Below are 111418 nucleotides of genomic sequence, written 5' to 3'. Positions count from 1 at the left end.
GACGAGGTCGTCGGAGTGGCGGGGGCCGACGATCTGGAGGCCGACGGGCAGCCCGGTGGCGGTGCGGCCGACGGGGATGCTGATGGCGGGCTGCTGGGTGAGGTTGAAGGGGTAGGTGAAGGGGGTCCACTCGGGCCAGCCGCGCAGCCCGCTGCCCGGCGGCACGTCGTGTCCGGCCTCGAAGGCGGGGATGGGAACGGTCGGCGTGATCAGGACGTCGTGGTCCCGATGGAACGTCCCCATGGCGATGCCGAGCTGCGCGGCGACATTGCGCGCCTCCAGGTACTCGACGGCGCTCACGGCGTCGCCCCGATCCCAGGCCGCACCCAGCCCGGGATCGACCCGCTCCCGGCTGCCCGCCGGGAACCCGGCCAGCATGGTCGCCGCCCCTGCCGCCCACAGGATCTCGAAGGCGTCCAGCGGGTCGCCGAAGCCGGGGTCGGCGGCGGTCACCGCGAGCCCGGCTGCGGCGAGGCGCCGCACCGCCGCCTCGGTGATCGCGGCGACCTCGGGATCGACGGTGGCGAAGCCGAGATCCGGCGACCACGCGACCCGCGACCCGCGCACGTCCCGGTGCACCTCGTCGCGGAAGGCGGCGAGCGCGGGGGCGAGCGCGGTGGGGTCGCGCGGGTCGGGCAGCGCGAGGATGTCGAGCAGCAGCGCGGCATCTTCCACCGTGCGCGTCATGGGTCCGGCGTGCGCGAGCGGCCCGAACGGGCTGGCCGGGAAGAGCGGCACCCGCCCGTGCGTCGGCTTGAACCCGACGATCCCGCAGAACGCCGCCGGAATCCGGATGCTCCCCCCACCGTCGGTGCCGACCGAGACCGGCCCCATCCCGGCCGCGACCGCCGCCGCGCTTCCCCCGGACGACCCGCCCGCGGTGGTGCTCGGCGCGACGGGATTCCGCGTGATCCCGGTCAGCGCGCTGTCCGTCACCGCCTTCCAGGCGATCTCCGGCGTGGTGGTCTTGCCGAGGAACACCATGCCGTCCGCGCGCATCCGCGCGGTGACCGGGCTGTCCACCGTCCACGGCCCGGCCGGGTCCACCGAGGTGGAGCCGCGCCGGGTCGGCCAGTCCTCGGTGAGGAAGATGTCCTTGATCGAGACCGGGACGCCGTCGAGCAGCCCGCGCGCGCGGCCGGCGTGCCAGCGCTCCTGCGAGTCCTTGGCCTGCACCAGCGCCCGGTCCGGATCGACCAGACAGAAGGCGTTCACCACCGGATCCCGGTCGGCGACGACCGCCAGCACGGCCTCGGTCGCCTCCACCGGCGAGAGCGTGCCCGCCGCGTACGCCGCGACCAGCTGCGCGGCGGTCATGGCGGCGGGGTCGGCCGGGGTGGTGTTCTCGGGGTTGCTCATCGAGGGGGCTCCTTCAGCCGGGCACGTACCCGAGTTGCTTGTCGACCACATTGCGCAGGGGCCGCCCGGCGACCCAGTTGTCGAAGTTGTCGGCGAACGCGGACAGGATTGCCCCGCTCCAGCCGACCCAATCCCCGGAGTTGTGCGGGGTGATCCGGACACCGGGCAGCGTCCAGAGCGGGTGCTCCGCAGGCAGCGGCTCCGGATCGACCACGTCCAGCGCGGCGCCCGCGATCGCGCCGGTGCGCAGCGCGTCGACCAGCGCGCCGGTCACCACCAGCTCGCCGCGGCCGACATTGACGAAGCGCGCGTGCGGCTTCATCGCGGCGAAGGCGGCGGCGTCGAACAGGTGCCTGGTCCGCTCGGTGAGCGGCGCGACCGCAACCACGTAGTCGGCGTGCGGCAGCTCGGCGCGCAGGTCGGTGCCGACCGTGCCGAAATCCGGGTCGCCGGTGCGCTCCCGCCTGCCGATGGCCGAGACCCGCATGCCGACCGCGCGCAGCAGCCGCGCGATGGCCCGGCCGATCCCGCCGGTGCCGACGATCAGCACCGAGGCGCCCGCGACCCGCTCGGTCTCCCGGTGCTCCCACTCGCGCCGGTGCTGCCGGAGCAGCGCGCCGCCGAAATCCTTGGCGAAGCCGATGATCTGGCCGAGTACGTACTCGGCGATGGCCGCGTCGAAGACCCCGCGGGTATTGGTCACCACCACGTCGCTCGAGATCAGCGCCGGGAACATCGCCGCGTCAACGCCGGTCGAGCCCATGTGCACCCAGCGCGGCGGATTCTCCCGCGGCCAGGCGGCGGGCAGTGCGTCGGTGCCGAAGTCGAGCACGAAGAGCACGTCGGTCCCGGGCAGCGCCGCGGGAAGCCCGGCGGCGTCCGTCCAGCGCAGCTCGGCGCGCTCGGCGACCCGGGCGAGCGCACCCGGCTCGGGCGGGCGGCCGCCGTGCAGGATGGTGATCACAGGGGCCTTGTCCACGTTGACACCGTAGGATCGCATCGTATGATTGTCAACAATCCGATCGGGTGTCGCCGCACCGATCGTCGGAAGCGCGCTGGCAGAGGGGCCGCAGTGGATTTCAGTTTCCCGGGTATCGAGCATCCTGTCGCCCAGCGCGACGTCTTCTTCCAGCCGGTGAACCGGAAGTCGACCGCCGAGATGATCGCGGACCGGCTCCGGGACGCCATCATGCGTGGCAGTCTCGCGCCCGGCGCGCAGCTGGGCGAGGCCGATCTCGCGGCACAGTTCGCGGTGAGCAGGGGGCCGGTGCGCGAGGCCATGCAGCGGCTGGTCTCCGAGGGGCTGCTGCACAGCATCCGGCACCGCGGCATCTTCGTCATCGAGCTCGCCTTCGACGACGTGGTCGACATCTACCGGGCCCGAACCGCGCTCGAGGGCGGTGCGCTGGAGCTGATCCTGGACGGTCGCAGGGAGCTCGCCGCCGCGGCCCTGGCGCCGAGCGTCGCCGAGATGACGGCCAGGGCCGAGGCCGGGGACGCGGCCGGCGTCTCCGACGCCGACCAGGCGTTCCACGAGGCGCTGGTGCAGAGCTCGGGCAGCCCGCGGCTGGTGCGCGCGGCCCGCACCCTGCTGATCGAGACCCGGATGTGCCTCGGCGCGCTGCAGACCACCTACCCGGACCTGCGCGAGCAGGCGCGCGAGCACGTCGGGCTGCGCGAGGCGGTCGCCGCCGGTGCGCCGGAGCGGGCACGGAAGCTGCTGGTCGAGCACATGACCGACGCGGTCGAGCGGTTGCGCCCACGGATCAGCTCGTGACCCGCTTCTTCTCGTCGGCGTCGGCGAGCGCCAGGTAGACCAGCGGCAGCAGGACCTCGAGCGCGGTGAGCGCGAGCGCGAACGGGTGCGGCAGGCCGTGCACGGCGATGGAGAGGAACCGGCCCACCGCGCCGAGCAGCATGATGCCCGCCAGGAGCCGAATCGCGGTCGCCGGGATCGGGGTACGCCGGGCGGCCAGGATCCAGGCCAGGCCGTAGCCGGCGAAGACGGCGCCGAAGAAGCGGGCCTGGCTGTCCGCGGTGGCGCCGGGCGCGCCCATGTCCGGGAACACGGCCTCGCCGAATGCCACGTGCGACAGCCCGATGAGCGTGCACACCGCCCCCATGACCAGTGCCAGCCAGCGCAGTACCGACGACCCCATGATTCCCTCCCGAGGTTAGTAGACGTCTGTCTACTATGACGCTCGGGTAGACGCGCGTCAACTAAGCTGCCGGTATGGTTCGCCGTCGTCTGACCCCGGAGCAGCGCCGCGCCCAGATCGTCGAAGCGGGAGCGGGCCTCTTCGCCGACCGGCCGTACGAGGCGGTGCTGATGGAGGAGGTCGCCGCCGCCGCGGGGATCTCGCGCGCGCTGCTCTACCGGCACTTCCCCGCCAAGCGGGACCTCTTCGTCGCCGTCTACGAGCAGGCCGCGGCGCGGCTGCTTGTCGATTCCTCGTTCGACCCCGAACTTCCCGTGCCGGAGCAGATCTCGGCCGCGCTGGACACGCACCTGGACTACTTCGAGGCGAATCCGCACGCCGTGCTCGCGGCGAACAAGGTGCTCGCCGCGGACCCGACCGTTCAGGGCATCATCGCGGGCGAACTCGGCGAGCTGCGCCGACGCATGCTCGACGAGCTCGGGCTGCCCGAAGCGCGCCGGGCCGCCGCCGAGTCGGTGATCGGCGCCTGGCTCACCTTCGTCCGGGTGCTCACTGTCGACTGGCTCGAGCACGGAACCCTCACCCGCGCCGACATGCACGCGGTGAGCACCGGCGCCCTGCTCGGCGCCCTCACCCCGCTGCTCGGCGATTCGGCGGTCAGAACCCCGCCGGACGCACCACCATCACCGATGCCGCGCGCTTCCCGCTCTCCCGAAGCAACGCGATAGCCTTCCCCTCGGGATCGACCGCGGCGTACACGTCGTCCCGCCCGACGGGCTCCAGCCACCGTCCGTTGCGCAGATCCTCCGCCTGCGTCGGGTCGATATCGCGCAGCGGGAAGGCCGCGCGAACGGCCTCGTCCATGGGCAGCGAGAGCGCGGGCGACTCGGCGAGCGCCTCGAGGGTGCGCGCGTGCTCGAGGGTGAACGGCCCGACCCGCGTGCGCCGCAGCGCGGTCAGGTGCCCCCCGACCCCGAGCGCGGCGCCGAGATCACGGGCCAGCGCCCGGATGTAGGTCCCGGACGAGCACTCCACCTCGACCTCGAGATCCACGAACTCCCCCCGATCGTGCCGCGCGAGCACCGCGAACCGCGAGACGGTGACCGGCCGCGCCGCGAGCCGCACCTCCTCCCCGGCTCGATGCCGGGCGTACGCCCGCTCCCCATCGATCTTGATCGCACTGACCGTCGCCGGTACCTGCTGGATATCCCCGGTCAACTCGGCCACCCCCGCCGCGACGGCCGCGTCGGTGACGTGCCCGGCGGGCGCCGTGGCGAGCACCTCACCCTCGGCGTCGTCGGTCGTGGTGCTCGCCCCGAGCCGGATGACCGCCGAGTACTCCTTGGTAGTGAGCGTCAGCAACCCGAGCAACTTGGTGGCCCGCTCCACCCCGAGCACCAGCACCCCGGTCGCCATCGGGTCCAGCGTGCCCGCGTGCCCGATCTTGCGCGTGCCGAGGATCCTCCGGCACCTGCCGACCACGTCGTGGCTGGTCATGCCGGGATCCTTGTCGACGATCAGCAGTCCGCCGAGCGCGTCCATCAGGCGGTCGCGATCGCGGTCAGGATCAGCCCGCCGGCGACCTGCCAGCGGCCGTCGAAGTCGAGCAGCGGCCTGCCGCCGTCGTTGGTGCCGCCGGGGACCAGCAGCTTCGTGTGGAAAGTTCCGGAGCCGGAGTCGCCGTCCGCGGCGTCGACGGTGAAGGTGATGTGCGCGTCCTCGAAGCCGAGCCAGCGCAGCGTCAGCGGGAACCACGCCTTGTAGGTGGCCTCCTTGGCGCAGAAGAGCAGCCGGTCCAGGTGCAGCGGGCTCTCGGTCTCCCGCAGCCACTGCCGCTCCTCGGGCAGGCTGACCGACTCGAGCACCCCGTCGGGCAGCTCCGCGTGCGGCTCGGCGTCGATGCCGACCGAGCGGAAGCGCAGCGCGTGTGCGAGCGCGGCGGCGCGGTAGCCGTCGCAGTGCGTCAGGCTGCCGACGATCCCGCGCGGGAAGAGCGGCATGCCGCGCTCCCCCTTGCCGATCGGCACCTCGGGCTCGCCCAGCTGGGCCAGCGCCTGCCTGGCGCAGTGCCGCGCGCCGATGAAATCGCGCCTCCGCTTCTCCACCGACTTGGCGATGAGGTGCTCCTCGGCGGGGTGCGCGCGCAGCCCCTCCGGGTACTCCAGCAGCTCCGCGGCGGCGATCCCGGACGGCAGAATGTTCTCGATCATCGGCGACGAGCCTAGTCCAGCCGCCGTCAGATGCCGCGCCGCCGCTGCGCCTTCGCCCGCATCTCCTCGGCGGCGGCCGCCATCTCCGGGGTGATCCGGAAGTGGCCACCGAACTCGTTCAGCGAACCCGGCGGGTACTCGGGGGCGGGCAGGATCTGGCGCAGCAGGTTGTCCGGCAGGCCGCGGCGCTGCCACTCGCGCGGGTAGCCGAGCGAGACCTCCTCGAAGCGCACGCCGTCGTACCAGGAGGTGCGCGGGATGTGCAGGTGCCCGTAGACCGAGCAGACCGTGTTGTAGCGCAGATGCCACTCGGCGGTGAGCGTTGTGCCGCACCAGAGCGCGAACTCCGGGTAGAAGAGCACGTCGGTGGGCTCCCTGACCAGCGGGAAGTGGTTGATCAGTACCACCGGCGTGTTCGGCTCGAGCGCGTTCAGCCTGCGCTCGGTAACCTGCACCCTGGCATGGCACCAGGCGTCGCGGGTGACGTACGGGTCCGGCGCGAGCAGGAACTCGTCGGTGGCGACCACATTGCGCTCGCGCGCCACCGCGAGCCCCTCGGCCTTGGTGTTCGTGCCCGCGGGCAGGAACGAGTAGTCGTAGAGCAGGAACATCGGCACCAGGGTGACGGCGCCGCCGTGCTCCTCGGCGCCCGCGCCGCGCCACACGGCGTACGGGTCCTCCGGGGTGAGCACGTCCAGGTCGCGGCAGAGCGAGACCAGGTAGTCGTAGCGCGGCGCCCCGTGCATCTGCACCGGGTCCTTCGCTGTGGTCCAGAGCTCGTGGTTGCCCGGCACCCAGATGACCTTGGCGAACCGGCTGCGCAGCAGCTCCAGCGCCCAGCGGATGTCCTCGGTCTTCTCCGCGACGTCGCCGGCGACGATCAGCCAGTCCTCCGGCGAGTCCGCGCGGATCTGCTCGACCACGGGCCTGTTGCCCTGGTGGCCGACGTGGATGTCGCTCACCGCCATCAACTTGGGTATCACCCGATCAACGGTGCCACACCCGGCGGCGGGCCGGTCGGGCAGCACACGGGTGGCGCTCCTCGATCAGCGCACCGGGAGGTCCGCGCCGACCCGGGCCCAGCGTCCGGAGATCGCCCGGGAACCGACCGCGAGCAGCCGCGCGAGCATGAAGGCGACCAGCCCGGACCAGATTCCGGCGACACCCCAGCCGAAGACCAGGGCCAGCCAGATCGCGGGCAGGAAGGCGACCAGCGCGGCCGCCATGGTCGTGGTGCGCAGATACGCGGCGTCGCCCGCGCCGAGCAGCACGCCGTCGAGCGCGAACACCACGCCGGCCACCGGGATGATGGCGACGAAGAACCACCAGATGACGGCGATCCGGTCCAGCACCGCCGGGTCGGTGGTGAACAGCGGCGGCAGCACCGCGGCGGCGAGCGCGAAGCAGCCGGCCAGCGCCACCGCGAAGAGCAGCGACCACCGGGTCACCCGGCCGGCCAGCCCGCGGGCGCCGCGCGCGTCACCGCCGCCGAGTGCCGCGCCGACCAGGGTCTGGGCGGCGATGGCGAGCGCGTCGAGGGTGAGCGCGAGGAAGTTCCAGAGCTGCAGCACCACCTGGTGCGCGGCCACCGAGGCCGCGCCGAACCGGGAGGCGACCGCGGCGGCGGAGACGAAGCAGGCCTGGAAGGCGAGGCTGCGCACGATGAGGTCGCGGCCGAGCACCAACTGCTTGCGCATGACCGCTCCGCGCGGGCGCAGTGCCGCGCGCTCCCTGACCAGTGCGAACAGGAAGAGCACTGCGGTCACGGCCTGGCCGGCGACGTTCGCCACCGCGGAGCCGGGGAGCCCCCAGTGCGGGGCGAACCACAGCCCGTGCACGAGCAGCGGGCAGAGCACCGCCGAGAGCGCGAGGCCGCACACCACGAAGATCAGTGGCCGCCTGGTCTCCTGCACGCCGCGCAGCCAGCCGTTGCCCGCCATGGCGATCAGGATCAGCGGGACCCCGAACAGCGCGATCCGCACCCAGGGCAGCGCCTGGCCCGCGATCTCGGCGCCGCCCGCGATCACCCGGGTGAGCGGGGCTGCCGCCGCCTGCACCGCGAGCAGCAGCGCCAGCCCGATGCCGAGCGCCAGCCAGGTGGCCTGCACACCCTCCGCAACCGCGCCGGCCCGGTCCCCCGCGCCGTGCCTGCGCGCGGAGCGCGCCGTCGTGCCGTAGGAGAGGAAGGTGAGCTGAGTGCTCGCCAGCGTCAAAATCAGCCCGCCGACCGCGAGCCCGGCCAGCGCCTGCGCGCCAAGCCTGCCGACCACGGCGAGGTCGAAGAGCAGGTAGATCGGCTCGGCGACGAGCACGCCGAGCGTCGGAACGGCCAGTGCCAGCAGCCGCCGCGGTCCGGCGTCGGCCGCCGGAGGTGCGGGGGCGGTGGCCGGCGCCGCACCGGGGGCGGCAGCACGTCCCTGACCGGTGTCGGCACCCTTCGCGGCCGGCTCGGGGGCAGCGTGTTCCGGAGCGGCGCCGACCGTGGCAGGTTCGGGGTGGGGGCGTTCCGTGCCGGAAGCACGCGCGACGAGATCTCGCTGGGTCACCGACGGGCCGGGCAGGTCACCCTCGCTCATTCGAGTGCGGCGAGCAGGGCGGCGAGGATGTCGTCGGCGGTTCCGTGCGCGGTGTACCCGGCCGCGAAGCGGTGCCCGCCGCCGCCGAGCGCGGTGGCAACGGCGGACACGTCGACTCCGTCGGCCGCTCCCGGCCCGCTGTTACGGGAGCGCAGCGAGACGGTCCAGCGGCCGTCGACCGTCCGGTGCTCCTTGAAGACGGCGGCGATCCCGGCCTCGGCGCTGGTGCGCACGATATCGATCACGCTCTCCACCTCCTCCGCACCGAGCCCGCGCAGGTCGGTCCGGCGCACGAAGGCGTACGCCAGCCCGATCCCGCCACGCACGCCGGGCGCGAGCCGCGCGCTGCCGAGCACCGAGGCGAGCATGGGCAGCCAGCCGAAGGGGTGCGTGTCCAGCAGCCCGCGGGAGATCTCGGCGCCGTCGATCCCGGTACCGAGCAGCCGCTCGGCCAGCCCGTGCGTGCCGGGCCGCACCCAGCGGAACGACCCGGTGTCGGTGACCAGCCCCGCGTACAGGCAGTGCGCCACCGGCGCGTCGATCTCCTCGCCCCAGGCGTCCAGCACCCGGGCGACCAGGCCCGCGGTCGATTCCGCGTCGGGGTCGATGAGGTTGATCGCCCCGAACCGGGTGTTCGAGCGGTGGTGGTCGATCACGAGCGTGGTGCCCGCGCCCGCCAGCCGATCGCCGAGCGCACCGAGCCGCCCCGCGCTGCCGCAGTCGACGGTGACCAGCAGGTCCACCTCGGCGGGTACCTCCGCGGGCGGGACGAGCAGCTCGGCGCCGGGCAGCGTGCGCAGGGAGACCGCGAGCGCCGCCGGTTCGGCGAACGAGACCCGCACCGGAATCCCGCGCCTGCGCAGCACCAGCGCCAGCGCCAGCCCGCTGCCGACGGTGTCGGCGTCCGGCTGCACGTGACAGAGGATGGTGACCGATCGAGCCGCGTCCAGCGCTCGTACCGCCGGGCCGAGCTCGACCGGCTCATCCGTGGAGATCATGCTCGACGCCGGTTACTCGTCGTCGCCGCGTTCGCTCTTGTACGGATCCGGCTCGCCGGCCGGGGTCGCGTTCGCCGCCACCCTGGCCACCTCGTCGTCCAGCTTCTTGGCGCGGGCCAGCAGCTCTTCCATCTCGCGCGCGGCGTCCGGCACGGTGTCGAGCACGAACGCCAGCGTCGGGGTGAACTTGATTCCGGTGCCCGCGCCCACCTTCGAGCGCAGCACCCCCTTGGCCTTCTCCAGCCCGGCCGCGGCGGCGGTGTAATCCGGCTCCGCGTCGAGGGTTTCACCGCGCACCGTGTAGTAGACGGTGGCGTCGCGCAGGTCGCCGGTGACCTTGGCGTCGGTGATGGTGATGAAACGCAGACGCGGGTCCTTGATCTCGTACTCGATCGCGGTCGCCACGATCGAGGAGATCCGCTTCGCGAGCCGGCGTGCCCTGGCCTGATCCACCATGGCCGGTTCCTCCTGTCCTGATATGGGAACGGCGTCGGCGAGGACGTTCTCAGTCCTCCGGTCCGAAGATGCGGCGGCGCACCGCCAGCAACTCTAGCTCCGGACGCGCGGCCACGTGCCGCTCACAACGGTCGAGGACCGTTGTCAATTGATCCATTCCCGCGCTCACCAGCGCCACACCCAGCTGGGAGCGGCGATGGAGATCGTGGTCCCCGCCCTCGGCGGCACTCACCCCGAAGCGCTGCAATTCGGCCAGTACCGGCCGGATCACCTTGCGCTTCTCCTTGAGCGAGTGCACGTCCCCGAGCAGGATGTCGAATTCCAGTGCATCGAGGTACACGTTCACCTCCGGGTAGGGCCGCACGAGGGCGCCCCGACCCGGAGGCCGGGGCGCCCCGACGGTGCGAACCGTCAGTCGCGCGGCTTCTCGCGCAGCTCGTACGCCTCGATGATGTCGCCGTCCTTGATGTCGGAGTAGGTGACGGTCATACCGCATTCGAAGCCCTCGCGGACCTCGGTCGCGTCGTCCTTCTCCCGGCGCAGCGAGGAGATGGTCATGGTCTCCACGATCACCACGTTGTCCCGCAGCAGGCGCGCCTTGGCGTTCCGCTTGACCGAGCCGGAGAGCACCATGCAGCCGGCGATATTGCCGAACTTCGAGGAGCGGAAGATCTGCCTGATCTCGGCGCGACCCAGCTCGACCTCCTCGTAGATCGGCTTGAGCAGGCCCTTGAGCGCCTTCTCGATCTCGTCGATCGCCTGGTAGATCACCGAGTAGTACCGGATGTCGACGCCCTCGCGGTTGGCCAGCTCGGTGGCCTTGCCCTCCGCACGGACGTTGAAGCCGATGATGATCGCGTTCGAGGCGGACGCCAGGTTGACGTTCGTCTCGGTGACGCCACCGACACCGCGGTCGATGATCCGCAGCCGGACCTCGTCGCCGAGGTCGATCTGCAGCAGCGCCTCCTCCAGCGCCTCGACGGTGCCGGAGTTGTCGCCCTTCAGGATCAGGTTCAGCTCGCTGGTCTCCTTCAGCGCGGCATCCAGATCCTCGAGGCTGATCCGCTTGCGGCTGCGGGCCTGCAGCGCGTTGCGCTTGCGGGCGTTGCGCCGGTCGGCGATCTGCCTGGCGATCCGGTCCTCGTCGACCACGAGCAGGTTGTCACCCGCGCCCGGCACCGAGGTGAAGCCGATGACCTGCACCGGCCGGGAGGGCAGTGCGGCGTCGACGTCGTCGCCGTGCTCGTCCACCATGCGGCGGACGCGGCCGTAGGCGTCGCCCGCCACGATCGAGTCGCCGACCCGCAGCGTGCCGCGCTGGATCAGCACGGTGGCCACCGGGCCGCGGCCGCGGTCGAGGTGCGCCTCGATGGCGACACCCTGCGCGTCCTGCTCCGGGTTGGCCCGCAGGTCGAGCGCCGCGTCCGCGGTGAGCAGCACGGCCTCGAGCAGCGCGTCGATATTGGTGCCCTGCTTGGCGGAGATGTCGACGAACATGGTGTCGCCGCCGTACTCCTCGGCGACCAGGTTGTACTCGGTGAGCTGCTGCCGGATCTTCTCCGGGTTCGCGCCCTCCTTGTCGATCTTGTTCACCGCCACCACGATCGGCACGTCGGCCGCCTGGGCGTGGTTGATCGCCTCCACCGTCTGCGGCATGACGCCGTCGTCGGCCGCGACCACGAGGATCGCGATGTCGGTGGCCTTCGCGCCGCGGGCACGCATGGCGGTGAACGCCTCGTGGCCCGGGGTGTCGATGAAGGTGATCAGCCGGTCGGTGTCGTTCAGGTGCGTGAGCACCTGGTAGGCGCCGATGTGCTGGGTGATGCCACCGGCCTCGCCCTCGCGGACGTTGGCCTTGCGGACGGTGTCGAGCAGGCGGGTCTTGCCGTGGTCGACGTGGCCCATGACGGTGACCACCGGCGGCCGCTGCTCGAGGTCGCCCTCGTCGCCCTCGTCCTCGCCGTAGGTGAGGTCGAAGCTCTCCAGCAGCTCGCGGTCCTCGTCCTCCGGGCTGACCACCTGGACGACGTAGTTCATCTCGCCGCCGAGCAGCTCGAGGGTCTCGTCGTTCACCGACTGGGTCGCGGTGACCATCTCGCCGAGGTTGAACAGCGCCTGCACCAGGGCTGCCGGGTTCGCGTCGATCTTCTCCGCGAAGTCCGAGAGCGAGGCGCCGCGGGCGAGCCGGATGGTCTCGCCGTTGCCGCGCGGCAGCCGGACGCCGCCGACGGCGGGCGCCTGCATCGAATCGTATTCCTGGCGCTTCTGCCGCTTCGACTTGCGACCGCGCCGGGGCGCGCCACCGGGACGGCCGAAGGCACCCGCGGCACCGCCGCGGCCACCGGGACCACCCGGACGGCCACCGCCGCCACCGGGACGGCCGCGGAAACCGCCACCACCAGCGGGAGCACCGGTACCTGCGGGAGCGCCGGTACCACCGCCGCCGCCGCGGTAGCCACCGCCACCGCCACCGCCGCCGGGACGACCGCCGCCGCCGGGCGCACCGCCGGGACGACCGCCGCCGGGACGACCGGCGCCGCCCGCACCGCCGGGACGCGCCGCACGCTGCGGCATCGCACCCGGGTTCGGGCGCGGCGGCATCGAGCCGGGGCTCGGCCGCGGGCCACCCGGACGGGGGCCACCGGGACCGGCCGCTGCGGCCGGACGCGGCGCGCCACCCGGAGCCGGGCCCGGACGCGGCCCCGGACGGGGGCCACCGGGACCAGCGGCCGGACGCGGCGCGGGCCGCTCCCGATCGGGCGCGGAAGAGAAGGGGTTGTTACCGACACGCGGCGGCTTCGGACCCGGCTTGGGGCCACCGGGACGGGGGCCACCCGCCTGCGGGCCGCCGGGGCGCTGCTGCTGCGGCTGACCGGGGCGCTGCTGCTGTTGCGGCTGCTGCTGGCCGGGACGCGCGCCACCGGGGGCGGGGCGCTGACCGGCGGGCGCGCTCTGCGCGGCCGGTGCGGCCGGTGCAGGCGGCGGGGTGGCCGGGCGAGCCGGGCCGGGCTTGACGGCCGGGCCGGGACGCGGGGCGTCGACCGGGCGCTGCGCGGGGGCAGCGCCGGTCTGCGGGGCGGCCGCGGCGGTGCCGTTGCTCTCCCGCTGGGCGGGTGCCGGGGCGCCGTTGCGCTCGGGACCGCGATCGGACGGGGTGCGGGGGCCGGGGCGGGGACCGCCACCGGGCTGCGGACGCGCGGCCGGCCTGGCCGCGGCGTCGCCACCGGAGCGAGCTCCGGAATCGCCGGGGCGCGCCCCGGACCTGGTGCCGTTCGACGATTTGCTCGAGAACGACTCACGCAGCCTGCGGGCGACGGGGGCTTCCACCGTCGACGACGCCGACTTCACGAACTCGCCCTGCTCCTTGAGCGTTGCGAGTAGTTGCTTACTGGTGACACCGAGTTCCTTGGCCAACTCGTGCACGCGGGCCTTGCCTGCCACTGCTCTCCTCTACTGAGAGGTCGAGCAGCTCCGCCGTTCCTGGGACGGCAGCCCGCACGACCTCGGATTATCTCCGATGGACGATCATCGTTGGTACTTCACGGTGTGCTCATGAGTGCTCGTGCCTGTTCTCGAGGTGATGCTCCAGGGCTGAGATATCCAGATGTCCGGACACTCGTAGTGCTCTGCCGAACGCCCGGCGCTTGTGCGCCGCGCTCAGACAAGACGAAACGGGGTGCAGCCAGGCACCCCTTCCGGGAAGTCTGTGCCGCGGGTCGGGGACGACCGTCGGGGCGCCGTCTCCGGCGTCTTCCGCTCGCACCACGATCCGCAACAGATCGGCGGCCAGCTCGCGTTTCCGGCATCCGATACAAGTCCGGACCGGCCCCGCGTGCTGAACCTTCTTCCATGATACCGCTGCCGGGGCCGGAAGATCGAACCGCTCCCCCCCGATCGATTCGGTCAACTCCGGTTGGCCTCGCTGCGCACCCCGTCGCCGACCTCGGGAGCGGCATCGCTGCGGATGTCGATCCGCCAGCCGGTGAGCCGCGCGGCGAGCCTGGCGTTCTGCCCTTCCTTGCCGATGGCCAGCGACAACTGGTAGTCCGGCACCACGACGCGGGCCGCGCGGGCGTCCGGATCGACCACTGTGACCGAAACCACCTTGGAGGGCGAGAGCGCGTTGCCGACGAAGGACGCCGGGTCGTCGGCGTAGTCGATGATGTCGATCTTCTCGCCGGCCAGCTCGCTCATGACGTTGCGCACCCGCTGCCCCATCGGCCCGATGCAGGCGCCCTTGGCGTTCACCCCGGAGACCATGCTGCGCACCGCGATCTTGGAGCGGTGCCCGGCCTCGCGGGCCACCGCGACGATCTCCACCGAGCCGTCCGCGATCTCCGGAACCTCCAGCGCGAAGAGCCTGCGCACCAGGTTCGGGTGCGTGCGGGAGAGCGTGATCTGCGGGCCGCGCTGGCCCCGGGAGACCCCGACCACGTAGCACTTGACCCGGTCGCCGTGCTCGTAGTGCTCGCCGGGCACCTGCTCGGCGGGCGGGATGAGCCCCTCGGTGCCGTTCACCTCGCTGCCGATCCGGACCACGATGGTGCCCCTGGCATTGGCCCTGGCGTCGCGCTGCACCACGCCGCCGACGATGTCGCCCTCGTGCGTGGCGAACTCGCCGAAGGACTTCTCGTTCTCGGCGTCCCGCAGCCGCTGCAGCACCACCTGGCGGGCGGTGGTGGCCGCGATCCGGCCGAACCCCTCCGGGGTGTCGTCCCACTCGGAGAGGACGTTGCCGTCGGCGTCCACCTCGCGCGCCATCACCCGGACCACGCCGGTCTTCTGGTTGATGTCGATGTAGGCGTCGGGCTGGTGCCCCTCGGTGTGCCGGTAGGCGGTGAGCAGCGCCGACTCGATCGCGGCGATCACCGTCTCGATGGAGATGCCCTTGTCGGTGACGATGGCGCGCAGAGCTTCGATCTCGATGTTCATTCCACGATCCCTTCGGTCTGCGGCTCGGTGGCGCTGCCGCTCTGCGGCTCGATGGCACTGTCGGACGACGAATCGTCGCCGGGTAGCGGGGTCGCGCTCTCGGTGCGCGGGTCGGGCCGGCCGGGAACGACGCCACCGGCCAGTTCGAGTTCGGCGGCGCCGGGGGCGTTGAACTCCACCTGTACCACCGCCTCGGCGATATCGGCGAGCGGCACGGTGACCCGGTGCGGGTTGCGCCTGCCGCCGAGCACGAGCGCGATCGAGTCCCCGGTGAGCGCGCCGATGCGCGCCTCGAAGCGGCTGCCCGCTCCCGGCTCCGGGTGCGGCGCGCCGGTGCGCAGCGTGATCCGCGCCTTCCGGCCCCGCGCCCGGCGCCAGTGCCGCTCCGCGTCCAGCGGGCGCTCCACGCCGGGAGTGGTGACCTCGAGCAGGTAGGCGGCCTCGCCGAAGTCGCCCGCGGTGTCCAGCACCTCGGACAGGTCGGCGCTCAGCTCCGCGACGGTGTCCAGGTCGGTGGCGGCGTCCCGGTCGACCACGATGGTGACCTTCGCCTGCCCGCTGCGGCCGCCCGCGATCGAGACCCCCTCCAGATCGAAACCTCGGCCCTCGACGAGGCCAGCGACGAGCTGGCTCACCCTCTCCTCGGTCGGCAACGACATGTGGGCGGCTCCTGGTTCAGTTGTACGGGGGTCGGAAGTTCCTGTGCCGAGGGTCTAGCGTAACGCGCCCGGAGAGTGTAGAACGCAATCCGCTGGTCGGCGGGGTCCCCCCGGCGGCGAGCCGGAGCGAACTCCGGGCATCCGAGACGCGACGGAGCCGCCGCTCCCGGCGGGGCGGCGGCTCCGGTCGGGGGCTGTGGCTAGAGCGCCGCTTCGATGGCGGCGGTGACCTCGGGGGCGTCCGGGGTGGTGCGCGGCCGGAAACGGCCGACGACCTTGCCCTCCCGGTCGACCAGGAACTTCTCGAAGTTCCACTGGACATCGCCCGCGGTGCCGTCGGCGTCGGCGGTCTCGGTGAGCGTCCGGTACAGCTCGTGCCGCTCGTCACCGTTCACGTCGGTCTTCTCGAGGAGCGGGAAGTCGACACCGTAGGTGGTGGAGCAGAACTCCTGGATCTCCTCCGCGCTGCCCGGCTCCTGGCCCATGAACTGGTTGCTGGGGACGCCGATCACGGTGAAGCCGCGCGGGCCGTACTGCTTCTGCAGCTCGACCAGGGCGCTGTACTGCGGCGTCAGCCCGCACTTGCTGGCGACGTTCACCACGAGGGCAGCGCGGTCACCGGCCACGTCGGCCAGGGTGGTCTGCTCGCCAGCCAGGGTGCGCACCGGTACGTCTCGGATGCTCATTCGTCTCGGACCTGCCGTTCTTCGTAGTTCCCCGCCCCGCAGCCACGGTACCGGACCCGGTGGAATCGGTTCCGCGCGGACAACTTCGGGGCCCGGGTTCCGATGCCTGCCCGGCCGCCGCGGTCTGGCACGATGGGGCGCGTGCCGAACCGCCCTCCCGCGTCCCGACCCGTGGTCGATCGCCGTACCGCCCTGCGCGCCGGGGCCGGTGCCGCCGCGGGGGTGCTGCTGCTCGGCGCGGCCGCGGGCTGCGCGAGCGACCCGGTGCACGATCCGGACCAGCTGGCCGGGCAGGAGGAACGGGCCCGCGTCGACGCGGCCGCGGCCACCGCCATGGCGGCCACCGAACCCGCCCGAGCGCGCGCCCTCGCGACGGTGGCGGCCGAGCGCACCGCGCACGCGGACGCGCTGCGCGCCGAGATCGCCAGGGTGGTCGGCCACTACGGCGACGGCACCACCCCCGTGCACCGCACCCGCGCCGCGCTGCCCGCCGAGCCGACCGTCGACCCGATCACCGGCGCGACCGGCGGCAGCACCGCACCGCCCACGCTGCAGCAGCTGCGCGACCGGCTCACCCGTTCCCGCCGTTCGGCGGCCGACCTGGCGCGCACCCAGACCGGGTACCGCGCCGGGCTGCTCGCCTCGATCAGCGCGGCGTGCGCCGCGCACGCGGAGGTACTGCTCGCATGACCCCGGACCAGGAGGCGCTGAGCACCGCGCTCGACGCCGAGTACGCCGCCGTCTACGCCTACGGGGTCATCGCCGCTTACGCCGCGGACGAGCGCTACACCGTCTTCGCCGAGCACGCCGCCGCGCACCGCGCCCGCCGGGACGCCACCGTCGACGCGCTCGCCGCGAGCGGGCTCACCCCGCCCGCCCCGAGCGCCGCCTACACCGCCCCGTTCCCGGTCACCGACCCGGTGGCGGCGGCCCGGCTCGCGGTCACCGTCGAGACCGACAGCGCCGTCGCCTGGCGTTCGGTGGTCGAGAAGGGGACCACGCCCGAGGTGCGGACCACCGGCGTGGAGGCGCTCACCGAGGCCACGCTCCGCTTGGCCGCTTGGCAGTCCATCCTCGGCGCCGAGCCGCCGACCGTGGCGTTTCCCGGGACGGTCTGAAGGGCCGTCGGCCCGCGAACTGGATGCCCCGGCCGCGAGCAGTGCCGTCTCATCAGCGCGGCGACCTCCCCCGCGCGAACAGCGATCGTTGCGGCCGGGGCACGACTTCCCGCGCCGAACGAGCGGACCCGGCCCTCCCAGCGGCCGCTCGCGGCGCGACCGATCAGCCGCGCACGCGCGCGACGACCGCGGCTACCGCCTCGGCGGCCGGGATCTCCTCGGCCTCCCCGCTGAACCGGTCGCGCAGCTCCACGACGCCCTGCGCCCAGCCGCGGCCGATGACCAGCACCAGCGGCATGCCGAGCAGCTCGGCGTCCTTGAACTTGACGCCCGGCGAGGCGGTGCGATCGTCGAAGAGCACCTCGAGCCCGGCGGCATCCAGCCCGGCCACGACCTCCTCGGCCCCGTCCCGCGCGGCCCCGTCCTTGTTGGCGATCACCACGTGCACGTCGTACGGCGCGACCTCCGCGGGCCAGCGCAGCCCCTTGTCGTCGTGCTGCTGCTCGGCGATCACCGCGACCATCCGCGAGACGCCGACCCCGTAGGACCCCATGACCAGCCGCACCGGCTTGCCGTTCTCGCCGAGCACGTCCACCTCGAACGCGTCGGTGTACTTGTAGCCGAGCTGGAAGATGTGCCCGATCTCGATGCCGCGCGCCGTGACCAGCGTCCCGCGCCCGTCCGGTGCCGGATCGCCGTCGCGCACCTCGGCCGCCTCGATGGTCCCGTCCGGCGTGAAGTCGCGCCCGGCCACCAGCCCGACCACATGCTTCCCGGGCGCGTCCGCGCCGGTGATCCACGCCGTCCCGGTGCCGACGCGCGGGTCGACGAGGTAGCGAATCCCGTTGCGCTGCAACCCGCGCGGCCCGATGTACCCCTTCACCAGGAACGGGTTCGCGGCGAAGTCGGCATCGTCGAGCAGCTCGAACTCGGCGGGCTCCAGCGCGGCGCCGAGCCGCTTGCCGTCCACCTCGCGGTCGCCGGGGATGCCGATGCCGACGATCTCGGTCTTCCCGTCCGGGTGCCGCAGCTTGACCATGACGTTCTTGAGCGTGTCGGCGGCGGTCACCGCCCCGATTCCCGCGCCGTTCGCCCACTCCACCAGCGCCGCGATGGTCGGGGTGTCCGGGGTGTCGTGCTCGACGGCTTCCGGCAGCCCCTCGATCGGCAGCGGCTCCGGCGCCGGCGTCACCACGGCCTCGACATTCGCCGCGTACCCCGACTCCGACCGCACGTAGGTGTCCTCACCCACCTCGCTCTCGGCCAGGAACTCCTCCGACGCGCTACCGCCCATCGCCCCCGAGGTGGCCGCCACGATGGCGTACTTCACCCCGAGCCGCTCGAAGATCCGCTGGTACGCCTCGCGGTGCGCCGCGTAGCTCGCCTTCAGCCCCGCCTCGTCCAGGTCGAACGAGTAGGAGTCCTTCATGATGAACTCGCGCCCGCGCAGGATGCCCGCCCGCGGCCGCTCCTCGTCCCGGTACTTGGTCTGGATCTGGTACAGCGTGACCGGCAGGTCCTTGTACGAGTTGTACTCACCCTTCACCGTGAGCGCGAAGAGCTCCTCGTGAGTGGGGCCGAGCAGGTAGTCGGCGCCCTTGCGGTCGCGCAGCCGGAAGAGCGCGTCGCCGTACTCGGTCCAGCGCTTGGTCGCCTCGTAGGGCTCGCGCGGCAGCAGCGCGGGCAGCGAGATCTCCTGCGCGCCGATGGCGTTCATCTCCGCGCGCACCACGTCCTCGACCCGGCGCAGCACCCGCAGCCCGAGCGGTAGCCACGAGTACACGCCCGGCGCGATCCGGCGGACGTAACCCGCGCGCACGAGCAGTTTGTGGCTGGGCACCTCGGCATCGGCCGGGTCGTCGCGCAGGGTACGCAGGAAGAGGCGGGAGAGGCGGGTGATCACGGTTGCACAGGGTAGTCCGTGCTGGTCCGGCAGTGACCGGGGGTGTCGGGCCGCCCCGCCGGTCCGGCGCGAAACGAAGACTCGGTGTCGCCTCACCGGGCGTATCCGGTGCCCGAGTGCGGAGACCGGATACGCGCGTCGTTCGAAGGTCACGGCCCCGGGTGGTCGTCGACCCGTGTGACCGCAGCCGAGGGATCGCCGTCCAGAAGGTCCACGGAGAGCGAGGCGATATCGAACCGCTCCCCGGGCCGCGGCGACTCGAAGTGGAACCAGACGGCGTCGTCGGCGATCCGATACCCGTGAGCGCGAACGCGGACCTCGCCCCGCCGACCCTCCCTCGGCGCGAGGCGGACGGCATACAGCCGCACGCCGGGTCGCGGAACCCGGGCAGGCGGCGCGGGAGTCGTTATCCCGGCGCCGGCCGATGGTTCCAGCGCGAATTCCGGCCACCCTCCGGGAGACCACTCGACCTCGGTGAGGGGGACGGAGACTGTCGAGTAGAGATGAACCGGCCCCTCTCCTTCGTTCTCGATTCCGAGCGAGAACTCGATGTCGCCATCGCTCACGCCATAGGAATCGGAAAAGTGCAGACCGCCCGGCCGGTCAAGCGGCACCGACCCCCTTGCCGTTGACGGTTTGCAGGTGCGTCTCGCCGTGCCGCGCACCAGGCGCTGGATTCTCGACACCGATCCGCCAGGAGGGCTTGTCGCGCCGATGACACCGGTCACCGAATCGATGTTCCGACCGCAGGGATCGTAGAGATGCAGGGCTCCGGTGCGGTGTTCACCGCCCACGGGAACGCACCTCGCACGCCGAGCGGCCGATGCTGCCGGCGGTGGTCGGCAGCGAGGGCTTTCCCGGCTGAACTACCGTTGTCGCTCGTGCTGGTGCTGCTGCCTCCCTCCGAAACCAAGTCCGACGGCGGGCGCGGCGGCCCGCTCGACCTCGGCTCGCTCTCGCTGCCCGCGCTGACCCCGGTCCGAGCGCAACTGCTCGACGCGGTGGAGAAGCTGGCCGCCGACCCCGCGACGGCCGCCACTGTGCTCGGGCTCGGCAAATCGGCGGAGGCGGAGATCGCCCGCAATGCCGCCGTCCGCACCTCCCGCACCCGCCCCGCGCTGGAGCGCTACACCGGCGTCCTCTACGACGCACTCGACGCCCGCTCCTTCACCCGCGCGCAGAAGGCGAAGGCGCTGCAGCGGCTCGCCGTCGGCTCCGCGCTCTTCGGCGTGGTCCGCGCGGGCGACCCGATCCCCGCCTACCGCCTCTCCGGCGGCACCCGCCTCCCCGGGCTGCCCACCCTGCCCGCGCTCTGGAAGGACGCGCTCACCCCCGCGCTGCTCGCCGAGGCGGCGGGCGGGTTGGTGGTCGACCTGCGCTCCGGCAGTTACCAGGCGCTCGGGCCGGTCCCCGGCGCCGTCACCGCCACCGTGCTCACCGAGCAGCCGGACGGGAGCCGGACCGTGGTCAGCCACTTCAACAAGCACCACAAGGGGCTGCTGGCCCGCGCCCTCGTGCTGACCCGCGCGGACCCCTCGGACGTGCGCGGGGTCGGCCGGATCGCCGCCAAGGCCGGGCTGCGGGTCGAGATCGCCTCCCCCACCGAACTCCTCGTCCTCACCTGAGCAGCGAGCCGCGACCGTCCCGGCACGCGGGGTCGCTGTTCGTCAGCATCTCATCGACGATATTGCGCGCGATCGACTCCCGCACCGCCGTGGGCACCTCGGCCGTGACGTTGCGCCGGGCGGCCACCGCGAGCCGGTCGGCCGCCTCGTTGAGCAGGTGCCCGGAATGCGCCTTCACCCAATGGATCTCGACGTCGTCGGTGCGCAGACGGCGGATGGCGTCGACGCGCTTCGCCACCCTCTGGCTGCGGATGACCGCACGGCCCTCGATCCAGTCGATGGCGCTCCTGCTGTCGGTGAGCACGGTGACCCGACGGCCCGGGTGGTCGCTCAGTGCCAGCAGGATGGCTTCGAGCTCGCCGACGGCGACCGCCGAGGTATCGGGCAGGTACGCCTGGCGCCACCGGCCGCAGGCCGTCACGTAGGCCACCCCGACACCGCGGCGCCCGGCCCGGGCCGAGGCGTCGGTGGCGATCACCACCGGCGCGGGAACGTCGGCCGCGACGGACTCCGGCTCGAGGTGCCGCGCGAGCGCCGCCTCGGCCGCGATCCGCACCCCCGACCGCTCGGCACCGGTCGCGAGGGTCAGGTGGCTGTGCCGCTGCCCCGCGAACCACTCGCGGACGGCGGGATCGCCGATGTCCACCGCGGCGTGCAGGTTCCGGTCGACCACGATGCGCTGCAGGTGCGCGAAGGCGTCGACCGTCACCGCCCCGCAGTGCTCACCCTCGTGGAACACGGTGTCGACGATCGTCTCGGCATCGGCGTTCTCGGCCAGAACGAGTACCGCGCGGGCCATCCCGTCGGCGCAGACCGCGGCGAGGATGACGGCGGCGTGCCTGCGGGTGGGTGCGGGCTTCGGGGTCGGAACGGGCCGCGGCGATCGCCGCGGGAGATCGCGGGCGGCGAACAGGAGGCGAACGAAGCGACGGAGACGGGCGGCCATCGGAGCTCCCGGGGAAGGACGAGCCGGTTACTCGTCGTGCCCTGGTAATACGGCCGAACGACGAGAATGTTGCGCTTCCGCTCGACGGGCACTTAATCAGTGGCGCGCTCCGGGCGTGCTCGCGTAGCGTCGTCCCCGCACCGGGGGGCGAAAGACGGTGTGAGGCAACGATTCGGGGAGGAGGACCATGACGAAGCTCAATCAGATCATCGCCGTCGAGAAGGGCGTGAAGAGCGGTTCGGCGCGCGAGCTGGCCGAGGCGAGGGCGCTGCTGCAGAAGCAGGCGCTGCTCGCCGGCATCGCCCGCACGTACCAGCCCAAGGACGAGGAGGGCGAGCAGCTTCCGGCCGAGTCCACCCGCGTGCAGGTCACCTCCGAGGAGGTGCTGCGGCGCACCGCGGCCACGCTCACCCGGCTCTTCGACGTCACCGCGACCAAGGACTGGGCGAACACCACGGCCACCGCCGACGTCACCGTGGACGGCGAGGTGCTGCTCCCGCAGGTACCGGTCTCGTACCTGCTCTTCCTGGAGAAGCAGCTGGCCGAGCTGCACCAGTTCGTGAAGTCGCTGCCGGTACTGGACGCCGCCGAGTCCTGGTCCTTCGACGACTCCACCGACACCTGGCGCACCGACGCCGTGCGCACCATCCGGACCAGGAAGGTGCCGCGCAACCACGTCAAAGCGGAGGCGACGGAGAAGCACCCGGCGCAGGTCGAGGTGTACTACGAGGACATCGCGGTAGGCTACTGGACCACGGTGAAGTTCTCCGGCGCGCTGCCCGCGCGGCGGGTGAACGAGCTGGTGCAGCGGGTCGAGACGCTGCGCGAGGCGGTGCAGTTCGCCCGCGAGGAGGCCAACGGCGCCGAGGTGGCGGACCGCCGCACCGGCGACGCCGTCTTCCGCTACCTGTTCCGCTGACCCCACGAACTCCCCCGCCGCGAGCCGGGGGATGCGCTCCCTGAGCGCAAAAACTCACGCTGATCGATCAGCCTGACTCTCAAGTTCAGACTCTCGCTCCAGCACGAGTATTCGTCGCCCTTGTTCCGGCCTCGCGGCCCGGACGCACGGCGACGGGGTGCCGGTTCGAATCCGGTTCTCGGTGTTCTCCTACCGAGGTGGTCCAACGGAAGGGCACGTCGCAGTCACCATGATCCGGCCGCGGAGGTCGGCGCAGGCACGGGGCGACTCATTTCCGGGGCCCGGGAGCAGGCCAAGCTCCCGGGTCCCTCTCGTCTGCTACGCCGAGACCTCGTCCATGAGCATGCGGAGTGTCAGCGAGTGCTTCTCGGGAGGTAGCGCGTCGAGTGCGGCGCGGGCATAGGCGATGCCGCCCTCCCGGTCTCCCGTCCGGGCCAGCATGAGCCCCCGGTGCATCTCCAGGTGAGTAGCGAACCTCGGCATGGTGGCCGGTAGGAGTTTGCGGGCTTCGTCCTGTGCCTCGACCGCCGTTGCCTGGTCCCCGATTCGGGCCGACAGCAGCGACCGGAAGACTCCGAGCCGCCAGTACGGGACCGCGTAATCGGATGCTTCGCCGTCTCCGGAGCCCGTACGGTCGAATACCCGGCGTCCCTCGATGTCGAGTGCTCGCGCGGTCTCGGTGTCTCCCGTGATAGCCGCGGCATGCGCCTTGCCGTAGATAGCGTTCAAGCGCCCGAGCGAGGGCCGGTCATCGAGTGACAGGGCTTGATCGGCGAACATGTTCGCGACGGGAAGGGACGCCCCCTCGTATCCGAGCGCGATGGCTGCCCGGCCGCGGACCCAGACTCGGGTGTGAATGTCGCGAGAACGGTCAGCGGACTCTGCCGCCATGCGATACCAGGTCACGGCTTTCGAGCCGTCGGAGCCCGGGAATGTCTTCGCGTACAGCGTCATCAGTCGCGAGGCATGAGCCCACATCCGGGGTGTGTCACACTGCTGCTGGATCACCGCCAGGTCGATAGCCAGCCGTTTCTGAATCTCGGCGGCGCCGAGGGTCATATAGTCCGCGCCGTAGCCGGTCAGCGTCGAGCCCCACTCCTCGACGCTCGGTCCCGCCCCTTGCAGCCGCGCTGAGAAGCCCTCGGCCAGGAGGTCTGCCGCCACAGCGGGAGCGACCGTCGTTGCCGCTATGGCGGACAGGAACTTGCGGCGGTTCACATCGGACTCCATCGCTGCCAGAGGGACATCCAGCACGGCAGCGAGGTGCCGCATCCAGAACGGGGACGGGACGCTCTTACAGGACTCCCATCGTCGGGAGATGTACTCCCGGCTCATCGGTTGCCCGGCATGGTCGGTCAAAGCGTCGGCCAGACGAGATTGCGACCACCCGCGCGCCTCACGCAGATCGCGAATCAGCTTCCCCGTGTGCATGAATTCCATGATGCCCCCGGGAACGAACGCGACGGCGCGTGCCACTGGCTTTGCCACTACTGATCAACATCACTGAGCGGAACCCTGGACAGCGATAGCGGAGAGTCCGCGTCATCAACGGGCCGCCCGGATGGCTTCGAGTTCCCTCGGCTGTCCGGGTGGAGCCCGGCCATATCCTCAGGGGGTGGGCGCATGAAGGACGGTGCGGGACGTTCGGTGCCGGTTCACATCGTTCCCTTCGATTCCGGCAGGTCCGTCCACTGGATCGATGATCACGGACTGCTCCGGATCGTGGCGGTGAGCGCGGCGGACGGAAGCAAGACGATGCTTCCCGGTGCACCGGTGCTCGGCGATTGCCTCGGGCAGGAAATGCCGGCCGAACTCGTCCAGGGCACGATCGACCACTGGTCGCATATTCGCGAGATGGGGTACGGGCCCTGGATCTTCGCCTCACAGACGACGGTGGTCACCTACGACCGTAGGGACGGGAGGCTGCTGGCGGTGAAGTGTCCCGGCGTGGCCTGCCAGGCCACACCGGAGGTGTCGGAGGGCCGGATGGTCGCCCACGGCAACCCGGCCACACTCGAGCTTTGCGACTGGGGTGGCACCCGAGTCCTGATGGACATCGAACTGCCGATCGGCGGCGACCTGCCGCCTTAGGGAGTACCACTCACCCCAGCTGGGCTTCCTTCTCCGCATGCTGCGCCTCGGCCAACTGCGCGGGCGTGTACCGCAACGTCAACGCGACGGCGCCGATGAGCAGAGCCAATAGGGCGCAGCAGAAGAGGACGAGGGTGTAGCCGTTGCCCAGCGCGTCGATTTCCAGCTCGGTCATGTCGGTGGCAGGCACACCGACAACCCCGCCGACGGCGAGTGTGCGCGACGCGGCGATGGGGGTGAAGAGGCCGATGGCGATGGGGGTGGCGAGGTTCATGAACATCTGGCCGACGGCGGCGAGCGGGCCGATGTCGGCGGCGGGGACGCCGACCAGGACGCAGATCGGGGCCAGCACCATGGCGACGCCGACGCCGAAGCCGATCACCACGAGCAGGGGCAGCAGGATGGTGAAGTAGTCGACGTCGCCCTTCAACGTGGAGGCGAAGGCCAGGCCGCAGGCGAGGACGGCGCTGGCGACCAGGAGCAGCCAGCGCGGGGCGACCAGGAGCGCGAGCTTGGAGGCCAGCGCGCCGCCGATGCCGATGCCGACGGTGAACGGGATGGCGGCGAGCCCGGCGGTGAGCGGGCTGTAGCCGAGCACGTTCTGCAGGAACTGGGCGACGAAGAACGTCATCGCGCCGAGCATGCCGCCGGCCAGGAAGATGAGCAGGAAGGTGGCGATCCGGTCGCGCCGGTCGAAGAGCGACCAGGGCAGTAGGGGGGAATCGACGCGGCGTTCCAGCAGGACGAAGACGATCAGCAGCAGCAACCCGCCGACCAGCGCGCCGATGATGTAGGGGCTGTCCCAGCCGAGCTGGGGCCCCTCGGTGGCGCCGAAGACGATGGCGGCGCAGGCGATGGTGCCGAGCAGCGCGCCGCGCACGTCGAGGGTGGTGCGCTGGTGCGCGGTGTCGGAGAGGGTGGCGACCGCGCCCGCGATGATGAGCGCGCCGATCGGCACGTTGATCAGGAAGATCCAGCGCCAGGAGACCTCGGTCAGCGCGCCGCCGACCACCAGGCCGCCGACCGAGCCGACCCCGACCATCGAGCCGAGGATCGCGACCGCCTGGTTACGCGCTTTGCCGGGGGCGAAGGTGGTGGCGACCAGGGCGAACGCGGTCGGCGCCGCGATCGCGGCGCCGGCGCCCTGGAGGGCGCGCGCGGCGAGCAGCATCCACTCGGCCTGGGCGAGGCCGCAGAGCAGCGAGGCGACGGTGAAGACGGCGACGCCGCTGATCAGCATGCGCTTGCGGCCGAAAGAATCACCAAGGCGGCCGCCGAGCAGCATCAACCCGGCGAAGGTGAGGCCGTAGGAGGTGACGGTCCAGGCGCTGCCCGCGCTGGAGAGCCCCATCTCCTCCTGCAGCCGGGGTAGCGCGAAGATCACGACGGTGCCGTCCAGCACCACCATGAGCTGCAGACCGCTCAGTACCAGGATGGCGAGCCCGAAGGCGCGCCCGGTCACCGGGTAGTGCGGGGTCACCGCGGGGTCTCTGAGCACCCGGCCACTGTAAATCATGCGTCACAGACACCCACCCGGCCGCATGGCCGGGGATGCCGGGCGGCGACCAGCGGGTTCCGGGCCGCGCGCCAGTTACGCAGGGGTCGAGTCGAACCCGGCTGTCGGGCCGATGACGACAATCGCCGGGGGCCGGATGCCCTCGGCCTTGACCCGCTCGGCCACGGTGCCGAGCTCGGCGCGGAGCACCCGCTGGGTGCGCAGCGTGCCCTCCTGGATCACCGCGGCGGGGGTGTCGGCGGCGCGCCCGCCGTCGAGCAGCGCGGCGGCGAAGCGGTCCAGCCGCTCGACCGCCATCATGAGCACGAGCGTGCCGCGCAGCCTGGCCAGCGCGGCCCAGTCGACGAGCGAGTCCGGGTGGTCCGGCGCCACGTGGCCGCTGACCACGACGAACTCGTGGGTGACGCCGCGGTGGGTCACCGGGATCCCCGCGGCGGCGGGCACCGAGATGGGGCTGCTGATGCCGGGCACGACGGTCACCGCGACCCCGGCCTCCACGCATGCCTCCAGCTCCTCGTAGCCGCGGCCGAAGACGTACGGGTCGCCGCCCTTGAGCCGGACCACGAACTTGCCCGCCTTCGCGCCGTCGACCAGGGCCCGGTTGATCGCCTCCTGGGCCATGGAGCGGCCGTACGGGATCTTGGCGGCGTCGATCACCTCGACCTCGGGGCCGAGCTCGGCGAGCAGCTCCGGCGGGGCCAGCCGGTCGGCGACCACCAGGTCGGCCCTGGCGAGCAGCCTGCGGCCGCGCACGGTGATCAGATCGGGGTCGCCGGGCCCGCCGCCGACCAGCGCGACGCCGGGAACCACCGGGTCGGAGTCGTCGGTGACGACCCCGGACTGCAGCGCCTCGAGCAGCGCGCTCCGCACCGCGGCCGAGCGGCGGTGCGCACCGCCTGCCAGCACGCCGAGGCTGAGCCCGTCGTAGCGCGCGGTGGCGGGGGTGACGGCGGTGCCGAGCCGCGCGACATCCGCGCGCACGCAGAAGATCCGGCGCGCGGTGGCCTCGGCCACGATGGCGGCGTTGGTCTCCGGCTCGTCGGTGCAGGCGATGGCGTACCAGGCGCCGTCGAGGTCGCCGTCGGCGTAGTCGCGCAGTTCCAGGGTGAGCTGCCCGGCGCCCGCCATTCCCTCGACGGCGGGGGTGACCGCGCGGCTGACGACGTGCACCTCGGCCCCGGAGGCGATGAGCAGCCCCAGCCTGCGCTGGGCAACCGAACCGCCGCCGACCACGACGACGCGCCTGCCGTTCAGATCGAGCCCGACGAGATAGTTGGGATCGCCGGCATCGGGAGGAGTATCGGACACGGGGAATCAGCCTACGGAGCGCCGCAGAACCGACCGGTGGGCACCCCGGCGCCGACCACCTCTATCGTTCCGCGCACCGGATAAGTTACGCCGAATTCGGATATCACTGTTGGACTTATGTCCTGATCAGTCGAGCTTCGTGTGATCTCCGGTTCATTCCGGTCACGAGCGGGACAGAGTGCCGTGCGGTGCCCGGTTCTCCGATAGTCTCGCCGGTATGGCTGCTGGTAACCGGCGCTCGACGCGAGCGGACGACCCACCGGAGAACCGGCCGGTGCGGCGCAGGCCTGCGGATCGCCGGGCGCAGATCGCGAACGTCTCCGCGGAGGCGTTCGGCGCGCACGGCTACCACGGTGTGAGCATGGAGGAGATCGCGACCCGGCTCGACATCACCTCCACCGCGCTGTACCGGCACTACCCGAGCAAGTACGCGCTGTTCCGGCAGGAGGCGCTGCGGCTCAGCGGGATCAGCGCGGAGGCGGTGCGGCTGCCGCCGGAATCGGTCGAATGGGACGCGGAGCGGCGCTGCGCGCACGTCGTCGAGGCGCTGCTCGCGGTCTCCATCACCAACCGGCGGCGCGGCGCGCTGCTCCGCTGGCAGCACCGCTACCTCGAAGAAGAGGACCGGCGCACGCTGGTCGCCCAGATGGCGGCGACCGATGCCGCGATCCGGGAGCGGATCGCGGAGCTGCGGCCGGGGCTGCCGAGCGCGGAGCGCGCGGTGCTCACCGCCGCGGTGATGAGCGTGATCGGCAGCATCTCCGACCACCGGGTCGCGGTGCCGACCCGGCCGCTCACCGCGCTGCTGGCCGGGGCCTGCCGGGAGATCGCCGGCTGCGCGCTGCCCGCCGGGACCGGCGCCGAGGAGCGCACGCCGCCACCGGCAGCGGCGACCTTCACCCACGAGGTGGTGCTGCAGAAGGCGGTGGAGCTCTTCCACGTGCGCGGCTACCCGGGGGTGAGCGTCGAGGACATCGCGGCCGCCGCCGGGCTGCCTGCCTCCTCGGCGGTGTACCGCTTCTACCGGAGCAAGGGCGACCTGCTCGCCGCCGCCTTCCGGCGCGCGGCGGACCGGGTGTCGGCGGTGATCGGGCCGGCCATCGCGGGCACCGACGGGCCGGGGGCCGCGCTCACCCGGCTGATCGAGCTGTACGTGGACGGGTCGTTCGCCGAGCGCGAGCTGACCTTCGTCTACTACGCCGAGATCGGCAACGTGCCCGCGGCCGACCGGACCACGCTGCGCAATATCCAGCGGCTCAATGTCGAGGAGTGGGCCAAGCTGGTGACGGCGGTGCGCCCCGGGTTGAGCGCGGCGCAGGCGCGGGTGCTGGTGCACGCGGCGTTGGCGCTGGTGGTCGATCTCGGGCAGTGGATGGGGCCCGAGCACCCGGAGTGCACCAGGGCACGGGTGGTGCACCTGATGCGGGTGATCCTGCTCGGCACCGAGGACTAGGGCTGGTTCGGCGCCAGCGGTGAGTTGACGTTGTTCACCAGCCAGCGGCCGTCGATCTTCTGCAGGCGCATGACCATGGAGAGCTGGCCGGGGGCCGGTTTGCCCTGGGTGCCGAGGGAGGTGATGGTCTGGCCGATCACCACGATGGCCTCGGCCGAGGTCTCGTCGGCGCTCTTGATGGCGCACTGCACGTCGTCGGCCTCGGAGATCACCTCGCCCTTGGCGAGGACGTCGCGGAGTTCCTTGCTGGTGTCGGCGAACTGCTGCTTCCAGTCGCCGGTGGCGCCGTCGAGGACGCCCTGGAAGTAGGCGTCCAGGTTCTCGGCGTCGTACTCGGCCAGGACGGGGGCGTAGGTGCAGGCCGCTTCCTGGGCCTCGGCTCTGGCGTCCTCCAGGGCGTCGAGGTTGTTGTTCTGCACGAACAGGGTGATCGACGTCGCGATGGCGGCGATCAGGAGTGCCGCGGTCGCCGCGAGGGCGATCACCGGGCGGGTGATTTTGCGCCCGGAGGCCGATTTCGCGGTCGCGGACGACTCGCCTTCGGCCTCGGCAGTAGAGGATTTCGCGCGCGTCGCGTCGCTCCCGGCGGCTGCGCCTGCCGTCGGCGACGCGACGGCGCGCGAGGTCTCGGCGGCAGCGGACTTCTCGGCAGCCGACTCGGCGCCGGTCATCGGCTTCACCTCGGCGGCGGCAGCCGATTTCGGCTCGGCGGCAGCCGAGTCCCCGCCTTCGGCGGGAATTTCGTCCTTGTCGGTCGGATCGCTCATGAGCGGGAGAGTCCTATCTGCCGGGAATGGGTCGGGAGAGTTCGTCGCCGGTGACGCCGGGCGGCGGCCCGGAGCCGTTGTCCGGGACGTTGGGGCGCGGTGCGTTGGCCGACCCGCGCACCTGCAGCGCGGGGTTGCTGGTGACACAGTAGTTGTAGAGCCGCACCCTGGTGTCGGTGGCTGTGAGCGTCGGCACCACCGGGATGGTGTCGTAGTCGCAGGTGGGGCGCGGCCACGGGTCGACGAGGGTGTGGAAGGCGCCGTCGTGCGCCGGGATGCCGAGCGCCTCACTGCCTTCGCGGAGCGCGGGGAAGAGCGCGGCGATGGCGGGGGCGCGCAGTTTGGCCGCCCTGGTGATGGCGACGAAGTTGGTCACCAGGTTGGTGATCGGGTCCTGCGTCTCCTCGATGAACCCGCCGAGCGTGGCGAGCTGCCCCGGCGCCAGGTCGAGGAAGTCCCGCACCTCGGCGTCGGCGGCGGTGAGCTGGCGGAAGAGCGCGCCTGCCCCGGTGGTGAGGGTGGTGAGGTCGGGCTGGGCGAGCGAGGTGGTGTCGGCGATCACCGCGAGGTTGCGGATGAGCTGCTGGGTCTGCGGCAGCATGCCGTCCAGCCCGGCCAGCGCCTGGCTGATCCCGGAGACCATGTTGCGCAGCCGGTCCGGGCCGCCGCGCAGCGCCCGGTCCAGCTCGTCCACGATCACGGTGAGCCGCTCCGGGTTCAGGCTGCCGATCAGCCCGCTCAGGTTCAGCAGCAGCGACTGCACCGGCACCGGGGTGTCGGTGCGGGAGACGTCGACCAGCGAGCCGTCGCCCAGGTACGGGCCGCCCTCGGTGTCCGGGCGGAAGTCGAGGTACTGCTCGCCCGCGGCGGAGAGCCGCCCGACCGCGACCGTGCCGCCCACCGGGATCCGCACATCGGACTTGATCTCGGCCACCGCGGCGACGCCGGGCCCGGAGACCCGCACCTCGGTGACCTTGCCGATCCGGCTGCCCCGGAAGGTGACGTCGTTGTTCGCCGCCAGCCCGCCGGAGTCGCGCAGCTGCACGGTGACCGCGTAGGTGCGGGCGGGCAGCAGGTCCAGCCGCATGATGGCGAGCGCCAGGTAGCCGCTGCCGAAGATCAGCACCAGCACCAGCCCGAGGTTGGCGACCGCGATCCGGTTGCGTACCAGCCAGTTCCACAGCGGGATGTTCATCGCGGGCCCTCCTGCGGCGCGGGCAGGCCGTTCAGCCTGCCCATGACCTTCTCCAGCACCTGGGTGAGGCTGCCGATGAAGGCGGGGATGTCGGTGCCGTCCGGCAGGCGGCTGCCGGTGGGGTCGGTGAGCGCGCCGACGCTGAGGTAGGAGACGGTGGCGGCGACCGCGAGCGTCGGCCCCTCGATCGAGCTCATCAGCGACGGGTAGATGGTGTGCAGCCCCTCCAGCATCTGGTTCAGCTCGTCGCCGGTCTGGGTGAAGCCGGTCATGAGCCGCTGGATGCTGTCGAAGAGGCTGACGAAGTCCTGCCCGCTGGTCTGCGAGAAGTCGCCGAGCGCGGCCATGGTGACCGCGACCTTGTCGATCAGCCCGGTGATGTCCCTGTTGTTCTCGGCGACCAGGCCGAGCAGGTCGGGGAAGGTGTCCGCGGCCGCGCCGAGCTCGGCCTTGCGCGCGGCCAGCTCACCGGTGAGCGCGTTGACGCCGTTGAGCAGCCCGTCGATGTCGGCGGTGCGGGCGTTCAGCGCCGCGATCACCGCGGTCATCTCGGTGATCAGGTGCGCCAGCTGCGGCGCGCGCCCGCCGAACATGGAGTTCATCTGCGCGGTGATCTCCGCGGCCTGGTTCAGCCCGCCGCCGTTGAGCAGCATGGCGACCGAGAGCATCAGCTCCTCCACCGAGGCGCCTGCCGCGGTGCGCTCCACCGGGATGACGTCGCCCGGCTCGAGCAGGCCGGAGCCCGCGCTCGCCGCGGGCAGCGTCATGGCGACGTAGACGTCGCCGAGCGGGGTGCCCTGGCGCAGTTCCGCGGTGGTACCCGCGGGGAGCTTGATGTCCTCGCGGATCTCCATCGTCACCTCGGCGACGAAGTTCGTGGTCTGGATGGCGCTGACCACGCCGATGTCGGTGCCGCCGATGCGCACGTGCGCGCGGTTCGGCAGGTTCAGCGCGTCCCGGAAGGCAGCCCGGATGGTGTAGCCGGGGCCGCCGATGCCGGGCTCCGGCATGGGGACGTCGTCCACCGTGACGGCGCAGCCGGTGAGCGTGAAGCTCAGCGCGGTGGCGCAGGCCGCGGCGCGGAGCAGGGCCCGCCTCATTTCGTGAGTCCGAGCAGCGCGGCGGTGAGCCCGAAGTCGGGCCCCATGTCCTGGAGTTTGCCGGTGCGGCAGCCGTCCAGCCGCGCCTGGATGCGCTCGCAGAAGAGGCTGAGCTGCTCGCTGTCCAGCGCCGCCTTGTCCAGCAGGCCGTGCAGCCGCAGCGCCCGGTGCTCCCGGCTCACCGAGTTGGAGATGTTCTGGAAGACCAGCGGCCCCACGTCGACGATCTCGGTCAGGCCGCGGGCGTTGGCCCGCATCTGGGCGGCGATCTCGACGAAGCGGGTGATCGCCCCGGCCAACTGGTCCCGGTGGTCACCGACCACCGTCGCGGTGTTGGTGACGAAGTCGTTCAGCTGGGTGAGCACCGCCTGCAACCCGGGCGCCTGCTCACCGAGCAGCGCGACCAGCTCGGTGAGCCTGCCGCTGAAATCCCGCACGGTGGAGTCGTTCTCGGCGATCACCTGGGTGATCTCCTGCAGCTTGGCGATGGTGGTGGCGATCTGGTCCTTGTTGGCCAGCGTCACCTCGAAGGCCGAGCTGAGCGCGTCCAGGGTCTCGGCGAGCCGGTCGCCGTTGCCCTCCAGCAGCGGGAAGAGCACCCGGCTGGCCAGCGGCCCCTCCTCGCTGTCGCCCTTGAGCGCCGCGCCGAGCTGGTCGAAGTTCTCCAGGATGCGGTCCAGCTCCACCGGGACCCTGGTGCGGGCGATCGGGATGTGGTCGCCGTCGGCCAGGGTCGGGCCGTCCCCGCCGTACGCGGGGGCCAGCTCGACGTGCCGGTTGGTGATGAGCTGCGGCGAGATGAGCGCGGCCATGGCGTCGGCGGGCACCTGCACCCCGGCGTCGAGCGACATGGTGACCTCGACGTAGGAGCCGCGCGGGGTGACGGTGTCGACCTGCCCGACCGGGACGCCGAGCACGGCCACCTCGTTGCCGGCGTACAGCCCGGCGACGCTCTCGAAGTCGGCGCTGACCTTGATCCGTTCGCCGAGGTACTGCCCGGGCAGCCGGCTCACGGTGTCCGGCAGCAGCGAGCAGCCCGCCGCGGTGAGGGCGGCGACCGCGAGCGCGGCGATCCTGGCGAAGCGCGTGTGCGCGGTGTTCTTCATCAGTTGCACCCCGGTGCGAGCTGGGCGGAGCAGAGCCAGTTGTCCGGCAGCAACCACGGCGCCCAGACGTCGCCGTAGGGGCCGTTGCCGAGCACGTTGTTGAACTGGCGCAACCCCACCGGCATGATCTCGTAGAGCCGGTCCAGGTTGTCCCGGTTCTTCTCCAGCCCCTCGGTCATCGTGTTCAGGTTCTCGATCAGCGGACCGAACTGGCCGTTGTTCTGCACACCCATCTCCTGCAGCAGCGCGGAGAGCGCCGCCACGTTGTCGAGTAGTTTCCGCAGCAGGTCCTGCCGCAGCGCCACCGCGTTGCCGATGGCCTCACCGCGGGTGAGCAGCACCAGCACGCTGTTGCGGTTGTCCGCCACCAGCTGCGAGACCTGGTCCATGCTCTTCAGCAGGGTGTCGACCTCGTCGCGGCGGTCGTTCACGACCCTGGCCAGCGAGCCGATGCTGTCCAGCGCGGCCACGGTGAGCTGCGGCGACTCCCCCATCTGCTGCGTGAGCAGGTCGAGCGCCTCGCGCAGCTTGCCCGGGTCGATCCGCTCGATCCGCTCGAAGGAGGCGGTGTAGCGGGAGTCCTGGATCACCTTGGCCAGGTTGTACGGGACGGCGGTGTTGCTCAGCGGGATCCGGTCGCCGGGCAGCCCCTTCCCGTCGCCGGGGATCAGGTCGATGTGCAGCCTGCCGAGGATGGTGGACATCTCGATCGCGGCCCTGGCGTCCGCGCCGAGCTCGATGTCGCGGCGGACGCGGAGCACCGCGACCACCTTCTGCCCCTCGAGCTCGACCTTCTGCACCTCGCCGACCTCGATGCCGGAGATGTCCACGGTCGCGCCCGGCCGCAACCCGGCGGCCTGGGCGAACTCCGCCTCGACGGTCTTGCTGCCCAGCTGGGCCCGGGAGATCACGCTGGAGCCGACCAGCAGCAGCACCACCGCCGCGGCCGCGGCGAAGCCGAGCCAGAGGAAGCGGTTGTCCCGATAACGCGGCAGCCTCATCGGCAGACCTCCGATTGTGATTCGCCGCCGACCTGCGAGACCAGCCCGGGCGGAAGCAGGACGCCCCAGAGCGAGACGTCGAGCCGGCAGATGTAGGCGTTGCCGTAGGCGCCGTAGCTGGAGAAGCGCGCGAGGCCGTTCAGGAAGTCGGGCAGCTCGACCGCGGCCCGGTCCAGCGAGGCGCCGTTGAGCAGCAGCAGCGCGACGCCGGTGGTGGCGGTGTCCTGGGCGCGGGCCAGATCCGGCTGCACCATGCCGACCAGGTTCACCAGCGAGTCGGTGGAGCGGGCGACCGTCTCGACCGAGCTCTTCAGGTTCTCGCCCTGGGCGTAGAGCGCGTCCATCAGCGCCCTGGCCTGGGTGATCAGCGTCTCCAGCTCGTCGGTGCGGTTGGCAAGGCCTGCCATCACGCTGCTCAGGTTGGAGATCACCGCGGCCAGCAGCTCGTCGCGCTCGCCGAAGGTGCTCGCCAGCTCGGCGGCCTGGGTGACCAGCGCGCTCAGTGAGACGCCGTCGCCCTGCAGCGCCTGGATCAGCGTCTCCGAGAGCGAGTTCACCTGGTCCGGTTGCAGCACCCCGAAGAGCGGCTCGAAGCCGGAGAGCAGCGCCGAGACGTCGAACGACGGCTCGGTGTGCTCGACCGGGATGACGCCGCCCGGCTTCAGCTGGTTGCCCGCCTGCTCGCCCGGCATCAGCGCGATGTAGCGCTGGCCGATCAGGTTCTGGTAGCGGACCAGCGCCTTCGTGGTGGTGGTGAGGTGCTGGCGGTCCTGGATGCTGAAGTCGACCTTGGCGTGGTAGCCGTCGACGAAGTCGATGTCGTCGACCCGGCCGACCCGCACGCCCGCCACCCGCACGTCGTCGCCGACCCGGACGCCGAGCACGTCGGTGAAGACCGCCGAGTAGCCGTCGGTGTCGCCGGAGACCGAGCGCTGCAGGGTCGACCAGATGGTGTAGGTGAGCACGGTGGCGAGCACCGCGAACAGGCTGAACGTGACAAGTGCCCTGGCGGATTTCACGCCGCACCTCCGTCGTGGATCTCCAGGGAGCCGCCCGCGAGCAGCGGGGTCAGCAGGAGCAGTTGCGCGGCGGTGGGTCTGCCGCCGGTGAGGGCGGCGACCGCCGCGGCGCCGCGCAGGCGAAGGGGTCCGGTCGCGGCGACCGGCTGAGCCGTTCCCGGTGCGCCGGGCAGAGCCGCGGCGGGTGTGCCGGATCGAGCCGGGTCGATGCCGGCCGCGGCCGGGCCGACGCCCTGCCGGTCGGCGGGCGTTTCGGCGCCCGGCACGCCGGACTCCTCGCCGTCCGGCTGCCCCATGCCGGGCGCGAGATCGTCGGCGGCGGACGGCGCGGGCGCCACACCCGGGACGGCATCCGGGGTCTGGCCCCCCGGGAAACCGAAGAGGCCGGGGATGGAGGGCAGACCGGGGATCGCGGGGAGCCCCGGGATCAGCGGCTGCGCGGCGGGCGCGCCGGGGACGACCGCAGGCGCGGCGATCGGGGGCGGCCCGGCCGCGTCGAGCCAGCGCGGCAGCATCGCGGCGGGGTATTCCTGCTCCGGGGCGACCTCGGGGACCGTCGGCCCCCCGCAGCGCGGCCCGGCGAGCTCGCCGTAGTGCGGGCAGTCCGCGGCGGTGTACTGCTGGAACGGCGTGAAGCTGACGTCCATCTTCCAGACCATCTGCTTGCTCGGCCCGAAGCTGAACACCCCCTCCAGCTGCTGCAGCGCGTAGTTCAGGTTGTGCACGGCGAGCGGGATGGTCTCGGCGTCGCCTGCCAGGCTGCCGAACAGCCCGGCGAGCCCGGGCACCAGCTCCTTGGCGGAGTCCGGGTTGCGGGCGAACAGCTCGTTCACCGAGTCCACCGCGCCGCCCGCCGTGGCGAGCAGGTTCACCAGCCCCTCCCTGCGCTCGGTGAGCGTGCGCGCGGTCGTCACCGACTCGGCGAGCACGCCGACCAGCTCCGGCGCCGACTTGCTCAGCTCGGTGGTGGCCCGGCCCAGGTCGCCGAGCAGCGAGCCGACCTCGGGGATGGCGTGCACCTCGGTCATCCAGCGGTCCAGCCGCTCGATGGTGGAGCCGGGGGCGCGGGCGCCGGGGTCGAGCGCGGCGGAGAGCGTGGCGAGCACCCGGCCCAGCTTCTCCGGCTGGATGTTCTCCAGTACGTCGCGCAGCACGGTGAGCGTGGTCTGCAGCTGCACCGTCGCCTCGCCGGTGTCCTCCGGGATGACGGCGCCGGAGCGCAGCCCGTCGGGGCTGCCGCCCTGGTCGACCAGTTCGATCGCGGTCACGCCGAACAGGTTGTTCGGGATCACCCGCGCGGTGACGTCGGCCGGGATGGTGCCCGCGATCCCCGGCTTCAGGTGGATCTCGGCGCGCTGGCTCTGCCCGCGTGCCACCACCTCGACGGCGTCGACGGTGCCGACCACCATGCCGCGGAACTTCACGTCGGCGCGGGCGGGCAGCCCGTCGCCGGTACTGGTGAGCAGCGCGGTGACCGGGACCTTCTTCTCGAAGTACCCCTCGTAGCGCAGCGCGAGCAGCCCCAGCACGAGCAGGGTGGCCAGCATCAGCGCCAGCCCGGCGATCGAGAGCTTGGCCGCGGTGGGGCCGCGGCCGCTGGGATCGAGCAGCATCGTCCCCCCTACCCGGAGATCCGGAAACCGGGGTCGATGCCCCAGATTGCGAGTGTCAGAACAAGATTCGCGAAGACCATCAGGACGATCACCATCTTGATCGCCTGTCCGGCCGCCACCCCGACGCCCTCCGGCCCGCCGCTGGCGGTGTAGCCGTAGTAGCACTGCACGAAGGTCGCGATCAGCACGAAGATCACCACCTTCAGCACCGAGAAGAAGACGTCGGTGCCGATCAGGAACTGGAAGAAGTAGTGGTCGTAGGTGCCCGCCGAGGTGCCGCCGAGGAACAGCACGGAGAGCTTGGTCGCCAGGTACGCGGTGGCCAGCCCGACGGTGTAGAGCGGGACGATGGTGACCGTCGCCGCGATCATCCTGGTGGTCACCAGGTACGGCAGCGGCCGGATGGCGATGGATTCCAGCGCGTCGATCTCCTCGGAGATGCGCATCGAGCCGAGCTGCGCGGTGAACCGGCAGCCCGCCTGGATGGCGAAGGCCAGCGTCGCCAGGATCGGCGCGAGCTCGCGCGTGGTGGCGAAGCCGGAGATGGCGCCGGTGAGCGGGCCCATGGTGAGCAGGTTGAGCGCGTTGTAGGACTCCATGCCGACGGTCAGCCCGCCGAACGCGCAGAGGATGATCACCACCCCGACGGTGCCGCCGCCGACAACGAGCGAGCCGTTGCCCCAGCCGACGTCGGCGGTGAGCCGCAGCACTTCCTTGCGGTAGTGCCGCAGCACGAACGGGATCGCCGCCAGCGCCTCGAAGAAGGTCAGCGCGTGGTGCCCGAGCCGCATGTTGGCCCGGTACGGGACCGCGAGCACCTGCCCGGTGCGGCGTAGCGGCCGCAGCGCGGGCGGGGTGTACGTGCTGCCCATCTCAGATCACCTTCGTCGGGAAGAGCGTGTTGTAGAGCTGCGTGAGAATCACGTTGGTGGCGAACAACATCAGCGCCGAGGTGACCACCGCGGAGTTCACCGAGTTGGCGACGCCGCCCGGCCCGCCCTTGGTGTGCAGCCCGATGTCGCAGGCGATGATCGCGGTGAGCAGCCCGAAGATCGCCGCCTTGACCAGCGCCACGATCAGGTCGTTGGCGACCGCGAAGGAGGCGAACGAGCCGATGAAGGAGCCGGGCGTGCCGTCCTGGGCGTAGACGTTGAACATGTAGGCGGTCGCGAAGCCGACGAAGACCACGAAGCCGCAGAGCAGGATGCTCACCAGGATCGCGGCCACCAGCCGCGGCGCCACCAGCCTGCGCACCGGGTCGACACCCATCACCTTCATCGCGTCGATCTCCTCCCGGATGGTGCGCGAGCCGAGATCGGCGCAGATCGACGACCCCACCGCCCCCGCGATCATCAGCGAGGTCACCAGCGGCGCGCCCTGCCTGATGATGCCGAGCCCGGCCACCGCGCCGATGAAGGTGGTCGCGCCGACCTGGTTGACCAGCGCGCCGACCTGGATCGAGACCACCACCGCGATCGGGATGGCCACCAGCACCGTCGGCGCCGCCGAGACGCCGACCATGAAGGCGCACTGCTTGATGAACTCCTGGTACGGGAAGCGGCGCTGGATGATCGCCTCGACGAGCCCGATCAGCGCGTCCCGGCCGAGCAGCACCTGCCTGCCCAGGGTCTCCAGGGCCCGCTGCGGATGCCTGCGCCACAGCCCGCGCAGGTCGTCGAAGGCCCGATCCAGATCGGTACGACCGGCCGGTCGCTGGGTGATGGTCACGCTGGCCTTTCTTGCCGGAGCCCTGCGGATGTTAATACGGATTCCGCTGTTGCGGACCCGAAACAACCGGTTGACATGAGAGACTCAGGCTCGGATGTTTCGCGATGTTCGCTACTCAGAGCGGAAGGAGGGGAAGCAGGTCCTGCCCGGTGAGGCCGCGCTGCAGCAGCACGAGCAGGACGCCGAGGAGCAGTACCCCGGCCGCGGCGCCGGCCAGCACGGCGAGCCAGAGGCCGAACCGGAGCACGGGGTTCACCCGGATCCGGCCGCCGAGGATCTTCACCAGGATCACGACGATGTCGATGATCCAGACCAGCGCCATCACGTCATCGTCACGTTCGCGAAGAGCAGCACCGGCCAGCACAGGATCGACCCGAGGAACGAGACGATCACGTCGATGCCGTGCAGGCTCCGCAGGTGCGCGGTGTGGGTGATGCTCCAGACGACCCCGACGATGCCGTAGGGGATGCCGATGATGATCAGCGTGCCGATGAACTCGGACACCTTCATCTCGTAACTCAACAACCGGTCGAGCTTCGCGAGCACGTACCGCTCCTTCCGTTCTCCGCCACGGCGGAACGCTGCGATAGTACGCACGATCTCGTCGATCTGGAAAGAACATCCCGACACTTATTTCGCTTCCAAGTTCTGAAACGCCACCAAAACGCCGGGTACCCGGCTTCTCATGGATGCGAATCACCGATAACATACACGGGAGCACCCGATCCGGAGGAGACCGATGACCGCCGCCGAACCGCTGCCCGCCCGCGTGCTCACGCTGGAGCGGACGCGTATCCCCATCCACGGTGCGCACCGCCCGTTCACCAAGCGGCCGCTCGCGATCACCGACGCGCTCGATTTCTGGCAGTTCGCCGGCGCCGCCGCGAACGTGGTGATGCAGATGGCGCATCCCGGGGTCGGTTACGGCGTCGCCGAGAGCCGGGTGGAGTCCGGTTCGCTGCTGAAGCACCCGTGGAAGCGGGGCCGCACCACCACCCAGTACCTCGCGGTCGCCATCCTCGGCACCGAGGAGGAGCGGAACGCGCTGCGCGAGGCGATCAACGTGGCGCACCGCCAGGTGCGCTCGGAGCCGGGCGCCCCGGTGAAGTACAACGCCTTCGACCGCAAGCTGCAGATGTGGGTCGCGGCCTGCCTCTTCGTCGGCTTCGAGGACACCTACCAGCTGCTCAACGGCCGGATGAACGACGAGCAGCGGGAGGCCTTCTACGCCACCGCCTCGACGCTGGGCACCACGCTCCAGGTCACCGAGGATCAGTGGCCGCCCACCCGCGCCGCCTTCGACGAGTACTGGGTGCGGGCCTGCCAGGACGCGGTGCTCGACGACTTCGTCCGGAGTTACCTGGACGTGCTGATCAACCTGCGGATGATTCACTGGTACCTGCGGATCCCGTTCCGCGGGCTGCTGAAATTCCTCACCGCCGGATTCCTCGCGCCACACTTCCGCGAGCAGCTGGGGCTGCGCTGGACCCCGGCCGACCAGCGCCGGTTCGAACACCTCTTCGTCTTCGTCGGCTTCGTCAACCGTTTCATCCCGCGGCCGCTGCGGCACGGCGGCAGCCTGGCGCTGATGGCCGACGCGCGCAGGCGGATGCGGCGGGACAAGCCGCTCATCTGAGGTCGACCGCCGAGCGCCGCCACCCACCGGGTGGCGGCGTTTTTTCTTGACAGGTTGTTGGGTTTTCCTAATACTTCGATGTATGAGCCCAGTGCGACGGGGGGAAACCCGTCCGATCTTCAACCGCATCGCGGTGCTGCGCGCCGAGCGCTCGCTGAGCCGGGCCCGGCTGGCCGAGCTTGTCGAGGTGAACCCGCAGACCGTCGGTGCGCTGGAGCGCGGCGACCACTACCCGAGCCTGGACCTCGCGCTGCGGCTCTGCGAGGTGTTCGGGCTGCCGGTGGAGGCGGTCTTCTCGCGCACCGAGTTCACGCCGTTGTCGGCCGAGATCTATCGACGTACAGGAGAGTGAGATGTCCGCGACCGATCTGCTCGCGAACTATCAGGAATTCCGGACCAGGCGATTCCTGCGCAACGAGGCGCGCACCGGTGCCTGGCTGCCCGGCTGGCGCACCCGCTCCCGCCGCCGCGCGCTCGTGCTCGCGCTGGCCGCGCTCTTCGCGGCGATGGTCGCCGTCGGCGCGGTGTGCGTGGGGAACATGCGGATCGGGCCGCTGCTCTGGATGGTCCCGGTGCTGCTCTTCCTGCCGACCTGGACGGTGCTGCAGGTGGTGTCCAGCAGGCAGAGCGACGCGCCGCGGAACGCGCTGGACGAGTACGAGGTCGCCGAGCGCGACGCCGCCAGGTCGATCGGGCTCACCGTCACCCAGAGCGTCGCGATCATCCCGGCCTTCGCGCTGGTCATCGGCGCCTCGCTGGAGTCGCTGAGCGTCGGGTTCGGCTACGCCTGCGGGCTGTGGACGATCACGGCGCTGCTGATCGGCGGGTGCTCCCCCGCCATGATCCTGGCCTGGAACCGCCCCGATCCGGAGCCGGAGGCAGCGCTGTGAGCGGGACGCTGGAGCTGGACGGGCTGCGCAAGCGGTTCGGCGAGGTGACCGCGCTGGACGGGGTCGGGTTCGCGGTGGCGCCGGGCGAGATCTTCGGCTTCGTCGGCAGCAACGGCGCGGGCAAGACCACCACCATGCGGATCGTGCTCGGCGTGCTCGCCGCCGACGCGGGCAGCGTCCGGCTCGGCGGCCGCCCGGTGGACGCGGCGCTGCGCCGGACCATCGGCTACATGCCGGAGGAGCGCGGGCTCTACCCGAAGATGAAGGTGGGCGAGCAGCTCGAGTACCTCGCCGAGCTGCACGGGTCGAGCAGGGCGGAGGCGCGGAAGGCGGTGCGGCGCTGGACCGAGCGGCTCGGCGTGGCCGATCGGAGCGGCGACACCGTCGACTCGCTGAGCCTCGGCAACCAGCAGCGGGTGCAGCTGGCCGCCGCGCTGGTGCACGACCCGGCTCTGCTGGTGCTGGACGAGCCGTTCTCCGGGCTCGACCCGGTCGCCGTCGACGTGATGAGCGCGGTGCTGCGGGAGAAGGCCGATGCCGGGGTGCCGGTCGTCTTCTCCAGCCACCAGCTGGAGCTGGTGCAGCGGCTCTGCGACCGGGTCGGGATCATCGCGGCCGGGCGGATGCGGGTCACCGGCTCGGTCGCCGAGCTGCGCGCGGGCGGGCAGCCCCGGCTGCTGGTCCGGGCACCCGACGCCGCGCCGGACTGGGCGGCCGCGCTGCCCGGCGTGCTGGGCTGGGCGCGCGACGGCGACCGCACCGTGCTCACCCTCGCCGCGGACGCCGACGAGCAGGCGCTGCTCGCGGCGGCGCTGCGCACCGGCCCGGTCCGCGAATTCGCCCCCCAGCAGCCGACCCTGACCGAACTGTACCGAGAGGTGGTGGCGGGATGACCGCGCCGAACCGGTTGCGCACCGTCGCCCTGATCGCCCGGCGCGAGTTCCTGGTGCAGGTGCGCGCCAAGAGCTTCCTGATCAGCACGGGGGTCGTGCTGCTGGCGCTGGTGGCCGGGATCGCCGGGATCGCGGTCTTCGGCGGCGACGCCGAGGAGCGCACCGCGACCGTCGCGGTGGTCGGGGACGACACGCTCACCCCGTGGCTGGAGAGCTCCGGCGCCGCCATCGGGACCGCGGTCACCGTGGCGGTCGTCGCGGACGAGCCTGCCGCGCGCGACGAGGTCACCTCCGGGACTGCCGATGCCGCGCTGGTTCCCGGCACCGGGGGCGCGGTCGTTGTCACCGAGACCGGGCTGGACGACGAGTTGCGCGCGGTCCTGGCGAGCGCGCTGGCCGGGCACGCCCAGGAGCAGGCGCTGCGCGCGCTCGAGGTGGACCCGGCGGCGGTGCGCGCCGCCGCCGAGGTGCGGCTGGACGAGCGGGCCATCGATCCGCCCGACCCGGCCGCCGGGGAGCGCGCCGTGCTCTCCATGTCGGTGGCCTTCGTGCTCTACCTGCAGATCCTGCTCTTCGGGGTGTACGTGGCGATGGGCGTGGTCGAGGAGAAGTCGAGCCGGGTCGTCGAGGTGCTGCTGGCGACGGTGCGGCCGCTGCAGCTGCTCTGGGGCAAGATCATCGGGCTCGGCGCGGCCGGGCTGCTGCAGCTCACGCTGTACGGGGTGGCCGGGGTCGGCACCGCGCTCGGCACCGGGGTGCTCACGCTCACCGGCACCGCGCTCGGCACGCTGGCGGGCGCGCTCGGCTGGTTCGTGCTCGGCTTCCTGTTCTTCGCGGTGCTCTACGCGGCGGCGGGCTCGCTGGTCTCCAGGCAGGAGGACGTCAACTCCACGACGACGCCGCTCACCGTGCTCATCGTCGCCATGTTCGGCATCGCCTCGGTGGCGGTGCGCGATCCGGACGGCACCCTCAGTGCCACGCTGAGCTGGGTGCCGCCGTTCTCCGCCATCCTCATGCCGCTGCGGATCGCGGCCGGGGTGGCGACGCCGGCGCAGATCGCGGGCACCGTGCTGCTCATGGTCGCGGTGACCGCCGGGCTCTCGCTGCTCGCCGCGCGGGTGTACGAGCGGTCGGTGCTGCGCACCGGGGGGACGGTCTCCTGGCGGCAGGCGCTGCGCGGGTAGCGCCCGCGGATTCTCTCCGTTTCCCCCTCCGCCCCAACTAGAACCCGTTACATTCACCGCCGGGGGCGCGGGAGCAGGAGGTACCGGGATGGGCGACGAGGCCGACCCGACGCAGCGACACCGATTGACCGTCAGCGCAGGCGATCTGGACGATTTCGGCGCGCGCCTGACGGCGTGGCTGGACGAGCGGGTGAGCGCGGACCACCCGCCCGCCGTGACCGTGACCGGCCGCCCGGAATCCGGCGGCATGTCGAGCACCACCATCCTCTTCGACGCGCACTGGACCGTCGACGGCCGCGCCGAGGGCGGCTCGTTCGTGGCCAGGATGGCGCCGGAGGCGGACGCCTTCCCGGTCTTTCCCGAGTACGACCTCGCCGCCCAGTTCCGGGTCATCTCCGAGGTCGGCGCCGCGAGTCCGGTCCCGGTGCCGCCGCTGGTGTGGCTGGAGGAGAGCGCAGCGCCGCTCGGCACGCCGTTCTTCGTCATGCGCCGGGTGGACGGCGTCGTCCCGGCGGACAATCCGCCGTACGTCTTCGTCGGCTGGCTCTTCGACGCCACCCCGGAGCAGCGCGCCGAGGTCGGCCGGGCCACCGTCGACGTCATCGCGGACGTGCACGCCATCCCGCACGCGGAGGCCCGCTTCGGGCTGCCATCCGGGCCGGGGCAGCCGCTGCGCAGGCACGTGCGGGCCCAGCGCGCCTGGTACGACTGGGCGCTGGCCGACGACGGCTACCGCATCCCGATCATCGAGCGCGCCTTCGACTGGCTGGACGCGAACTGGCCCGCCGACTCCGGCCCCGCGGTGCTGTGCTGGGGCGATGCCAGGCCGGGGAACATCATCTGGGCGGAGTGGCGCCCGCTCGCCGTGCTGGACTGGGAGATGGCCGCGATCGTCCCGCGCGAGGTCGATCTGGGCTGGATCATCTTCATCCACCGCTTCTTCCAGGACATCGCGGAGCGCTTCGAGCAGCCGGGGCTACCCGACTTCCTGCGCCGTGCGGACGTGGTGGCGCGGTACGAGTCCCGCACCGGCCACACCGTGCGCGACCTCGACTTCTACCTCGTCTACGCGGCGCTGCGGCACGCCATCGTGATGGCGCGGATCAAGCGCAGGATGATCCACTTCGGCGAGGACACCGACACCGCGGACCGCGACGACTACGTCATGCACCGGGCGAGCCTGGAGGCGCTGCTCGACGGAAGCTACCGCTGGGAGTGAATGCGCTGCCCGTCGGCTGCGGGGGTCGGCGATTTCGTGGCGCGGGCGCGATGCGGGGGATCGAGCACGCGAGCAGCGGGCGGCACGATCCGAGCGGGTTCGCCGATCCGGGTTCGGTGGCGCCGTAGTCAGTGCGCGGCGGCGACGGTGACGGTGCCCGCGTACGGCGTCTTCGGGACCACGAGCGGGCCGCTGCCCGCGAGCAGGGCGGCGGCCTCGGCGACGCTCGGGTAGCGGCCGGGATTCGGCACCGGGACCGTCGCGAGTTCGGCCGCGGTGCAGGCCAGGAGCGGGACGCCGAGCCGCTCGGCCGCCGCGCGCGGGCCGGGTTCCGCCGCGCGGGTGTCGAGGGTGGCGATCCGCGCGATCGCGTGGTCGCCGAGGACGCTCCGGATTGCGGCGAGGATCGTGCCCCCCGGTGTTCCCGGCCGCAGCCCGATGCCGACGGTCAGCGGGCTCCGGGGATCAGGCATCGATCCGGGTGGCGGCGAAAACGGTTGCGGCGGCGGTGAAGCGGGCGATGGCGGCGGGGTCGCCCGCGGGGTGGGTGTGCAGGTAGGAGGCGTGCACCGCGCGGGTGATCGCGCCCTCGGTGACCGGGCCGCCGTCGCTGCCGCGCCAGCCCCAGGCCCGCACCGGGGCGCCGGTGCGGAGCAGCCGGGTGCGGTGGAACTCGTGGCCGCGCACCCGCTGTCCGGCCGGCCAGAGCGGGGAGTCGGCGAGCGCGACGGCGTCGCGGTAGCCGAGGGTCAGCCGCGGGCCGAACTCGGCGTCGGCGTCGATCACCCCGGCCATGCGGTGACCGTCCAGGGAGCGGGCCAGGTAGAGCAGCCCGGCGCACTCCGCGTGCACCGGGAGCCCCGCCGCGGCGAGCGCGGCGACCTCGGCGAGCAGCGGGGTGTTCGCCGCCAGCCGCTCGGCGTGCTCCTCCGGGAAGCCGCCGGGGACGACGAGCCCCGCGGTGCCTGGCGGCAGCGGGTCGTGCAGCGGGTCGAACACCTCGACCCGCGCGCCCGCCGCGTCCAGCAGTTCGCGGTGCTCGGCGTAGCCGAAGGTGAACGCCGCTCCCCCGGCCACCGCCACCACCGGACGCGCGTGCTCCGCGTCGGCCGACGACCACGCGGCGAGCCCCGCACCGCCCGTCGGTGTCCGGGCCGGGTCGCCCTGCTCGGCGGTGCGCGGCGGACCGCCACCACGACGGCTCCCAGGCCGCCGCTCCGGCTGACCGCCGCGCGCGTCGACGGCCTCCCGCAGCGCCGCGGCCGGATCCCATGCCTCGCCCGCGACGGTGGCACCGGCCATGGCGGCGACCGCCGCGAGATCGACGTGCGCGGCGACGAGATCGGTCATCGCGGCGACCGCCGCCCGCGCGGCGGCGCCGTGTTCGACGGCGGGGATCAGCCCGAGGTGCCGGGAGGGCAGCTCGAGCTCGGCGAGCCGGGGCAGCGCCCCGAGTACCGGCAGCCCGACCCGCTCGCAGGCCGAGCGCAGCACCTGCTCGTGCCGCTCACTGCCGACCCGGTTGAGGATCACACCGCCGAGCCGCACCCCGCTGTCGTAGGTGGCGAAGCCGTGCAGCAGCGCGGCCAGCGACTGGCTGTGCCCGCGAGCATCGACCACCAGCACGACCGGCGCGCCGAGCACCCCGGCGACCTGCGCCGTCGACCCCTCCGCGATCGGCCCCGCGCTCTCGTCGATGCGCCCGTCGAAGAGCCCCATGACGCCCTCGACCACGGCCAGGTCGCACCCGCGCGACCCGTGCCGGTACAGCGCGGGCACCCGCTCGACGCCGACCAGCACCGGATCCAGGTTGCGGCCCGGCCGCCCGGCGGCCAGTCCGTGGTACCCGGGGTCGATGTAGTCCGGCCCCACCTTGAACGGCGCCACCCGGTGCCCGGCCCGCCGCAGTGCCCCGATCAGACCGGTGGCCAGCGTCGTCTTGCCGCTCCCCGACGCGGGCGCCGCCACCACCACGGCGGGAACCGCACTCATCGGGCCACTCCCCGGTCTCGGCGCTCGACCGACCGGCGCCGCAGCGCCCGGGTCGAGCCGTCGGCGTGCCTGCCGCGTACGTCGGCGCGGCCGATGCCCGACCGGGAACTGCTCACCATTCGATCCCGCGCTGTCCCTTGCGTCCGGCATCCATCGGATGCCGGACCTTGGTCATCTCGGTGACCAGATCGGCGGCCTCGAGCAGCGCCTGCGGGGCGTCCCGGCCGGTGATCACCACGTGTTGCTGCCCGGGCCGCTCGACCAGGGTGCGCACCACCTCGTCCACGTCGACCCAGCCCCACTTGAGCGGGTAGGTGAACTCGTCGAGCACGTAGAACCGGTGCTGCTCGGCCGCGATCCGCCTGGCGATCTCCTGCCAGCCGGCCAGCGCGGCCGCCGCGTGGTCGTCCTCGGTGCCCTGCTTGCGGGTCCAGGACCAGCCCTCGCCCATCTTGTGCCACTCCACCGCGCCGCCCGCCCCGGTCTGCTCGTGCAGCGTGCCGAGGGTGCGGAACGCCGCCTCCTCGCCCACCTTCCACTTGGCGCTCTTCACGAACTGGAAGACGGCGATGTCGAAGCCCTGGTTCCAGGCGCGCAGCGCCATCCCGAAGGCGGCGGTCGACTTGCCCTTGCCCGGCCCGGTGTGCACGGCGAGCACCGGCTGGTTGCGGCGCTGCCTGGTGGTGAGGCCGTCGTCCGGGACGGTGGCCGGAATGCCCTGCGGCACGGAGATCTCCTTCGGAACGGGTCAGGCGGCAGAGCGGACCACGCCTGCGACGGCGTCGCCGGTGAGCTCGGCGAGCCGCACGCAGCCGCCGCCGAGTTCGCGGGCCAGTTCGGCGGCGAGCCCGAGCCGGACCAGGCCGCGCTCGCAGTCGACCACCATGGCGGTGACGGCATCCGCGGCCAGCCCGCGGGCGGCGGCGCGGGCCCGCGGCAGCGGCTCGACGCCGCCGGTGGCCCTGCCGTCGGTGAGCAGCACCAGCATCGGGCGGCGGCGCGGGTCGCGCACCTTCTCCCTGGCCACCAGGGTCCGCGCGGCGAGCAGCCCGGCCGCGAGCGGGGTCTTGCCGCCGGTGCGCAGCCCGGCGAGCCTGCGCACCGCGATGTCGACCGACGAGGTGGGCGGGAGCACCAGCTCGGCCTCGCTGCCGCGCAGCGTGATCACCGCGACCTTGTCGCGGCGCTGGTAGGCGTCGCGCAGCAGGGTGACGACGGCGCCGGTGACGGCGCCGATCCGGTCGCGCGCCGCCATCGAGCCGGAGGTGTCGACCAGGAAGATCACCAGGTTGCCCTCGCGGCCCTCGCGGTGCGCGCCGCGCAGGTCGCCCGCGGCCAGCCGCAGCGGGCCGGTCACCCGGCCGCGGGCCCGCTGCTGCGGGGCGGCGGCGAAGACGGTGCCGAGCAGGTGCAGGCCGGTTCCGGTGGTCGCGGTCGGGCGGACGACGCGGCCGAGGCGGCTCTCGGCGCGCGAGCGGCGGCCGGGGGCGCCCTCGCCGATGCCGGGGACCTCCCAGCGCGGGGCCGCGACCTTGGCGGAGACGGGCGTGCCCGCACGCCGTTCCCGGCCGCCGGAGCCAGGGCCGTCCGGCGGGGAGTCGGGGTCGTCGTCGGTACCGTCGGGGCCGGAGCGCTTCCGGCCGAGGCCGGACTCGGGGCGATCCGCAGGGTCGGCGCCGGGACCACCGGCTGGATCGGAGCCGGGACCGTCGGCAGCGTCGGCGTCCAGGTCTGCGGCGGCCGAATCGCCGGACTCGCGGCGCGAGTCGTCGGTGGCCTCCGATCCGTGCCCGCCACCCGCGGAATCCGGCCCGCCGCCGTTTGCCGGGTCCCGCCCGTCGGCGGGCCCACGCCCGGCACCGGGCGCCCGGTCCGCCGCGCCGTCGGCGGAATCGGGGCCGTCCGCACCGGACGCCGACCCCGCCTTCTCCACCTCCGCGGCGGCATCCCGCATGGCCTCGTCCAACTGCTCCCCGGTGATCCCGGGCTCGTCGAACGGATCCCGCCTGCGCCGGTGCGGCAGTGCCAGCTCCGCCGCGACCCGCACGTCCTCCTCGGTCACCGCATCCGCCCCGCGCCAGGCCGCGTGCGCGGTGGCGGTCCGCGCGACGACCAGGTCGGCGCGCATCCCGTCGACGTCGAAGGCGGCGCAGAGCGCGGCGATCCGGCGCAGCTCCACATCGTCCAGCCGGACGTGCGCGAGCCGGTCGACGGCGTCGCGGATGCGCAGCGCCTCGGCGCGGTCGGCGCCCGCGTAGCGGGCGGCGAACCCGGCCGGGTCGGCCTCGTAGTCGAGCCGGCGCCGCACCACCGCCATCCGGACGTCGACCTCGCGCGAGGCGGCCACGTCGACGGTGAGCCCGAACCGGTCGAGCAGCTGCGGCCGCAGCTCCCCCTCCTCCGGGTTCATGGTGCCCACCAGCACGAACTTCGCCGGGTGGGTGTGCGAGACGCCGTCCCGCTCGACGTGCACGCGGCCCATGGCCGCGGCGTCGAGCAGCACGTCGACCAGGTGGTCGTGCAGCAGGTTGACCTCGTCCACGTACAGCACGCCACGGTGCGCGGCGTGCAGCAGCCCCGGCCGGAACGCCTGCTCACCGGCGCGGAGCACCCGCTCCAGGTCGATCGAGCCGACCACCCGGTCCTCGGTGGCGCCGACCGGCAGCTCGACCAGCCGGGCCGGGCGCGAGCCGGTCTCGTCGACCACCGGCGGCAGCAGCTGCGCGAGCGCGCGCACCACGGTCGACTTGGCGGTGCCCTTCTCGCCGCGCACCAGCACGCCGCCGATCCCGGGGTGCACCGCGCACAGGATCAGCGCGAGCTGCAGCCGTTCCTGCCCGACGACCGCGGAGAAGGGGAACCCCGCCTCGGCGATCGGGGCGGGATTTCCGGTCTCGATCTCTTCCACCTGGTACACCGACACGGCTTCGACTCTAGGCGCGGCGGGGGCGCCGCCGGACACCGCCTCGGCCCGCGGGCAGCGCCGGGCTCACCCGCGCCGCATGGGGGTGTGCGGGATGCCGTCCTCCACGAACTCGGGCCCGTCGGCGGTGAAGCCGTGCCTGGCGTAGAGCTCGACGAGGTGGCTCTGCGCGTTCAGCCGCACGGGGTGCGACCCGACCTCGGCCAGCGCGGCCTGCAGCAGCCGGGTGGTGTAGCCCTGGCCGCGGACCGGCCGCGCGGTGCAGAGCCGCCCGATGCGGAACGACTTCACGCCGTCCTCGTGCTCCTCCAGCAGCCGGAGCGTGGCGATGACCGTGCCCTCGTCATCGAGCCAGAGGTGCCTGGTCTCCGGGAGCAGGTCGCGGCCGTCCAGCTCCGGGTACGCGCACTTCTGCTCGACCACGAAGATCTCCACGCGCAGTTTCAGCAGCTCGTAGAGGGTGGCGGTGTCCAGGTCCTGGGCCCAGGACCGCTTGAGCGCAACCGTTGAGATCATCGCCTCTTGCTATCACACCTGGGCGGGGGCCGCGACTCCGGCGGTGTCCAGATTGAGCGTCTTGCTGGTCCAGCTCCACACCTCGCGGAACAACTCCGGATTGTCGGAGAGCTTGACGCCGAGTGAGGGCACCATCTCGCGCAGTTTCGGGGTCCAGCCCTCGTACTCGTTCGGAAAGCAGCGCTGCAGCACGTCGATCATGGCGCTGACGCCGGTCGACGCGCCCGGCGACGCGCCGAGCAGCCCGGCGATGCTGCCGTCGCCCGCGGCGATCACGGCGGTGCCGAACTCCAGCACCCCGCCCAGCCCCTTGCGCCGGATCACCTGGACGCGCTGGCCCGCGGTGATCAGCTCCCAGTCCTTGCCCCTGGCCCGCGGCACGAACTCGCCGAGCGTCTCCACCCGGCCCGCCTCGGACTTGAGCAGCTCGGAGATCAGGTACTTGGTCAGGCTCAGCTCGGTGACGCCGACGCCGAGCAGCGAGAACAGGTTGTCCGGGCGGATCGACTTGAACAGGTCGGTGTTCTTGCCGTCCTTGAGGAACTTCGGCGTCCAGCCCGCGTAGGGGCCGAAGAGCAGGCCGTTGCGGCCCTTGATGACCCTGGTGTCGAGGTGCGGCACCGACATGGGCGGGGCGCCGACGGCGGCCTTGCCGTACACCTTGGCGTGGTGCTGCCCGATGAGCTCGGGGTTGGTGCTGCGTAAGAACTGGCCGCTCACCGGGAAGCCGCCGAAGCCCTTCGCCTCCTTGATGCCGGCCTTCTGCAGCAGCGGCAGCGCGCCGCCGCCCGCGCCGACGAAGACGAAGCGGCTGATCAGCGTGCGGGTCTGCCTGGTGCGGACATTGCGCACCCGCACCAGCCACTGGCCGTCGGACTGCTTGGACAGGTCGAGCACCTCGTGTCCGAAGGCCAGGTCCACCCCGGTGCGGCCGAGGTGGGCGAGGAGCTCGCTGGTGAGCGCGCCGAAGTCGATATCGGTGCCCGCGTCCGTCCAGTTCAGCGCGACCGGGTCGCGGAAGTCGCGGCCGCGCGCCATGAGCGGCAGCCTGCGGGCGAACTCGTCCGGGCTGCCGATGTACTCCATGCCCTCGAAGAGCGGGTGCGGGGCCAGCGCGTCGTAGCGGGCGCGCAGGTAGCGCACGTTCTCTTCGCCGTGCACGAAGCTCACGTGCGGGATCGGGTTGATGAAGCGGGACGGCTCGCCGAGCAGTCCGTTCTGCACGCCGTAGGACCAGAACTGGCGGGAGACCTGGAAGCGCTCGTTGATGTCGACGGCCTTGCTGATGTCGACGGTGCCGTCGGGGTTCTGCGGGCTGTAGTTCAGCTCGCAGAGCGCGGAGTGTCCGGTGCCCGCGTTGTTCCACGGGTCGCTGCTCTCGGCCGCGGCGGCGTCCAGCCGCTCGAAGAGCGAGATCGACCACTCGGGCTGCAACTGCCGCAGCAGTGCGCCGAGTGTGGCACTCATGATGCCTGCGCCGATGAGTACGACATCGGTTTTCTGGGTCTGAGCAGCATTCGGCACGGGTGTCGACTTCCTTGTCACTCTGCGCGGTTGCCCGCGGCTTCCGGCTGGAGGTTACCCACCGTTCACCTGTGCCCAATTGTGCACCTCGGGAATCGGCGTTCCCGCAGCGAACCTGCCGAATGTGACATAGATACCTCCCGGTAAGCCGGGCTCGGCAGGGCGCTTCCGCCGCGATAGATTGGGCACTGTGACGAACGAAACCTCGCTCGACCCGGCGCGGACCTCGTCCGGTGGCGACCCGTGGCAGCCGGATGTCCTCGGCACGAACTACCAGCAGCGCACGCTTCCGCTCGGCCCGGATCCGGACGGCGAGGGCGAGATCTTCGGCACCCTGGTGCGCTACCGGCCCGAGGAGACCGCGTCCAGCCCCGCTGACACGGAGACGCCCGCCGTGCTCTATCTGCACGGCTTCACCGACTACTTCTTCCAGCAGCACGTGGCCGAGCACTTCGCCGCCCGCGGCCACCGCTTCTACGCGCTCGACCTGCGCAAGTGCGGCCGCTCGCTGCGCGACGGGCAGAGCCCGCACTTCGTCACCGACCTGGCCTCCTACGACGCGGAGCTGGACGAGGCGCTGCGCATCGTGCGCGCCGAGACCGGCGCCCCGGTGCTGCTGGTGGCGCACTCCACCGGCGGGCTGATCCTGCCGCTGTGGCTGGACCGGCTGAACGCCCGCACCGGCACCGCCGCCGCGGGCGTGATCGGGCTGGTGCTGAACAGCCCGTGGTTCGACCTGCAGGGCCCGGCCTACTACCGCAGCGTCGGCACCCCGGTGATCGACGTGCTCGGCCGCTTCCGCAAGACCGCGGCGCTGCCCGCCCCCGCGATCACCGCCTACGGCGACAGCCTGCACCACACGGTGTCCGGGGAGTGGGAGTACAACCTGGACTGGAAGCCGCTGAGCGGGTTCCCCGTGCGGTTCGGCTGGCTGCGCGCCATCCGCCGCGGCCACGCCAGGCTGCACCGCGGGCTGAGCATCGGGGTGCCCGCGCTCATCCTGCGCTCCCGGCTGACCAAGTTCGCCCGGCGGTACGGCCCCGCCGTCGACGTGGCGGACGCGGTGCTCGATGTCGAGCAGATCCAGCGCTGGTCCGGCTGCCTCGGCGACCGCACCAACATCGTGCCGATCGAGGGCGCGCGGCACGACGTCTTCCTGTCGAGCGAGAAGCCGAGGGACGAGGCCTTCGCCGAGCTGGACAACTGGCTGGACTGGCTGGCCGCGTTCCGCGCGAACTGACTCACCAGGGGCTGGTGCGCAGCACGATCTCGGTCGCGAACTCGTGCGTCGCCTCGGCGGCGACGTCGTCGACGTCCAGCTCGACCACCCGGAACTCGCCGTAGACGAAGCGGCCGGAGCCGTCCGCCACCGCGCGGGTGGTGCGCTTGGTGACCACCATGGTCACCGGCAGCTCCATCGGCCGAACCGCGGAGTCGGCGACGGCGCCATCGGGGTCGGCGCCCGCCGGGTGCCCGCGGTCGGCGACGGTCAGGCTGATGAAGCGGCCGAACGGCCCGGCGCAGAGCTGCCAGGCCAGTTCGGCGCCGCGGCCGTAGCCGGCGACGTGGGTGTAGGGCACGCTCAGCTGGTCGAGCGCCGCGTGCAGGTCGGCCGGTTCCAGCCCGTCGACGCTCTCCGGCGTGACGGTGCGCAGGTCGGAGACGTGCAGCCGGGCGCAGACCCCGTCGAAGACGTCGGGCGGGGCGCCCGCGTCCGGCAGCAGCAGCACGGTGTGCCTGGAGTCCGGGCCGTCCACCCGGACCGTCCAGGAGCGGTCACCGACCGTGATCTGGCGCGCTGTCATGACCGGAAACGGTACACGGCCGCCCGATCCGCGATGCCGGGTTCGCCCGGATGGCGGGCGTTCAGGAGAGCAGCCGCATGCCCGCGTGGTCGCCCGCCTCGGGATCGAAGGTGACGGTGCGATCGCACCCGGCCTCCCGGCCCAGCTGCTCGACCAGCGCGTCGGCGAAATCGGCACCATCGGCGGCGCGGCGCAGCGCCTGGCGCACGGTGTCGGCCCGCTCGACCACGATCTCGGCCGAGTCCAGCAGCCCGAGCAGCACATCGGTGACGGCCTCCGGGGTCTGCCGGTAGCCGCGGCGCAGCACCCAGTAGATCTCGGCGAGCACCAGCATGGTGAGGTAGCCGGGGTCGCTCTCGGTGAGCCCGTCGATCACGGCGTTGGCGCCGGCGGACTGCTCCGGGTCGTCCTGGGTCAGGTAGCGGATCAGGACATTGGCGTCGAGGCCGATCATCCGCGCGGCCGTTCCACCACGTTGCCTGCGACCGCGGCGTCCATCTCGGCCAGCTCCAGCGGCGCCGCGCCCCAGCCGACGATGCCCTTGAGCGCCTTGACCGTCCTGGTCTCCGGCACCAGCTCGTAGCTGCCGTTCGGGGTGGGCACGAAGGCCACCCTGACCCCCGCGCGCAACCCGAGCGCCACCCGGACGTCCACCGGAATCGTGATCTGCCCCTTGCTGGTCACCGCCGCGGACAGCACCGGCGCGCCGCGTTTGCGCTCCGCCACCGCACCCCTCCTTACGAACCCCGCCGATCCTTACCAGAAGGTAAGGGGCACTGCCCGGTTCGTCAACAGGGCGCGGTGAGCCCGCTGCCGATCACCGGCAGCCCGGCGGGCGGGCCGTCGGCGAGCAGCCGCTCCAGCGCGGGCAGGTCGGCGTGCTCGCTCACCAGGTCGGCGAGCAGATCGAGCTGGGCGGTGCGCAGCGCGGCCACCGAGACGTCGGCCGCCGGTTCGAAGCCGGTGCGGCCCGCCGCGGCCGCGACGGTGCGCAGCCAGCCGCGGCGCAGCTCGTCGCACTCCAGCAGCCCGTGCAGGTGGGTGCCCCAGATCGCGCCGCGGACACTGCCTTCCGGCTGCCCTTCCAGCTCCAGCCAGGCGGGGTCGCCGGTGCGGGTGACCCGGCCGTGGTGGATCTCGTAGCCGTGCACCGGGATGCGGCTGCCCAGCTCCCGTCCGGCGCTGCGCCGCAGCACCTTCGGGTCGGCGAAGGCGACCTCGAGGTCGAACAGCCCGAGCCCGGGCACCGCGCCCGCGCCGGACTCCACCGGGTCGACGATCCGGCTGCCGAGCATCTGGTACCCGCCGCACACCCCGAGGATCGGCTTCCCCTCCGCCGCCCTGGTCTGCAAGGCATCGGCGAGACCGGTGCGCCGCAGCCAGGCCAGGTCGTCGACGGTGGCCTTGCTGCCGGGGAGCACCACCAGGTCGGCGCCGGCGAGCCGGGAGGGCTCGGCCACCCAGCGGACCGCGGTGCCCGGTTCGCAGGCGAGCGCCTCCACGTCGGTGGAGTTGGAGACGCGCGGAAGCCGGATCGCGGCGACCGACAGCCACTCCCGGCCGCGCGCCGGGGCGGGGCGGCCCACCGGGGCGTCGGCGACGGTGCCGAGCGAGTCCTCGGCGTCCAGCCAGAGCTCGTCGGTGTAGGGCAGCACGCCGAGCGTGGGGCGGCCGGTGAGCGCGGCGAGCTGGTCCAGCCCGGGGCGCAGCAGCTCGACGTCGCCGCGGAACTTGTTCACCAGGAAGCCCGCGACGAGCCGCTGGTCGGCCGGTTCCAGCACCGCCACGGTGCCGAAGAGGTGGGCGAGCACGCCGCCGCGGTCGATGTCGCCGACCACGATCACCGGCAGCCCGGCCGCGCGGGCCAGCCCCATGTTGGCGAGATCGGTGGCGCGCAGATTGATCTCGGCGGGCGAGCCTGCGCCCTCGCAGAGCACCGCGTCGAAATCGGCACGGAGGGAGGCGAGTTCGTCGGCCACCACCTCCCGCAGCGCGGTCCGATGCCGGAAGTAGTCGCGCGCGCCGACGGTGTCGACGGCCCTGCCGCGCACCACCAGCTGGGAGCGGTGATCACCACCCGGCTTGAGCAGGATCGGGTTGAACCGCACGCTCGGCTCCAGACCGCAGGCGCGGGCCTGCAGCGCCTGCGCCCGGCCGATCTCCCCGCCGTCCAGCGTGACGACCGAGTTGTTGGACATGTTCTGCGCCTTGAACGGCGCCACCCGGACCCCGCGGCGGGCCAGGGCCCGGCACAGCCCGGCGACGACGACGCTCTTGCCCGCGTCCGAGGTGGTCCCGGCGACGAGCAGCGCGCCGCCCGGCGTCACGGCAGGGTGAGGATCTCGGCGCCGGTCTCGGTGACCACGAGGGTGTGCTCGAACTGCGCGGTCCAGCGCCGGTCCTTGGTGACCACGGTCCAGCCGTCGTTCCAGACCTCGTAGTCGATGCCGCCGAGGTTGATCATGGGCTCGATGGTGAAGGTCATCCCCGGCTCGATGACCGTCTCCACCGCGGGCTGGTCGTAGTGCAGCACCACCAGGCCGTTGTGGAAGGTCGGGCCGACGCCGTGGCCGGTGAAGTCGCGGACGACGCCGTAGCCGAAGCGGTTGGCGTAGGACTCGATCACCCGGCCGACGACGTTCAGCGCGCGGCCGGGCTTGACCGCCTTGATGGCCCGCATGGTGGCCTCGTGGGTGCGCTCCACCAGCAGCCGGACCTCCTCGTCGACCTCGCCGGCCAGGTAGGTGGCGTTGGTGTCGCCGTGCACGCCGTCGATGTAGGCGGTGACGTCGATGTTCACGATGTCGCCGTCCTGGATCACGGTGGAGTCCGGGATGCCGTGGCAGATCACCTCGTTGAGCGAGGTGCAGCAGGACTTGGGGAAGCCCTTATACCCGAGCGTGGAGGGGTAGGCGCCGTTGTCGATCATGTACTCGTGCGCGATCCGGTCCAGCTCGTCGGTGGTGACGCCGGGGGCGACGGCCTTGCCCGCCTCGGCCAGCGCGCGCGCCGCGATCTTGGAGGCGAGCCGCATCTTCTCGATGGTCTCCGGCGTCTGCACCCAGGGCTCGGAGCCCTCGACGGCCGTCCGCTTGCCCACGTACTCGGGGCGCGCGATGGCGCGCGGCACCTCCCGCTCGGGCGAGAGCATGCCGGGAACGAGGGGCTGGCGAGTGCGCACGGACATGACGAACAGGGTAGACCGGATCGACCGGCCGCAGCCGGGTAACCCGGCGGGGCCCGCGCCCCTCCCCGGCGGCGCGGTGCCGCGGTCAGCCGGCGGCGGCGGGTAGCTCGGCGCTCCGCACCGGCCCGGTCTCGGCCTCGTAGGCGCGCGCCACGATCGCCGCGCGCAGGTACCAGAGCCCGTCCATGTTCATCGGGTCGAAACCGGTGTGCTGGGCGATCCGGCGCATCCGGTGGTCGATGGTGTTGGCGTGGATGTGCAGCGCGCGCGAGGTGCGCTGCCGGTTGCGGTCGTTGCGCAGGTGCACCACCAGGGTGTTCAGCAGCTCCGGCTGCGCGTGCAGCGGATCGAGCACCGCGGCCAGCCTGCGGCGGCCGGGGCCGGGGCGGGTGATCTGGTACTCGACGGCCAGATCCGCCATCCGGTAGAGCCCGGCCGGGCGCCGCAGCCGCTGGGCGAGATCGAGCAGCTCGTGTGCGTCCCTGGTCGCGGCGGGCACCGCGCCGGTGAGCGCGTGCACGACGGTGCCGAGCAGCGGGACGCCGGCCGCCCGCTGCAACCCGGCGAGCAGGTCGGCGGCGGCGGTGTCCTCGAGCCGATCCTCGGCGAGCAGCACGGTACCGCCATCGGGGCCGAGCAGCGCGGGCGGCGGGCCATCGCGCCGCGTCGCCAGCTCCAGCCGCATCCGGCGCAGTCTGCGCCCGGCCTCGCTCTCGTCGCGCACCGCGCGGTCCTCCAACGTCTCGGTCGCGACGCCGAGCGCGAGCACCGCGTAGGCGTCCGCGGCCGGGAAGCCGCTGCCGCGGAGCTGCGCCGCGCCGGCGTCACCGGCGATCAGCGCGCTCGCCAGCCGGCCGCCCGCATCGTCCCGCGCGGTGCTCTGCGCCCGCAGTTCGCGCAGGTAGCTGCCGGTGAAGGCGGTGACGAGGCGATCGAGCACCTCGGCGAGGCGCTGCCCGGCCACCACCATGGCCCTGCTGTCCGCGCCGGTGGCGCGCCTGCCGAGCAGCTCGAGCACGAAGCGGAAGCCGAGGTGGGTGGCGTGCTGCACCGCCTCCAGGTCGACGCCGTCGGCGGCCCAGTCACCGATCCGGGCATGCAGCCGCTCCGGCACCTCCACCGCGGGGTCGCCCTGCAGCGCGACGGCCACCAGATCCAGGCAGCCCCTGATCACCTCGGCGGCCTCGCGGCGGGACGCCCCGCACGGCATCGTCGCCCCGCGCGGCTCGGCGCCGCCCGCGACGTGCCCGAGTAGCTGGTGCGAGAGCCGGGGGTCGTGGCGCAGGTAGCCCGCGGCAGGCATCCCGGCGATCCTGAGTTCCCTGGTCGCGCACGGGCTGCTCGTCCGCATCCGTCCTCCGTAGTATCGTGACTCAACTCTCTCAGTAATAACTGTAACTATCAGTGGACATATTCGGCTACAGACATTTTCCGCCCGCCGATCCCGACGACATTGGACGAAGCAGGGAAGATTGACTCAGTATCTACTGAGACAGTTGGCCGGATCGAAGGGAAACGGATGACCGGCAGGGAGTACCGGGTCGCCGAACTGGCGGAGGCCGCGGCGGTACCGGTGCGCACGGTGCGCTACTACCAGGAGCGCGGCCTGCTCGCGCCGCCCGAGCGCAGGGGCCGGAACGCCTTCTACGGCGAAACGCACCTGGAGCGGTTGCGGCTGATCGCCGACCTGCTCGGCCGCGGACACAGCCTCGAGGGCATCGCCGACCTGCTGACCAGCGCCGAACAGGGCGGCGGCGTCTCCGAGCTGCTCGGCTTCCAGTCGGCGGCCGCGACGGCGTGGGGCGACGGCGAGGTCACGCTCGACCTGCAGCAGATGCTCGAGCAGTTCGGCGACCAGGTGACGCCGCAGGCCATCGCCGAGGCGGTCGCGCTCGGCTACCTGCGCATGGAGGGCGACCAGTTCGTGTACACCAGCGCGCGGCTGCTGGAGGGGGCCTCCGCGCTGGTGGCGATCGGTATCCCGCTGCACGCCATCCTCGCGGTGAGCTGGGAGCTCGAGGCGGCCTTCGACCGGATGGCCTTCGCCTTCGTGCAGATCTTCCGCACGCACCTGGTGAGCAAGGTGCTCGAGCACCCCTCCCCCGCCCAGCTGCACCAGCTCGCCGAAACCCTGGCGGAGCTGCGTCCCAGCGTCCGGATGATCGCGGACGAACACCTGGCCCGCGCCATGGATCGGCGCATCGGGATCGACCTGCCCGAGGTGTCCCAGCAGATCAGCCGGGCCACCGGCGAGTAGGGAATCTTCGGCGCACCCCCGGCGTTCCGACGAGTAGTTGACGTAGAAACATCTCGAGACGGGACGCACCGTGGAACTGGGACTCACCACCTTCGCCGAACGCTATCCGGCCGACGGCCGCCCGGCGCCGAGCGCGGCCGAACGGCTGCGCCAGGTCGTGGACGAGGCCGTCGCCACCGAGGCCGCCGGGCTCGACGTCTACGGCGTCGGCGAGCACCACCGGGTCGACTTCGCCGCCTCCGCCCCCGCCGTCGTGCTGGCCGCCATCGCCGCGCGCACCGAGCGCATCCAGCTCACCAGCGCGGTCACCGTGCTCAGCTCCGACGACCCGGTGCGCGTCTACCAGGACTTCGCCACCCTGGACGGGCTCTCGGGCGGGCGCGCCGAGCTCATGGCCGGGCGCGGCTCGTTCACCGAGTCCTTCCCGCTCTTCGGCTACGACCTGGCCGACTACGACCAGCTCTTCGACGAGAAGCTCGCCCTGCTGCTGAAGCTGCGCGAGGAGGAGCCGGTCACCTGGCAGGGCAAGTTCCGCGCCCCGCTGGACAACGCGATCGTCTACCCGCGCACCGACAACCGCCCCCTCCCGGTCTGGATCGCCGTCGGCGGCAGCCCCGAATCCGTCGCCCGCGCCGGCCTGCTCGGCCTCCCGCTCGCCATCGCCATCATCGGCGGCGAACCCGCCCGCTTCAGGCCGCTGGTCGACCTCTACCACCGCGCCCTCGCCGAGGGCGGGCACGAGCGCCAGCCCGTCGCGGTGCACGCGCACGGCTACATCGCCGACACCGAAGAGGCCGCGATCAGCGAGTTCTGGGAGCCCTACACCCGGGCCATGAACGTCATCGGCCGCGAGCGCGGCTGGGGCCGCATGACCCGCGCCCAGTTCGACGCCATGCGCGGCCCCGAGGGCTCGCTCTTCCTCGGCACCCCGGACGTGGTCGCCGAGAAGATCGGAAGAGTCCGCGACACCCTCGGGCTCGACCGCTTCATGCTGCACACCAGCGTCGGCACGCTGCCGCCGGAGCAGGTGCTGCACACCATCGAGCTGCTCGGGGCGAAGGTGGCGCCGCAGCTGGGCTGAGCGATTACACGGCGCGCGATGCTGCCTCAGAACTCAGTGCGTTGGAGCGAACAGATACTGGACTACACCTCCTGGTCTGCCCCACCGGTCGGGCTGACGGGTCATGATCGCTTTGTTGCCGTCGTTGCCTGCCGAGTCAGGGTTCGGGGAAGGGGGTGTAACTACCGGTAGTGGTGTCGTAGGACAAGGCAGTCCAGCGTCCCTGATCGGCGGCGGCCAGCCGGGCGCCGAGCGCCACCGCGATCGAGACCGGCCCGCTGAGGTAGATTGTGTGCCCACTGCTGCGTGCCCCGGCCGGCAGGCTCGTATCCCGCCACACCCGGCAAACCTGATCGACGACCGCAGTGAAGGCCGCGGTGTTCTCGGGCAGCGTCTCTCGCGGGTTACGCAGCAGCAACAGCGCCCCCACGCCGCGGGCGCGGCAATCCTGCAGTACTTGATCGTGGAAACCCTGGCCGTGGTTCTGCAGATCCAGCGCCAGCGCGACTCGCGCGGGGTCGGCACCAGGGATGGTCTCGACCGCGGTCACAGTCAGGGGCTGTTGCGGCTACGAACAGCGCGCAGGCTCGTGGCATGGAAGAACGACGGGCTCCCGGTTCCCTGGCGCAGCGCATAAACCGCGACCTCGCGGGGGTGGGTGTAGCCGAGCCGGGCCCCGAACCAAAACGCCATCTGCAGGCGCATGATCGGGATCAAGTTGATCGGGGCGGCATCCGGGCTCCGGCGCCGGGTCCGCCGCCGACCCGGCCTGGCTCGCCGACAGCACCGGCGTGGTGTGGGCCGAGAACCTGGCCACCACACCGGCCTGCGGCGGCGCAAATCCGCCGCCCTGCGCGGAGTCCACCGAACCCGGCGGGCGCCGCAGCAGGGTTGTGCTCGCGCGCCTGGACTACGCCGAGCCCGTCGCGCCGCAGTCTGTTTCCGCGGAGCCGATGCCGAAGTGGGGCAGCGCCTTCCGTCGCGGTGACGCGCTGCCGATCGTCCCGCACCTGTCCGCTGGCGTCTATACCGCGCCCGGCGCCGAGGCGGGCAGCGCCCGGGTCGAGATCACCGAGAACCCCGCACGCACCATGATCATGCGCATCGCGGTCACCTACAGTGGCTATCGCGATGGCGACGGGATCACCGTCGACGGCACCGAGAGTGTGGAGCGGCGCGCCGAGAGCGGGTTCGCGCCGATCACCTGGCACAGCGATCTCAGCGTCTCCGGCACGCACACCGGAACCCGGCGCACCTCCGAGCCGGGCGGCCTCACCCTCGGAACCGAAGTCATCCGCAACGATTTCCAGGCCGCGGGCACACTCACCACGGTGCTGGACGGGCACACCTACACCCAGCCGGGCAACGGCTCCTGAACACCAGGCCGGGTCGTGGTTGTGGTGCGCCATCGGCACCGAGAACGCTGTCGGCGTGGCACGCGGTTACGAAGAGCCGCACGCCTGTTACCAAGGAACGCACTCACCGTTCATTCGGTACCGGCGTCGGTTCCCGCTGTGACTCCGCATGATTCAGCGCGGCTCAGCTGCGGCTGAACTGCTCGTTGCTTGCCTGCAGAGCGGTGTTCATCGTGTGGAGGAAGCCGAGAACGACGTCGAGTGTTTCGGGGTCGCTCGGGAATTCGTTCCCGAGCACCCCGACCACGGGTGCGATGGCAACTCCGGCGCGGACCGCGACCGGCTCCACGCGGACCCGGCGCCGGTCGGAGTCGTCGGGGCTGCGCCGTACGAACCCGGCGCCTTCGAGTCGGTCGATGACCGAGGTAATAGCTCCGCCGCGGCTGATACCCAGCCTAGTGGCGAGCTCGCCCGGCGTGAGCGGGCCGTCGGTGCTCAGCATGATCAGGCAGCCGAGGTCGATGACGCGTATGCCGAGCCGGCTGGCGAGGTTCGAGTGGAACACCACTGACTGCGCGGCGTACCTGCGCAGTTCGTCCAGCAGATCGCGGCGCACCCGCGCGGGCGGGACTGCTCGGGTGGTCGACGTCATCGGGCTCTCTTCTGCATGCCGGAGAATCGGTGGGTTTCGGTCGGAGGGTTCGGTTCAATGGCCGGAGGGTCCGCCGTGATGCTCGGCGGCGTAGCCCGCGGTAAGCCAGTAGACGGTGCGGTCGACCGCGGGCAGGATCTCGGTCACCGCGATCTCGCCACCGGCGAAGCGGCCGAGGAGCCCGTAGACCAGGCTGGACAGGATCACCTCCAGGTCGCGAACGAACGCGGGGTCGACTCCAGCCAGTGCCGTCATCGCGGCGGGGACCACGGCCTCGAATCCGCGCTGCACCAGCACTTCGCCGCCGGTCGCGGCCCGGGCGCGGAAATAGGCGATCAACAGTCCCGGGTGGTCTTCCCAGGGTTCGAAGATGGGGCGCAGCACACCCATGAGCGCGGTGCGCAGGGATTCGCCGGGCACGGGAGCGTAGGAGTCCAGGCCGGCATAACGGTTGTCTGCGAGCCAGCGCTGCAGCGCGGCCAGGATCAGCTCGTCACGGGTGCCGTAGAGCTTGTAGATCTTGGCCAGCGACACGCGCGCCTGCCGGGCGACCTCGCGTACCTGTACCGCCTCGTAGCCACCGGCCTCCAGCAGCTGCACGACGGCGGCCTGGATGCGCTGCTCCCCTTGGCCGACGGCCGACTCCATGACATCGGGCCGGTTCTCCGGTTTTCGGTCCAACTTCTTCCCCCATCGCCTCAGAGACTGCTACTCTCGCCAAGTGGTAATCAGATTACCACAGCTAGAAGGCAAATTTTCATCGGCATCGGCGTGCACTCGTGACTCATCCGGGGCGACGCTGAGCTGCTCGGCATCGAATCGAGGATCAATGGGTTCCCTGGACGGCAAGGTCGCTTTCATCACCGGGGTGGCACGAGGACAGGGCCGCAGCCACGCGCTGCGGCTGGCGCGCGAGGGCGCCGACATCATCGGCGTCGACATCTGCGCCGATATCGCTTCCAACGCCTACCCGATGGCGAGCCGCGCCGAGCTGGCGGAGACCGTGGCGCTGGTCGAGGCAGAGGGACGCAGGATGATCGGCACGGTGGCCGACGTGCGGGACTTCATCGCGCTGCGCGACGCGCTGGATGCCGGGGTCGCTGAGCTCGGCCGCCTGGACATCGTCTGCGCGAATGCCGGTATCGCGCCGCTGTCGCTGGAGGAGGTTCCGATCGAGACCGAGCTCGCGCAGTGGGCGGATGTGATCGGGGTGAACATGTCGGGGGCTTTCCACACCGCGCGCGCCGCGCTGCCGCACTTGATCGCGGGCGGGCGTGGCGGGAGCATCGTGTTCACCAGCTCCACCGCCGGGCTGGTCGGTATGGGCGGGATGGACGGCGGGGGCCTGGGCTACGCGGCCTCCAAGCACGCCATTGTCGGCATCATGCGCTGTCTGGCGAACGGGCTGGCGCAGTACAGCATTCGGGTCAATACCGTGCATCCGACCGCGGTGAACACCATGATGGCGGTCAATCCGCAGATGATGGAGTGGGCGGCGAACAACCCCGACGGCGGCCCGCACCTGATGAACCCGATGCCGGTCGCCATGCTCGAGCCGCAGGACATCAGCGCCGCGATCGCCTTCCTCGCCTCGGACGAAGCGAAGTACATCACCGGGGTGACGCTGCCGGTGGACGCCGGCTTCGTCAACAAGCTGTGAGCACCGCGAGGGCCGGGCGGGTCGCGGGCAAGCGGGTGCTCGTCACCGGGGCCGCCCGCGGCATGGGACGCAGCCACGCGGTCCGGCTCGCCGAGGAGGGCGCCGACCTGGTGCTGATCGACATCTGCCGCTCACTGCCCGAGCTCGAGTACCCGCTGGCAACACCGGAGGATCTGGCCGAGACCGAGCGGCTGGCTGCCGAGCACGGCGGGCAGGTGATCACCGCGGTCGCCGACGTGCGCGACGCCGCGGAGCTGCGCGCGGCGGTGGACACCGCGGTGGCCGAGCTCGGCGGGCTCGACGCCGCGGTGGCCAACGCCGGAGTATTGACCGCGGCGACCTGGGAGCACACCACGCCCGAGCAGTGGCGCACGGTGGTCGATGTCAACCTGATCGGCACCTGGAACACCTGCGCCGCTGCGCTGCCGCACCTGATCGAGCGCGGTGGCAGCCTGGTCAACATCAGCTCGGCCGCCGGGCTCAAGGGCACCCCGCTGCACACGCCATACACCGCGGCCAAGCACGGCGTCGTCGGCCTGAGCAAGGCCCTCGCCAACGAACTGGCGGCGCGCAGCATCCGGGTCAACACCGTGCATCCGACCGGGGTCGCGACCGGGATGTCACCGGCGTCGCTGTTCACCCTGCTCACCGAGGTCCGCCCGGATCTGGCCCCGCTGTTCGGCAATGCGCTGCCGGTCGTGATGACCGAACCCATCGACATCAGCAACGCGGTGCTCTACCTGATCTCCGATGAGGCCCGGCACGTGACCGGGATGGAGTTCAAGGTCGACGCCGGCGTCACGCTCATCTGAAAGCGGAACACATGCAAACCACCGATACCGCCACCGGCTCACGCTCGGAGCGAGGGCGCCAGGCCTTCACCGAAGTCATGACCTTCGACCCGCCCCCCGGCCCCGCGGCACCAGACAGCCTGCTGGACTACGTCTTCGCCGAGGTGTGGACCCGTCCGGTGCTCAGCCGCCGCGACCGGCGCTTCGTCACCCTGGCCTGCGTCGCCGACTCCGACGCCGAGCAGCTACTGATCGACCACGTCTACGCCGCGCTGAACAGCGGCGACCTCTCCATCGTCGAAATGCGGGAGACGGTGCTGCATTTCGCGGTCTATGCCGGCTGGCCCAAGGCGTCGCGGTTCAATATCGTCGTCGACCAGCAGTGGGACCGCATCCACCGCGAGCGCGGCCTGCCGGTCCCCGCCCCCGAACCGCTGCTGCCGCTGGTCACCCCGAGCGACCCCGAAGAGCGGCTGGTTCGCGGCACGCAGTCGTTCAAGGACGTCAATTGCATGCCGTTCGCCCCGGACCGGAACAACCCCTACCAGGGCGCGGGCATCCTGAACTTCGTCTTCGGCGAAATGTGGCTGCGCCCGGGGCTCTCGATGAAGGCGCGCCGGTTGATCACGGTGGCCTGCGTCGGGTTCCAGGACGCCCCGCTGCCGATCCTGTCCCACGTCTACGCGGCGCTGAAGAGCCGGGACGTGTCGTTCGAGGAGATGGACGAGCTGGCGCTCCAGTTCGGCGCCTACTGCGGGCTGCCCAAGGGCACCTACCTCAGCCAGGTCATCCGGGAACAGAAGGGTCGCGTCGTGCACGAGTGGCGCGTCGAAGCCGAGCAGGAGCAGTCGTGAGCACCACCGAGACGTTGAACGGCGCGCTGCTCATCGGCGGGGACCGGATCACCGCCGCCGCGGGCGGGTCGCAGGACCACATCTTCCCGGCCACCGGGCAGCCGAACGGGACGGTCGCGCTCGCGGGCGCCGAAGACATCGAACTCGCCGTTCGAGCCGGGCGCGAAGCGCAGCGGGAATGGATCTCCTACTCCGCCGATCGCCGCCGTGACCTGCTGATCGACCTCGCCGACGCGGTGCACGAGCACACGGCCGAGCTGAGCCGGTTGAACGTGCACGACTACGGGGTGCCGATCTCCTTCGCGATCAATACCATTGTGCTCGAACGGTTCCTGCGGCACTACGCCGGTTACGTCGACAAGCCGCACGGGCTCAGCACGCCGGTCGCCGAGTCCCCCGACCTGAATCTCGTCGAGCGCGAGCCCTACGGCGTGGTCGGGGTGATCGCGCCCTGGAACGGCGCGATGGTGGTCGCGGGGTCGTGCGTCGCCCCCGCACTGGCGGCGGGCAACGCGGTGCTGTTCAAGCCGTCGGCGCTGGCGCCGTTCGCGGCGTTGCGCTTCGGCGAGCTGTGCCTCGAGGCCGGGCTGCCGCCCGGGCTGGTGAACGTCGTGCCCGCCCGCGCCGAGGGCGGCGAGGCGCTGGTGCGGCACCCGGGGATCCGCAAGATCCACTTCACCGGGGGCGGGGTGACCGCGCGCAAGATCCTGGCGGCCGCGGCGGAGAACCTGATCCCGGTGGTCGCCGAGCTCGGCGGCAAGTCGGCGAACATCGTCTTCGCCGACGCCGATCTCGACTATGCCGCGCGGCTGTCGGCCTACCAGGGGCCGATCGTGCAGTCCGGGCAGAGTTGTGCGTCCGCGAGCCGGGTGCTGGTGCACGAATCGGTCTACGACGCCTTCGTGGAGAAGTTCGTCGCCACCGTCGAGCAGGCGGCGGTGGGCGACCCGTTCGATCCCGCCGTCGTCTTCGGCCCGGTGATCAGCGAGCTCGATGCCACCCGCATCCTGTCGGTGATCGACGAGGCCGTCGCGACCGGCGCCGGTGAACTCGTCACCGGCGGCAAACGGATGGGCGGGGCGCTGGCCGGCGGTTACTACCTCGAGCCGACGGTGTTCGGCGAGGTCGACAACGGCTCGCCGCTGGCGCGCACCGAGACCTTCGGGCCGGTCGTGTCGATCCTGCGCTTCCGAGACGAGGCCGAGGCCGTGCGGCTGGCCAACGACAGTCCGTACGGGCTCAACGCCTTCATCCAGACCACCGATCTGGTGTGCGCGCACCGGGTGGCTCGGCAGCTGGAGGCGGGGTCGATCTGGATCAACCAGGTCAGCGATATCTCGCCGCAGGGGCCCTACGGCGGCTACAAGCAGAGCGGCTTCGGCCGCACCGGCGGCCTGGACGGGCTCTACGAGTTCCTGCAGGTCAAGAACATTCGCATCGGCATGAGCTGAGCGGTGCGGGTGCCCGGCACGCGATGCCGGGCACCCGTGCTCGGTCAGCGGTGCGCGGACATGAGCGTCAGCGCCGCCTCGGCTGCCTCGACGACCGCGCCGCGGGCGGCACCGGCGCGCCCGACGAGATCACCGACCAGCCCCACGTCCTTGCGGAGGAGATCACCGGCATGAGCCGCCAACACCTCGAGGCTGCCGTTCATCGGCGCGATCGCAGACAGCGCGAAGCTGTTGGCGGTGCCGTTGGTGAGGACCTCACCCAGCCGGGCCCGGTCGACGCCCAGCTCTTCCCCGAGCGTGAAGGCGCTGGCGGCAGCCGCGAGGTGCGCGGTGAACAGCAGGTTGTTCAGCAGCTTGGCCACCTGCCCCGCCCCGGTCGAGCCCAGGTGCAGCACGTGACCGGCGTAGGCGTCGAACACCGGACGGCAGCGCTGCACGACGCCGCTCTCGCCACCGGCCATGACCAGCAGCCTGCCCTCGGCGGCCGCCTGGCCGCCGCCGCTGACCGGTGCGTCGACCACGTGGACCCCGCGCGTGGCCGCGGTCTCGGCCAGCGCCAGGCAGGTGTCGGGGTGCACCGTGCTGTGCACCGCGATCACCCCGCCCGGCGCCAGCCCGCTCAGCACCCCCTCCGGTCCGCCGACGACCTGCTCGACATCGGCATCGCCGACCACGCACAGGCACACCAGGTCGCTGGCGGCGGCGAGCGCGGCGGGGCTGTCCGCCACCGTGGCTCCGCAATCGGCGAACGGCTCCAGCATCTGCGGGCGCCGGGCCCACAGCACCAGCGGATGCCCCGCAGCCGCGATCCGCCGGGCCATTGGCCCGCCCTGACTACCGAGCCCGATGAAACCTACCCGCATCTACGTACTCCCAACTTGCGATTCTTGACCGGTCGATAAAATGTCGCACTGCCGAATCGAGCTGTCAAGAATGTCAATTGTATTGGACGGCAATACAATTGAATACTCAGTCACGTCAAAACCACGAAGTATTACTCCAATAATGATCGACCACTAAGAGAAAGGCCGGGCGCATGACCGAGCCGGCAGTCGTTGACTATTTCACCGATGCCGAGGTGGCACAGAGCCCCTACGAGTATCTGGCCCACCTGCGCAGCCGGAACCCGGTGTTCCGCGAGCCGCACCACGACGTCGTGGTGATCACCGGTTATCAGGAGGCCAACGAGGTCTTCCGTGACCCCGAGCGGTTCTCGGCCTGCGTCGCCATCGGCGGCCCCTTCCCGCCGCTGCCCTTCGTGCCCGAGGGCGACGACATCAGCGAGCAGATCGAGGCGCACCGGCACTGCTTCCCGATCTTCGAGCACATGGTCACCATGGACCCGCCGGAGCACACCCGGACGCGGACCCTGCTGAGCCGGCTGCTCACCCCCAAGCGGCTCAAGGAGAACCAGGACTACATGTGGCGCCAGGCCGACCGGCAGTTCGACGAGATCGCCGCGCTCGGCCGCTGCGACTTCCTCGCCGACTACGCCAAGCCCTTCGCCACCCTGGTCATCGCCGACCTGCTCGGTGTGCCCGAGGGCGACCGCGACGAGTTCCGGGCCAGGCTCGCCGGGCACAAGGAGCCGGGCACCCGGGTCGGCGCGCTCGACAGCGAACCGGTGGGCAGCAATCCGCTGCAATGGCTGGAGGACACCTTCGGCGACTACATCGCAGACCGCAGGGCCACCCCGCGCGGCGACATCCTCGGCGTGCTCGCCGAGACCACCTACCCCGACGGCACGCTGCCCGAGCTCATCGACATCGTGCGTCCGGCGACCTTCCTGTTCGCCGCCGGGCAGGAGACCGTCACCAAACTGCTCAGCTCCGCCGTGCGCGTGCTGGCCGAACAACCCGAGCTGCAGCGGCTGCTGCGCGCGGACCGCAGCCTGGTCGGCGCGTTCATCGAGGAATCGCTGCGCTACGAGAGCCCGACCAAGGTCGACTTCCGCCTGACCCGCAAGAGCACCGAGGTCGGCGGGGTCGACATCCCGGCGGGCAGCGTGGTGATGCTCGCCATCGGCGCCGCCAACCGCGACCCCCGCAAGTTCGACGCCCCCGACACCTTCGACCTGGCCCGCCCCAACGCCCGCGAACACATCGCCTTCGGCCGCGGCATCCACACCTGCGCGGGCGCACCCCTCGCGCGCACCGAGGGCCAGGTGACGCTGAACCGCATGCTCGACCGGCTGCACGACATCGCCATCGACGACAGCGTGCACGGCCCCGCCGACCGGCGCGACTACCGCTACGAGCCCACCTTCCTGCTGCGCGGGCTGCAGGAACTGCACATCACCTACACCGAGGCCCCGCAGTGAAGGTCACCGTCGACGCCGACCGGTGCCGCGGCCACGGCGTCTGCGTGGCCCTGTGCCCCGAGGTCTTCACCCTCACCGACGACGGCTACGCCGTCACCGGTGATGCCGCGCCGGAGCAAGCCGCCGCCGTCGACGACGCGGCACATGCCTGCCCCGAGCAGGCGATCACCACCGAGTAGTACGACACGCACGCACAGGAGGATTCATCATGGGAAAGCTCGACGGCAGGGTCGCCTTCATCACCGGAGCCGCGCGCGGCCAGGGCCGCAGCCACGCGGTCCGGCTCGCGCAGGAGGGCGCCGATGTGATCGCGGTCGACATCTGCTCGCAGCTCGAATCGGTCCGGTACCCGATGGGCACCACCGACGAGCTGGAACAGACCGCCGAGGAGGTCCGCGCCACCGGCCGCCGCATCGTGGCACGCCGGGCCGACGTCCGCGACGTCACCGCGCTGCGCGCGGCCTTCGACGAGGGCGTCGCCGAGCTGGGACCGGTCGACATCGTGCTCGCCAACGCCGGAATCGGCGCGGGTGGCTCCGCGGTCACCGAGGAACAGGAGTGGGACGACGTCGTCGGCGTCAACCTCACCGGGGTGTGGAACACCGGGCGCGTCGCGATCCCCGCCATGGTCGAGCGCGGGCGCGGCGGCTCCATCGTGCTCACCAGCTCCACCGGCGGCCTGATCGGCGTCGGCATCCCGACCGCGGGCTTCCTCGGCTACACCGCCGCCAAACACGGCGTCGTCGGGCTGATGCGGTCGTGGGCCAACTACCTCGCCCCGCACAACATCCGGGTCAACAGCGTCGCGCCCACCGCGGTGCGCACCCCGATGGCTGCCGACGGAGACCTGCAGGCGATCATGGAGCGCTCCCCCCAGCTGGCCCAGGCGCTGTCCAATGCCATGCCGGTGGACCTGGTCGAGCCGCTCGACGTCTCGAACGCGATCGCCTGGCTCGTCTCCGACGACGCCCGCTACGTGACCGGCACCGTCGTCCCGGTCGACGCCGGGCAGCTCAACAAACGTTAGCGACGCAATTCCCATCGGAAGCGCTGTGACTGGTGTCACAATGTGGTGACCACAGTCTCACGAGCACGGGCAGGCCGATTGGACCTCGACCGGAGAAACATCCCGATCACCAACTGGTGGCCATACGCGCAAAGCCACCGGCTGCGCAATCGTCTCGCCGTCGTCGCCCCCGACGCCGGCGGCGTGATAGTGCACGCTGGCGGCTGGCTCTGCGACCGCGCCATGGCGGGATGGGATGTCAGTTCGCGGTTCGGTAGGTGATGTGCAGTTCCTGTAGTCCGCGCAGCAGGAAGGTGGGTTCGTACCGGAAGTCGCGGTTCCCGGGTGCGCCGTGGGCGTCGTCATCGATGGCGAGGTCGGTGACCCGGTCGAGCAGCCGGTCCAGGGTGACCAGCCCTTCGGTGCGGGCGAGCGGAGCGCCCGCGCAGGTGTGGACACCGCGGCCGAAGGCGATGTGCTCGCGCGAGTTCGGGCGGTCGAGGCGGAACTCGTCGGGGGCGTCGAACTTGCGGGGGTCGCGGTTGGCGGCGGCGATGCAGAGCATCACGATGCTGCCCGCGGGGATGTCGACGTCGCCGACCCGGGTCGATTTCCTGGCCAGCCGGAAATCGACCTTGGTGGGGCTCTCGAAGCGCAGTGCCTCCTCGATGAACGGCGCGACCAGGCCGCGGTCCGCGCGCAGGAGTTCCTGGTATTCGGGGTGTTCGGCGAGCACCCGGATCGCGGAGCTCAGCAGTTTGGTGACCGTCTCCATACCGGCGGCGAACAGGAAGGTTGCCGGGCGGACCACATCGATCAGCTCGGGCAGCGTGCCGTCGGGGTAGGTGGTGGCGGCGAGCACGCCGAGGATGTCGCCGCGCGGGGTTGCGCGCCGGTCGCCGAGGTACCGGCCGAAGGTGTCCTCCAGCCACTGCAGCGGATTGCTGCCGACCGGTTCACTGTCCAGCGCGCCGACCCGGCTGCCCGGCTCCTCGTGCCCGGTCAGGCGGCGCCGGAACTCCGCGCGGTCCTCCTCCGGGACACCGAGCAGGTCGGCGATGACCAGGGTGGCGAAGGGTTTGGCGTAGTCGCCGAGGAATTCGCAGCGCCCCGCCTCGAGAATCGCGTCCAGCCTGCGGTCGGCCAGGCCGAGCATGTAGTCGCGGTTCTCCTTGAGCCGCTTGGGGGTGAGCAGCCGGCTCAGCAGGGTCCGGGTCCGGGTGTGGTCCGGCGGGTCCATGGTGACCATGTGCTCGAAGATCGGGAACCGGTGCCGGTGTGCCTCGATCTGAGCGCTGATGTCGTCGCCCTCGGGAACGAAGGGCAGCGGCGGGAACGGGCCGCCGATCGAGACGCACGCCGAGAACGAATCGTGGTCGCGGAAGATCGTGTCGGCCTCCCGGTAGCCGGTGACGACCAGGACGCCGTGGTGCGGTTCCCGCAGGATCGGGTTCCGGCTGCGCAGCCCGGCCAGGAACGGATACGGATCCTGGGCCAGCGACGCGTCGGAGAAGTAGTCGAGGAACGCCGCATCGGTCACGGGCTCGCCTTTCGGTGCGGGATTCGGCGGGCCGCCGGTACCTGTCACGGCGAGACTCGCTGATCGATCGATAAGTGCACGGAGTGTGTGCATTGGTACCACAGGCCGCAAAACCTGGTCAAGGCCCATTCTCGTTTAAGAGAATGTCATTGACAGGAGCAGCTCAGAGGTGTCCACTTTTATCGGGTGATAAACGATTAACGAACGAAAGACGAGGTGTTTCCATGACCGGTCGGGTCGAAGGCAAGGTCGCCTTCATCACGGGTGCGGCGCGTGGGCAGGGCCGCAGCCACGCGGTGCAGCTGGCGCGCGAGGGCGCCGACATCATCGCGGTGGACGTGTGCGCGCCGGTCAGTGGCACCGACAAGATCGCGCATTCGACGCCGGAGGACCTGGCCGAGACCGTGAAACTGGTCGAGGAGACGGGCAGGCGGATCGTCGCCGCGCAGGTCGATGTACGCGACTACGACGCGCTGTCAGCAGCGGTGGACGCGGGGGTGGAGCAGCTGGGGCGGCTGGATATCGTGGTGGCCAATGCCGGGATCGGCAACGGCGGCGAGACGCTGGACAAGACCAGCGAGCAGGACTGGAACACGATGATCGACATCAACCTGTCGGGGGTGTGGAAGTCGGTGAAGGCCGCGGTGCCGCACCTGCTCGCGGGCGAGCGCGGCGGGTCGATCATCCTGACCAGCTCGGTCGGCGGGCTCAAGGCATACCCGAACACCGGCCACTACATCGCCGCCAAGCACGGTGTCGTCGGGCTGATGCGCACCTTCGCCGTGGAGCTGGGGCAGCACTCGATCCGGGTGAACTCGGTGCACCCGACGAATGTGAATACCCCGATGTTCATGAACGAGAACACCATGAAGATGTTCCGCCCGGACCTGGAAAACCCCGGCGTCGAGGACTTCCGGGTGGTCGCCCAGTTCATGCACGTGCTGCCGATCGGCTGGGTCGAGCCGGAGGACATCAGCAACGCGGTGCTGTTCCTGGCGTCCGACGAATCCCGCTACGTGACCGGGCTGCCGCTCACTGTCGACGGCGGCAGCATGCTGAAGTAGCGAACGGCGCGTCGACGGACACATCGGCGCGGGCGAGTGGACACCTCGGGACGGCAACCTCTGACAGGCGAACCCGGAGCTGATCGAGTGGCAGTATTTGCCAGAGCTTGACCAGTGGTTATTATCGGTTGATCAAATGCTAGAGTGCCGTATGCGTACTGCGACGAACAGTGAACCGCGCTGATGGCTCCTCGTACGCCGAGCGGGGCGCCGGGGGCCAAGGAACGCCTGATGGCCGCGATCGAGCACATCATGGGGGAGGAAGGGTACGCTGCGGCGACCTCGCGCCGCGTCGCCGATCATGCCGGGGTCAGGTCGACGCTGGTCTACTACTACTTCCCGACCATGGACGACCTGTTCGTCGCCGTCCTGCGCGACAGCGGTGAACGGGCGCTGACCCGGATGCGCGCCGCCCTCACCGATGACGACCCGCTCCGGGTGCTGTGGCTGATCAACAGCGACTCCGGCTACACCCGGCTCAGCACCGAGTGGATGGCGCTGGCGAACCACCGCAAGGTGATCGGCGCCGAACTGAAGGTCTTCGCTCAACGGGTGCGCGAGATCGAGTCCGCCGCGGTGACGATGGTGCTGCGCGCGCACGGCGTCGATCTCGCCGAATTCCCGCCGGTCGTGATGTCGATACTGCTGACCGGCGCCGCGCGCATCATCTGCAACGAGAGTGCGGTCGGCATGGTGGAGGGGCACGAGGAACTCCGCCGCTTCGTCGAGAATCTCATCGCCCCCTACCGGCTCCCCGCCCCACGGCCCCTGGATCAGCAGACGGCCGGTCGAGGTTGAAGGGTGCGGCCGAGTTCGATGCTCGCTGGATTTCCTCACATTCGGTCGCTGGTGTCGGCACTCTTCAGGGTGCGGAAGCATTCGAAGCGACCGCGGTGCTCGGCGGCGACGCCCGCAGCAGCCAGCGCGTGGGCCTTGAACGCCGAGCCCGCGGTGCTGATGCGATAGATCGTCGGCGTCAGTCGATTGTCGAACTCCCGGGCGAGGTCGTCGCACCAGAGGGAGAGTTCCCTCGAGCGAGGCACTCGTGTAGCCCCGCGCCGGACGCGCTAGTCGCTGTCGCAGCGTTCCGGTGCGAGGAACAGCGCTTGCAGCCAAACCTGATAGACGGGGACAGCCAGCGGGCCTTCCGGTTCCATCGCCGTGACGCCGAGGATCCGCAGCGGCTGTCAGCCGGCGGTGTCGGCCGATGCGACCGTGAGGAGTTCACGCAGCGTGTAGAGCTGGACGCTGCGGGATTCGAGAGGTAGCGGGTACGGCTGTTCGGCGCGCGCGGGAGCCGCCGCGGCAAGTGCCAGCGCACCGAGGACGCTGGACGCCGCGGCGGTCCGGAGAAATCCTCGACGGTCGAGTCGAGGCCGTGGCACGACGCCGGAGCGGTGGACGCACACGGGGATTCCTAGGGTAGCGCGGTGGTGCGCCGACAGAGTGTGCGCGGACAGGATGGCCCGGTGTCCGCGCAGTTCTCGTCGAGGCGGGGTTGTAGCTTGTTCCGTTGTCCGGCGTCGTCCGGGACAACCGAGCCGGTGCCGGAGTCGTCGGAGAGCAGCCGGGCGGTGGTATTGCAGACGTCGAGCGGCTCGGCCGAGTCCGACGGACATGGGTTGGCGAGTGCCTGCGCCATGGCCGTATTGCGCTCCATGATGCCCTCCAGGTCGTCCCGGGCCTCGGAAGTGCGCAACGCTGTCGAAGCGACGGTATTCACAGGAGCCCGCGACACTCTCGGGCTGGACCGGTTCATGCTGCACACCAGCGTCGGCACGCTCCCCCCGGAGAAGGTCGGCCACGCCATCGAGTTGCTCGGCGCGAAGGTGGCCCCGCAGCTGCGCTGACCGATCGCGCAGGGCCCGGTGCTCCCTCGTCGTTCGGCGCAAGCACACCCGCGCTGATCAGGTGCTCGGCCTTCCCGGGAGGGGCAGGCGCCACCGCGGTCCGGGAGTGTTCGCGGCGGGGCGGGACGCCTCCGGGTCGCACCGGCAGATGTCGGAGCCGGTGCCGTCGTGACGGACGAGCAGCCGCCCTTCCCTGCGGCTGCGCATAGAGGCCGGGGAGGGGGACGTGCTGGCGCAGACGACCGCGGAGGTGATCCGGCACGCGGTCGTCGGCGCCGCCCAGTAGGTCACCGGAAGACGATCTGCGGGCCTGGCGCGACGCAGTGGTCGCGGGCGGCACCGGTATTCGTGACCGCCTACGAGGGCGGCGTGCTCGTGGCCCGGGTGCGGCGGGAGTGCCGGAACCGCGCGGGGATCAGCAGCTCGGCGGCCAGCTGTTGGGCTGTCGCGAAACCCCGGCAGCGAGCGCGCCTGCCAGGATGTTCTCCGCCCCGATCAGCCCGCGCGCCGCGATCGCGCCGGGCGAGAGCGTGCTCGCCCGCTCGAGCTCGGCCCCGGCCAACGGGGCCTCGACGGCGTCGAAGAGCCGGGCGACCCCGTCGAGACCGTAGTCGGCGAGCGCTTTGTCGAGGGAGTAGATGCCGACATCGCCGGTCGTGAGTGCGGCGGCGAGCCGGGTGTCGGTGATCATTTCGTTCAGATCGTCCTTGTACGGGCCCTCCCCTGCCTCGCCGAGGCTGAAGGTGGCGGCATCGCCGTACCAGCGGCGCATGTCCTGGATGTAGGCGGCGTGGATCGAGGGGCCGGGATCGGTGCCGAGCAACCCGGCATAAACCGAACGCATCGCCATGAACGCCACCTCGCGGAAGGTGCCCGGCCGGGACAGGGGCATGTTCAGCCCGTCCGTGAACGCGGTGTCGCCGTCGGTGATGTCGTCGAACAGGAACGAGTACGTGGCCGCTGTCGCGGGGTACCCGTGGTCCTCCAGCCACGCCACGACCCGTTCGTATCCGCGCATCGCCGCGCACTGTCCCGCGGGGTCGATATTCTCCCCGAGCATCCGGACGACCGGAACCGGTTGCCGCGGCAGGTTGCCGAGCGTCGCGGTGTCGGCAAGGGGCGCCTCGAGGTCCAACAGCACCTGCCGCGGCCGGAAGCCGATCTCGCGGGCCCAGGTGTCGAAGTCGCGGACCATCTGTTCGTGCAGGGCGAGGTTGTCCTCGGTCGCCCAGTAGCCGTCGCCGTAGGGCACGGTCAACCACGCCACGACACCGACGTTGTTGCGCTCCGCGGTCCGCAGCAGTGCGGGCAGCTCGTCGAAGTGCGGTTTGCCCGCCGGGATCGGCCCGAAGTCGCGCTGCCACCGCATGTTGATCGAGATCCGGGCGTGCCGATCGCCGAGTAGCTGCCACAGCTCCGGGGTGTACATGCTCAGGTCGCGCGGCACGGTCCAGTAGGTCTCCGGGTCCGGAGCCTGGCCTGCGGTGAAGCCGTGCAGGGTGGAGACCTCCTCGGCGGCTGCGAAAACCAGGCGCGAAGGCGTTGGCGCCGCGGCGGGTTCGGCATGCGACAGGGGGGCGGCGTTGGACAGGAGCAGCGCCGACGCGACCGCCAGTACCTTCTTCCACATACGGAGAGACGATATCGTAGGTACTGATTGAATACCAATTGTACCTATGATGCCGAGCCTGCCGGGCTCTTCGAACCGCACCGGGCTCGTCGTACACCGGACGTGGTCGCCGCGAAGACGGCGGGTCTGCGCGATGCCGTCGGGCCGGACCGCTTCAGGCTGTACGCCGGCGGAGCGCTCGGCCCGCAGCCGCGCTGAACGGTGACGGCTCAGAAGGCGTACGGGCCGAAGCGTCCCCAGACCAGGAGGCCGGCCAGCACGAGATAGAGCGAATTCAGGGCGATGGGCAGAGATTCGCGGTATCGGTAGTGCGTGGCCATCGCGCCGAGCATGAGCAGGACCCAGCACAGGGCGGTGACCGGCACCAGGACCGGAGCGATGTCGAGGACCGCGGGCAGGATCAGCCCGACGGCCGCGAGCAGTTCCAGCACGCCGAGGGTTCGGACGACGGCGGGGTGGGTGTGGCCGGTCCACTGCCCACCGGGTGCGGCGGCCAGAGTCCGGATCGGCACGAAGGTCTTGGTCGCCCCTCCTGCCAGTGCCACTGCGGCGAGCAGTGCGGCGACGATCCAGAGGGTGTGGTTCATAGAATTCTCCTCGCGAATTCGGTCGATCGATTCGCACACTGGACACCGGGCCCGCTTCGGTTGTGACGGACGGTTGTCACAGCTCGGCGGCGGCCGGTGTCCGGTATGTGACCCCCGAGATCGAGGAGACCCAGTGACCGACGCCGATCCGCACACCGAGACCTTCGTGGCGCACCGCAACCTGCTGTTCACGGTGGCCTACGAGATCCTCGGCTCGGCGAGCGACGCGGAGGACGTGCTGCAGGAGAGCTGGCTGCGCTGGGCCGAGGTGGAGCTGGGTTGGATCCAGGACCGGCGCGCCTACCTGGTGCGGATCGTCACCAGGCAGGCGCTGAACCGGCTGCGCACGCTGGGCAGGCGCAAGGAGTCGTATGTCGGGCCGTGGCTGCCGGAGCCGCTGCTCACCGCCCCGGATGTCGCCGCCGACGTGGAGCTGGCGGACAGCGTCTCGATGGCCATGCTGCTCGTACTGGAGACGCTGGGGCCGACCGAGCGCGCGGTGTTCGTGCTGCGCGAGGTGTTCGCGTTCGACTACGCCGAGATCGCCGCTGCGGTCGGGAAGACGCCGGCGGCGGTGCGGCAGATCGCGCACCGGGCCCGCGCGCACGTCACCGCGCGCAGACCGCGCAGCACGGTCTCGGCCGAGGAGACCCGCTCGGTGCTGGACGCTTTCCGGCGCGCGGCGAGCACCGGTGACCTGCGCGGGCTGCTCGACCTGCTCGCCCCGGACGTGCTGCTGGTCGGCGACGGCGGCGGCATCGTCCAGGCCCTGCCGCGGCCGGTGCGTGGTGCGCACCGGGTGGCCCGGGTGCTCGCCAACGAGAAGGTCGGCGCGGTCGCCGGGCTGCTGGAGCCGACGACCGTCAACGGCCACCCCGCGCTGGTTCTCCGGACGGACGGCGTGCTCGACACGGTGCTCTCCATCCACCTGGAGGCGGGCCGGATCATCGGCATCTACGCCGTGCGCAACCCGGAGAAGCTCGCGCACATGCACCGGGAGAACCCGCTCACGACCTGACCGACTCCAGCCACGCCCGCCCCCGCCGCGCGGAGGCGCGGGAGAGCCAGGCGTCCTGGACGACCTCGGTGAGCTCGGCCAGCCCGATTCGGCCGATCTCGCTGCCGCGCAGCAGCACCGACGGGTGGCCGTCGAAGTGCGGGGTGCTGAAGAAGGGGGTGCCCGGGTCCTGGATCAGGGCCAGTTTGTCGGCCTCGGACTCCACCCAGAACACGATGACGTCGTCGTACTTCTCCCCCGTGTCCGGGTCGACGGCGTCCGGGCGCGGGGTGCGGAAGAAGACGAAGGACTTGCCGCCGACCTGGTAGACGGCATTGCCCCGCCCGCCTTCGACGCGGGTGGTGTGCGGCATGGCGGCGGCGATCCGGTGCACGTCGTCGACGCGGGCGGGGCGGTCGGCCATGCCGCCACGCTACGCCGCGGGGAGCCCGCCGCGGTCGAACTCCGACCAGTGCACGACGGTGTTCTGCTTCTCCGCGATCCCGCGCACGACGGACTTGCGGCTCGGGAAGACCGCGACGCCGGTCGGCACGCCGGAATCGCGCAGGGCGGCGCCCCAGGATTCGGGCTCCCCGGCCGGAGCCGTCGTCGTCCCAGGCCGGGATGGTGATCGGGTCGTCGAGATGCACGCCGAGCAGCAGCTCCGCAGCGATCCGGCCCAGCTCCGGTGCGATGAACGAGCGGGCGTCGCCACCCTGCGCGCCGAGCCGCTCGTAGCCGAGCCGGCCATGAGTTCGGCGATCAGCACCGCCGCGCGCTCGGTCGCGGCGGCACCGGGTATACCGGCGGCCCGGAGTTACGAGCGACTTAGGCCGGATCCTGTCCTAATCGGATGGCATTCTGGAACCCGTGAACGATCCATCGGCACGCCTGCTGCGGCTGCTCGGCCTGCTGCAGACCCCCCGCGACTGGCCGGGCACCGAACTGGCGGCCCGGCTCGGCGTCAGCGCGCGCACGGTGCGCCGCGACATCGAGCGGCTGCGCGGGCTCGGCTACCCGGTGCACGCCACCCAGGGCAGCGTCGGCTACCGGCTCGCGGCGGGCGCGACGGTGCCGCCGCTGCTGCTCGACGACGAGGAGGCGCTGGCCGTCGCGGTGGGGTTGCGCACCGTCACCGGCGGCACGGTGAGCGGGATCGAGGAGGCCTCGCTGCGCGCGCTGGCCAAGCTGGAGCAGGTGCTCCCGTCCCGGCTCCGGCACCGGCTGACGGCGTTGCAGCGCAGCATGGTCCGGGTGAGCGGGTCCGGGCCCCGGGTCGACCCGAACGTGCTGATCGCCATCTCCGAGGCGACGCACCGCCGCGAACGGCTGCGCTTCGACTACCGCGACCGCGCGGGCGCGGCGACCATCCGGGATGTCGAGCCGGAGGCGGTGGTGAACTTCAGCAGGCACTGGTACCTGGTCGGCTGGGACACCGACCGCGCGGACTGGCGCTCCTTCCGGGTCGACCGCCTGCACCCGCGCATCCCCACCGGCCCCCGCTTCACCCCGCGCGAACTCCCGGGCGGCGACGTGGTGGCCTACCTGTCGCAGCGGCTCTCCGCCGACGCCTGGCCGCACCGGGCGGTCGTCACCCTGCACGCCTCCGCCGAGCACCTCGCCGACCGGATCTGGCCGGGCATGGGCACCCTGGAGGCCGTGGACGACACCCGCTGCCTGCTGCACCTCGGCGCCGACTCGCCCGCGGCGCTCACTTGGATGCTCACCGCGGTGGACGTCGACTTCACCGTGGACGGGCCGCCGGAGCTGGTGGCGGCGGTGCGCGCGCTGGGCGATCGGTGCCTAGCGGCGATCGCCGGCCAGGACCGGCACTGACGGCTCGGGCTCCGGCACCGGCTCGAATTCGGACAGCCCCGCCCTCCGCTGCACCCGCTTCATCCAGGCGGGCGCCCACCAGCAGTCGTCGCCGAGCAGCTTCATGACGGCGGGAACGAGCAGCATGCGCAGCACGGTGGCGTCGATGATCAGCGCGGCGATCATGCCGTAGGCGATGTACTGCATCATCACCAGGTCGGAGAAGGCGAAGGCGCCGACGACGACGAGCAGGATGAGCGCGGCGGCGGTGATGATCCGGCCGGTCTGCGCGGTGCCGCTGCGCACCGCGTCGGTGGTGGTGGCGCCGCGGGCCCGCGCCTCGACCATGCGGGAGAGCAGGAACACCTCGTAATCGGTGGAGAGGCCGTAGATCACGGCCATGATGACCACCAGGATGTTGGCCTGGATCGGCTGCGGCGTGAAGTCGAGCACCCCCGCGCCGTGGCCGTCGACGAAGATCCAGGTCAGGATGCCGAGCGTGGAGCCGAGGCCGAGCGCGCTCATGAGCGCGGCCTTGATCGGCAGGATCAGCGAGCCGAAGGTCAGGAACATGAGCGCGGTGGTGACCAGGACGACCAGTGCGATCATCCACGGCATCCGGGTGAGCAGGGTCTCGATGCTGTCGTGCTGCATGGCGGGCACGCCGCCGACCAGCATTCGCACCCCCTCCGGCCGATCGAGCCCGCGCAGGTGGTCGATGGTGGTGTCGGCCTCGTCGGGGTCGGCGAGCACCGCGCTCGTGCGGAAGACGGTGGGGTCGGTGGCGGAGCGGCTGGGCAGGGTGAACTGCTCGGCCAGGTTCGGCGAGCTGTTCGCCTCCTTCAGCAACCGTCCGATCGCCGTGGTGTCGGTGCCGGTGAAGATCAGCTCGATGGGGTCGGAGCGGCGCAGCGGGAAGTGGGTGTCGATCTCGGTCTGGGCCAGCCGGGTCGGGTTGTCCGGCGGCAGGTACTTCTCGCTGAACCCGCCGAAGGCCAGGTTCTTCATCGGCACGATCAGGATGGCGAGCAGCAGCACCAGCGGCACCGCGATCTTCAGCGGGTGCCGCATCACCCAGCGGGTGAGCCGCCCCCAGAACCCGGCCTCCACCTCGGCGGCGGTGCGGGTGCGGGCGAAGCGGGGCAGCCCGGCGGCGTCGATCCGCCTGCCGAGCACCGCCAGGATCGCGGGCAGGATGGTGACGGCGGTGAGCGCGGCCATGGTGACCGTGGCCATGGCGCCGTAGCCGATGGATTTCAGGAAGGTCTGCGGGAAGAGGAGCAGCCCGCCGAGGCTCGCGACGATCATGGTCGCGGAGAACACGACGGTGCGCCCGGCGGTGGTCACCGTGCGGCGGACCGCGGTGGCGGTGTCGTGCCCCTCGGCCAGCTCCTCGCGGAATCGGCTCACGATGAACAGGCCGTAGTCGATCGCCAGCCCGAGCCCGATCATCGAGACCACCGGGGAGACGAAGGAATTCACCTCGGCCAGGTGCGTGAGGCCGCGCACGATGCCGAAGGCACCGAAGACCGTCAGCCCGCCGACCACCAGCGGCAGGGCCGCCGCCACCAGCCCGCCGAACACGAAGAACAGCAGCACCCCGACGGCGGGGAAGGCGAGCAGCTCCATCCGGTGGATGTCGGCGGCGATGGTGTCGTTCAGCGCCCCCGCCACCGGCTGCAACCCGCCGACCTCGACCTCGACGCCGGGAATCGTGAAGGCGTCCTGCACGATCCGGTAGTTGCGCAGCACCTCGGTGTCGGTGTCGCCACGCAGCGCGATCGAGGCGACGGCCCGCGTGCGGTCGGCGGTGGCGGCCGCGGCGCCGCTGAGCTTGCCGGTCTCGGTCGGCCAGTAGGCGGCGTTCACACCCGCGATCTGCTCCGGGTGCGCGCGGGGCAGCGCGTTCAGGCTGCCGGTGACGGCGGCCGCGAAGGCCGGATCGTCCACCGTCTTCCCGGCGGGCGCGGTGTAGAGGAGCACCACGTCCACGTCGTGGTTGCGCCCGAACGCGGCGTCGGCCAGCTGCCCGGCCTGAGCCGACTCCGAGCCCGGGTCGAACATGCCGCCCTCGCTCAGCTGGTCGGCGTGCCCGGCGCCGTAGGCCGCCAGCGTCAGCATGGCCGCCGCGACCACCCCGATCACCGGCCACCGCCAGCGCGAAACCCGTGCGCCCCACCAGGCGAACAAACCGGACCACCACCTTTCCACTCCGCTACACGAACGGATCATCCGCGCGTTCGAGTTCCCCGGCCGCGCCGGGAAAGGCGGGGATTGTCAAGAAGAATGCCGAACCGGACGGCGGGGTATTTACAGTGACAGGCGGCGCGATGGCCGCGCCGGACCGGAAGGAGATCCATGCGCTCCGCGCTGCTGGCCGTTTCCCTGCTCACGGGGGCTCTCGCCCTGGTCGGCTGTGCTGCCGACGATTCGGCGGGCACCACCGCCGCCGCGGCCGATTCCTCGCTGACCGTCGGCGGCGAGCCGACCCCGAGCGCCCCGGCCACCACGAAGCCGGTCCCGAACGGCACCCCGGTGACCATCAAGGCGGGCACCGGCACCGAGATGTTCGGCGTCCCCGACGTGCGGGTGCGGATCACCACCTGCGACACCGACACCGAGCTGGCCACCGTGGTGACCGATCGCGACGGCACCGCCACGCACGGCGTCACCGAGGCAGGCTGCTACCGCGCGACGGTGCTCTCGGTGCCCGGCGGCTGCCACCCGAACGAGGTGGCGACCAGCACCGTCGTGGTGAAGCTCGGCGAGCCCGCCTCGACGCGGTTTCTCATCCACTGCGCCTGAATCCGCGCCGCTACCATCGGCGGTGACGGCCGACCCCCTCACAGCGGAGCGCGACGATGACCGACGGTGACGACATCCGGCTCAGCGACGAGGAGCGCCTGCACGCGCTGAACGTCCTCGGCGAGCACTACGCGGCGGGGCGGCTGGACGGCGACGAGTTCTACGAGCGCTCCGGCGCGGTCGCCGCGGGCCGGACCGTCGGCGCGCTGCGCGAGCCGTTCCGCGGGCTGCCCGGCGGCGTGCCGCTGCGCGAGGAGGGCGGGTCGATCCGGCGGGTCGGCGACGCGGGGCCGCAGCCGCTCGCGAAGCAGGAGGAGAGCTCACCCGCGGCCGAGCTGGAGTCGCTGCGGCACCGCGGCAAAGTGGTGGAGACCGTCGACGGGGTGATCCTCGGGCTCACCCTGCTGGTGTTCCTGGTCCTGCAGTTCGCCGTCGACTGGAGCTGGGCGTGGCTGGTCTGGCCGTCGCTGGCGGTGACGCTCTCGGTGCCCCGGCTCATCTATCACTTCGGGGACGAGGACGAGAAGATGTACAAGGAGCTCAAGAAGGCCGACGCCAAGTCCCGGCGCAAGCGGCTGGAGCAGGCCGGTGCGCGGATCCGCGAACTCGAGGACAAGAGGGACGAATCGTAGGGCACGGGCTGGTCCCGGGGGCCGATCTCCGATAGCTTAGGTTAGCCTGCCCTGAACAAGCGCGGGCGGAACCAGGAGTGAGGGTGTCGACGGTACCGGCGATCGAAATCAGTGGTCTGGTCAAGAAATACGGCGAGGTGACGGCGCTCGGCGGCATCTCCTTCGAGGTGGCCCGCGGGGAGGTGCTCGGGCTGCTCGGCCCCAACGGCAGCGGCAAGACCACCACGGTCACGTTGCTCGCCACCCTGCAGCGCCCCACCGCGGGCAGCGCGCGGATCTGCGGCCACGACGTGGTCGCCGAGGCCGCCCTCGTGCGCGAGCTGGTCTCGCTGACCGGGCAGTACGCCGCGCTGGACGAGGGGCTGAGCGCGGTCGAGAACCTCGCCGTCTTCGGCAGGCTCACCGGGCTCGGCGGCAAGCACCTGAAGGCCAGGATCGCCGAGCTGGTCGAGCAGTTCGACCTCGGCACCGTGCGCGACCGCCGGGTCGGCGCGCTCTCCGGCGGCATGCGGCGCCGGGTCGACATCGCGAGCGCGCTGGTCACCCGGCCCGAGGTGCTCTTCCTGGACGAGCCGACCACCGGGCTGGACCCGCGCAGCCGCGCCGCGGTCTGGGACACCGTCGCCGGGCTGCGCGAGGCGGGCATCACCGTGCTGCTCACCACGCAGTACCTGGAGGAGGCGGATCGGCTCGCCGATCACATCGTCATGCTGAACCGCGGCGAGATCGTCGCCGCGGGCACGCCGGGCAGGCTGAAGAAGGAGGCGGGCGCCGCCGTCTGTGAGGTCACGTTGGCACACCGCAGCGACACCGCGCGGGTGCTGGAGCTGCTCGGCGGGCTGGAGCTGGTCGAGGCGCCGGAGGAGAGCCAGGCGCACCCCCGGCTGGTGTTCCGCGCACCGCACGGCATGACCACCGTCGCCGAGGCCATCGCGCGGCTGGACGGCGCGGGTATCGAGGTCGTCGACATCGGGCTCCGCCAGCCCTCGCTGGACGAGGTGTTCCTGCAGCTCACCGAGGTGACGCCGTGACCGCGCCCGCCCGTGCGTCGGTCGGGCTGATCCCGGCCACCGGCACCCTGGCCAGGCAGAAGATCCTGGCCGCGCTGCGCTCCGGCGAGGTGCTCTTCGCGGTCTTCGGGCCGATCGTCTTCTTCGTCTGCTTCTACGGCCCGCTGCACCGTCAGTTCGAGCGCGCGGGCGGCGACTACGCGCAGTTCATCACGCCGATCATCCTGCTGCAGGCGGGGATCTTCACCGCCATCACCGCGACCGAGATCGCGGGCAACGACGCGCGGGCCGGGGTGCACGAGCGCATGATGTCGCTGCCGATCCCGCGCACCGCGCCCTTCCTCGGGCGGATGGCCTGGGTGGTCGTGCGGATGCTGCTCACCCTGGCCGCCGGGCTCGGCATCGGGCACGCGCTCGGCTTCCGGTTCGAGGGGTCGCTCCCGGACACCGCGCTCTTCGCGCTGCTGGTGGTGGCGTTCGGGCTGTCGCTGAGCATGCTCACCGATGCGGCCGGGTCGGTGGCGAAGAACGCGGTGTCGGTGGCGACGGTGCTGATGATCCCGCAGCTGATCCTGGTGCTCGCCTCCACCGGGCTGGTTCCGGCGCAGGGCTTTCCGGAATGGGCGCGGCCCTTCGTGCGGAACCAGCCGATGTCGGTCTTCACCGACGCGCTGCGCGGGCTCGCGGCGGGCGCCGACCCCGAGCTGACCGCCGTGCTGGCCTGGACGGCCGGGCTGCTCCTGGCCGGGACCGCGGCCATCGTCGCGGCGGGCCGAGCGCAGGTGAACCGATGACCGCCACCTGGCCGGAGCGGCGCGCGGTGCCGCTGGCCTCGCAGTCCCTGGTGCAGGCGGGCGCGCTGCTGCGCACCTGGTCGCGCGATCCGGGGATCGTGGTGCAGTCGCTGGTCTTCCCGGCGTTCATGCTGCTCATGTTCCAGCTCGTGCTCGGCGAGACCGTGACCACCATGGGCGGCGGCGACAGCGTCTACGGCAATACCGGGCTGGTCGCGCTGGTCGGCGCGCTCTTCGGCACGCTCGCCACCGCCATCACGCTCATCCACGAGCGCGACACCGGGCTGCTCGCCCGCATGTGGACGCTGCCGGTGCCGCGGGCCGGGTTCATCGCGGGCAGGTTGCTCGCCGAGGCGGTGCGCGCCGGGCTCGCCACCGTCGTGCTCTTCGCGGTCGCGGTGCCGCTCGGGTTCCGCTTCGACCACGGGCTCCTCGCCGGCGTCGGCGCGGTGCTGGTTCCGATGATCTTCGGGGTCGGCATCGCGGTCCCCGTGCTCGCGCTCGCCACCCTCGCCTCCGGCAAGGGCGCGGTGCAGCAGCTCGGCGGCCTCTTCCTGCTGCTGCTCTTCTTCAACGGCGGCTTCGCCCCGGTGGACCAGTACTGGGGCTGGATCCAGCCCTTCGTGCGGCACCAGCCCATGACACCGGCCATCGACGCCGTCCGGGGACTCACCGAGGGCGGACCGGTCCTCGCTCCCCTGCTCACCACGGTGCTGTGGACGGTCGGGTTGATCGCGGTGTTCGGGCCGATCGCGGTGCGCGGGTATCGGCGGGCGGCGGAGCAGCGGTAGTCACTCGTAGTGCGTGCCGACCTGGATCACGACGATATCGGTGTCGGTGACGTAGTAGATGAGCCGGTGCTCCTGGGTGATGCGGCGGGACCAGTTCCCCGCGAGCTGATGTTTCAGCCGCTCCGGCTTGCCGATCCCAGCGGACGGGTCGGCCAGGGTGGCGTCGATCATCTTGTTCGCCGCCTGCGATATCTGCCGGTCGCGGGTGAGCCACGCGGAGTAGCTGCGCCAGCCCTGGTCGGTGAAGGAGAGTTTCCGATCGGTCACTGCGTCTCGTGCCGGTCGAGTTCCCGCTGGACGAGCGCGCTGAGCTGCTCGGCGGTGGCGCCGCCGGCGAGGCCGGCCCTGACCCGTTCCAGCGCGGCCACCACCGCCGACGCGGGCCGCGGCTCGGTGATCGGCGACGCCTCCGGGTCCAGGAGTTCGCGCGCCTCGGTCCGGCCCTCGCGGGCGTCCTCGGCGGATTTCAGCAGCTGCACCCCGCCGTGCGTACGCAGCACGTAGAGCGCCTCCAGCAGCGAGTTCCAGTCGGACTCGGCCACCAGGACGGCGTTCTCGCCGGTCTTGGTCACGACCGTGAGCGGGTCGTGATCGTCGTTCACCTGCTGGACCAGGCCGAACAGGTTCTGACGGACGGTGGAGATGGGTAGCGACGGCACGGCTCGACTCCCTCGCGGCTTATGTTGTACGGGATATCGCACAAGGTCCGAGCTCAGCGGGGGCGCCGGGTGGGGGTGCCGTCGGCGGCGCGCATGACGACGCGGTCGCCGTCGCGGATCATGGTGAAGACGGCGGTGGGCGGGTCGAAGCGGGCGTCGGGTGGGGTGTGGAAGGTGGGGGCGGGGGGTTTGCGGAGGCGGGGGCGGCGGGCGTCGTGCAGGTCGAGGCCGCCGGGGCGGGAGAGGATGCCGAAGCGGGACGGGTTGCCTGCGAACCAGATGGCGTCGCTGGCGGAATCGAGGAGGGCGGCGGCGGTGTTGCCGCGGGAGCGGAGCACGAGGCTGCCCGCGATCTGACCGTCCAGGTCGATGAGGATCACCCAGTCGCGCCCGTTCTCCGGCACGTGTTCGAACCAGAACTGCTGCCAGGGGTTGCGCAGGGCGCGGCGGCGGCGCCGGTAGCGCAGGAAGAGCGGGAGCGCGAGGACCAGGGTCCACAGGACGAAGGCGGCGCCGGTGAAGGTGGAGCCGGTGGCGGCGAGGCGCCGCAGGCCGGGGGTGGTGGCGGTGGACTCCAGGTAGAGCAGGAGGCCGGTGGCGGGGCCGAGCGCGAGCGTCCCGAGCAGCGCACCCCAGGCGCGCAGCGCGACCCAGCGGAGCCGGAGCCGGGTTTCGCGCCACTCGCGGGCGGGTTCGGGCGGGGTGCGGAGGGCCGGGTCCGGCCTGCTCGATCTCATGGGCGTCCAACGTCCGACGGGGTAGTGCTGGACGACAGGGTATCGGTCCGGGCGCCGATCCCGCTCGCGCACAGGGGTTTTGTCCGGCAACGTCGGGGACCGCCGGGCGCCGGGGCCACCGGTCGACGACCGGCTCCCGGGACGAGCGGGCGGACTCGCGCCCGACTCGCCCCGGAGAAACGCCCGCCGTCCCGCCACCGCCCGAGCCGCGGCGCCGAGAGCCGAGGCCCCGCGCGATCCGCGGCCTCGACAGCTCGGCGGCCGGGTGGAGCGCGTTCCGCTCAGCTCGGGATGAGGCTCGCGGCCGAGGAGCGCCGCAACTTCCCGGACGGCGTCTTGGGCAGCGCCCCCTTCTGCACCACGACCACGACCGCCGGCGCGATCCCGACCTCGTCGTGCACCGCCCGCGCCACCTCGCGGCGGATCCGCTCGCACTCGTCGGTGTCCCCGGCCGACTCGGATTCGGCGATCACCGCGATCCCCTCGCGCGCCATGCTCGGCAGCCGGATGCCGAGCGCGGCGATGCTGCCCGGCCGGACGCCCGCGATGCCGGAGGCGGCGCGCTCGACCACGGTGGGCGCGATGTTGCGGCCCGCGACGATGATGACGTCCTTCTTCCGGCCGGTGACGACGGCCTCGCCCGCACCGGTCAGATAACCGAGGTCGCCGGTGTCGAGCCAGCCGTCGGCGTCCTTGGCATCGACGTAGCCGTCGGGGCCGAGGTAGCGCTCGGTGACGGCGGCGCCGCGGACCAGGATGGTGCCGATCCGGTCGGCGGGCAGCACCGCGCCCCGCTCGTCCACGACGCGCAGCTCGATGCCGGGAACCGGCGGCCCGAGCCGCACCAGGGTGCGCGGCTTCTCGATCCCGTCCCGGACGACGGCGCCGGTGCGCTCGGCCCGCGCCCCGTCGACCACGTCGACGGCGAAGCGCTCGCGCATCCTGGTGAAGGTGACCGCGAGCGTGGTCTCCGCCATCCCGTAGGCGGGCATGAGCGCCTCCGGCCGCAGCCCGAATCGCGTTGCCTCGGTGATGAACTCGTCCAGCGTGGCGCGGTCGACCACCTCGGCCCCGTTCACCGCGACGCGCAGCGAGGAGAGGTCGTAGGCCCCGTCGGGGGCCCGGCGCAGCCGCCGCGCCAGTACCGAGTAGGCGAAGTTCGGCGCCGCGGTGACGTGCCCGCCGAAGCGCCCGATCAGCTCGGCCCAGGAGAGCGGGTTCTTCAGGAAGGCCAGCGGGTTGGTGATGACGGTGGTGGCCCGCGCCAGCATGGGGGTGAGCAGCATGCCGATCATGCCCATGTCGTGGTAGAGCGGCAGCCAGCTCACCACGACGTCGCCGGAGCGGAATCCGGCGGCGTCGGCCATGGCGATCTGGTTCTGCATGATGTTGCCGCCGGAGATGGCGACGGCCTTCGGCACGCCGGTGGTGCCGGAGGTGAGCTGCAGGATGCAGAGGTCGTCGCCGACGGTGAGCACCGGCTCGGCCGGGGTCGCGTTCGCGGTCAGCTCTTCGACGACCACGCTCGGCGCGCCCAGGTCGAGCTCGCGCACCACGTCGGTGAAGGGCGCGCCGAGCGCGACCACCGAGGCGTCCAGCATCCGCACCACGGCGCGGGTGTCCGCCAGCCACTTCGCCAGGTCGGTGCGCGGGGTCGGCTGGTGCAGCATGGTGAAGGCGGCGCCGCGCAGCCAGGTGGCCTGCACCAGCACCGCGACGTCGGCGGCGTCGCCGGCCAGGATCGTCACCGAGCTGCCCGGCCCGACCCCGGCCGCGGCGAGCCCGGTGGCCGCGCGGCGGGCCGCGTCCTGGATCTGCGCCCAGGTGCGGTAGGTCAGCGCGTCGGCGCCGTCGCCGCTCCACAGCCCGGAGATCTCCGAGGGCGGCTGCCCGAAGAGGATGTCGGTGAGTCTGCTCATCGGTTCGCGCCTTCCTGCACGGCCGCCTCGCGCAGCACGCGGTCGAAGTTCTCGGCGAAGGTCGCGGCGTAGCCGTCGGCCAGCGCCGCCGGGTCGGTGACGATGCCGAACGAGGTGCGGCCGCCCAGGATCAGGCTCGTCACCGAGAAGGAGTAGCCGACCAGCGGGGAGATCGGGGTCAGCGTGGCGATCGGGTTCCCGAGCACCGCGCGGACCTTGGAGAAGCCGGGGTTGATGCCGATGTGGATGTCCGGGCTCATCCGCCTCATGGAGGCGTTGGCGATGGCCCGGTGCACCGGCCACGGAATCTTCGGCGCGTCGTCGGTGGCGGCCAGCGACAGCTCGGGGCGCCTGGCCGCGACGAAGGCCAGCTCGGCGCGGGCCCGCTCCAGCTGGCGGCGGATATCCGGTTCGCTGCCGAGCAGGTTGAGCAGCGAGACCAGCACGGCATTGCCGGTGTGCCGGAACGCCTGGTCGTGCGTGACCGGCAGCGTCACCCGCAGCACCTCGGAGCTGGTCCCGCGCGGCGGGGCGAGGCTCAGGGTGCGGCCGATGGCGGCGAGCAGGAATTCGTGCACGGAGGCGCCGTGATTGCGCGCGGCGCGGCGCAGCTCACGGGTGGAGGCACTGGTCAGCGCGACCTCCCTGCGGCCGGAGCGGGTCAGCCTCGGCCAGGCCCGTCCGGCCCTGCCCGCCTTCCACTGGTCCTCGAAGGCGGTCTTCGACTCCTTCAGCACCTCCGGCTCGATCCCGGCGATGCGGTACCGCGGTGCGGTGGCGAAGCGCTCGAACTCGGTGAGGTCGGCCGGGGTGCCGTCGGCGAGCAGCGCGGCGAAGGCGGCGCCCGCGATGCCGTCGGAGAGCGCGTGGTGCACCCGCAGCAGCACGTACTGCACGCCGCCGTCGGCGGGGGTGAGGAGCGTGATGTGCCAGAGGGGTTCCGGGCGCGGCAGCGCGGTCTCGTGCAGCCCGGCGAGCTGCCGGTGCAGGTCGGCGGCGTCGCGGTACTCGGCGGCGGTGACGTGGCTGTCGATGTCGACTTGGTCGGTGAGCACCACCTCGGCGCGGCGCCAGCGGCCGTTGCGGACGCCGAGCCGGAAGATGTCGAAGAGCCGCACCCGCTCGCGTACCCGGGCGCGCACCTCGTCGATGTGCAGCTGCGGACCCGGCGCCAGCTCCAGCACCATGGCCCAGTGCATGGGGCTGCGCGCGGTGTCCAGGTGCAGATAGGTGAAGTCGGCCGGGGCGAGCTCGACGGGACTGTTCATGCGGGGGCACCCTGACTTTCGTACATGGCTTCGTAGCGTTCGTGATCGGGTCGCATGGCCGCGGCGACCAGTTCCCACAGCACCTCGTCGGTGCCGCCGCCGACCCGGGCCAGCTTCATATCGCGCCACCAGCGCCCGATCGGGGTCTCGGACTCCAAATAGCCGGAGCCGCCGAAGATGTGCAGGCACTCGGAGGCGACCTCGTTGCCGAGGTTCGCGGCGGTCACCTTGAGCGCGGCGGCGGTCCGCAGGTCGATCTTGCCCTCGGCGGCCACCCCGGCCAGCGCGTAACGCAGCAGGTCGGTGCGGGCCCGCAGGTCGGCGAGGCGCAGCCGCAGCGCCTGGTGGTCGAAGAGCCGCTTGCCGAACTGGGTGCGGTCCAGCATGCGGGCGTGGGTGATGCCGAGCATGGATTCGCAGGCGGCGGCGATCTGCCCGGCCACCGAGTAGCGCTCGTGCGCCAGCCCCCAGCTGATCACCGCGAGCCCGGTGCCCGCGCGGGCGACCAGCGCCTCGGCGGGCACCCAGGTGTCGATGGCGACGGCGGCGGTGTCCAGCGGCCCCGCGCCGAGTTTGCGGTACGGGGTATCGATGCTGACCTGCGATGTGGGCACCATGACCAGCGCGACATTGCCCTCCGCGCCGCCCGGCGCCCGCCCGACCACCAGGATCTGGTCGGCGATCGGCGAGAGCGAGACGTACTTCTTGTGCCCGGTGACCCGGTAGCCGCCGTCGTGCGGCTCGATCACCGTGCCGACGTGCTGCAGGTCCGACCCGCCCGCCTCCTCGGAGGCCGCGATGCAGAGCACCGACTCGGTGCGGATGGCCCGCTCGGCGAGGTCGCGCAGGAAGTCGGTGCGGCCGAAGCGGCGCAGCACGGCGATGGCGGAGTCGTGCAGGCTCACCCCGACGCCGATGCCCGCAGAGTTCAGCGCGCCCAGTTTCCCGGCGAGCGCGAAGTGCTCACCGAGGTCGGTGATCTTGCGGTCCCGCCACTTGTGCGCGAAGACCCCGGCCGCGCCGAGGTGCTCGAGCAGCGCGCGCGGGAAGCGTTCGTCCCGCTCGGCCTGCTCGGTCCACTGCCGCACCCGCTCGTCGAAGGCCGCGTCGAGCAACTCGTCGTAGGCGGTCATCGGGCGATGCCCGCCTTCGATCGGACCAGGTCCTCCAGCTCGCCGACGGACGCGGTCTCGGCCATCTCCCGGTCGGTGAGCTGCACCCCGAGCCGCTCCTCGATCGCGACGACGCCGATGGCGAAGGCCACCGAGTCCAGCCCGAGATCCTCGATGAGCAGCGAGGAGCGGGTGACGTCGGCCATCGGCAGGTCGAGGTCCTCCTCGAGGATGCTGCGCAGCGTTTCCGCGATGTGATCGGACATCAGTGGTCTCCTTGGTCGAGTGCGTCGTCGTCGGTGACGTCGGGGACGACTTCGTCGTCGGTGACGCCGAAGCTGGTGAACGCCGTGTGCCGCGGCAGCCGGTAGACCTCGCGGCCGAGCACGGCGTTGAGGATCCGGGCGTTGCGCACCGCGCCGATGTCGAGGTTGGGCGCGGAGACGCCGACGGCGTGCGCCTCGGCGGCGGCGACGAAGAGCCTGCCCGCCAGCGCGGGCACGGCGGCGACGGAGTGGTCCCGCTCGATCACCGGGCGGCCCCTGCTGTCGCGGTGCAGCAGGTCGGCGATCGGTGCGAGGAAGTCCGGCTGCCGCGGCCGGTACCCGGTGGCGGCGATGACCAGGTCGGCGGTGTGCGCCAGCGCGGTGCCGGTGTCGAGGTGCCTGCCCCTGATCCGCAGCCCGCCGTCGTCGAGCGCGTCCAGCCCCTCGACCGCGACGCCCTGGCGCAGCTGCACCGGCTGCGCCTTCTCCAGCAGCTGCCTGCGGTAGAGCAGGTCGTGCAGCCGCTCCAGGGTCTCCGACGAGATGCCCTTGTGGAACTGCCAGTGCCCGGCGCGCACCCGGTCCCTGGTCTCCTCCGGCAGGCCGTGGAAGTAGTCCATGTAGGCGGGGGTGGTCATCTCGAGGGAGAGCTTGGTGAAGTCGAGCGGGGCGAACCACGGGGTCCGGGTCCACCAGCGCACCGCGGGGCCGCCACGCAGGTTCGCCTCCAGCAGGTCGGCGACGATCTCGGCGCCGGACTGCCCGGAGCCGATCACCGTCACCGCGCCCGCCGCGTGCGCGCGCTCCCGATGGGTCAGGTAGTCGGCGCTGTGCACCAGCGCGCGCGAGGTGGTCGAGAGTGCCTGCGGCAGCGCCGGTTCGGTGCCGATGCCGACGACGACGTGCCCGGCCGTGATGGTCGAGGTCACGCCCGCGGTGGTCACCGCGACCTCGAAGACGCCCGCCTCGTCCAGCCAGCGCACCTCGTCGACGGTGGTGCGCCAGCGCAGCGACGGCAGCCGCCGCACCACCCAGAGCAGGTACGCCTCGTACTCGCGGCGGGTCGGGAAGAAGTCCTCGCGCACCAGGAAGGGGTAGAGCCGGTCCACGTCGGCGAGGTAGCCGAGGAAGGAGAGCGGGTGCGTCGGGTCGACCAGGGAGACCAGGTCGGAGAGGAAGCTGACCTGCAGCTTGGCCTCGTCGAACATGAGCCCGGGGTGCCACCGGAACTCCTCCGCCGAGTCCACCACCAGCACGTTCGCGTCGTCCACGGTGGAGGCCAGCGCGGCGAGCCCGAGGTTGAACGGCCCGCAGCCGACGGCGAGGATGTCGACGTCACTCATGGATCGTCGCCATCTCGTCGCTCTGCTCCAGCGCCTCGGACTCGACCTCGAGCGCGACCCGGAGCAGCTCGTCGAAGAGCGCGTCGATATCGGCCGCCGCGGTCTCCGGGTTGAGCAGGGTGAGCTTGAGGCAGGTGCGCGGCTCGCCCGAGCCGCCGACCCGCACCTGGGTGCGGCCGATCAGCGCGGTGCCGGAGCTGATCAGCCGCCTGCGCAGCTCGGCGTTGACCTGGTCCAGGTCGAGGTCCTCGCAGCGGTAGCGGAAGACGACGGTGGTGAGCGTGACCGGGGCGACCAGCTCCAGCTGCGGCTCGGCGGCGATCCGGCGCTCGGCGTACCCGGCCAGGTCGTGGCAGGTCTCCAGCATGGCGCCGAGGCCGTTCCGGCCGTAGGCGAGGAAGGTGGCGGCCACCTTGAGCACGTCGGGGCGGCGGGTGGTCTGCAGCGTCTGGCCGAGCAGCCCGCCGTAGCCTGCCTCGACGTCGTCGTCCGGGTTCAGGTACGCCACCGAGCGGCTCAGCGAGGCGAAGCGCTGCTGGTCGGCGAGGAGCAGCACGCTCGCGGCGGCCGGCTGCCAGCCGACCTTGTGCAGGTCGAGGGTGATGGAGTCGGCGCGCTCGATGCCGGTGAGCAGCCCGGCGAGCCGGTCGGAGAAGAGCGAGCCGAAGCCGTAGGCGGCGTCCACGTGCAGCCAGACCCCGTGCCGCGCGGTGATCTCGGCGAGCGCGGGCAGCGGGTCGACGCTGCCGAAGTCGGTGGTGCCGGCGGTGGCGACCACCGCGACCGGGGTGTGGCTGTGGCCCAGCTCGGTGAGCAGCGCGTTCAGCGCCTCCGGGATCATCCGGTGCTCGGCGTCGACCGGCACCGGGATGGCCGCGGCCTCGCCCAGGCCGAGCGCGGCGCAGGCCCGGTGCACCGAGAAGTGCGCGATCCGGGAGCAGAGCACGATCGGGCGGTGCAGCCCGCCCACCCCGTCCTGCCTGGTGTTCACGCCGTGCCCGGCGGCGGTGTAATCCCTGGCGATGAGCAGCGCGAGCAGGTTGGAGTAGGAGCCGCCGGGGCCGAAGACGCCGCCCGCGGTCTCGGTGAAGCCGGCCAGCCGGGCCAGCGCGTTGATGGTCCACTGCTCGATGGCGAGCGTGGCCGGGCCGGAGTCGTAGGTGTCCAGCGAGGCGTTGGTGGCGCTGGCCAGCGCGTCCGCCACCACCGCGACGGTGAGCGGCGGCGGCTGCAGGTGCGCGGCGGTGAGCGGGTGGGTCAGGTCGAGGCCGTAGGCGGCGACCAGCTCGGCGAGCCGGGCGAGCGCGGTGGCCGGGCCGACCCCGCTCTCCGGGATGCGCTCCGGGCCGAGCGCGTCGGCGACGGCGGCGAGCACGGCGAGCGGGTCGCCCGACGGCAGCGGGACGCCGTGGTGCCGCTCCCCGACCGCGGCGGCGAGCTGCGCCAGCCCGGTGCCGACCTCGGACCAGCCCGCGCCGGGACCGGCGAAGCGGGACGCTCTCCCCCACGGGAGCACGGATTCAGCTGACACGGGGAGTCCTCGTTTCACGATTCGGTTCGGTGAGCTCGCGGGCAAGGGCGGCGACGGTGCCGTCCAGCGCGGCGGGCACCCGGGCGACCAGCGCGGTGAGCAGCGTCGCGGCGCGCCGCGCGAAGGCGGCGTCGACGGTGCCGAGCTGGTGGTCGACCTCGAGGTGCACCCGGTCGTCGGGGGCCAGCTCGAAGGCGAAGGTCAGCGGGTAGGGGGCGATACCGGTGAAGACCGATTCGCAGGTGACGCGGGCGCCGTCCGGCACCGGGATGCCGCGCAGCGGCGCGGTGCGCACCGAGGCCATGATCTCGGCGACCGGGAAGCGCCCGCCCGCGCCGCGCAGGGCGGTGAGCACGGTGCCGTAGTCGACCCCGGCGAACTCCATGGCCCGGTAGACCACGGCGACGGCGGCGCGCAACGTCTCCCGCACGCTCGCCGCCGGGTCGACGGCGAAGCGCATGGGGACGATGTTGCCGCTGTAGCCGACCCGGTCCGGGCGGTCGCCGGGCTGCCGGTTGTCGGCGGGGACGAGCAGCACGTGGTCCTCGGCGCCGGTCAAGGCGTGCACGCCGAGCGCGGTGACCGCGATGAACAGGGCGTTCGCGGTGCCGCCGAGCTCGCGGGCGACCGCGTCCAGCGCGGCGACGGCGGCCGGGTCGACCGGCTCGGTCAGTTTGGCGCCCGCGTCCTCGTCCATCGGGGCGAGCCAGCTCTCCTCCGGGGTGACCCGCGGGAGTTCGCCGGAGAGCGGGAAGCGGATTCCCTCGGCGGCCCAGGTCCGCGTGGCGTGCTCGACCGCGCGCTGGACCTGCGGGGCCGGGCGCTGGATCGGCGGCACCGCGGCGGCGTCCGGCCAGGTGCCGGAGATCAGGGTGCCGAGCAGCAGCGGCCACGAGGTGTCGTCCACCGCGAGGTGGTGCACGACGAAGAGCACGGTGACGCCGGCGCCGTCGGCCGTCACCCGGACCCGGAGCGGGGGCTCCTCGGTGAGCCGGAAGGGGATCGCGACCAGTTCGTCCGCGGTCGCGGCCCGCGCGTTCCAGGCCCACTCCGCGCCCGGCACGATCCACTCCCCCGCGGTGTCGCCCGGCACCCGGCGGGGAACGCCGGAGCCGTCGACGGTGACCACCGAGCCGAGCACCGCGGCCTCGCGGACCACCAGCTCGACGGCCTCGACCAGGCCGGGCACGGTGTAGGTGTCGTCGAAGCGGAGGATCAGGCCGATGGTGTGCGAGAGCGAGTCCGGGTCGAGCTCGTAGATCTTCCACATGCGGCGCTCGGCGATGCCGAACTCGCCGGTGTCCAGCCGCGGCAGCGCCGGGGCGGCGAAGCGGTGGTCGCCGGCGAGCCCGGCCGCCGCGAGTCGCCTGCGCACCAGCTCCAGCCGGGTGTCGGTCAGTACGGTCATGCTTCTCCCTGCGTGAACCGGTGGACGGCGGCGGCGTTCGCGCGCAGCACGGCCCAGTCGCTGACGATGTCGATGAGTTCGCCGCGGGCCCAGCGCGGCGCCTGGTCCTGGAAGTGCGGCGAGCGCGGGTCGCCGCTCACGCCGAGCGGCACGATCCAGCGCCCGGCGTCCCGGTCGGCGAGATCCCAGACGTAGCGCGCGGCCGAGCCGACGGCGCAGGCATGCGAGAAGCCGACCGCGCTGCCGTTGGCGAGCACGCACTCCGCGTCGCCGCCGAGCGGGTACCGGCCGGGCCGGATGGCGGCGGAGAGCTCCGGGTGCCGCGGGGTGGCCCCGGCCAGGTCCATGCCGTGGATGGGGGCGAGCAGGTGCACGTCCCCCCAGGCCGGGACGGTCTCCAGCACCGCGACGGCCTCGATCGCGGCGGTGAGCGCCGCCGCGATCCCGACCCCGAGCCGCGGCCCGTGCTCCAGCACCGAGTCGAGCGCGGCGGCGAGCCGGGTGCCCGCCACGAACCACGGGTCGAAGACCCGCGGGAAGGCGTGCGGGACGGCCAGCCCGGCCAGTGCGGGGTCGCGGGTGATCCCGGCGACGAACCGGGCCCTGACCTCGGCGAAGAGATAGGCGTCGGTGCTGTCCGCGGCCATGGCGCGGTCCCAGCTCAGCAGCCGCGCGCGCAGCTTCTCGGCTTCCGGGCTCAGCTCGGTCAGCGCGCGGAGCCGGTCGAGCAGCGCGGTGGCCTGGTCGAGCCGGACGTCGCCGTGGATGGCCTCGCAATCGTTCACGCCCACCGACGGATTCGCGGTCAGCAGGGCGTCGATCCGGTCGGCGCGGAAGGGCGGAACGCACTCGGTGGTGACCGGTTGCAGCGGGAGCGAGCCGGGGATGCGCTGGTTGGCGATGACCGAGTGGTCCGGCACCGCGGCGTCGAAGCCGGTGTCCCGCACCGATTCGGTGGCGTAGCCCCGCCACCGGTAGCGGGCGTCCCAGCCGGGCACCGGGAGCCAGTAGTTCTCGGCGGCCCGCTCCGGCATGCGGCCGGTGACGTGGTGGGTGAGCCGCCCGGCGGTGTCGCCGATGACGACGCGGTTGGCCGGCTCGGCCCACCCGCGCAGCGCCACCTCGACCGCGCCGGTCGAGGTCGCGAAGAGCAGGTCGAGCGCCGGGTCGAAGGTGACCTCGGGGTCGGCGAGCATGGGGGTGCGCAGGCTCAGTGCGAAGGCCGCGTCCGGGCCGCCGACGATGACCGGGCCGTTGCCGGTGACCACGATCTCGACCGGCACCGGGTCGGCGTCGCGGACCAGGATCTGCTCGGTGTGCACGGCCGCCGGGGCAGACCCGTCCGGGGTCTCGGCGTTGACCCCGTCCGCGGTCCGGGTGAGCTTCTCCAGGTAGAGATCCTGGTAGTCGCCCATGGCATTGGTGATCCCCCACGCCACCGACCCGGCGTGCGCGAAGTGCGGCACCCCGGGGACGCCCGCGAAGGCGAAGCCGATCACGTCGAACTCCGGCGCCGCCAGGTGGAACTGCTGGTAGATGCCGGGCAGCTCCAGGAACCGGTGCGGGTCACCGGCGATCAGCGGCGCACCACTCGCGGTGCGGGCGCCGGCGACGCCCCAGGCATTGCTGCCGGAGATCGCGTCCCCGAGGGTCGTCGAATCCGGTTGCGCCCCCTCTGCTTCGGTGCAGTGGCCGAGCAACTCGGTGAGGAAAGCCGCGTCCGGCCGCGCGGGCACGGTCGGCTCGGCGGGGTCGACCCCTTCGCAGTCGAAGAGCACAAGCGCGTCGAGGCCGAGCGCGCGGCAGGCGTGCAGCCGCCACAGCTTGGTGAGGAACCGCCCGAAGAGGATGTGGTGCACCAGGAACACCGCGATCGGGGTCCACGGCTGCCAGGGCGCGGGGCGGTGGCCAAACTCGGTGAGCTCGGGCGCCGCCGCGGCGTCCAGGGTGCTGTTGATGCCGTCCACGTAGGCGCCGATCAGCGCGCGGGTGCGCGGCGACGACGCCGCGAGGATGCGGCGGGCGGCGGCGTCCATCCGGGAGCGGCGGGCGAATTCGTCCCAGCCGACGGTGGTCGCGCCGAACACCTCGGCGGTGCGGCCCTCGGCGCGCAGCCGCAGGAACTCCAGCTGCCAGGCCCGGTCGACCCCGCAGGCGACGCCCTGCCCGTACAGCGCCCCGGCGGCGGAATCGGCGCTGATGTGCGGGATGCCGTTGGCGTCGCGAATGATCTCGATCGTCACGGGACCGCGACCTCCCGCTCGGCGGGGCGGTACGCGGCGACCGGGTTGGCCAGGGCGTGGTCGCCCGCGACCAGGGTGGCGTAGGAGTTGCCGAGGTCGACCATGCGCTTGTTGTTGCCGAGCTGCAGCTGGTTCAGGTGGATGGCGGGGAAGGCGGGGGTGAAGAGATCCCAGCGGCGGAAGCGCTCCGCCAGCTCCGGGTGCCGCTCGCGGTAGTCGAGCAGGCTCGCCGCGACCAGCGCCCAGAACCGGTCGTCCGGCAGCAGGCCGTCGGCGTGCAGGAGCAGCGCGAGGTGCCGCAGGAAGTCGTCGAAGACGTCGGAGAGGATGCCCATGGCGCGGATCTCGTCGGGCTCATCGGTCACCGCGCGGCGGGCCGCCTCGGGCAGCCCGGCGGGGTCGCCGAAGATCGAGACCTCCTCGCCGATGTCCTTGAGCACGGCGCGCACCGGCACCCCGGCGTCCAGTACGAGGATGAGGTTCTCGCCGTGCGGGGAGAATTTCAGCTCGTACCGGTAGAGCAGGTGCACGATCGGGTGCAGGTAGCAGCGCAGGTAGCGGGTGAGCCACTCGGCGGCGGGCAGCCCGGAGCGCTCGACGAGGGCGCGCACCAGCGGCGTCCCCTCGTGGTCGACGTGCAGCAGCGCGGCCATGGTGGTGAGCTGCTCACCCTGGCGGGCCAGCGGGACGGGGCTCTGCCGCCACAGCGCCGAGAGCAGCTTCCGGTACTCCGAGCCGGGGCGGGTGAGCGCGGTGAGCTCGGTGTTCCGGTAGCCGATGGCGGCGACCTCGTAGAGCACCGCGAAGCCGAGCTCGTCCAGGTAGGGGTCGCCGGAGATCAGCTCGCGCACCCAGTCGTTGATCAGCGGGGTGGTGCGCATGTAGTCCGCCGACATCCCGCGGGTGAAGCCCATGTTGACGATGGAGAGCGCCAGCTTCACGTAGTGCCGCTCCGGGGTCGTGGTGTCGAAGAGCGAGCGGATGGACTGCTGCGGCTGGTACCGGTCGTCGCTCTCGCCGACCGGGACGATCCGCTGCTCGGCGAGGTCGATGGCGTAGACGCGCTGGATCCGCTCGGTCCACTGCCACGGATGCACCGGCATGAAGTAGTAGTCGCCGGGGTCGAGGCCGCGGCCGGTGAGGACCGCGGTGAAGCGTGCCAGCGTCGCCGCGCCGAGCTCGGCCTCGACCAGCCCGGGGTAGTCGACGCCGGACATCGCGGCGAAATCGGTGTTCGCCCTGAGCACCGCCAGCCAGGGCAGCGCGAACCGCGCGCCCCACTCCGGCGCGTAGCGCCGGACGTCGTCCGCGCTGAAGCCGAGCCGCCCGGCATTCGCGAGCAGGCAGGGATGCCCCTCGGTCATGGTGCGCTCGATGGTCTGGAAGTCGGCGGCGGCCAGCTCGGCGGCCGGGATCCGCCGCTCGTCCGGGCGGCCCGCGCCGATCAGCAGGGTGTTGCGGAACTCCTCCAGGTACTCCGGCAGCGCCTCCGGCGCGATGCCGAGCGCGTCGCCCAGGTCGATCACCAGGGCGATGGCGTCGATCGGCAGCTCGGCGCCGTCGCGGGTGCGGCGCAGCGACGCGGGGTCGATGTGCCAGCTGTCCAGCGCGAGTACCTCGGCGTGGAAGGCGTATTCGGTGCGGCCGTCGCCGGAGCGCACCAGGTACTCCCCCGGCGCGACCGCCGCCGGGCGGACGAAGCGCTCGTGGCAGAGCTCGGCCAGCACCTTGACCGCCATCCGGCGGTGATAGGCGGGCCAGTACGAAGAATGCGACACGTCGGCCTCTCAGGAATCGGTGCGCCGGAAGGCGGGGGCCAGGAAGCGGCCGTTGCCGGTGGCCCGGACGAAATCGGCGCGGGTGCAGTAGCTCAGCCGCGCCACCTTGTCGCCGACCGGGTGGTCGCCCGCCACCGCGAACCCGACCGCGGCGTTCAGCCGCTGCACGTCGAGGTTGCGGACGTCCGGCTCCACCACCACGCGCTCCGCGCCGAGTTCGAAGAACGCGGTGCGCATGATGTGCAGCATCACCGCGCCGGTGAAGCCGCTGAGCCTGCGGTCGGTGCTCGCCACCAGCAGGTGCATGCCGATATCGCCCGGCTCGGCGGCGTAGCCGGTGCCGGGGTCGGCCAGCTCGCTGGTCGCCGGGTTGTAGAGCTCGAAGAGGAACTCCGGGGTGCCCTCGTAGTACCCGATGCGCAGCCCGTACTCCGGGGCCCCGCCGATCTCGGCGCTGTGCCGGATGAGCTCCTCGACCTCGGCGACGGTGCTGTTCAGCATCCCCCAGTACTCGGCCTTGGGGTCGGTGAGCCAGCCGTGCGCGAGCTCCGCGTCCCGCTCGATCTCCATCGGCCGCGACTCGAACGGGTAGTGCGGTGTGGCGCCGGCGATCTCGTCCTCGACCTCGACCTCGGACAGCCGCAGTACGGCGAGTACGGTCTCCGCGACCCGGCCCGCGCGCTCACCCTCCAGCTCGGCGATGCGCTCGGCCAGCCCGGCGACCGAGCGGCGCACGAAGATGTCGGCCACCGTGAGGTCGGGGGTGTCCAGCCACTGCCTCGCCTGCGCCACGAAGGCGGTGGCGAGCACGGAATCGCCGCCGAGCGCGAGGAAGTCGTCGGTGACGCCGAGCGGGCGGGTCGGCAGGATCTCGCCGAGCACGGTGACCAGCGCCCGCTCCAGCGGGGTGCGCGGCTCGACCGCGACCCGCTCGTCGGCGCCGGCCAGCTCGCGGATCTTCGCCCGGTCGTACTTGCCGTTGGCGGTGAGCGGCAGCGCCTCGACCACGGTGATCGTGCGCGGGATCATGTGCGGCGGGAGCACGTCGGCGAGCGCGGTGCGCAGCGCCGCGCCGTCGGCCGCGCCGACGACGGCGGCGCGCAGCTCGCGCCCGTCCGACCAGGCCACCGCCGCGCCGACGGCGTCGAGGCCGAGCAACCCGGCCTCGACCTCGCCGAGCTCGACCCGGTAGCCGCGCACCTTGACCATGTGGTCGGCGCGGCCGAGGAACTCCAGGAAGCCGCCGGGCAGGTAGCGGGCCAGGTCGCCGGTGCGGTACCAGCGCACGCCGTCGCGCGTGAGGAAGCGGTCGGCGGTGCGCTCCGGGTCGGCGCGGTAGCCGTCGGCGACACCGGCGCCGCCGATCCAGAGCTCGCCGGGGACCAGGTCCGGCCGGTCCCGGCCCGCGGCGTCGACCACCCGGCAGCGCACCCCCGCCAGGGGGGTGCCGTACGGCACGAAGGCGGCGCCTGCGGGCACCTGCGGCGCCGCGCAGACGGTGGAGTGGATGGCCGTCTCGGTGGTGCCGCCGAGCCCGGCCACCCGGCACTCCGGGAGCTGCGCCGCGACCCGGTCGAGCAGCGCGACGTCGACCTTGTCGCCGCCGAGCAGTACCACGCGCAGCGATTCCGGCAGCGGGACCAGGTCGAGCAGCATGCCGAGGATCGATGGCACGCAGTTCAGGACCGTGACCGACCGCTCCGCGAGCAGCCGGGCCCAGGTGTCGACCCTGGTGTGCTCGTCGTCGCCGGGGACGACGACGGCGCCGCCCACCGCGAGCGGGGCGAAGATGTCGAAGACCGAGAGGTCGAACTCCAGCGAGGAGACCTGCAGGGTGCGGTCCCCCGGGCCGAGTTCGTACCGCGCCACCAGGTCGGTGAGGGTCGCGACGGCCGCCCGGTGCGGCACCTGCACACCCTTGGGCAGCCCGGTCGAGCCGGAGGTGAAGAGCACGTAGGCGAGGTCGTCCGGGCCGACCGGCACCGGCTCGGCCGGGTCGGCCGCGCGCGCCGCGCCGATCTCGAGCGCCACCGCGTCCGGCCAGGCAGCGACCCGATCGGTGAGTACCGCGGCCGGTGCGGCGACGGCGGCGATGCGCTCCCGGCGGGCGGCGGGCTGGGTCGGCGCCAGCGGGACGTAGGCGGCGCCCGCGGTGAGCACGCCCAGCGCGGCCGCGACCTGGTCGCCGCCCTTGGGCAGGTCGATGATGACGGTGTCGCCGGTCCGCACCCCGGCGGCGCGCAGTGCGCCCGCGATCCGGCGGGCCTCGTCGGCGAGCTCGGCGTGCGAGCGGGTGCGATCGTCCGCGACGACCGCGGGGGCGGTGCCGCGCCGCTCGGCGAGGGCGAGCGCCCGGCCGTGCAGGGTGCCGTCGAAGTGCGCGGTCGCCGGCAGCGGGCGCTCGGCCGCGAGCCGCTGCGCGCGGACCTCGGCCGCGAGCGGGTCGGGGGCCGGGATGTCCCAGTCGCCCGCGATGAGCAGGTCGAGCAGCCGCACGTAGTAGCCGAACATCGCCTCGGCGGCGCCGGGCTCGAGATCGGACGCCCGCACGTCCCAGTTCAGCAGCAGGGTGCCTGCGAGCTCGGTGACCTGGGCGTCGAGCAGCACCTGCGGCCCCTGCGAGACGATCCAGGACGGCTCGCCGAGTACCTCGGTGACGGCGGGCGAGAACAGCTCGCCCAGCCCGAGCGCGCTGGTGAAGACCACCGGCGAGACCACCGGCTCGCCGCGGTGCCTGCCGAGCTCGCGCAGCACGTCCAGCCCGCCGACGCTGCCGTGCGCGGCCGCCTCGTGCAGCGCGGCGCGCATCGCGCGGGCCCGCTCGGCGAGTGTGCGGGGTTCGGTGAGGTCGACGTCGATCAGCAGCGAGGAGGTGAAGTCGCCGACCACCCGCTCCACGTCGGGGTGCACCGGCTCGCGGTCGAAGAGCGGGACGGTGAGCAGGAAGCGCGGGCTCGCCGACCAGGCGCCGACCGCCTCCGCGAAGACCGCTGCCACCGCCGCCGCCGGGGTGGTGCCGCGCCGGTGCGCCTGCTCCTCCAGCCGCCTGCGGTCGGCGGCGTCGATGGCATGGTGCAGCCGCACGGTGTCGGGCGCGGTGGCGCCGCGCCGGGCCGCCTCGTTCAGCGGCAGCTCGGGCGGGCCGGGCAGGTGCGGAATCCGCCCTCGCCACCAGGCCAGATCGGCGTCCTTGGGCACGCGGCCGGTGCGGGCCGCGGAGAGCGCGGGGAAGGTGACGCCGAGCGGGGCCAGCGTCTCGCCGCGGTAGAGCCGGGCCAGGTCGTCCACCAGGACCCGGTAGCTCATGGCGTCGGCGGCGATCATGTCCACGTCCAGGTGCACCCGGGTGCGGCCGTCGCCGAGCAGGCTGAGCTCGGCGCGCAGCACGGCGCCGTCCTCGATCGGCAGCGCGCGGTGCGTGCCGTCCCGGCGCAGCGCGGCCAGCGCCGCCTCGGGGTCGGGCACCGCGCGCAGGTCGTGCACCGCGATAGCCCCCCGGTGCGCGGCGCCGATCACCTGGGTGCCGTCCGGCAGCACCCGCACCCGGAGCATGGGGTGCCGCTCCAGCAGCGCGGCGACCGCTGCCTCGAACCGCTCCGGCGCGGCGAGCGCGCCGTCGAACTCGATGTACAGATGCGCCGCGACCCCGCCGAAGGCGTGGCTGTGCGAGCGGCCTATCCAGTACGCGTGCTGCATCGGCGCCAGCGGGAACGGCTCGGCCGGATCCACCTCGGGGAGCGCGGCCTCCGGCTCGGCGGGGAGCTCGCCGACCAGCAGCGTGGTCCAGGCGCGGAGTGTGGGATCGGCGGCGAGCCGGGCGAAATCGATGTCGTGGCCGCGCTTCCGCCATGTCCCGGAGAGCCGCATCATGCGCAGGGAATCCAGGCCCTGCTGGATCAGATCACCATCGAAATCCAGCGATTCCGGCGCGATTCCCAGTACCGATCCGACTTCCGCCCGGACGTCGAGATCCGTCTCCGAACGAACGACCACCATCGACAACGCCTCTCACAGAGTTTTACTTAGGGTACCCTAATTCATCGCCCTGTCGAGTTCGATCTGTTGCGGCACAACAGCTTTCACCTCGCACGGGCGCGCGGGGATGCCGGGCCGCTTCCGGCCCGTTCGACAGTCTTCTTCGGTTGTGCGGGTCAGCCGACGCCGGCGGATATCCGCCAGCCGGCCGCATCGTTCTGCTGCCACCAGAAATCGGCGAACCGGCCGGCGGCGGCGAGCAGCTCCTGCACGGTGCCGTCCTCGATCACCCGGCCGTCCTCGACGAACAGCACCCGGTCGGCGCCTGCGATCGTGCTGAGCCGGTGCGTCACCACGATGCGGGTCCGGCGCTGCGGGTCGTTGGTGACGGCGGCGACCACCGCCGCCTCGTTCTCCGCGTCCAGCGCGCTGGTGCCCTCGTCCACCGCCAATACGGCGGAGGGCTTGAGCAGTGCCCGCGCGATCGAGACCCGCTGCCGCTCACCGCCGGAGAGCGCCGTGCCCGCCTCGCCGACCACAGTGTCCAGGCCGTCCGGCAGCCGGCTCGCGAACTCGTCCACCCTGGCCAGCCGGAGCGCGGTGGCCAGGCGCTCCTCGTCCGCGCCGGGGTCACCGGCGAGCACGTTCTCCCTGATGGTCCCGGCGAAGAGGTACGGCTGCTGGAAGACGACCGCCGCCGCCGCAGGTCTGGCTGCCGGGTCGAGCGCGCCGAGGTCGGCGCCGCCGACCAGCACGGAGCCCGCATCCGGCGCCTCCAGCCCCGCGACCAGCGCGAGGATCGTGCTCTTGCCCGCGCCGGACGGCCCGACGATCGCGGTGACCTCGCCCGCGCCGAACTCGATGTCCAGCCCGGTGAGCACCCGATCGGCGCCGTAGCCGAAGTGCACGTCGCGCAGTGCGACGGGCGCGCCTGCGGCCGCGGCGGGCGGCTCGGTCGCACCGGAGGCCGTGCCCGGCGCGGCGGTGACCGTCTCGATGTCGCGCAGCGTGTTCCGCGCGCTCTCCAGCGCGCCGGAGAGATCGCCGATGGCGGCGAACGGCTCCAGGAACCGGACCACGACGACGATCAGCGCGACGGCCTCCGGCACCCCGATGCTGCCGCGCACCGCGAGCCAGGCGGTGGTGCCCGCCAGCGCGAGCAGCGCCAGCTGGCTCGCCAGCCCGAAGAGCACCTGCCCGGGGATGCCGAGCAGCAGCAGCCGGACGGTCGCGCCGTGCTGCGCGTCCAGCGCCGCGCCGGTCTCGCTGCGCGCGGGCTCCACCCGCCGGGCCGCGCGCAGCGCCGCCTGGGTGCGGGCGAATTCCAGGATGCGCGCGGTGAGCGCGCTGTTCGTGTCGGTGGCGACCTTGTCGGCGGTGCGGGTGAGCCGCAGCGTCGCGGCCAGCGCGCCGAGCAGCAGCACCACGGCGAACAGCGCGACGACCCCGAGCTGCCAGGCGATCGGCAGCAGCGCGAGCCCGATCGCGATCGGCAGCAGCAGCCCCTGGATGACCGGGGTCATCAGGTAGCCGACCATGCCGACCAGCTCCGGCCCGGTGGCCGCGATGGCCCGGCGGGTGATGGCCGAGTTCTCCTCGCCGAACCAGCGCAGCGGAATCCGCGCCACCTGCGCGGAGACCGTGCGCTGCGCCGAGTCGAGAATGCCGAAGCCGAGGTCGAAGCCGACCCGGGAGGCGATCGAGTCCACGATCCAGCCGGCCACGACCGCACCGGTCAGCGCGCCCACCCAGGGCCACGCCTGCGCCGGATCGGCGCCGAAGAGCGCGGTGACCAGCGGCACGATCAGCACCACCGCGACCGCGCGGAGCAGCGTGGAGACGACGGTCAGCGTCAGGTAGCCGGCGAAGAGCCGGCGCCGCGCGGCCGGGACGAGGGCGAGAACGGTGCCGATCATCGCGCGAACTCCTTGGTCTCGGCGGCATTCCAGAGCCGGGCGTAGCGCCCGTCGCTGGCGAGCAGTTCGGGGTGCGTCCCGCTCTCGGCGATCCGGCCGCCGTCCAGCACGACGATCCGGTCGGCCTCGGTGACGGTGCGCAGCCGGTGCGCGATCACCAGCACGGTGCGCCCGGCGGCGAGCCGGTCCAGCGCCCGCTGCACCAGGTACTCCGACTCCGGGTCGGCGAAGGCGGTCGCCTCGTCCAGGATCAGCACCGGGGTGTCGGCGAGCAGCGCCCGCGCGATGGTGAGCCGCTGCCGTTCGCCGCCGGAGAGCGCGGTGTCCGCGCCGAGCACGGTGTCGTACCCCTGCGGCAGCCGCAGGATCCGGTCGTGCAGCTGGGCGTCGCGGGCGGCCTGCTCGACCGCGGCGGCGTCGGCGTCGGGCGCCGCGAGCGCGATGTTCTCCCGAACCGTCCCGTGCACCAGCTGGGCGTCCTGGAAGACGAAGCCGACCCGGGTGTACAGCTCGTCCGGGGTGAGCCCCGCGATATCCCGGCCACCGACCCGGATCTCGCCGGAGTCGAGGTCGTGGAAGCGGGCGAGCAGCGCGGCCAGCGTCGACTTGCCCGCGCCGGAGGGGCCGACCAGCGCGGTCACGGTGCCCGGCTCCAGCGTGAGCGAGACGTTCTCGACGACCGGAACACCGGCCCGGTAGCCGAAGGTCACGTCGTCGAAGACCACCCGGCCCGCCGGCTCCCGCCGCTCGGCGCCGCCCGCGCGCACCTCGAGCGCGGGTTCGTCGAGCGTGATCTGGATGTCGCGCGCGGCGAGCCTGCCCTCGCGCAGCCCGGAGAGGCCGTAGCCGATGCTCAGCAGCCGGGAGCCGAAGGTGGTGCCGAGGAAGAGGAAGGGGAGCAGGTCGACCGGGTCGAGCCGGTCGGTGGTGATCAGCGCGGTGCCCGCGACGGCGATCAGCCAGAGGAAGGTGACCGGGCGGGTGATCAGGTCCATCAGCGACTTCTTGCCGACGAACGGGCGCTGCCAGCCGTCGAGGAAGGCGATGTAGCCGTCGAGGCTGCGCCGGAACGGCGAGGCCGCGGCGCCGCCGAAGACCCGGATCACCGGCTGGCCGTCCAGGTACGAGGTGGCCTCGGCGTTCATCCGCTCGGCCCACCGCTGCGACTGCACGATCTTGGGCCCGGACTGGGCCATCATGGTCAGCATGGTGAGCACGGCGCCGAGCACCGGGATCAGCAGGATCAGCCCGAGCCGCCAGTCCACCCAGAACAGGTAGCCGAGCACGGCCAGCGGGGCGACCACCGCGGCGACGGCGTCGGTGACGGCGTGCGTCACCAGGTAGTGCAGCGACAGCGTGCTCCCGGTGACCAGCTTGCTCACCTGCCCCGAGCTGCGCGCGGTGAACCAGCCGAGCGGCAGCCGGGCCAGTGTGCCGAGCAGCCGGGCGCGCAGGTCGCGGCCGAAGCGGGCGTCGACCGCGTGCAGCCACAGTTGCAGCGCCGACTCCAGCAGGGTGCCCGCGCCGAACAGGGCGAGCGCCCAGAGGCCGAGCGACCACAGCGTGCCGGAATCGCTGCCGGCCAGCAGGTTCCTTGCGAGCTCCACCAGCAGCACGTAGGGGGCGAGCTGGAGCAGGGTCAGCACCACCTGCAACACGCCCGCGACGATCAGCTTGGGCCGGATCTCGGCGAACAGCCTGGTGCCGGCCTGCGAACGCCAGCGTCCGGGGGTGGGTGGCGCGGCCGCCGCGCCGGAGACGGTGCCCGGAACGGCCGCCGTCGAGGCGGCGGCGTTCCCGCCGTTCGCGGCGGTGACAGCGGTCGGGGTCGCGGCGGCGTCGGCGACATCGGTCCCGGCGGCGCCGGCGGCAGTCGTGCGCACGGTAGGCGGGGCCGCGCCCGCGGCGGACGCCGCACCCGCCCGCTCGGCGTCGCGCTCGGCGGCGTCCCGCTCCTTGCCCATGGCCCGGCCATGCACCCAATACGCCTGGGCGTAGATGTCGGTCTTGGGGAAGCCGAACTCCTTGAGCCGGGTCCGGACGTGCTTGAGCGAGGCCGATTCCGGACCCGCCCAGCAGTACCAGTTCGCCCAGTCGCGCGTCTCCAGCGCCTCGGCGAGCGCCGACTCCGAGCTGCGCGGCACCCAGTGCACCCGGGCCAGCGGATGCGGGGTGAGCGGGATGAGCAGGTCGTCGTCGTGGTGCAACTCCAGGTACACCTCCACCGCGACCTGCGGCGGCACCGCGGCGAGGATGGTGTTGATGGCCGGAATCGAGGCCGAGTCGCCGACCAGCAGGTACCCGGCGGGCAGGTCGTCGCCGACGGTGAAGTTCTTGGAGCCGAACGAGGTGACCTCGATGGTCTCGCCACCGGTCACCTTCATCGCCCAGGCAGACGCGGGCCCGGCCGGCTCGTGCAGCACGAAATCGACGGCGAAGCGCCCGGTCTCCGGCTCCGCCTCGGCGATCGTGTACCCACGCTGGAACTCGCTCTCCGACCCCTCCGGGTCCGGGAACCAGAACCGCAGCCAGGCGGTCGGCTCCACGCTGATCTCGGCGAAGAGCGTCGGCGCGGTCAGCCACACACGCAGCAGCCGCGGGGTGGTCTGCTCGGTGCCGAGCACCGTCGCGGTGTGGTACACCACGCCGAAGCCACGGAGCACCGCACCCTGGAAACCTCTGCGAGCCATGCCGTTCCTTTCCTGGTCGTTCTGCACGTCGGCGCGGGTGAGCCGCACGGTCCCGGCGGCGAAGATCGCGACGCAGATGGCGGCGAAGTAGAGCAGCGAGCCGTTCTGCCCGCCGAAGGCGCTGTCGAAGGTGGCCATCTGCCCGACCCCGAGCTCCCCGTTCTTGAACGGGGAGAGCTGCTGCAGCGTGATCCCGAGGTCGCCGGGCACGAAGGTGACGAAGGTTTCCACCCCGAACTTCCAGAGCAGCACGATCATCACCACCAGCCCCGGCTTCGGCAGCAGCGCGGCGAGCCCGAGCCCGAGCGCGCAGACCAGCACGGTGAAGAACGGGATGCCGAGCCAGAGTCGGATGCCGTCGGCGGAGAGGATGTCGACCCGCCCCCAGATCTGCGGGAACAGCAGCGGGAACCCGCCGAGCATGATCAGCGTGGTGAGCGCGGCGGTGACCGCGCCGATCAGCCCGTACACCACCAGCTTCGCCACGGGGAGCAGCCAGCGCCGCGGCTGGATCCGGAAGACGATCTGCGCGGTGTCGTCCTTGAACTCACCGGCCAGCGCGGAGACCGCGCCGACCATGAGGATGAAGGTGGAGAAGACCAGGATCCAGTAGGCGGCGTTGTCGGTGTCCATGCCACCGCCGCCGTTGAGCTGGTTGGACTCCACGGCTTTGGCGATACCGAAGTTGAGCAGGGTGGGGATCAGCACCGCGAGCGGCAGCACCGTGTACCAGAGCGGGCTGCGCCGGGAGAGCTTCGCGAACTCGCTGCGCACCGCGTCGGTCAGCAGGGTCACGGCCGCGCTCCGCTCGCCGCGTACTCCACGCTGCCCCTGGTGATCTCCAGGTAGGCGGCCTCCAGCGGGCGCTCGCCGGAGCCGCGGGCGACGGTCTCGTCCCGGCTCGCGTCCCAGAGCACCGCCCCGGCGCCCATGACCACGATCCTGGTGCCGGTGATCGCCACCTCGGTGAGGTCGTGCGAGGCGACGAGCAGGCAGGTGCCGTCGGCCGCGAGCCCGGTGAGCAGCTCGCGCAGCCACAGCGTTCCCTCGACGTCGAGGCCGTTGGCCGGCTCGTCCAGCACGATGGTGCCCGGCTCGCCGAGCAGCGCCGCGGCGATACCGAGCCGCTGCAGCATGCCGTAGGAGAACCGGCCCACCGGACGTTTCGCGGCCGGGCCGAGCCCGACCCGCTCCAGCAGCGTGCCGACATCGGCGCGCCGGAGCCCGCCGAGCGCGGCCTGCCAGCGCAGGTGCTGCTCGGCGGTGTGCCGCGGGTTGCGCGCGAAGGCGCCGAGGGCGAAGCCGATGGTGCCGAGCGTGCTCGCCAGCTCCGGCAGCCCCTTGCCGTCGATCCGGATCCGCCCGGCGTCCGGGCGGACCAGCCCGGCGATCATCCGCATGACCGTCGTCTTCCCGGCACCGTTCGGCCCGAGCAGGTAGGTGATCGCCCCGTCCTCGGCGGTGAAGCTCACCTCCCCGACGGCAACCCGGTCACCGAACTTCCTGGTGACGCCCTCGACGCTGATCATGCCGCGGCCCCGCGCGTTCGCAACCGGCTCAGTAGCCGAAGCTCGGGTTGCCCGCGCACTGGAGCTGCTGGCAGATCCGCTTCCAGTCGAACTTCCAGAGCCCGGCGTCCCGGATGAAGTGGTAGGTGGTGGTCTGCGCCGGGATGCCCGCCATCAGGCCGTGCACGGTGACCGAGAGGGTGTTGCCGTCATTGCGCACCGGGCCGATGGCGCGGCCCTGCAGCGAGAAGAAATCCATGGTCCGGCTGTACTGCATGACCTTCTCCAGCTCGGCGCGCGCGCCGGGGCCGTTGTAGCTCACCTCGACCTTGGGGTCGATGCCGATGTTGGGGTTCCAGAAGGCCGCGAACTGGCGCTCCAGCTGATCCAGGCTGGGCTGCTCCGCACGCACGTACAGATCGCCCGCCTTGGCGTCGCGGATCGAGACATCCGCGCTCGCCGGCGCCGCGGCCAGCAGGAGACTCACCACAATTGCGGCAAATAGGACGACACTGGCCCTGATCGACTTGACCATGACACACCTTCCGACGGTCCCGAGAGGGAGAGGCGGTGCCACACGCAGCCGCCGAGCGTTGCCAACGATAACCGTGGAAAGTTTGGTAAGTCAAACCTAAGTTTGGAGTCGGCCGAGTCGGAGTGAACGCGCCCAGCACTTGCCCGGCACTCCGAGGCGCGGCCGAAAGTGCGTGGTGACGCGTTCGGTTCGGCGCGAACGCCGAGTGGCGGCATCCGCCCGGCAAGCGGGGTCAGTCGGCCAGCAGGACGCCGGCCCAGCGGTCGGCGTCGAGGAGGACCGCGGCGGGGAGCCCGGTGGCCGCGGCGAGGGCACCCGGGTGCAGCCGGTCGTAGGCGCGGCCCGCGGCGGTGGCGGCGGCCGGGGGCAGCAGCAGCCAGTCGGCGGCGAGCCGGGTCGGGTGCCAGCGCGGTGTGGCGTGCCCGGCGTCCTCGGTGACGTCGAGCAGGCGGTGCCTGCGCAGCCCGCGCCAGAGCTCGCCCCAGCGGTCGAAACCGGTTGCGGCCCGGGTGCTTTCGGGGATAAGCGGGCGCGGCAGCTGCGCGGCCCGCACCAGCGCGAGCACCGGCAGCCCGAAGGCGCGGGCGAACTGCAGGCGGCGGGCGCCGTCGCCGCGCAGCTCGTACACCGGCCCGGCCGGGCCCTCCACCCGCACCAGCCGGATCGGCCGGGCGGCGCCGCCGAGCAGGAAATCGTCCATCCAGGAGCGGAGTTCGGCCTCGGTGCCCGCGGCGCGCAGGGTCCGGCAGAAGCCGGCCGGTGACCACCGGTCGTCGTCGGTCGGCTCGCGGGCGCGGCCCGGGACGGCGAGCACGGTGCGCGGGTCGATCCAGTCCAGGCTCTGCGCGCCTGCCCGCGGACCGTCGGCGGGGACGTAGGGCACCGGCGGGGTGCCGTCGAAGACGGCGATCCGCTCCACCAGCGGCGCCACCGCGTCCACCTCCGCGATCCGCGCGTGCAGCCAGTCCTGGAGCTCGGGTTCGCCCGCCGGGATCCGGTCGCGGAGGTGAACGAGCCCGGCACGCAGGGTGTCCCGCTGCGGGCGGTCGGCGGCGGCGCGCAGCAGCCGGGGCCAGCCCGGGTCCTGGTCCAGGTGCCCGGCGCGCACGTGGTCGAGGTCGGCGGGGGCCGGGGCGAGGGAGACGACGGGGCCGGTGGTCGCGGTGGCGCCGTAGCGGCGCAGCAGGGTGGCCATGTCCTCGACGGTGGGCGCCCAGCCGCGCACCACCCGCTCCCCCACCCGCGCCTCGAAGACGCCCCTGACATCACGCCACAGCACGGGCGGGCTCCGCGAGCCGGATCCTGGCGCCCGGGCGCAGGTTGGCCTTGGTGACGTCACCGCCGTAGTGGGCGAGTACCCGCCGATCCATGATCCGCCGCCACAGCGGCGGCACCGC

At 72.2% G+C, this 111418-nt stretch carries 108 protein-coding genes and 4 pseudogenes (1 of these 112 cut by a window edge); 35 read left to right on the top strand and 77 right to left on the bottom strand.

The window, feature by feature from the left end; genetic code table 11:
• Together ACFO0B_RS08220 and ACFO0B_RS08215 are read right to left on the bottom strand one after the other, a co-directional pair.
• Positions 1-1359: the 5' portion of an amidase gene (locus ACFO0B_RS08220; protein WP_378611726.1), read on the bottom strand. Its footprint begins 39 nt before the window's first position; 1359 of the gene's 1398 nt are visible here — the first part of the coding sequence; it begins with the start codon at positions 1357-1359; its stop codon lies off the left edge, out of view.
• A gap of 13 nt (positions 1360-1372) precedes the next feature.
• Positions 1373-2359: a D-2-hydroxyacid dehydrogenase gene (locus tag ACFO0B_RS08215; protein WP_378611725.1), complete on the bottom strand. Its 987-nt coding sequence runs from the start codon at positions 2357-2359 to the stop codon at positions 1373-1375.
• Positions 2360-2518: 159 nt separating this feature from the next.
• On the opposite strand from ACFO0B_RS08215, the gene ACFO0B_RS08210 reads away from it, so the two are divergent.
• On the top strand, positions 2519-3136 hold the full coding sequence (locus tag ACFO0B_RS08210; RefSeq protein WP_378611881.1) for a GntR family transcriptional regulator: 618 nt from the start codon (positions 2519-2521) through the stop codon (positions 3134-3136).
• Here ACFO0B_RS08210 and ACFO0B_RS08205 read toward each other — a convergent pair.
• Positions 3126-3518, bottom strand: coding sequence for a DUF4345 domain-containing protein (locus ACFO0B_RS08205; protein ID WP_378611724.1), 393 nt, complete (start codon positions 3516-3518; stop codon positions 3126-3128). The two genes, ACFO0B_RS08210 and ACFO0B_RS08205, sit on opposite strands and share 11 nt — an antisense overlap.
• Positions 3519-3592: 74 nt before the next feature.
• Between ACFO0B_RS08205 and ACFO0B_RS08200 the strand changes: the two genes are divergently transcribed.
• Complete coding sequence (locus tag ACFO0B_RS08200; protein ID WP_378611723.1) at positions 3593-4246, top strand: TetR/AcrR family transcriptional regulator; 654 nt, start codon at positions 3593-3595, stop codon at positions 4244-4246.
• On the opposite strand, the gene truB is transcribed toward ACFO0B_RS08200, so the two are convergent.
• From truB to ACFO0B_RS08140, 12 genes are all read right to left on the bottom strand, one after another.
• Positions 4176-5060 carry a tRNA pseudouridine(55) synthase TruB gene (gene truB, locus ACFO0B_RS08195; RefSeq protein ID WP_378611722.1) on the bottom strand — a complete coding sequence of 295 codons (885 nt, stop codon included), beginning with the start codon at positions 5058-5060 and terminating at the stop codon, positions 4176-4178. The two genes, ACFO0B_RS08200 and truB, sit on opposite strands and share 71 nt — an antisense overlap.
• On the bottom strand, positions 5060-5728 hold the full coding sequence (gene npt / locus ACFO0B_RS08190; RefSeq protein WP_378611721.1) for a 4'-phosphopantetheinyl transferase Npt: 669 nt from the start codon (positions 5726-5728) through the stop codon (positions 5060-5062). Before npt ends, truB begins: the two co-directional genes overlap by 1 nt.
• A gap of 26 nt (positions 5729-5754) precedes the next feature.
• On the bottom strand, positions 5755-6711 hold the full coding sequence (locus ACFO0B_RS08185) for a metallophosphoesterase family protein (protein ID WP_378611720.1): 957 nt from the start codon (positions 6709-6711) through the stop codon (positions 5755-5757).
• A gap of 63 nt (positions 6712-6774) precedes the next feature.
• The gene (locus tag ACFO0B_RS08180; protein ID WP_378611719.1) at positions 6775-8304 is read right to left on the bottom strand and encodes an MATE family efflux transporter; all 1530 of its coding nucleotides are present in this window, start codon (positions 8302-8304) and stop codon (positions 6775-6777) included.
• Positions 8301-9302: a DHH family phosphoesterase gene (locus ACFO0B_RS08175; protein WP_378611718.1), complete on the bottom strand. Its 1002-nt coding sequence runs from the start codon at positions 9300-9302 to the stop codon at positions 8301-8303. The genes ACFO0B_RS08180 and ACFO0B_RS08175 overlap by 4 nt, the downstream gene beginning before the upstream one ends.
• 12 nt (positions 9303-9314) lie before the next feature.
• Complete coding sequence (rbfA, locus tag ACFO0B_RS08170) at positions 9315-9758, bottom strand: 30S ribosome-binding factor RbfA (protein ID WP_378611717.1); 444 nt, start codon at positions 9756-9758, stop codon at positions 9315-9317.
• A 49-nt stretch (positions 9759-9807) separates the two neighbouring features.
• Positions 9808-10098, bottom strand: coding sequence for a DUF503 domain-containing protein (locus ACFO0B_RS08165; RefSeq protein WP_378611716.1), 291 nt, complete (start codon positions 10096-10098; stop codon positions 9808-9810).
• A gap of 71 nt (positions 10099-10169) precedes the next feature.
• Complete coding sequence (gene infB / locus ACFO0B_RS08160; protein ID WP_378611715.1) at positions 10170-13199, bottom strand: translation initiation factor IF-2; 3030 nt, start codon at positions 13197-13199, stop codon at positions 10170-10172.
• Between the two features lie 109 nt (positions 13200-13308).
• The gene (locus ACFO0B_RS08155) at positions 13309-13653 is read right to left on the bottom strand and encodes a YlxR family protein (RefSeq protein ID WP_378611880.1); all 345 of its coding nucleotides are present in this window, start codon (positions 13651-13653) and stop codon (positions 13309-13311) included.
• A gap of 8 nt (positions 13654-13661) precedes the next feature.
• On the bottom strand, positions 13662-14690 hold the full coding sequence (gene nusA / locus ACFO0B_RS08150) for a transcription termination factor NusA (protein ID WP_378611714.1): 1029 nt from the start codon (positions 14688-14690) through the stop codon (positions 13662-13664).
• Positions 14687-15349 carry a ribosome maturation factor RimP gene (gene rimP / locus ACFO0B_RS08145; protein WP_378611713.1) on the bottom strand — a complete coding sequence of 221 codons (663 nt, stop codon included), beginning with the start codon at positions 15347-15349 and terminating at the stop codon, positions 14687-14689. Before rimP ends, nusA begins: the two co-directional genes overlap by 4 nt.
• A gap of 200 nt (positions 15350-15549) precedes the next feature.
• Positions 15550-16035: a glutathione peroxidase gene (locus ACFO0B_RS08140; RefSeq protein ID WP_378611712.1), complete on the bottom strand. Its 486-nt coding sequence runs from the start codon at positions 16033-16035 to the stop codon at positions 15550-15552.
• Positions 16036-16167: 132 nt separating this feature from the next.
• Between ACFO0B_RS08140 and ACFO0B_RS08135 the strand changes: the two genes are divergently transcribed.
• Positions 16168-16725 (top strand): hypothetical protein, encoded by a 558-nt coding sequence (locus ACFO0B_RS08135; RefSeq protein ID WP_378611711.1) that lies wholly within the window; start codon positions 16168-16170, stop codon positions 16723-16725.
• Positions 16722-17153, top strand: a complete 432-nt coding sequence (locus ACFO0B_RS08130; protein WP_378611710.1) for a ferritin-like domain-containing protein — start codon at positions 16722-16724, stop codon at positions 17151-17153. Before ACFO0B_RS08135 ends, ACFO0B_RS08130 begins: the two co-directional genes overlap by 4 nt.
• 163 nt (positions 17154-17316) lie before the next feature.
• On the opposite strand, the gene ACFO0B_RS08125 is transcribed toward ACFO0B_RS08130, so the two are convergent.
• Together ACFO0B_RS08125 and ACFO0B_RS08120 are read right to left on the bottom strand one after the other, a co-directional pair.
• Positions 17317-19056 carry a proline--tRNA ligase gene (locus ACFO0B_RS08125; protein WP_378611709.1) on the bottom strand — a complete coding sequence of 580 codons (1740 nt, stop codon included), beginning with the start codon at positions 19054-19056 and terminating at the stop codon, positions 17317-17319.
• 149 nt (positions 19057-19205) lie between these two features.
• Positions 19206-19850: a hypothetical protein gene (locus ACFO0B_RS08120; RefSeq protein ID WP_378611708.1), complete on the bottom strand. Its 645-nt coding sequence runs from the start codon at positions 19848-19850 to the stop codon at positions 19206-19208.
• An 87-nt stretch (positions 19851-19937) separates the two neighbouring features.
• On the opposite strand from ACFO0B_RS08120, the gene yaaA reads away from it, so the two are divergent.
• Entirely contained in the window at positions 19938-20681 is a 744-nt protein-coding gene (yaaA, locus tag ACFO0B_RS08115) for a peroxide stress protein YaaA (protein WP_378611707.1), read from the top strand.
• Here yaaA and ACFO0B_RS08110 read toward each other — a convergent pair.
• Positions 20674-21627 (bottom strand): ribonuclease HI, encoded by a 954-nt coding sequence (locus ACFO0B_RS08110; protein WP_378611706.1) that lies wholly within the window; start codon positions 21625-21627, stop codon positions 20674-20676. The genes yaaA and ACFO0B_RS08110 overlap by 8 nt on opposite strands.
• Positions 21628-21814: 187 nt before the next feature.
• Here ACFO0B_RS08110 and ACFO0B_RS08105 point away from each other — a divergent pair, with 187 nt between their 5' ends.
• Positions 21815-22546, top strand: a complete 732-nt coding sequence (locus tag ACFO0B_RS08105; protein WP_378611705.1) for a DUF7873 family protein — start codon at positions 21815-21817, stop codon at positions 22544-22546.
• A 318-nt stretch (positions 22547-22864) separates the two neighbouring features.
• Here ACFO0B_RS08105 and ACFO0B_RS08100 read toward each other — a convergent pair whose 3' ends face one another.
• On the bottom strand, positions 22865-23986 hold the full coding sequence (locus ACFO0B_RS08100; protein WP_378611703.1) for a helix-turn-helix domain-containing protein: 1122 nt from the start codon (positions 23984-23986) through the stop codon (positions 22865-22867).
• 183 nt (positions 23987-24169) lie between these two features.
• Here ACFO0B_RS08100 and ACFO0B_RS08095 point away from each other — a divergent pair, with 183 nt between their 5' ends.
• Positions 24170-24637, top strand: coding sequence for a hypothetical protein (locus ACFO0B_RS08095; RefSeq protein WP_378611702.1), 468 nt, complete (start codon positions 24170-24172; stop codon positions 24635-24637).
• Between the two features lie 10 nt (positions 24638-24647).
• On the opposite strand, the gene ACFO0B_RS08090 is transcribed toward ACFO0B_RS08095, so the two are convergent.
• Positions 24648-26135 carry an MFS transporter gene (locus ACFO0B_RS08090; protein ID WP_378611701.1) on the bottom strand — a complete coding sequence of 496 codons (1488 nt, stop codon included), beginning with the start codon at positions 26133-26135 and terminating at the stop codon, positions 24648-24650.
• 93 nt (positions 26136-26228) lie between these two features.
• On the bottom strand, positions 26229-27461 hold the full coding sequence (cobA, locus tag ACFO0B_RS08085) for a uroporphyrinogen-III C-methyltransferase (protein WP_378611700.1): 1233 nt from the start codon (positions 27459-27461) through the stop codon (positions 26229-26231).
• A gap of 217 nt (positions 27462-27678) precedes the next feature.
• On the opposite strand from cobA, the gene ACFO0B_RS08080 reads away from it, so the two are divergent.
• Positions 27679-28914: a TetR/AcrR family transcriptional regulator gene (locus ACFO0B_RS08080; RefSeq protein ID WP_378611699.1), complete on the top strand. Its 1236-nt coding sequence runs from the start codon at positions 27679-27681 to the stop codon at positions 28912-28914.
• On the opposite strand, the gene ACFO0B_RS08075 is transcribed toward ACFO0B_RS08080, so the two are convergent.
• The 11 genes from ACFO0B_RS08075 to ACFO0B_RS08025 form a co-directional block, all read right to left on the bottom strand.
• Positions 28911-29681, bottom strand: coding sequence for a hypothetical protein (locus ACFO0B_RS08075; RefSeq protein WP_378611698.1), 771 nt, complete (start codon positions 29679-29681; stop codon positions 28911-28913). The genes ACFO0B_RS08080 and ACFO0B_RS08075 overlap by 4 nt on opposite strands.
• A gap of 13 nt (positions 29682-29694) precedes the next feature.
• Entirely contained in the window at positions 29695-30876 is a 1182-nt protein-coding gene (locus tag ACFO0B_RS08070) for an MCE family protein (RefSeq protein ID WP_378611697.1), read from the bottom strand.
• Complete coding sequence (locus tag ACFO0B_RS08065) at positions 30873-31976, bottom strand: MCE family protein (protein ID WP_378611696.1); 1104 nt, start codon at positions 31974-31976, stop codon at positions 30873-30875. Before ACFO0B_RS08065 ends, ACFO0B_RS08070 begins: the two co-directional genes overlap by 4 nt.
• Positions 31973-33082: an MCE family protein gene (locus tag ACFO0B_RS08060; RefSeq protein WP_378611695.1), complete on the bottom strand. Its 1110-nt coding sequence runs from the start codon at positions 33080-33082 to the stop codon at positions 31973-31975. Before ACFO0B_RS08060 ends, ACFO0B_RS08065 begins: the two co-directional genes overlap by 4 nt.
• On the bottom strand, positions 33082-34083 hold the full coding sequence (locus ACFO0B_RS08055; RefSeq protein ID WP_378611694.1) for an MCE family protein: 1002 nt from the start codon (positions 34081-34083) through the stop codon (positions 33082-33084). Before ACFO0B_RS08055 ends, ACFO0B_RS08060 begins: the two co-directional genes overlap by 1 nt.
• Entirely contained in the window at positions 34080-35102 is a 1023-nt protein-coding gene (locus ACFO0B_RS08050; RefSeq protein WP_378611693.1) for an MCE family protein, read from the bottom strand. Before ACFO0B_RS08050 ends, ACFO0B_RS08055 begins: the two co-directional genes overlap by 4 nt.
• The gene (locus tag ACFO0B_RS08045) at positions 35099-36715 is read right to left on the bottom strand and encodes an MCE family protein (protein WP_378611692.1); all 1617 of its coding nucleotides are present in this window, start codon (positions 36713-36715) and stop codon (positions 35099-35101) included. The genes ACFO0B_RS08050 and ACFO0B_RS08045 overlap by 4 nt, the downstream gene beginning before the upstream one ends.
• 8 nt (positions 36716-36723) lie before the next feature.
• Positions 36724-37587 carry an ABC transporter permease gene (locus ACFO0B_RS08040; RefSeq protein WP_378611691.1) on the bottom strand — a complete coding sequence of 288 codons (864 nt, stop codon included), beginning with the start codon at positions 37585-37587 and terminating at the stop codon, positions 36724-36726.
• A 1-nt stretch (position 37588) separates the two neighbouring features.
• Positions 37589-38443 carry an MlaE family ABC transporter permease gene (locus tag ACFO0B_RS08035; RefSeq protein WP_378611690.1) on the bottom strand — a complete coding sequence of 285 codons (855 nt, stop codon included), beginning with the start codon at positions 38441-38443 and terminating at the stop codon, positions 37589-37591.
• A 115-nt stretch (positions 38444-38558) separates the two neighbouring features.
• Positions 38559-38765: a hypothetical protein gene (locus tag ACFO0B_RS08030; protein WP_378611689.1), complete on the bottom strand. Its 207-nt coding sequence runs from the start codon at positions 38763-38765 to the stop codon at positions 38559-38561.
• Entirely contained in the window at positions 38765-38989 is a 225-nt protein-coding gene (locus ACFO0B_RS08025) for a hypothetical protein (protein WP_378611688.1), read from the bottom strand. Before ACFO0B_RS08025 ends, ACFO0B_RS08030 begins: the two co-directional genes overlap by 1 nt.
• Before the next feature lie 193 nt (positions 38990-39182).
• Here ACFO0B_RS08025 and ACFO0B_RS08020 point away from each other — a divergent pair, with 193 nt between their 5' ends.
• The 6 genes from ACFO0B_RS08020 to ACFO0B_RS07995 all read left to right on the top strand — a co-directional run bounded on the left by ACFO0B_RS08020 (position 39183) and on the right by ACFO0B_RS07995 (position 44265).
• A complete protein-coding gene (locus ACFO0B_RS08020) occupies positions 39183-40079 on the top strand; it encodes an oxygenase MpaB family protein (protein WP_378611687.1) in 897 nt (298 codons plus the stop codon).
• A gap of 82 nt (positions 40080-40161) precedes the next feature.
• On the top strand, positions 40162-40431 hold the full coding sequence (locus ACFO0B_RS08015; RefSeq protein ID WP_378611686.1) for a helix-turn-helix transcriptional regulator: 270 nt from the start codon (positions 40162-40164) through the stop codon (positions 40429-40431).
• A gap of 1 nt (position 40432) precedes the next feature.
• Complete coding sequence (locus ACFO0B_RS08010) at positions 40433-40969, top strand: hypothetical protein (protein WP_378611685.1); 537 nt, start codon at positions 40433-40435, stop codon at positions 40967-40969.
• Entirely contained in the window at positions 40966-41862 is an 897-nt protein-coding gene (locus ACFO0B_RS08005) for an ABC transporter ATP-binding protein (protein ID WP_378611684.1), read from the top strand. Before ACFO0B_RS08010 ends, ACFO0B_RS08005 begins: the two co-directional genes overlap by 4 nt.
• Entirely contained in the window at positions 41859-43046 is a 1188-nt protein-coding gene (locus ACFO0B_RS08000; protein ID WP_378611683.1) for an ABC transporter permease, read from the top strand. Before ACFO0B_RS08005 ends, ACFO0B_RS08000 begins: the two co-directional genes overlap by 4 nt.
• An 88-nt stretch (positions 43047-43134) precedes the next feature.
• Complete coding sequence (locus tag ACFO0B_RS07995) at positions 43135-44265, top strand: phosphotransferase family protein (RefSeq protein ID WP_378611682.1); 1131 nt, start codon at positions 43135-43137, stop codon at positions 44263-44265.
• A gap of 128 nt (positions 44266-44393) precedes the next feature.
• Here the strand turns inward: ACFO0B_RS07995 and ACFO0B_RS07990 are convergent, their stop codons facing one another.
• From ACFO0B_RS07990 to mqo, 6 genes are all read right to left on the bottom strand, one after another.
• Positions 44394-44738, bottom strand: coding sequence for a cobalamin biosynthesis protein (locus tag ACFO0B_RS07990; RefSeq protein WP_378611681.1), 345 nt, complete (start codon positions 44736-44738; stop codon positions 44394-44396).
• Positions 44731-46257 (bottom strand): cobyrinate a,c-diamide synthase, encoded by a 1527-nt coding sequence (locus tag ACFO0B_RS07985; protein WP_378611680.1) that lies wholly within the window; start codon positions 46255-46257, stop codon positions 44731-44733. The genes ACFO0B_RS07990 and ACFO0B_RS07985 overlap by 8 nt, the downstream gene beginning before the upstream one ends.
• A gap of 112 nt (positions 46258-46369) precedes the next feature.
• A complete protein-coding gene (gene cobO, locus ACFO0B_RS07980; protein WP_378611679.1) occupies positions 46370-46984 on the bottom strand; it encodes a cob(I)yrinic acid a,c-diamide adenosyltransferase in 615 nt (204 codons plus the stop codon).
• A 21-nt stretch (positions 46985-47005) separates the two neighbouring features.
• Positions 47006-49180 (bottom strand): VWA domain-containing protein, encoded by a 2175-nt coding sequence (locus ACFO0B_RS07975; RefSeq protein WP_378611678.1) that lies wholly within the window; start codon positions 49178-49180, stop codon positions 47006-47008.
• Positions 49181-49246: 66 nt separating this feature from the next.
• Positions 49247-49696, bottom strand: a complete 450-nt coding sequence (locus ACFO0B_RS07970; protein ID WP_378611677.1) for a GNAT family N-acetyltransferase — start codon at positions 49694-49696, stop codon at positions 49247-49249.
• Between the two features lie 12 nt (positions 49697-49708).
• On the bottom strand, positions 49709-51163 hold the full coding sequence (mqo, locus tag ACFO0B_RS07965) for a malate dehydrogenase (quinone) (RefSeq protein WP_378611676.1): 1455 nt from the start codon (positions 51161-51163) through the stop codon (positions 49709-49711).
• 247 nt (positions 51164-51410) lie between these two features.
• Here mqo and ACFO0B_RS07960 point away from each other — a divergent pair, with 247 nt between their 5' ends.
• A complete protein-coding gene (locus ACFO0B_RS07960; protein ID WP_378611675.1) occupies positions 51411-52460 on the top strand; it encodes an alpha/beta hydrolase in 1050 nt (349 codons plus the stop codon).
• A gap of 1 nt (position 52461) precedes the next feature.
• Here the strand turns inward: ACFO0B_RS07960 and ACFO0B_RS07955 are convergent, their stop codons facing one another.
• The 6 genes from ACFO0B_RS07955 to ACFO0B_RS07930 all read right to left on the bottom strand — a co-directional run bounded on the left by ACFO0B_RS07955 (position 52462) and on the right by ACFO0B_RS07930 (position 57563).
• On the bottom strand, positions 52462-53025 hold the full coding sequence (locus ACFO0B_RS07955) for an alpha/beta hydrolase (protein ID WP_378611674.1): 564 nt from the start codon (positions 53023-53025) through the stop codon (positions 52462-52464).
• A gap of 61 nt (positions 53026-53086) precedes the next feature.
• Positions 53087-53479: a PIN domain-containing protein gene (locus ACFO0B_RS07950; protein WP_378611673.1), complete on the bottom strand. Its 393-nt coding sequence runs from the start codon at positions 53477-53479 to the stop codon at positions 53087-53089.
• Positions 53476-53751 (bottom strand): AbrB/MazE/SpoVT family DNA-binding domain-containing protein, encoded by a 276-nt coding sequence (locus ACFO0B_RS07945; protein WP_378611672.1) that lies wholly within the window; start codon positions 53749-53751, stop codon positions 53476-53478. Before ACFO0B_RS07945 ends, ACFO0B_RS07950 begins: the two co-directional genes overlap by 4 nt.
• A 62-nt stretch (positions 53752-53813) precedes the next feature.
• Entirely contained in the window at positions 53814-55352 is a 1539-nt protein-coding gene (locus ACFO0B_RS07940; RefSeq protein WP_378611671.1) for a cobyric acid synthase, read from the bottom strand.
• The gene (gene map / locus ACFO0B_RS07935; RefSeq protein WP_378611670.1) at positions 55349-56212 is read right to left on the bottom strand and encodes a type I methionyl aminopeptidase; all 864 of its coding nucleotides are present in this window, start codon (positions 56210-56212) and stop codon (positions 55349-55351) included. Before map ends, ACFO0B_RS07940 begins: the two co-directional genes overlap by 4 nt.
• 85 nt (positions 56213-56297) lie before the next feature.
• Positions 56298-57563, bottom strand: a complete 1266-nt coding sequence (locus ACFO0B_RS07930; protein WP_378611669.1) for a PucR family transcriptional regulator — start codon at positions 57561-57563, stop codon at positions 56298-56300.
• A 168-nt stretch (positions 57564-57731) separates the two neighbouring features.
• On the opposite strand from ACFO0B_RS07930, the gene ACFO0B_RS07925 reads away from it, so the two are divergent.
• Together ACFO0B_RS07925 and ACFO0B_RS07920 are read left to right on the top strand one after the other, a co-directional pair.
• The gene (locus tag ACFO0B_RS07925; protein WP_378611668.1) at positions 57732-58469 is read left to right on the top strand and encodes a MerR family transcriptional regulator; all 738 of its coding nucleotides are present in this window, start codon (positions 57732-57734) and stop codon (positions 58467-58469) included.
• A gap of 70 nt (positions 58470-58539) precedes the next feature.
• Positions 58540-59550 (top strand): LLM class flavin-dependent oxidoreductase, encoded by a 1011-nt coding sequence (locus ACFO0B_RS07920; protein ID WP_378611667.1) that lies wholly within the window; start codon positions 58540-58542, stop codon positions 59548-59550.
• A 136-nt stretch (positions 59551-59686) separates the two neighbouring features.
• Here the strand turns inward: ACFO0B_RS07920 and ACFO0B_RS07915 are convergent, their stop codons facing one another.
• Entirely contained in the window at positions 59687-60079 is a 393-nt protein-coding gene (locus ACFO0B_RS07915; RefSeq protein WP_378611665.1) for an SAVED domain-containing protein, read from the bottom strand.
• Between the two features lie 2 nt (positions 60080-60081).
• Positions 60082-60234, bottom strand: coding sequence for a hypothetical protein (locus ACFO0B_RS07910; protein ID WP_378611664.1), 153 nt, complete (start codon positions 60232-60234; stop codon positions 60082-60084).
• Between the two features lie 86 nt (positions 60235-60320).
• Here ACFO0B_RS07910 and ACFO0B_RS07905 point away from each other — a divergent pair, with 86 nt between their 5' ends.
• A complete protein-coding gene (locus ACFO0B_RS07905) occupies positions 60321-60905 on the top strand; it encodes a hypothetical protein (protein ID WP_378611663.1) in 585 nt (194 codons plus the stop codon).
• Between the two features lie 163 nt (positions 60906-61068).
• Here ACFO0B_RS07905 and ACFO0B_RS07900 read toward each other — a convergent pair whose 3' ends face one another.
• Together ACFO0B_RS07900 and ACFO0B_RS07895 are read right to left on the bottom strand one after the other, a co-directional pair.
• Positions 61069-61500, bottom strand: coding sequence for a MarR family transcriptional regulator (locus tag ACFO0B_RS07900; RefSeq protein ID WP_378611662.1), 432 nt, complete (start codon positions 61498-61500; stop codon positions 61069-61071).
• 90 nt (positions 61501-61590) lie between these two features.
• A complete protein-coding gene (locus ACFO0B_RS07895) occupies positions 61591-62184 on the bottom strand; it encodes a TetR family transcriptional regulator (RefSeq protein WP_378611661.1) in 594 nt (197 codons plus the stop codon).
• 181 nt (positions 62185-62365) lie between these two features.
• On the opposite strand from ACFO0B_RS07895, the gene ACFO0B_RS07890 reads away from it, so the two are divergent.
• The 4 genes from ACFO0B_RS07890 to ACFO0B_RS07875 are packed head-to-tail and all read left to right on the top strand — an operon-like array spanning position 62366 to position 66292.
• Complete coding sequence (locus ACFO0B_RS07890) at positions 62366-63196, top strand: mycofactocin-coupled SDR family oxidoreductase (protein ID WP_378611660.1); 831 nt, start codon at positions 62366-62368, stop codon at positions 63194-63196.
• A complete protein-coding gene (locus ACFO0B_RS07885) occupies positions 63193-64008 on the top strand; it encodes a mycofactocin-coupled SDR family oxidoreductase (RefSeq protein ID WP_378611659.1) in 816 nt (271 codons plus the stop codon). Before ACFO0B_RS07890 ends, ACFO0B_RS07885 begins: the two co-directional genes overlap by 4 nt.
• An 11-nt stretch (positions 64009-64019) precedes the next feature.
• Positions 64020-64841 (top strand): carboxymuconolactone decarboxylase family protein, encoded by an 822-nt coding sequence (locus ACFO0B_RS07880; RefSeq protein ID WP_378611658.1) that lies wholly within the window; start codon positions 64020-64022, stop codon positions 64839-64841.
• The gene (locus ACFO0B_RS07875) at positions 64838-66292 is read left to right on the top strand and encodes an aldehyde dehydrogenase family protein (protein WP_378611657.1); all 1455 of its coding nucleotides are present in this window, start codon (positions 64838-64840) and stop codon (positions 66290-66292) included. The genes ACFO0B_RS07880 and ACFO0B_RS07875 overlap by 4 nt, the downstream gene beginning before the upstream one ends.
• Positions 66293-66336: 44 nt before the next feature.
• On the opposite strand, the gene ACFO0B_RS07870 is transcribed toward ACFO0B_RS07875, so the two are convergent.
• Positions 66337-67155 carry an NAD(P)-dependent oxidoreductase gene (locus tag ACFO0B_RS07870; protein ID WP_378611656.1) on the bottom strand — a complete coding sequence of 273 codons (819 nt, stop codon included), beginning with the start codon at positions 67153-67155 and terminating at the stop codon, positions 66337-66339.
• Positions 67156-67328: 173 nt separating this feature from the next.
• On the opposite strand from ACFO0B_RS07870, the gene ACFO0B_RS07865 reads away from it, so the two are divergent.
• The 3 genes from ACFO0B_RS07865 to ACFO0B_RS07855 are packed head-to-tail and all read left to right on the top strand — an operon-like array spanning position 67329 to position 69639.
• A complete protein-coding gene (locus ACFO0B_RS07865; protein ID WP_378611655.1) occupies positions 67329-68612 on the top strand; it encodes a cytochrome P450 in 1284 nt (427 codons plus the stop codon).
• Positions 68609-68791 (top strand): ferredoxin, encoded by a 183-nt coding sequence (locus ACFO0B_RS07860; RefSeq protein ID WP_378611654.1) that lies wholly within the window; start codon positions 68609-68611, stop codon positions 68789-68791. The genes ACFO0B_RS07865 and ACFO0B_RS07860 overlap by 4 nt, the downstream gene beginning before the upstream one ends.
• 29 nt (positions 68792-68820) lie before the next feature.
• The gene (locus ACFO0B_RS07855) at positions 68821-69639 is read left to right on the top strand and encodes a mycofactocin-coupled SDR family oxidoreductase (RefSeq protein ID WP_378611653.1); all 819 of its coding nucleotides are present in this window, start codon (positions 68821-68823) and stop codon (positions 69637-69639) included.
• Between the two features lie 238 nt (positions 69640-69877).
• Here ACFO0B_RS07855 and ACFO0B_RS07850 read toward each other — a convergent pair whose 3' ends face one another.
• Positions 69878-71158 carry a cytochrome P450 gene (locus ACFO0B_RS07850; RefSeq protein ID WP_378611652.1) on the bottom strand — a complete coding sequence of 427 codons (1281 nt, stop codon included), beginning with the start codon at positions 71156-71158 and terminating at the stop codon, positions 69878-69880.
• 224 nt (positions 71159-71382) lie between these two features.
• Between ACFO0B_RS07850 and ACFO0B_RS07845 the strand changes: the two genes are divergently transcribed.
• Both ACFO0B_RS07845 and ACFO0B_RS07840 read left to right on the top strand, forming a co-directional pair.
• A complete protein-coding gene (locus ACFO0B_RS07845; protein WP_378611651.1) occupies positions 71383-72222 on the top strand; it encodes a mycofactocin-coupled SDR family oxidoreductase in 840 nt (279 codons plus the stop codon).
• 228 nt (positions 72223-72450) lie between these two features.
• Positions 72451-73020 carry a TetR/AcrR family transcriptional regulator gene (locus tag ACFO0B_RS07840; protein ID WP_378611879.1) on the top strand — a complete coding sequence of 190 codons (570 nt, stop codon included), beginning with the start codon at positions 72451-72453 and terminating at the stop codon, positions 73018-73020.
• 35 nt (positions 73021-73055) lie between these two features.
• Here the strand turns inward: ACFO0B_RS07840 and ACFO0B_RS07835 are convergent, their stop codons facing one another.
• Together ACFO0B_RS07835 and ACFO0B_RS07830 are read right to left on the bottom strand one after the other, a co-directional pair.
• Positions 73056-73265, bottom strand: a complete 210-nt coding sequence (locus ACFO0B_RS07835; RefSeq protein ID WP_378611650.1) for a hypothetical protein — start codon at positions 73263-73265, stop codon at positions 73056-73058.
• Positions 73266-73639: 374 nt separating this feature from the next.
• The gene (locus ACFO0B_RS07830) at positions 73640-73921 is read right to left on the bottom strand and encodes a hypothetical protein (RefSeq protein WP_378611649.1); all 282 of its coding nucleotides are present in this window, start codon (positions 73919-73921) and stop codon (positions 73640-73642) included.
• A gap of 25 nt (positions 73922-73946) precedes the next feature.
• Between ACFO0B_RS07830 and ACFO0B_RS07825 the strand changes: the two are divergent.
• Positions 73947-74072 (top strand): annotated as a pseudogene (locus ACFO0B_RS07825) (LLM class flavin-dependent oxidoreductase); the annotation flags it as partial.
• A gap of 415 nt (positions 74073-74487) precedes the next feature.
• On the opposite strand, the gene ACFO0B_RS07820 reads toward ACFO0B_RS07825, so the two are convergent.
• Positions 74488-75702 (bottom strand): hypothetical protein, encoded by a 1215-nt coding sequence (locus ACFO0B_RS07820; RefSeq protein ID WP_378611648.1) that lies wholly within the window; start codon positions 75700-75702, stop codon positions 74488-74490.
• 209 nt (positions 75703-75911) lie between these two features.
• Entirely contained in the window at positions 75912-76289 is a 378-nt protein-coding gene (locus tag ACFO0B_RS07815) for a DoxX family protein (protein ID WP_378611647.1), read from the bottom strand.
• A 133-nt stretch (positions 76290-76422) separates the two neighbouring features.
• Here ACFO0B_RS07815 and ACFO0B_RS07810 point away from each other — a divergent pair, with 133 nt between their 5' ends.
• On the top strand, positions 76423-77307 hold the full coding sequence (locus ACFO0B_RS07810) for an RNA polymerase sigma-70 factor (RefSeq protein ID WP_378611646.1): 885 nt from the start codon (positions 76423-76425) through the stop codon (positions 77305-77307).
• Here ACFO0B_RS07810 and ACFO0B_RS07805 read toward each other — a convergent pair.
• Positions 77297-77710 (bottom strand): MmcQ/YjbR family DNA-binding protein, encoded by a 414-nt coding sequence (locus tag ACFO0B_RS07805; protein WP_378611645.1) that lies wholly within the window; start codon positions 77708-77710, stop codon positions 77297-77299. The genes ACFO0B_RS07810 and ACFO0B_RS07805 overlap by 11 nt on opposite strands.
• A 9-nt stretch (positions 77711-77719) precedes the next feature.
• Positions 77720-78055, bottom strand: a complete 336-nt coding sequence (locus ACFO0B_RS07800; RefSeq protein WP_378611644.1) for a hypothetical protein — start codon at positions 78053-78055, stop codon at positions 77720-77722.
• 101 nt (positions 78056-78156) lie between these two features.
• On the opposite strand from ACFO0B_RS07800, the gene ACFO0B_RS07795 reads away from it, so the two are divergent.
• Positions 78157-79122 (top strand): helix-turn-helix transcriptional regulator, encoded by a 966-nt coding sequence (locus ACFO0B_RS07795; RefSeq protein ID WP_378611643.1) that lies wholly within the window; start codon positions 78157-78159, stop codon positions 79120-79122.
• On the opposite strand, the gene ACFO0B_RS07790 is transcribed toward ACFO0B_RS07795, so the two are convergent.
• Entirely contained in the window at positions 79090-81291 is a 2202-nt protein-coding gene (locus ACFO0B_RS07790) for an MMPL family transporter (protein ID WP_449289788.1), read from the bottom strand. The genes ACFO0B_RS07795 and ACFO0B_RS07790 overlap by 33 nt on opposite strands.
• 168 nt (positions 81292-81459) lie before the next feature.
• On the opposite strand from ACFO0B_RS07790, the gene ACFO0B_RS07785 reads away from it, so the two are divergent.
• From ACFO0B_RS07785 to ACFO0B_RS07765, 5 genes are all read left to right on the top strand, one after another.
• Complete coding sequence (locus ACFO0B_RS07785; RefSeq protein ID WP_378611641.1) at positions 81460-81906, top strand: hypothetical protein; 447 nt, start codon at positions 81460-81462, stop codon at positions 81904-81906.
• Between the two features lie 56 nt (positions 81907-81962).
• Positions 81963-82538: a DUF1707 SHOCT-like domain-containing protein gene (locus ACFO0B_RS07780; protein ID WP_378611640.1), complete on the top strand. Its 576-nt coding sequence runs from the start codon at positions 81963-81965 to the stop codon at positions 82536-82538.
• 83 nt (positions 82539-82621) lie between these two features.
• A complete protein-coding gene (locus ACFO0B_RS07775; protein ID WP_378611639.1) occupies positions 82622-83569 on the top strand; it encodes an ATP-binding cassette domain-containing protein in 948 nt (315 codons plus the stop codon).
• Positions 83566-84342 carry an ABC transporter permease gene (locus tag ACFO0B_RS07770; RefSeq protein ID WP_378611638.1) on the top strand — a complete coding sequence of 259 codons (777 nt, stop codon included), beginning with the start codon at positions 83566-83568 and terminating at the stop codon, positions 84340-84342. The genes ACFO0B_RS07775 and ACFO0B_RS07770 overlap by 4 nt, the downstream gene beginning before the upstream one ends.
• Positions 84339-85133 (top strand): ABC transporter permease, encoded by a 795-nt coding sequence (locus tag ACFO0B_RS07765; protein ID WP_378611637.1) that lies wholly within the window; start codon positions 84339-84341, stop codon positions 85131-85133. The genes ACFO0B_RS07770 and ACFO0B_RS07765 overlap by 4 nt, the downstream gene beginning before the upstream one ends.
• On the opposite strand, the gene ACFO0B_RS07760 is transcribed toward ACFO0B_RS07765, so the two are convergent.
• From ACFO0B_RS07760 to ACFO0B_RS07665, 20 genes and pseudogenes are all read right to left on the bottom strand, one after another.
• A complete protein-coding gene (locus ACFO0B_RS07760) occupies positions 85134-85400 on the bottom strand; it encodes a Txe/YoeB family addiction module toxin (protein WP_378611636.1) in 267 nt (88 codons plus the stop codon).
• Positions 85397-85792, bottom strand: a complete 396-nt coding sequence (locus ACFO0B_RS07755) for a type II toxin-antitoxin system Phd/YefM family antitoxin (RefSeq protein ID WP_378611635.1) — start codon at positions 85790-85792, stop codon at positions 85397-85399. The genes ACFO0B_RS07760 and ACFO0B_RS07755 overlap by 4 nt, the downstream gene beginning before the upstream one ends.
• A gap of 53 nt (positions 85793-85845) precedes the next feature.
• Positions 85846-86529: a hypothetical protein gene (locus ACFO0B_RS07750; protein WP_378611634.1), complete on the bottom strand. Its 684-nt coding sequence runs from the start codon at positions 86527-86529 to the stop codon at positions 85846-85848.
• 281 nt (positions 86530-86810) lie between these two features.
• On the bottom strand, positions 86811-88448 hold the full coding sequence (locus tag ACFO0B_RS07745) for a long-chain-fatty-acid--CoA ligase (RefSeq protein ID WP_378611633.1): 1638 nt from the start codon (positions 88446-88448) through the stop codon (positions 86811-86813).
• Positions 88445-89716, bottom strand: coding sequence for a wax ester/triacylglycerol synthase domain-containing protein (locus tag ACFO0B_RS07740; RefSeq protein WP_378611632.1), 1272 nt, complete (start codon positions 89714-89716; stop codon positions 88445-88447). Before ACFO0B_RS07740 ends, ACFO0B_RS07745 begins: the two co-directional genes overlap by 4 nt.
• Positions 89713-90849 carry an acyl-CoA dehydrogenase family protein gene (locus ACFO0B_RS07735; protein WP_378611631.1) on the bottom strand — a complete coding sequence of 379 codons (1137 nt, stop codon included), beginning with the start codon at positions 90847-90849 and terminating at the stop codon, positions 89713-89715. The genes ACFO0B_RS07740 and ACFO0B_RS07735 overlap by 4 nt, the downstream gene beginning before the upstream one ends.
• On the bottom strand, positions 90846-91094 hold the full coding sequence (locus ACFO0B_RS07730) for an acyl carrier protein (RefSeq protein WP_378611630.1): 249 nt from the start codon (positions 91092-91094) through the stop codon (positions 90846-90848). The genes ACFO0B_RS07735 and ACFO0B_RS07730 overlap by 4 nt, the downstream gene beginning before the upstream one ends.
• Positions 91094-92437, bottom strand: a complete 1344-nt coding sequence (locus ACFO0B_RS07725) for a lysine N(6)-hydroxylase/L-ornithine N(5)-oxygenase family protein (RefSeq protein ID WP_378611629.1) — start codon at positions 92435-92437, stop codon at positions 91094-91096. The genes ACFO0B_RS07730 and ACFO0B_RS07725 overlap by 1 nt, the downstream gene beginning before the upstream one ends.
• Positions 92430-93968 carry a pyridoxal phosphate-dependent decarboxylase family protein gene (locus ACFO0B_RS07720; protein ID WP_378611628.1) on the bottom strand — a complete coding sequence of 513 codons (1539 nt, stop codon included), beginning with the start codon at positions 93966-93968 and terminating at the stop codon, positions 92430-92432. The genes ACFO0B_RS07725 and ACFO0B_RS07720 overlap by 8 nt, the downstream gene beginning before the upstream one ends.
• Entirely contained in the window at positions 93958-95376 is a 1419-nt protein-coding gene (locus ACFO0B_RS07715) for a peptide synthetase (RefSeq protein WP_378611627.1), read from the bottom strand. The genes ACFO0B_RS07720 and ACFO0B_RS07715 overlap by 11 nt, the downstream gene beginning before the upstream one ends.
• The gene (locus tag ACFO0B_RS07710) at positions 95373-97619 is read right to left on the bottom strand and encodes a penicillin acylase family protein (RefSeq protein WP_378611626.1); all 2247 of its coding nucleotides are present in this window, start codon (positions 97617-97619) and stop codon (positions 95373-95375) included. Before ACFO0B_RS07710 ends, ACFO0B_RS07715 begins: the two co-directional genes overlap by 4 nt.
• Complete coding sequence (locus ACFO0B_RS07705) at positions 97616-99358, bottom strand: IucA/IucC family protein (RefSeq protein WP_378611625.1); 1743 nt, start codon at positions 99356-99358, stop codon at positions 97616-97618. The genes ACFO0B_RS07710 and ACFO0B_RS07705 overlap by 4 nt, the downstream gene beginning before the upstream one ends.
• Positions 99359-99406: 48 nt before the next feature.
• A pseudogene (locus ACFO0B_RS07700) lies at positions 99407-99949 on the bottom strand (GNAT family N-acetyltransferase); the annotation flags it as partial.
• A gap of 45 nt (positions 99950-99994) precedes the next feature.
• Positions 99995-103393: pseudogene (locus ACFO0B_RS07695) on the bottom strand (amino acid adenylation domain-containing protein); the annotation flags it as partial.
• A 155-nt stretch (positions 103394-103548) separates the two neighbouring features.
• Entirely contained in the window at positions 103549-105288 is a 1740-nt protein-coding gene (locus ACFO0B_RS07690) for an ABC transporter ATP-binding protein (protein ID WP_378611624.1), read from the bottom strand.
• On the bottom strand, positions 105285-107978 hold the full coding sequence (locus ACFO0B_RS07685; protein WP_378611877.1) for an ABC transporter ATP-binding protein/permease: 2694 nt from the start codon (positions 107976-107978) through the stop codon (positions 105285-105287). Before ACFO0B_RS07685 ends, ACFO0B_RS07690 begins: the two co-directional genes overlap by 4 nt.
• A gap of 336 nt (positions 107979-108314) precedes the next feature.
• A pseudogene (locus ACFO0B_RS07680) lies at positions 108315-108752 on the bottom strand (ABC transporter permease); the annotation flags it as partial.
• Between the two features lie 17 nt (positions 108753-108769).
• Positions 108770-109507 (bottom strand): ABC transporter ATP-binding protein, encoded by a 738-nt coding sequence (locus ACFO0B_RS07675; RefSeq protein WP_378611623.1) that lies wholly within the window; start codon positions 109505-109507, stop codon positions 108770-108772.
• A 28-nt stretch (positions 109508-109535) separates the two neighbouring features.
• A complete protein-coding gene (locus ACFO0B_RS07670) occupies positions 109536-110021 on the bottom strand; it encodes a hypothetical protein (RefSeq protein WP_378611622.1) in 486 nt (161 codons plus the stop codon).
• Between the two features lie 232 nt (positions 110022-110253).
• Complete coding sequence (locus tag ACFO0B_RS07665) at positions 110254-111300, bottom strand: hypothetical protein (protein ID WP_378611621.1); 1047 nt, start codon at positions 111298-111300, stop codon at positions 110254-110256.
• Positions 111301-111418: the final 118 nt, after the last annotated feature.

It is taken from the genome of Nocardia jiangsuensis (assembly GCF_042650385.1).
GTDB lineage: Bacteria > Actinomycetota > Actinomycetes > Mycobacteriales > Mycobacteriaceae > Nocardia > Nocardia jiangsuensis.
This window is presented reverse-complemented; position numbering and strand designations above follow the sequence as displayed.

What these genes read in the sequence shown, in the direction of transcription:
- ACFO0B_RS08215 (WP_378611725.1), bottom strand. Translation starts at nt 2,359, where the DNA reads ATGCGATCCTACGGTGTCAACGTGGACAAGGCCCCTGTGATCACCATC.
- ACFO0B_RS08210 (WP_378611881.1), top strand. Translation starts at nt 2,519, where the DNA reads ATGATCGCGGACCGGCTCCGGGACGCCATCATGCGTGGCAGTCTCGCG.
- ACFO0B_RS08205 (WP_378611724.1), bottom strand. Translation starts at nt 3,518, where the DNA reads ATGGGGTCGTCGGTACTGCGCTGGCTGGCACTGGTCATGGGGGCGGTG.
- ACFO0B_RS08200 (WP_378611723.1), top strand. Translation starts at nt 3,593, where the DNA reads ATGGTTCGCCGTCGTCTGACCCCGGAGCAGCGCCGCGCCCAGATCGTC.
- truB (WP_378611722.1), bottom strand. Translation starts at nt 5,060, where the DNA reads ATGGACGCGCTCGGCGGACTGCTGATCGTCGACAAGGATCCCGGCATG.
- npt (WP_378611721.1), bottom strand. Translation starts at nt 5,728, where the DNA reads ATGATCGAGAACATTCTGCCGTCCGGGATCGCCGCCGCGGAGCTGCTG.
- ACFO0B_RS08180 (WP_378611719.1), bottom strand. Translation starts at nt 8,304, where the DNA reads ATGAGCGAGGGTGACCTGCCCGGCCCGTCGGTGACCCAGCGAGATCTC.
- ACFO0B_RS08175 (WP_378611718.1), bottom strand. Translation starts at nt 9,302, where the DNA reads ATGATCTCCACGGATGAGCCGGTCGAGCTCGGCCCGGCGGTACGAGCG.
- rbfA (WP_378611717.1), bottom strand. Translation starts at nt 9,758, where the DNA reads ATGGTGGATCAGGCCAGGGCACGCCGGCTCGCGAAGCGGATCTCCTCG.
- nusA (WP_378611714.1), bottom strand. Translation starts at nt 14,690, where the DNA reads ATGAACATCGAGATCGAAGCTCTGCGCGCCATCGTCACCGACAAGGGC.
- rimP (WP_378611713.1), bottom strand. Translation starts at nt 15,349, where the DNA reads ATGTCGTTGCCGACCGAGGAGAGGGTGAGCCAGCTCGTCGCTGGCCTC.
- ACFO0B_RS08140 (WP_378611712.1), bottom strand. Translation starts at nt 16,035, where the DNA reads ATGAGCATCCGAGACGTACCGGTGCGCACCCTGGCTGGCGAGCAGACC.
- ACFO0B_RS08135 (WP_378611711.1), top strand. Translation starts at nt 16,168, where the DNA reads ATGGGGCGCGTGCCGAACCGCCCTCCCGCGTCCCGACCCGTGGTCGAT.
- ACFO0B_RS08130 (WP_378611710.1), top strand. Translation starts at nt 16,722, where the DNA reads ATGACCCCGGACCAGGAGGCGCTGAGCACCGCGCTCGACGCCGAGTAC.
- ACFO0B_RS08110 (WP_378611706.1), bottom strand. Translation starts at nt 21,627, where the DNA reads ATGGCCGCCCGTCTCCGTCGCTTCGTTCGCCTCCTGTTCGCCGCCCGC.
- ACFO0B_RS08105 (WP_378611705.1), top strand. Translation starts at nt 21,815, where the DNA reads ATGACGAAGCTCAATCAGATCATCGCCGTCGAGAAGGGCGTGAAGAGC.
- ACFO0B_RS08100 (WP_378611703.1), bottom strand. Translation starts at nt 23,986, where the DNA reads ATGGAATTCATGCACACGGGGAAGCTGATTCGCGATCTGCGTGAGGCG.
- ACFO0B_RS08095 (WP_378611702.1), top strand. Translation starts at nt 24,170, where the DNA reads ATGAAGGACGGTGCGGGACGTTCGGTGCCGGTTCACATCGTTCCCTTC.
- ACFO0B_RS08080 (WP_378611699.1), top strand. Translation starts at nt 27,679, where the DNA reads ATGGCTGCTGGTAACCGGCGCTCGACGCGAGCGGACGACCCACCGGAG.
- ACFO0B_RS08075 (WP_378611698.1), bottom strand. Translation starts at nt 29,681, where the DNA reads ATGAGCGATCCGACCGACAAGGACGAAATTCCCGCCGAAGGCGGGGAC.
- ACFO0B_RS08070 (WP_378611697.1), bottom strand. Translation starts at nt 30,876, where the DNA reads ATGAACATCCCGCTGTGGAACTGGCTGGTACGCAACCGGATCGCGGTC.
- ACFO0B_RS08065 (WP_378611696.1), bottom strand. Translation starts at nt 31,976, where the DNA reads ATGAGGCGGGCCCTGCTCCGCGCCGCGGCCTGCGCCACCGCGCTGAGC.
- ACFO0B_RS08060 (WP_378611695.1), bottom strand. Translation starts at nt 33,082, where the DNA reads ATGAAGAACACCGCGCACACGCGCTTCGCCAGGATCGCCGCGCTCGCG.
- ACFO0B_RS08055 (WP_378611694.1), bottom strand. Translation starts at nt 34,083, where the DNA reads ATGAGGCTGCCGCGTTATCGGGACAACCGCTTCCTCTGGCTCGGCTTC.
- ACFO0B_RS08045 (WP_378611692.1), bottom strand. Translation starts at nt 36,715, where the DNA reads ATGCTGCTCGATCCCAGCGGCCGCGGCCCCACCGCGGCCAAGCTCTCG.
- ACFO0B_RS08040 (WP_378611691.1), bottom strand. Translation starts at nt 37,587, where the DNA reads ATGGGCAGCACGTACACCCCGCCCGCGCTGCGGCCGCTACGCCGCACC.
- ACFO0B_RS08030 (WP_378611689.1), bottom strand. Translation starts at nt 38,765, where the DNA reads ATGGCGCTGGTCTGGATCATCGACATCGTCGTGATCCTGGTGAAGATC.
- ACFO0B_RS08020 (WP_378611687.1), top strand. Translation starts at nt 39,183, where the DNA reads ATGACCGCCGCCGAACCGCTGCCCGCCCGCGTGCTCACGCTGGAGCGG.
- ACFO0B_RS08015 (WP_378611686.1), top strand. Translation starts at nt 40,162, where the DNA reads ATGAGCCCAGTGCGACGGGGGGAAACCCGTCCGATCTTCAACCGCATC.
- ACFO0B_RS08010 (WP_378611685.1), top strand. Translation starts at nt 40,433, where the DNA reads ATGTCCGCGACCGATCTGCTCGCGAACTATCAGGAATTCCGGACCAGG.
- ACFO0B_RS08000 (WP_378611683.1), top strand. Translation starts at nt 41,859, where the DNA reads ATGACCGCGCCGAACCGGTTGCGCACCGTCGCCCTGATCGCCCGGCGC.
- ACFO0B_RS07995 (WP_378611682.1), top strand. Translation starts at nt 43,135, where the DNA reads ATGGGCGACGAGGCCGACCCGACGCAGCGACACCGATTGACCGTCAGC.
- ACFO0B_RS07990 (WP_378611681.1), bottom strand. Translation starts at nt 44,738, where the DNA reads ATGCCTGATCCCCGGAGCCCGCTGACCGTCGGCATCGGGCTGCGGCCG.
- ACFO0B_RS07985 (WP_378611680.1), bottom strand. Translation starts at nt 46,257, where the DNA reads ATGAGTGCGGTTCCCGCCGTGGTGGTGGCGGCGCCCGCGTCGGGGAGC.
- ACFO0B_RS07970 (WP_378611677.1), bottom strand. Translation starts at nt 49,696, where the DNA reads ATGATCTCAACGGTTGCGCTCAAGCGGTCCTGGGCCCAGGACCTGGAC.
- mqo (WP_378611676.1), bottom strand. Translation starts at nt 51,163, where the DNA reads ATGAGTGCCACACTCGGCGCACTGCTGCGGCAGTTGCAGCCCGAGTGG.
- ACFO0B_RS07955 (WP_378611674.1), bottom strand. Translation starts at nt 53,025, where the DNA reads ATGACAGCGCGCCAGATCACGGTCGGTGACCGCTCCTGGACGGTCCGG.
- ACFO0B_RS07950 (WP_378611673.1), bottom strand. Translation starts at nt 53,479, where the DNA reads ATGATCGGCCTCGACGCCAATGTCCTGATCCGCTACCTGACCCAGGAC.
- map (WP_378611670.1), bottom strand. Translation starts at nt 56,212, where the DNA reads ATGTCCGTGCGCACTCGCCAGCCCCTCGTTCCCGGCATGCTCTCGCCC.
- ACFO0B_RS07930 (WP_378611669.1), bottom strand. Translation starts at nt 57,563, where the DNA reads ATGCGGACGAGCAGCCCGTGCGCGACCAGGGAACTCAGGATCGCCGGG.
- ACFO0B_RS07925 (WP_378611668.1), top strand. Translation starts at nt 57,732, where the DNA reads ATGACCGGCAGGGAGTACCGGGTCGCCGAACTGGCGGAGGCCGCGGCG.
- ACFO0B_RS07910 (WP_378611664.1), bottom strand. Translation starts at nt 60,234, where the DNA reads ATGCGCCTGCAGATGGCGTTTTGGTTCGGGGCCCGGCTCGGCTACACC.
- ACFO0B_RS07895 (WP_378611661.1), bottom strand. Translation starts at nt 62,184, where the DNA reads ATGGAGTCGGCCGTCGGCCAAGGGGAGCAGCGCATCCAGGCCGCCGTC.
- ACFO0B_RS07890 (WP_378611660.1), top strand. Translation starts at nt 62,366, where the DNA reads ATGGGTTCCCTGGACGGCAAGGTCGCTTTCATCACCGGGGTGGCACGA.
- ACFO0B_RS07880 (WP_378611658.1), top strand. Translation starts at nt 64,020, where the DNA reads ATGCAAACCACCGATACCGCCACCGGCTCACGCTCGGAGCGAGGGCGC.
- ACFO0B_RS07870 (WP_378611656.1), bottom strand. Translation starts at nt 67,155, where the DNA reads ATGCGGGTAGGTTTCATCGGGCTCGGTAGTCAGGGCGGGCCAATGGCC.
- ACFO0B_RS07865 (WP_378611655.1), top strand. Translation starts at nt 67,329, where the DNA reads ATGACCGAGCCGGCAGTCGTTGACTATTTCACCGATGCCGAGGTGGCA.
- ACFO0B_RS07855 (WP_378611653.1), top strand. Translation starts at nt 68,821, where the DNA reads ATGGGAAAGCTCGACGGCAGGGTCGCCTTCATCACCGGAGCCGCGCGC.
- ACFO0B_RS07845 (WP_378611651.1), top strand. Translation starts at nt 71,383, where the DNA reads ATGACCGGTCGGGTCGAAGGCAAGGTCGCCTTCATCACGGGTGCGGCG.
- ACFO0B_RS07820 (WP_378611648.1), bottom strand. Translation starts at nt 75,702, where the DNA reads ATGTGGAAGAAGGTACTGGCGGTCGCGTCGGCGCTGCTCCTGTCCAAC.
- ACFO0B_RS07815 (WP_378611647.1), bottom strand. Translation starts at nt 76,289, where the DNA reads ATGAACCACACCCTCTGGATCGTCGCCGCACTGCTCGCCGCAGTGGCA.
- ACFO0B_RS07805 (WP_378611645.1), bottom strand. Translation starts at nt 77,710, where the DNA reads ATGGCCGACCGCCCCGCCCGCGTCGACGACGTGCACCGGATCGCCGCC.
- ACFO0B_RS07785 (WP_378611641.1), top strand. Translation starts at nt 81,460, where the DNA reads ATGCGCTCCGCGCTGCTGGCCGTTTCCCTGCTCACGGGGGCTCTCGCC.
- ACFO0B_RS07780 (WP_378611640.1), top strand. Translation starts at nt 81,963, where the DNA reads ATGACCGACGGTGACGACATCCGGCTCAGCGACGAGGAGCGCCTGCAC.
- ACFO0B_RS07765 (WP_378611637.1), top strand. Translation starts at nt 84,339, where the DNA reads ATGACCGCCACCTGGCCGGAGCGGCGCGCGGTGCCGCTGGCCTCGCAG.
- ACFO0B_RS07750 (WP_378611634.1), bottom strand. Translation starts at nt 86,529, where the DNA reads ATGAGATCGAGCAGGCCGGACCCGGCCCTCCGCACCCCGCCCGAACCC.
- ACFO0B_RS07745 (WP_378611633.1), bottom strand. Translation starts at nt 88,448, where the DNA reads ATGAGCAGACTCACCGACATCCTCTTCGGGCAGCCGCCCTCGGAGATC.
- ACFO0B_RS07740 (WP_378611632.1), bottom strand. Translation starts at nt 89,716, where the DNA reads ATGAACAGTCCCGTCGAGCTCGCCCCGGCCGACTTCACCTATCTGCAC.
- ACFO0B_RS07735 (WP_378611631.1), bottom strand. Translation starts at nt 90,849, where the DNA reads ATGACCGCCTACGACGAGTTGCTCGACGCGGCCTTCGACGAGCGGGTG.
- ACFO0B_RS07730 (WP_378611630.1), bottom strand. Translation starts at nt 91,094, where the DNA reads ATGTCCGATCACATCGCGGAAACGCTGCGCAGCATCCTCGAGGAGGAC.
- ACFO0B_RS07725 (WP_378611629.1), bottom strand. Translation starts at nt 92,437, where the DNA reads ATGAGTGACGTCGACATCCTCGCCGTCGGCTGCGGGCCGTTCAACCTC.
- ACFO0B_RS07715 (WP_378611627.1), bottom strand. Translation starts at nt 95,376, where the DNA reads ATGACCGTACTGACCGACACCCGGCTGGAGCTGGTGCGCAGGCGACTC.
- ACFO0B_RS07705 (WP_378611625.1), bottom strand. Translation starts at nt 99,358, where the DNA reads ATGGCGGTCAAGGTGCTGGCCGAGCTCTGCCACGAGCGCTTCGTCCGC.
- ACFO0B_RS07690 (WP_378611624.1), bottom strand. Translation starts at nt 105,288, where the DNA reads ATGATCGGCACCGTTCTCGCCCTCGTCCCGGCCGCGCGGCGCCGGCTC.
- ACFO0B_RS07685 (WP_378611877.1), bottom strand. Translation starts at nt 107,978, where the DNA reads ATGGCTCGCAGAGGTTTCCAGGGTGCGGTGCTCCGTGGCTTCGGCGTG.
- ACFO0B_RS07675 (WP_378611623.1), bottom strand. Translation starts at nt 109,507, where the DNA reads ATGATCAGCGTCGAGGGCGTCACCAGGAAGTTCGGTGACCGGGTTGCC.
- ACFO0B_RS07670 (WP_378611622.1), bottom strand. Translation starts at nt 110,021, where the DNA reads ATGGTCAAGTCGATCAGGGCCAGTGTCGTCCTATTTGCCGCAATTGTG.